This is a genomic window from Nocardioides sp. QY071, from assembly GCF_029961765.1.
Classification (GTDB): Bacteria; Actinomycetota; Actinomycetes; order Propionibacteriales; family Nocardioidaceae; genus Nocardioides.
Map to the genome: position 1 here is coordinate 3,676,650 of NZ_CP124681.1, position 114,725 is coordinate 3,791,374.

A 114,725-nucleotide genomic window follows, 5' to 3' on the forward strand; every position below is an offset into this window, starting at 1 on the left:
GTCGCCAACGATGCCTCGCTGACCGAGCTGCCCGGCGGGAAGGTGGCATCGATGATCCGGTCGCGGATCTGCGAGTAGACCATCGAGGTGAGGTTCTCGGGGCGCGCGGAGAGCGGGATCAGTGCGTTCGTCGCCGGGGGGGCTGCGTTCATCACGATCGACCTTTCCTGTTCGGGTGCGCCAGTTGGCGTACGGCACATCGTATGCCGCCTCGGCCGACCGGCCCGCGCCTGTCGGGGACCGTTGCGCAGCCTGCCATGAAAACTCCGTGGGATCAATATCCGAGATATCGTGTACCGTATGTCTGGTTCACCACGGCGACGAGAAGAGGCACCGGTGCAGCGCGACGAGAGCCACGACCAGACCCCTCCGCCCGGATTCCTGGACGGGGTACGCGTGCTCGAGATCGGCGGCGAGCTGGGCGAGTACTGCGGCAAGGTGCTCGCCGGGCTGGGCGCCGACGTGGTCCGCGTCGAGCAGCCCGGCGGCGACGCGACCCGGTCCTTCGGGCCCTTCCTCGACGACGAGCCCCACCCCGACCGCTCGCTCTACTTCTGGCACTACAACTTCGCCAAGCGCTCGATCACGGTCGACCTCGACGCGCCCTCGGGCCAGGACCGGCTGCGCCGCCTGGCCGCGGTCGCGGACGTCGTGCTCGACAGCCGGCCCCGCGGCCACCTCGCCGAGCGCGGCCTCGGGCACGACCGGCTGTCGGCACTGAACCCGGGCCTGATCACCTCGCGGATCAGCCCGTTCGGCGACACCGGACCATGGGCCGACCACCTCGGCAGCGACCTGGTCCACTTGGCCCTGGGCGGGGTGATGATGAACTGCGGCTACGACCCGGACCCGGCCGGTCGCTACGAGACACCACCGGTGGCGCCGCAGATGTGGCAGGCCTACCAGATCACCGGCGAGATGGCGGCGATGGCGGTGATCGCCGCCCTCGTGCACCGCCTCGGGACGGGCACGGGCCAGCAGCTGTCCACGAGCGTGCACCAGGCCGTCAGCCAGAACACCGAGACCGACGTGCCCGACTGGGTCTACCTGGCCCAGACCCACTACCGGCTGACCTGCCGGCACTCGACCACCACCAGCCGCAGCCCCGCCCTGTCGGCCACCAAGGACGGCCGGTACCTGCTGCCCTACCGGACCTACGTCCGCACCCAGAACGACGAGTGGGACAGCACGGTCACCCTGCTGCGGCGCTACGGGATGCACGAGGACCTCGACGACCCCCGCTACGCGACGCCCTACCGCGACACCGACGAGGCGCGCGGCCACCTGGCCACCCTGGTCGACCGGCTGGTCGGCCGGCTGATGTACGACCGCGATCTGTGGCGCGAGGCCCAGGAGCTCGACATGCCCTGGACGCCGATCCGCCGGCCCGAGGAGAACGCTACCGACGAGCACTGGCTCCAGCGCGGCGCGTTCTTCGACGTCCACCATCCCGAGCTCGACCGGACCTTCACCTACGTCGGTGGCAAGTGGGTCACCGAGGGACTGCCGTGGCGGCGCGGCCCCCGCCCTCCCCTGGTCGGCGAGCACGACGGCGTCGTCGACCAGGAATGGCTCGCCACGCCGCGTCCCGCGACCCGGACCTCGCCGCGCCGCCCCCGGGCCGCGGCGGCCCCCGACCGCACCAGCGCCCTCGGCACGCCGTTCGCGCTGGACGGCGTCCGGGTCGTCGACCTGAGCTGGATGCTCGCCAGCGCCGGCGCCGGTCGCTTCCTGAGCGCGCTGGGCGCCGACGTGATCAAGGTCGAGCACCTCAGCCGCCCGGACCGGATGAGGTTCAGCCCGCTCGGCGCCTGCCCTCCGGGAGGACGCGCCGAGCGCGATGCGGCGAGCGGCCCGCTGCCCACGCCCGACACCGGCGGGATCAGCGGCGACCCGAACCGCAGCGGCTCCTTCATGGAGATCAACGCCGGCAAGCGCGCGCTCTCCCTCAACCTCAAGCACCCCGAGTCACGCGAGATCCTCGAGCGGATGATCGCCGACGCCGACCTGGTCGTCGAGGGCTTCTCGCCGGGGACCATGAAGCGGATGGGCCTGGGCTACGACCGGCTGCGCGAGCTCAAGAGCGACATCATCTACGTCCAGCAGAGCGGTCTCGGCGAGCTCGGCACCTACGGCCGGGCCCGCACCTTCGGCCCGAGCGCCCAGGCGATCTCCGGGATCAGCGACATGTCCGGCCTGCCCGCGCCCTTCCCACCTGCGGGGATCGGCTACTCCTACCTGGACTGGTTCGGCGCCTACAACATGGCCACCGCGATGCTCGCCGCCCTCCACCGCCGCGAGGTCACCGGGCTCGGCTGCCACATCGACGCCTCGCAGGGCGAGACCGGTCTCTACCTCACCGGCACGTCGGTGCTCGACCACAGCGCCAACGGCCGGCACTGGGAGCGCTACGGCAACCGGTCGCCGTACCGGCCCGCGGCACCGAGCGGCGCCTATCCCGCCGAGGGCGAGGACCGCTGGATCGCGGTGTCGAGCTTCGACGAGGAACAGTGGCAGGCATTGGCCGAGGCGCTCGGCATCGAGCGCGCCGCCCAGGACCCCCGCTTCGCCACGCTCGCGGCCCGGCTCGAACACCAAGACGAGCTCGACGCGCTCATCGGCGAGGCCACCCGTTCGTGGGACCCGTTCGCGCTGATGGAGAAGCTGCAGGCGCGAGGCGTTCCGGCAGGCGTGTGCCAGAACGCCGAGGACCGCGTCGAGCACGACCCCCAGCTCGCCCACCTGGGCTGGATGGTCGAGCTGGAGCAGGCCGATCTCGGCCGCTGGCCGGTCAAGGAGCTGCCGACGACCTTCTCCGCGACCCCGCCCTACATCGGCGGGCCCTGGGACCGGTCGGGGCCGAGCTACGGCCAGGACACCGACCAGGTGCTGGCCGAGCTGCTGGGCCTCGATGACGCCACCGTCGCCCGGCTGCGCAGCGAGGGTGCGCTGTGACCCGCTGGGGGCGGGCCGCCCTGCCCGACGGGAGCATCGCCGCCGGCCTCGTCGAGGACGAGGCGTTCGTCTCGGTCCACGGCGACCCGTTCGCCGAGCACCGGCGCGCGAAGACCTACACCCTCGACGAGGTCACCCTGCTCAGCCCGAGCGAGCCGCGCACCATCCTGTTGATGTGGCGCGCCTTCGTGAAGCCCGGCGACCCGCCGGTCGACTATCCGCCGTACCTGGCCGCCAAGGCGTTCGGCGTCCCGCCCGGCGGCCCCGACAGCCCGATCGTGGTGCCCGAGCTCGTTGGCGGCCCGCTGGCTGCCGAGGCCGAGCTGGCCGTCGTCATCGGCCGTCGCGCCACCGGTCTTGCCCCGGAGCAGGCCTGGGACGCCATCGCCGGCTTCACGGTGATGAACGACGTCACCTCCCCCGCGCTGATCCACCCCGCGGGCACGTGGCCCGACGAGCTGCCCCGGCTGGTCAGCGGAGCCGTGCTCGCCAAGAGCTTCGACGGCTTCGCCCCCTTCGGCCCGTGGATCGAGACCGGCATCGACGACACCGCGATCCGCGACGGCCTGGCCATCACCACCCGCGTCAACGGGGTCGAGCAGATGCGCGGCACCACCCGTGACTTCAAGTTCCCCGTCGCCGAGGTGGTCAGCCACGCGTCCCGCGTGCTGACCCTGCACCCCGGCGACGTGATCACCCTCGGCACGCCCGGCATCGTCCTTGTCGACGACGGCGACGTGGTCGAGTGTGAGGTCGAGGGCGTCGGGACCCTTCGCAACGCCGTGACCACAGCAACCCACCAGACCAGCAGGAGCCACCGATGACCAACGACGCACCCTTCCTCGTGACCGGCGCGACCGGACGCCAGGGCGGCGGCACCGCCCGCGCCCTGCTCGCCGCCGGCGTCCCCGTGCGGGCCCTGGTCCGCGACCCCGCGGCGCCTCGGGCCGTCGCGCTGGAGCAGGCCGGCGCCGAGCTGTTCCGGGGCGACCTGCGCGACCGAGCCTCCCTCGAGGCCGCCAGCCGTGGCGTCCGCGGCGTCTTCTCGATCCAGACCCCGCTCGACCTGTCGATCGGGGCGATCGACTTCGCCTCCGAGCTGACCCAGGGCACCCAGCTGGTCGAGGCGGCCCGGAGCAACGACGTGACCCGGTTCGTGCACACCTCGGTCTCCGGGGCCGGCGCCTGGCACCGCAACGCGCCCGGCTGGGACGAGGGCCGCTGGTCGACCGGCGACTACTTCGAGACCAAGGCAGCGATCCAGGACCTGGTCGCCGGCGCCGGCTTCGAGGCATGGACCATCATCAAGCCGCCGACCTTCATGGATCACCCGCTGTTCGACCGCTCGTCGGTCGTCGACGGCCGGCTCGTCACCGTGATCGCCGCCGACACCGAGGTGCCGCTGATCGCGCCGGAGGACATCGGCGCCGCCGCCGCCGCGGCGCTGCTCGACCCCGCCACCTTCCACGGGATCGAGCTGGACCTGGCGGGCGACGTGCTGAGCGTCGGCGAGATCGCGGCGGTCCTCTCCACCGCCTGGCAGGAGCCGATCGTGCCGGACATCCTGACGCCCGAGCAGGCGGTCGCCGCCGGCATCCCCCAACCCGTCGTCGAGGCGCAGGAGTGGTTCAACGTCGTCGGCTCGCCGGCCCGCCCCGAGCAGGCCCGCTCCCTGGGCCTGCGGCCGATCACCTTCGAGGAGTGGGCCCTTGCGACCTACCGCGACTGAGCTCCCCGCCGTCGACGACCCGGTCTCCTCGGCGTACCTGACCGAGGTCCTCGACCTGGTCGCCGCCGGCCACGACCTCGACGTGATCGACGACCTGCTGACCGGATCGGCCGGCTTCACGCTCGGCCCGTCGGCGCTGCTGGCCCCCTCGGGCGCCGACGACGCGCCCCGCGCGGCACCGCGCCCGTGGCCCGCCTGTCGGCCGCCGCTGGAGGTCGTCGACCACGGCGCGGGCGCGCTGCGCGACCTGCTCGCCGCCGCAGATGTCCCCGTGCTCGCCTCCCACCGCCACCACGGGGTGGTCGAGCTGCCTCACCGCGGCACCCTCACCCGGACCTCCGGCGCCACCGCGCTCGAGCTCGGTACGACGTGGGGCCCCGACGTGGTGGTCCTCGACCTCCTCCCCGACCACCGGGCGGCGCGCTGCGTCGCGCTCGCGGCACATCCCGACTGCTCTCCCGCCGCGCTCGACAGTGCCGTGGGCCTGCTGCAGGCCGCCGGGCTGGAGGTGCACCTCGTTCCCGACACACCGGGCCTGGTCACCGGCCGGATCCTGGCCACCGTGCTCAACACCGCCGCAGAGCTGGTCGACGGAGCCGGACGGGACCCGGCCGAGGTCGACGCCCGGTTCCGGGACCGCGCACGCAGCACCGCAGCACCGTCCGTGTGGCTCGACCAGGTCGGCGCGGCCGCCGCCCTCGACCTGCTCGCGGGCCTGGAGCGGTGGTACGGCCCGCGCGCCACCCGACCGACCCCCGCCCTGCGCCGCAGCGCCCTGCGGGCGAGCACCGCCCGGCCGGTCCTGGTGCCCTGATGCCACTGGACGGCAAGGTGGCCATGGTCTCCGGCGCCGCGCGCGGGATCGGCGCCGCGATCGCGGAGCGCCTCGTGGCGGAGGGCGCGCACGTCGTCGTCCTCGACCGCGAGGTCGCAGCCGGCCGGGCGACCGCACGACGCCTCGGACGCGCCGACTTCCGCGAGGTCGACGTGTCCCGCGCGGACGAGGTCCGCGCCGCCGTCGAGGCGACCGTCGCCGAGCTCGGCGGGGTGCAGATCCTGGTCAACAACGCCGGCATCGCCAACAACACGACCTTCCTCGAGGTGAGCGAGGAGGAGTTCGAACGGGTCGTGGCGGTCAACCTCACCTCCCAGTTCCTGCTGGGCCAGGCCGTCGCGCGGCACATGGTCGAGCGCGGCGAGGGCGGGGCGATCGTCAACATCAGCTCGGTGACCGCCCACGGCGGCGTCGCGACCCAGGCCGCCTACGCCTCCGCGAAGGGCGGCGTCGAGTCGCTGACCCGGGTGATGGCCGTCGCGCTCGCCCACGAGGGGATCCGGGTCAACGCCGTGGCCCCGGGCAGCACCGCGACCCCGATGGTCGCCGACTTCTTCGCCCAGAAGCCCGAGCTGCGCACCATGATGCTCTCGCGGATCCCGCTGCGCCGACTGGCCGAGCCCGACGAGCTGGCGTCCGTGGTGGCCTTCCTCGCCAGCGAGGACGCGTCGTACCTCACCGGACAGGTGCTGATCGTCGACGGAGGGCGCCGGGCCCTCAACTACACCGTGCCCGTCGACGACGAAGCGGGCGAGCGGTGACCTGCACCGCTCGCCCGCTCCGGGCTCGATCTCAGCCGTCGTGTTCGGGAGCCTGCCGCGCCAGGAACAGCTCGAGGTCGCGGATCGCCCGGCGCGCCTCGACCCGCACGTTCATCGAACGCTGCACCTCGGCGATCGGCGCCGACGCGCCGATCACGTAGCCGCCCGGCCCACAGCTCAGCCCACTCACCGCGATGTCGCGGAAGACGTTGTCGAGCCCGTTGCCGACGATCCTCTTGAAGGCCAGCCACGTCACACCGGTTCCCGTCCTCGTCGTCACAGCAGTCCACTCCCCTCGGCGGCCGCGATCGCGGCCTCGTCCCCGAGATAGCTCGCCTCGAGCAGCTCGGCGTCGCGGCGCAGCTCGATGGCAGTGCCCTGGGCCACGACCTCGCCGTGGGCCAGCACGATCCCGCGGTCCGCGATCTGCAGCGCGGCCCGGACGTGCTGCTCGACGAGGAGGACCCCCACACCGCGCTCGTCCGCAATGGTCCGCACGATCGGGAGCAGCTGCTCCACGATGATCGGCGCCAGACCGAGGCTCATCTCGTCGAGCATGATCAGCCGCGGGTCCGCGACGAGCGCTCCGGCGACGGCGAGCATCTGCTGCTCACCCCCGGACAGCAGGCCCGCCTTGCGCCGCAGCAGCCCGTTGAGGGCCGGGAAGTAGTCCAGCACGTCGCGGATCTCGACCGTGGAACGGCGATGACGCCGAAGGCGGAGGTTGTCGGCCACCGAGAGCCGGTAGAAGAGGCCGCGCCCCTCGGGCACGACACTCACCCCCCGGCGCGCGACCTGGTAAGGCCGCCGGCCGCGGACCGGCTCCCCCATCACGCTCAGCGTCCCGCCGAGCACCGCCTGGGCGCCGGCGAGCGTCTGCAGCAGTGTGCTCTTCCCGGCGCCGTTGGCGCCGAGCACACACACCACCTCCCCCGCTTCGAGGGTCAGGTCCACGTCGCGGACCACGGCCAGCCGGCCGTATCCGCAGCGCAGCTCGCGGGCGTCGATCAGCGCAGTCAAGAGGTCACTCCCTGGGTCGGAACGAGCGGGCGGTCACCGGGCGACACCGCGTCGGCAGGGGCGTCGTCGCCGGGGTCGCCGTCGGCCGCACCGAGATAGGACGCGATCACCCGCGGGTCGCGGCGCACCTCCTCCGGCGTGCCCTCGGCGATGAGCTGGCCGAACTCCACGACGTAGATGCGGTCGCACACACCCATCACCAGGTGCATGTCGTGGTCGATCAGCAGGCAGCCGACGCCGCTGGCCGCGATGTCGCGCACCTGCTCGCCGAACGCCAGGCTCTCGACGCTGTCGAGACCGGCCGCCGGCTCGTCGAGCAGCAGTGCGGCCGGCTGCAGGGCCAGCGCCCGGGCGACACCGAGCGCCTTCTGCCGGCCGAGCGGGAGCTCGGCCGGCGTCCGTGCGGCCACGTCCTGCAGGCCCATCAGCTCGATCGACGCGCGCACGCTGTCCGAGGTCGGCCCGTTGGGCCGGAAGAAGTCCCGGCCGAGCTTGAGCAGGTCGTTGCCGATGTCGTCGGCGACCCGCACGTTGCTCTCGACCGAGAGGTCGTTGAAGAGCTCGCCGGCCTGCCACGTGCGCACCAGCCCACGCCGCGCCCGCGCGTGCGGGCTCAGCCCGGCCACGTCGGCGTCGCGCAGCGTGACCGTGCCCTGCGCCGGCGTGAAGCCGGTGATCGCGTCCACGAAGCTGGTCTTGCCGGCGCCGTTGGGCCCGATCAGGCCCACGATCTCCCCGGCACGCACCGAGAGGTGGACGCCGTCGACGGCCACGAGGCCGCCGTAGACCACCTTGACGTCGCGGGCGTCGAGGACGACGTCACCGATCTCCCGCGGCGCGCGGTTCGCGGGCCGCGGCTCGGTGTCCTGAGCTCCGGCGGCGACCGGCGTACCGGTGGGGTCGGTGTCGCGACCACGGCGGCGCCGGATCATCGCGCCGAGCGCCCGGAGGTCGGACTGCATCTTGCCGACCAGTCCGACCGGGTTGAGCAGAACGGTCAGGATCAACGAGATGCCGGTCAGCAGCGTGTAGTAGGGGCCGACATGCAGGTGCTCGTCGAAGAACACGAAGGCGATGCCGAGGACCGCGCTGGCACCGGCGACCGCGGCGCCGCTGACGCTGGTGATGCCGCACAGGTAGGCGATCGCCAGCAGCGAGAGCCCGACGAACACGCCGAACGACGCGGGGCTGAGCTGTCCGCGGCTGTAGCCGATCAGCGTCCCGCCCAGTCCGGCCAGGAAGGAGGCCAGCGCGAACGCGGTCAGCTTGATGCCGGCGACGTTGATGCCGATAGCCGACGCGGCCCGCTCGTTAGAGCGGACGGCGAGCATCTTGCGGCCCGAGCCCGAGCGCATCAGGTTGCCGACCAGGACGAACGCGATCATCACGACGACCAGCACCATGATGCCGAACTCGATCCGCGCGATGTCGCGGCCGTCGCGGACGGCCAGGTCGATCCCCAGGAACGACGGCGACGGGATGATGTTGGCCGTCGAGTCTGCGATCGCCGGGTTGGACAGCACGAACTTCTCGATCGTCAGCCCGGCCGCGAGGGTCACCACGGCGAGCTGGGCGCCCCGGATCCTCAGCGCCGGCAGGCCGACCACGACACCGAGACACGCCGCCAGTGCCGCGGCGACCAACATCGAGATCGGGAACGGCAGGTCGGTCCCGATCTTGGAGAGGAACAGTCCCGCGGTCCCCGCGAAGGCCGCCTGGGCCAGCGAGATCTGCCCGACCATGCCGGTCAGCACCACGAGCGACAGCGCGATCAGCGACATCGCGAGGCTGGTGATCAGGCCGAACCGGTAGGAGCCGTTCAGCGCGAGCAGCAGGACCAGGCCGGCGAGGGCGAACGCCGTGACCACGATCGGACGGTTCTTGGGCACGATCACCGGCGGCAGCGAGCTGAGCACCTCGTCGCCGCGGCTCGGGATCGACCGGCCGAAGAGCGCCAGCACGATCACGATGACCACAAAGGGCACCACGTTGCCGATGTTCTGCCGGGCGGACTCGGGCCACCAGTCCTTGGTGCTCGAGAGGAACTGCAGCTCGGCCTGCGCCACACCCAGGCCGAACGCGCCGACCAGGCCCCACCACAGCGAGCGGAGCCGGGCGATCAGTGCCGCCGCCAGCGCCGGGACCACCAGCAGGGACAGGATGTCGGGGGTCAGCACGCCCGTGGCGGGCCCGGCCATGATCATCACCAGTGCGGTGACGACCGAGGCGAGGACCCAGGTGAGCATGCCGAGGTTGGCGGTCGAGAGCCGGGCGAACGCCGCGGCCCGCTCGTTCTCCGCGGCCGCCTGGATCGACAGCCCGGTCCGGGAGAAGCGCGACCAGGTCGCCAGCCCGATCCCCAGCACGGCCACGAGGGCGATCAGCCAGATCCGGTCGGTCGGGACGCTCGCGCCGCCGATGTCGACGACCCCGGTGGGGAGCAGCGGCGTCCGCACCCGGGCGTCGGTGCCGTAGGTCAGGCCTACCGCGGCCTGCAGGGTGAGCATCACGCCGATGGCGGCGACGACCTTGGCCAGGACCGGAGCGTGGCGGAGCGGGCGCGAGACGCACAGCTCCACCAGCGCCCCGATCACGGCCGCGACCATCAAGGCGACCACCACGCAGACCCAGGTCGCGGGTGGCTGGTCCAGCTCGAAGGACGGCATCCAGGGAATCGGGAGGGTGAGCTTCCCTCGGGTCAGGTCGTCGAAGACGTAGAGCGGCACGGTCGCCATCGCGGCGACCGCGAAGTTGATCACTCCGGCGCCCTGGTACGTCACCACGACCCCGAGGGTCAGCGCCGCATAGACGGCGCCGACACTCAGGCCGAGGACGAGGAAGAGTACGTACTCAGTCACAGTTGTTCCCTCTCGGTCCGGATGGTCCCCGGATGGTCGAGCTCAGGTCAGTCGAGGGCGCTCGCGACGTCGACGGGCTGGTCGGGCAGGACCTCGTTCTTGCCGGCGGCGTTGACCTCGGTGAACACGAACCCACCGCTGCAGGCGGTGGTGCCCGGCCAGGTCGGGGTCGCGCAGTCGTAGCCCACCTCGCGGAAGAACAGGTCGCCGGTGGCCGTCGCCGCGGTGGCCTTGACCGAGCTCGCCGTCACCTCGCCCTTGACCTGGGCGAGCAGGCTGTAGGCGAACATCGCCGTGTGGAAGCCCTGGATCGACTGGTTCTGGTTGGACACGTCGTCATCTGCGGAGTAGCGCTTGTAGACGTCCAGGTCGTCCTTCGAGGCGGCCGGGATCGGGTCCATCGTGGGGTTGTAGAGGGAGTTGGCCACGATGACGTCCTTGAGGCTCGACGGGTCGAGCTTGTCCGCGAGGACGGCGCACGAGCCGGCGTGGATCGTGCCGGTGAACCCGAGTGAGCGGAACGCCGGGACCGCCGCGAGACAGTCCGCGTCGACGCCCCAGAAGGTGATCGCGTCGGCCTTGGAGGCCAGCACGGTCGCGCCGAAGGACGTCCAGTCGGTCGGGCTGGGGTAGAAGAACGGCTCGATCTCGATGCCGAGCTCGGCGCCGGTCGGCTTGACGACCTCGTCCATCACGGTGTGGTTGGGCGGCACGTCGGCGAGCACGACGGCGATCGACTTCGCGCCCATGTTCTTCAGCTGTACGAGTCCGGCCGCGTAGCCCTCCTCGTTGGACGCCATCGAGATGAACGCGTCCCCGACGGCGACGTTCTCGGCCGGGCCGTAGGCGAAGGCGCTGACGTCGACGATCCCGGCCTGCTGCAGCACCGGGAGGGCGGCGTCGCCCGCGAAGTCGACGCCCTGGACGGCCATCACGACGTCGTCCGAGACGAACTTGTTGGCGCAGTTGACCGACGACTCCGGCGTGACGTCGGTCTTGCAGACGACCGCCTCCAGCGGGTGTCCGTTGACCCCGCCCAGCTCTCGGTTGACGTAGTCGACAGCGCTCTCGAAGCCCTTGCGCATGTCGGTGAGGGAGAACTGGCCGCCCTCGAGGTTGTGGAACCCGATCTTCACCGGGGCCAGGCTGGGGTCGGCGGACTTCGCGTCGGCCGGGACCGCGGTGCTGACGTCGGTGGCGTCCGAGTCCTTGTCGCTGCTGCCGCAGGCGCTGAGCAGCGCGGCGGTCAGCAGCGCGACGGCTGCGAACCCGTAGGTGGACTTGCGACGGTTCAAGAGAGCTCCTTGGAGGGGGGACCGGTGCCGAGCACGCGATCCGGTTCGGGCGACATTGAGGAGTCCGCGATCGGACGCGGACGGACGCGGGCAGTCACCGAGCAGACCGCTGGGTTCGGGGAGCCGTCGCGCCACTGCGACGGCCCCCGCTCGATCACGTGCCAGAAGTCCGGTTCCCGAACTTTTCGAACGTGATTTGACTCTTGATGTGAGCCACACCATAGGCGAAGTCCCCCCTCACCGAAAGGGCAAATTCAAAGATTGCTCGTATTTTTCCGAGCGCCGCTCAGCCACGGGAGAGCGGCGCCGCCTCGACGTCGACCAGGCCGCTTCCGGCCGCCTCGTAGTTCACGTACGGGTTGAGCACGCCGTGACGCGCCCCGGTGTTCGCGTCGCGCCAGATCCGGCCGAGCGCGCTGGAGTGGGCGAAGGCGCTCGCGCCGCCGAGATACATCAGGTCGTCCATCGCCGTGGTCACCATCCGCGCCGCGTGGGCGACATTGGCGGCCAGGCGGCTCAGGTCGGCCGGCGCAGGCAGCACAGCCGCCTCCGCCGCCTCGTCGACGGCCCGCGCGGTCTCCGCGACATGCAGCCGGGCGGTCTCGACCCGCAGCCGCGCCTCCCCCAGCGCGTGCCGGAAGGTCTCCGACTCGACCTGCGTCGGGCGCTTGCTCATCACGACGTACTTGGTCCGCGCCTGCGCCGCCACCGCCGCGCACGCCGCCTCTCCGAGGCCGACCAGCACGGAGCCGACCAGCACGGCCGACGCCGGCAGCGGCGCGTAGCGCGTGTGGACCGGCGCCGCGGCGTCCGTGCACTGCTCGTTGCCCATCACGCTCGCGAACGGCGCCGTCATCTCCTCCGGCACGAAGAGCCGGTCCGTCACGATGGTGTGGCTCCCCGAGCCACGCATCCCGATGGTGTCCCAGGTCCGCTCGATCTCGACGCTCGAAGTGGGCACGATGACCAGCCGCTCGGCGTTGCCGATCATCGCCCAGTGGTCGTGCAGCACCCCGGACGCGAAGCCCCAGCGCCCGGTGACCTCGTAGCCACCTGCCACCGGCTCGATGACCGCTCCCGGCGCGAGCACCTGCGCGAAACGCGCGCCCGCGTCGGAACCGAAGGTCGCCTGCTGCGCCGCCTCGCCGAACCTGCCGACGTAGGAGTTCGAGCCGTTGACGATCATCACCACCCAGGCCGCGGAGCCGCAATGCCGCGCGACGGCGGCGATCACCTGGCTGGCCGTGCTCACGTCGACACCGAGACCGCCGAAGCGCGCGGGCGTGAGCATCGAGAACAGCCCGGCGCCCGCCAGGGCGTCGACGACCTCGGGCGCGAGCTCGCTGTGCGCCGTGGCATGGGCCGTCCCGGCCGCGATCACGTCGGCGATCTCGTCGACTCGGGACAGCAGCAGGGCGGCATCGCCCTTGCGTCGGACGGGGGGGTGGGCAAGAGCGGTCATCGGAGTCTCCCTAGGACGTCGGCAGGTTCACGTATATGCAGTTCTTGTGACGAGCGTAATGATTTTGATAGGCCGACGGAAGGGATGCATCGCCATGAGAGGCCGCCCAGGATCGCCAGTCTCGCCAATATCGATCTTGTGACGGTCGCAATCGGTGCGCTACACATGGCTCACCACTCCGGCTCGAAAGGACCACCGATGACCCAGCAGCGCAGCGCGAACGAGATCGCCGAGCTCCTCCTCCATCTCGGCTCGGGCGCCGAGGAGGCCGACCCGGCGGCCTTCGACGCCGTCCTCGCCGACGACATCACCTGGGAGCTGATGGGCGGCGAAGGCCTCGACTACGCCCGGACCTACCGCGGCAAGGCCGAGGTCTACAAGGAGTACATGGGCAAGCTGCAGGCGAAGATCGACCACGCCCGCTCCACCACCTCGACGGTCGAGGTGATGGCCGACGACGCCCGCGGCATGGTCGCCGTGCGCAACCACGACGACCTGGCCCTGCACGACGGGGGCCGGCTCGAGGTCGACGTCCTGCTGCTCATGCGAGTCGCGGAGGGCAAGGTCGTCAGCATCCGGGAGTTCATGGACCTGCGCCCGGTCGAGGCGGCCTTCGGCACCAGCCTCGGCTGACCGGCGCGGGCTCGCACGTCGAGCCGGGGATCCCGGGCCCCGACTCGACGCGCGCGCCACTGCTACTTGCCCCAGTCCGCCGGAGCCGGGTTGGTGCCCACCAGCGGGATCAGCTCCTCCTCGAGCACCTCGCGCGGGATGCCCTCGAAGTCGGAGACCTGGAAGCGCTGGAGCAGCTCGTGGGCCTTGACGAACGCCTGCTCGGCGCCCGACGGCGACCACGCGCTCACGAAGATGGTCTCCGCGTCCGTGGGGTTCCAGAAGGTGTGCATCACCCCGCGCGGGATGAAGACGAAGTCCCGCGGCTGGTAGACCTTGCGGGTCCGGTCGCCCAGCATGCCCAGCTCCCCCTGCACGACGTAGAAGAGCTCGTCGTGCCCCGGGTGCCAGTGCGCCGGCGGACCCTCCCCGTTGGGCGCGACGCGGTACTCCATGAAGGAGACCAGCCCGCGCGTGTGGCTGCCGTCGACGAGCACGTTGATCATGTCGCCGTCGGGCGGGGTCGGGATCTCCCCCTCGCCCGGCCCGCGCACCACCACTCCGCCCGACACGTGGTCGTCGAGCCGGAGCCAGCCGTCCTGAAGATCTGTCATGACGCTCCTGTCGATCCGCGCGACACCCTCGGCGCCGCGGCATAGCATCTTGTTTTCGATGGTCGTCCAAACACGATACCTATCTCGCGTCCGATATAACAGTGTTCTTTCGACCGTCACCGATCAACTAGATTACTCGCCATGGTTTGCCCCGCACCCTCGTCGTCCCCCACCGCCGCCCTGCCTGTCACCCTCGCGACCGGCGCCGGCACCCTGCGCGGGCGCCGGGTCGACGGCGTCGACGCCTACCTCGGGGTGCCCTACGCCCGGCCGCCGGTCGGCGAGCTCCGCTTCGCCGCGCCCCGGGGCCGGACAGCGCCGTTCGTCGACCACGACGCGACCCGGCCCTCGCCCGCGGTCCCCCAGCCGCCCAGCCGGCTGGCCGCCCTGATGGGCGACCCCGGCGGCACCCAGGACGAGGCGGGCTCGCTGACCCTCAACGTCTGGGCACCGGTCGGCGCCCGCGACCTGCCCGTGCTCCTGTGGCTGCACGGCGGGGCGCTGCTCAGCGGCTCCGCTTCCTGGCCCTGGTACGACGGCGCCCGGCTCGCCGCCAGCCAGGACGTCGTGGTCGTGACCGCGAGCTACCGCCTCGGCGCGCTCGGTTACCTCGACCTGCGCGGCACCGCCGCGGCCGACGACTCCATCAGTCCCAACAACGGGCTCCTCGACCAGATGACCGCCCTGGAGTGGGTCGTCGACCACATCGCCGACTTCGGCGGCGACCCGGCCCGCATCACCCTGGGCGGCCAATCCTCCGGCGCCGAGTCGGCCGCCCTGCTCGCCGGCTCACCCCGCACCGGCCCCCACGTCCGGCGCCTGCTCCTGCAGAGCGGCGGCGCCCACGGCTGGGTGCAGTCCGAGGAGGCGGCCTCGGCCGTCGCCGAGGAGTACCTGGCCGTGCTGGCCGAACGACACGGAGCCGAGGCCCGCACCGCGGCCGGGCTGCGCTCGCTGCCCACCCGGGCCCTCCTCGACGCTCAGGTGGACCTGCTCGGCCGTCGCGCCGCCCGCCGGCTCACCGACCCGCCGTTCGGGGTGGCCACCGCGAGCGACGTACCGCTGGGCGGGACCCGCTCCTTCCTCGCCGCGCGGCCCGACCTGCCGATCCTGGCGGGCTGGACCCGCGACGAGCTGCTCGGCTTTGTCTCCCTCGACCCGTCGGCGGGAGCGATGACCGAGGAGGTCGCCCTCGGCGCGCTCACCGCCCGCTTCGGCGACCGGGCGGGCGACCTCCTGCGTCACTACCGCGCGGCGCGGCCGGACGCCGGCCCTGCCGCGCTCGTGGCCGCGATCTCGGGCGACGCCGTGATGATGGCGCCCGCGCTCGATCTCGCCCGGAGCCGGGTCGAGGCCGGCGCGCCTGTCTTCCTCTACCGGTTCGACTGGTCGCGCTCCCCTGCCGGCGCCTGCCACTGCGTCGACCTGCCGTTCACCTTCGGCTCGCTCGACGCGTGGCCGGACGCCGCGATGCTCGGACCGGGCGACAGGACGGCGCTCGAGCCCCTCGCCGGCCGCCTGATGGGCGCGGTCGGGTCGTTCGTGCGGTCCGGGCGACCGGCGGCGACCGACGTCGAGCCCGCGTGGCCGGACTGGTCGCGCGACGAGACGGTCGCGCTCCTCGACACCGATGGACCGGCCGTGGCCGCGGGACTGGGACGGGTCGAGCGCGACCTGCTCGCGTCCGCGATGCCGGCATCGTGACCAACGGCTAACCTGCGGGAGCGCCCGTCACCGCGCACCAGCAGCACGAAGAGGGAGTACCCACGACATGAGTCGATCGTCGACACCCGACGACGAGAGCACGATCGGCGCGGCGGTCGCCGAGGCGTCGGCGACCAGCGGCACCGCGGCGGACATCGGCGCCGAGGTCCCGCCGCAGCAGCTCATCTTCTCGGTCTTCGGCCTGTTCTCGGCCCGCCATCGCGACACCTGGCTGTCGTCGGCGGCGATCGTGCGGCTGGCCACGGCCCTCGGGATCCAGGAGCCCCTGACCCGCTCGGCGATCTCGCGGATGAAGAGACGCGGCTACCTGACCAGCCGCAAGGTGGAGGGCCAGGCCGGCTACGAGCTGTCAGCCAGCAGCGTCCGGATCCTCGCCGATGGCGACAACCATGTCTACGGCAGGCCGCGCGCCCGCGCCGAGGACAGCTGGATCGTGGTCGGGTTCTCGGTGCCCGAGAGCCGGCGCGAGCGACGTCACCAGATCCGCACCGCACTGATCCGGCTGGGCTTCGGCACCGTGAGTCCGGGCATGTGGATCGCCCCCGGGCACGTCGACGCGGAGGTCCGGGGCACCCTGCGCCGGCTGGGCGTGACCGAGTTCGTCGACGTCTTCCGCGCCGACTATCTCGCGTTCGGCGACCCGCGGGACAAGGTCGCCTCGTGGTGGGACCTCGACGCCCTGACCGGGATGTACGACGTCTTCGTCGAGCGCTTCGGCACCCTCGCCGAGCACCTCGGCGACCTCACCGCGGAGCAGGCCTTCGCGGCCTACGTCCCGATGCTCACCACGTGGCGGCGGCTGCCCTACCTCGACCCGGGCCTGCCCCTCGCCCTGCTGCCCGACCCGTGGGCAGGCTCGGTCGCCGAGGAGCTGTTCCGACGCCTGGACCGGCACCTGCGCGCCGACGCCGAGGAGTTCGCCTTCGGGCACCTCTGACCATTATTTGAATCACATTCGATTTTGCCTCCGGACGCACTAGGTTCGGACCATGAAGCTGGGACTGGGACTGAACTACTGGGTCGCACGGCAACCCGAGGGACAGCAGGAGCTGATCGAGGAGGCCGAGGCTCTGGGCTTCGACTCGGTGTGGACCGGCGAGGCCTGGGGGTCCGACGCGCTGACCCCCCTCGCCTGGATGGGCAGCCGCACCAGCCGCCTGAGGCTCGGCACCGCGATCCTCCAGATGGCGGCCCGCACGCCCACCGCGACCGCGATGGCCGCGATGACGATGGACCACCTCACCGGCGGCCGGTTCGTCCTCGGCCTGGGCGCCTCCGGACCCCAGGTCGTCGAGGGCTGGTACGGCGCGCCGTTCCCCCGTCCGCTCGAGCGGACCCGCGAGTACGTCGAGATCGTGCGCCAGGCGACCCGCCGCGAGGTCGTCTCCCACCAGGGCCGCCACTACCAACTGCCGCACCCCGGCGGGACCGGGCTCGGCAAGGCGCTGCGCACCAACATCGAGCCGGTGCGTGCGGACATCCCGATCCTGCTGGCGGCCGAAGGGCCCAAGAACGTCGCCCTGGCCGCCGAGGTCGCCGACGGCTGGCTGCCGCTGTTCTACTCCCCCTATGCCGACACGGCGTACCGCGAGAGCCTCGAGGCCGGCTTCGCGCTCTCCGGCGAGGAGGACAAGGCGAGCCGCTTCGAGGTGGTCGGTCCGGTCAGCGTGATCGTCGACGACGACGTCGAGGCGGCCGCCGACCGGCTGCGCCCTCGGCTGGCGCTCTACATCGGGGGGATGGGCGCCCGGGGAGCGAACTTCCACGCCGCGGTCTTCGAGCGGATGGGCTACGGCGAGGTCTGCGCCCGGGTCCAGGACCTTTTCCTGGCCGGCGAGAAGGATGCCGCGTCGGCCGCGATCCCGCTGGAGCTGGTCGAGAAGGTCGCCCTGGTCGGCCCGAAGGCGAAGATCGCCGAGGAGCTGCCCGCCTGGACCGGGTCCCTGCTGACCACCATGGTGGTCGCCGCCGCGGGGGACCGCTCCGCACTGCGGACCATGGCGGAGCTGCTGGCCTGAGGCCGTCAGCGAGCCGACGAGGGGGGTGCGGCGCGCTGCGCCGCACCCCCCTCGTCGCTCAGGTCGCCTCGACGTCGCGGCGCAGGTCGCGCTTGAGCACCTTGCCGACCGCGGACACCGGAAGCTCGGCGAGCACCGACATCGACCGCGGCGCCTTGTAGCGGGCGATCCGACCGGCGACGTACTCGCGCAGCTCGGCCGGCTCCAGCATCGCGCCGTCGGCCAGGACGACGACCGCATGCACGCGCTCGCCCCAGGTGGCGTCGGCGACCCCGATCACCGCGCACGCCCGCACCGACGGGTGGCCGGCCACCACCTTCTCGACCTCGGTGCTGTAGACGTTCTCGCCGCCGCTCACGATCATGTCCTTGAGCCGGTCGACGACGAACAGGTAGCCGTCGGCGTCGAGGTAGCCGACGTCGCCGGTGTGCATCCAGCCGCCGCGCAGCGCGTGCTCCGTCTCCTCGGGCATCCCCCAGTAGCCCGCCATCACGTTGCCGCCCCGGACCAGCACCTCGCCGACCTCCCCGGGCGCGAGCGTCGCGTCGTCGGGACCCGCGATCCGGATCTCGACATGCAGGGCTGCCCGGCCTGCGGAGCGCAGGAGGTCGGCGCGACTCTCCTCTGCGTGGTCCTCGGGCGTCAGGATCGCCGCGATCGGGCCCAGCTCGGTCATGCCATAGCGCTGGCTCAGGGCGGCCTCCGGCAGCAGCCGCCGGGCAGCGCGGAGCGTGCTCTCGCCGATCGAGGAGCCGCCGTAGCCCAGCATCCGCAGGCTCGGGAGCCGCAGTCCGGTCTCGTCGAGATGCTCCATCAGCCGCTGGACGACGGTCGGCACCAGGGTCGTCGCCGTCACCTCGTCGGTCCGGATCCGCTCCGCGATCTCCTCGACCGTGGCCCGCCCGATCACCGAATGGGTGGACCCGAGGGCGACCTGCGTGTAGAGCGCGCCCAGGGCGGCGAGGTGGTAGAGCGGGCCGGCATGCAGGAAGCGGTGGGGGCGCGGGTCGCCCAGGGTGGCGATGACGCCGAGCGAGGACGTCGCGATCTGCGCGTGGGTGAGCATCACGCCCTTGGGCCGCCCGGTGGTGCCGCCGGTGTAGACCAGCGCCGCGAGCTCCTCGGCTCCGCGGGTGTCCGCCATCGGCGCGGCCGCGGCCACGAGGTCCTCGTAGCGCAGCGCACCGACCGGGACCTCGGCCGCGGTCGCGCCCGGCTCGTCGATCACGACCAGCCGCAGACCGGGGTGATCCGCGTCGCGGAGGCCCTCGACCAGGTCGCGGGCGACCAGGAGGACCCTCATCCCCGCGTCGCGGATCTGGTGGTCGATCTCACGCGCGCTCCAGCGCGTGTTGACCGGGCTGAGGACCAGTCCGGCCCACGGGACGGCGAGCACGGTCTCGACCGAGGCCGGGCAGTTCTCGGCGAGGATGCCGACCCGCTCGCCCTGGGCGAGACCGAGGCCCCGCAGGGCGGCCGCCAGCCGCGCCACCCGGTCGACGAGCTCGCCGAAGGTGCGGGGGCCGTCCGGGGTGACCAGTGCGACGTCGTCGGGACTCTGCTGCACCGAGCGGTGCAGTCCCTGGGTCAGGTACACGACGAGTCCTCGGTGTCCACCTGCGCCGTCGCCGAGATCGTCACGGTGCCGTCGGCGAGCCGGACGCTCAGCTCGACGGTCGCCACCCCGTCGACCAGCGCCGTCACCTCGCCCACGACCTCCACCTGCGCGTGGACCGGCGTGATGGCCAGGAAGCGCGCGCCGAGACTGCGGATCCGGTGCTGCGGCACCCACGCGGTGAGACTGCGCGCGACGAACGCCATCGAGAGCATCCCCTGCGCGAACACGTCGGGCCGGCCGGCGTCCCGCGCGGCGTCGAGGTCGATGTGGATCGGGTTGTGGTCGTTGGAGGCACCCGCGAAGAGCGCGAGCATCGCGCGGCTGATCTCCGGAGGCCGCACGACGGGCAGCCGGTCCCCCACCCGGATCGCGGGCAGCTCCCGGGTCGCTGTCATGCCGCCCTCCCGGCGCGCAGGATCAGGATGTTCTCCAGCTCGGCCACCAGGTCGCCGTCCCGGCGCACCTCGGTGCGCCGCACCACGAACCTCATGGCGCCGTCCTTCTTCTCGTAGTAGTCGACGATGCGGGGCGCGAGCTCGAGCTCCTCCCCGGCATGGACCGGCCGGTGGTAGGTGAAGCGCTGCTCACCGTGCAGAGCCTGCGAAAGCTCCGCACCGACGGCCTCGAGGACACGGTAGGGCTCCGGGCGCTTGAGCTCGAGGCTGAACAAGAAGGTCGGCGGCACCAGCAGGTCCGGCAGCCCGGCTGCCCGCGCTGCCTGCAGGTCGACATGGAGCGGGTCGCGATCGCCGGTGACCTCGGCGAAGAACACCAGCTGACCTCGTTCGGGCGTGATGGTGAAGGAGGGCAGGACGGTGGCGAGCACCGCTTCCCGACGAGTCACGAGGTCGCGCCGGTACGGGCCCGCTGCGCCTGGATCGACGACACGAACGGCGGCGGGCCGGCCGGCACGTGCGCCAGCGCCGTCGCCAGCTCCTCGGCCGTCCACGCCCGGTCGAGGTCGAAGGGCTCCGCCTCGACCCAGCTCTGCTGGAGGCCCACGTGCCCCCCCACGACCGAGAACACCTGACCGGAGAGGTGGCACGCCGGCGAGGCGAGGTAGGCGACGAGGGGCGAGATGTTCTCGGGCGCCCACTGGTCGAAGCCGCCGGCCTCCTCGCTCACGACGTCAGAGAAGCCGGGCGCGGCCATGGTCAGCCGCGTGCGCGCCACCGGGGCGATCGCGTTGACCCGCACGCCGTACCGCTCGAGCTCGCGGGCAGCGACCAGCGTCATGATCGCGATGCCGCCCTTGGCCGTCGCGTAGTTCACCTGCCCGGGATTGCCGCGCAGGCCCGAGGGCGACGAGGTGTTGATGACCGAGGCACGCACCTCGTGGCCGGCCTTGGACCGCTCGCGCCAGTACGCCGCCGCGTGGCGCAGCGGGCAGAAGTGGCCCTTGAGGTGCACGTCCATGACCGAGTCCCACTCAGCCTCGGACATGTTCACGATGGTGCGGTCGCGCAGGATGCCGGCGTTGTTGACCAGGATGTCCAGACCGCCGAAGGTCCCGACCGCGAGGTCGATCATCCGCTTCGCCGCGTCCCAGTCCGAGACGCTGCCGACGTGCGCCACGGCCGAGCCGCCCGCCGCGCGGATCTCCGCGACGACCTCGTCCGCGGGCGTCGCGGCGTCCGTGCTGCCGTCCGGTCCGGCGCCGTTGTCGTTGACGACGACCTGGGCCCCCCGGGCGGCGAGGAGCAGGGCGTGCTCCCGGCCGAGGCCGCGCCCGCCTCCCGTCACGATGGCGGTCTGTCCGGCGAGATCGGTCATGTGCTGACTCCTGGAGGTCGAGGTCGGGCGGGCCGTACGGGCCACAGTTCCGGTCCCGCGGACGCTAACGAGACTGAAACTTGGATGTCAATACCCGTTAACACAACGAGTTGCCGACCGGGTCCACCCGGCCCAGCCCGCAGCCCGTACCCTGAGGCCTGCAGAGACCCACGAGGAGTGCGATGACCCGCGAGACCACGACCCCGCCCCCGCGCCGCACCGGGCGGCGCACGGACCGGCGCGCCGAGGTGGTCGCGGCCGCCGCAGCGCTGTTCCGCCAGCACGGCTACCCCCAGGTCGGCATCGACGAGATCGGCGACGCCGTCGGCTTCAGCGGCCCCGCCGTCTACCGCTACTTCGCGAGCAAGGCCGACCTGCTCGAGGCCGTGGTCGCCGGGCACCTCGACCGCCTGGAGGCGACGTCCGCGCCGGTCGCCGACCGCGCGACCGCGGTCGCCGGGTTGATCGAGGTCGCCCTGCGCAGCCCCGACGGGCTGGTGACCGCGAGCCGCCAGGCCGAGCACCTGTCCCCCGCAGCCGCGCTCGCCCTCGACGCACGGCGTCGCGACCTCGGCCCGGCCTGGGCAGCACTGGTCCCGAGCGTCGCGGCCGCGAGCGAGCGCGACAGCGCCGACGAGCTGCGCGCGCGGTGCGCGGCCGGCATCGTCACCCATGTCGCCCTCGCCCGCCCGGGAACCCTCCCCGTGAAGCGCCGCCTGCTGACCGGCGCGCTGCACGGCGTCCTGGACAGCGCCGTGTCCCTGTCCGCCACGTCCCGCCCCCCCCTCGAGCGACCACTGGCCCACGCGACCCGGCGCGAGGCCGTCCTGGCCGCGGCCACCGAGCTGATGGCGGCGCGCGGCTTCGCGGCCGTCTCGCTCAACGACATCGGCGCGGCGACGGGCATCACCGCCTCGGCGGTGATGCGCCACTTCGCCAGCAAGGAGGAGCTCCTCGGCGCCGCCGTGAACCGGGTCGGCGAGCAGGTCGCCGGTGGCCTGTCGATAGCGATCCGCGGCGCCTGCGACGCCGAGGACGCGCTGCGGCGCATCGTCCGCACCTATGTCGCGCTGGCCACCGACCACCGCGACGTGCTGGTGATCCAGACCCTCGACGCCGCCGCCCTGCCGCCCCGCCACGAGGAGGAGCGTCGCCGCCGGCACCGGATGTACGTCGACGAGCTGGCCCACGTGATCGCCAGGGCCCGGCCCTCCCTCTCCGAGGCCGAGGCGCGGCTGCGGGCCGGTATGACCTACGCGATGGTCAACGAGGTCGTGCTCAGCCCGACGATGCTGGCGCACGAGGGCCTCGTCGACGACCTGGTGGTCCTGGCCACCCTCGTCGCGAGCGGAGACTCCGCGGTGAGTTGACGTCCGTTAACAAACCAGTACCCTGAAAGAAATTCAGACCTGGTTTGATTTCTGGAGGACTCGTGCAGCAACGTTGCGGCATCTCCGCCTACGGCACCTATCTGCCGTACTGGCGACTGGACCACTCGACCATCGCGGAGGCGCTCGGCGGCACCGCCCGCGGCCCGGGCGCCCGCACGGTCGCCGGCTACGACGAGGACACCACGACGATGGCCGTCGAGGCCGCCCGGCGGGCGCTCGGCACCGACACCGCCGCCGCGGCGTGCACCGGCGTGGTCCTCGCGACCACGGCGCCGGTCTATGCCGAGAAGACCAACGCGACCGCCCTGCATGCCGCGCTCGGCCTGAGCGAGGAGGCCTCGGCCGCCGATGCCAACGGGTCGGTCAGGTCCGGCGTGAGCGCTCTGCTCGGCGCCATCCGCCAGCCCGGCGCGACCCTGGTCGCCGCCTCCGACCTGCGGATCGGGCCCGGCGGAAGCCCCGAGGAGAGGTCGAGCGGCGACGCCGCGACCGCCTTCCTGGTCGGCGACGGTCTCGACGCAGGCCTGGTCGCCGAGCTGGTCGGCAGCGCCTCGCTGACCCGCGAGTTCCTCGACCGGTGGCGGCGCCCGGAGGACCCGTGGGCGGCGACCTGGGAGGAGAGGTTCGGCGAGGAGGTCTACTCCGACCTCGGCGCGCGCAGCCTGGCCGCGGCCCTGGCCTCAGCCGGCCTCACCCCCGGCGACGTCGACAGGATCGCCGTGGTCGGGCTCTCGCCCCGCGCCGCGGCCGCCGTCCAGCGCTCCTCCGGGATCGCGAAGGAGGCGGCCCAGCCCGACCTCACCGGCACCATCGGCAACTGCGGTGCCGCGCACCCAGGCCTTGCTCTCGCGGCGATGCTCGACGACGTCGGACCCGACGCCGTGGTGGTGCTGACCGTGCTCGCCGACGGCGCCGACACCCTGGTGCTGCGCACGACCGCCGCCCACCACCCTCAGGGCCCGACGGTCGCCGCCCAGGTCGGCGGGCCGACCGGCCGGGTCGGCTATGCCGACTACCTGTCCTGGCGCGGCCTGCTGCGTCGGCAGCAGCCACGCCGACCGGACCCCGACCGGGCCGTGGCACCCGCGACCAACCGACAGGTCGAGTGGAAGTTCAGCTTCTCGGCCAGCACGTGCGAGGTCTGCGGAGTGCGCCACATGCCGCCCCAGCAGGTCTGCATGGGCTGCGGCACCGTCGACCGGATGCGCCTGACCCGGCTGTCCGAGACGAAGGCGGCGATCGCGACCTACACGGTCGACCACCTGGCCTACTCCCCCGCCCCGCCGGTCATCGGCGCGGTGCTCGACTTCGACGGCGGTGGCCGCTTCCAGTGCGAACTCACCGACATCGACCTCGACTCGCTCGCCGTCGGCCGCCGCGTCGAGATGACCTTCCGGCACATCTCCGACGCCGAGGGGATCCGCAACTACTTCTGGAAAGCACGTCCGCTTCACGAGGAGGACCAGGCATGACGTCACATGGGATCAAGGACCGCGTCGCGATCGTGGGGATGGGGTGCACCCGGTTCGCCGAGCACTGGGACCGCTCCACCTCCGACCTCGTGGTCGAGGCCGCCCACCAGGCCTTCACGTCCTCGGGCATCCCCCAGGCCGACGTGGACGCCTTCTGGCTGGGGACCATGAACAGCGGCTTCTCGGGGATGACCCTGTCGTCCGCGCTGAAGACCGACTACAAGCCCGTCACCCGGGTGGAGAACTTCTGCGCGAGCGGCTCGGAGGCGTTCCGCAACGCCTGCTACGCCGTCGCCTCGGGCGCCTACGACGTGGTCATGGCGCTGGGCGTGGAGAAGCTGAAGGACTCGGGCTACTCAGGCCTGACCCGGGCCAACCCGCCGTCCGACGGCACCTCGACCACGCTCTCGGCGCCCGCCCGGTTCTCCCTGCTGGCACCCGCCTATACCTCGAAGTACGGCGTGGGCCGCGACGAGTTCAAGGGCGCGATGACCCGGGTGGCGTGGAAGAACCACGCCAACGGCGCCCTCAACGAGCGCGCCCAGTTCCGTGCCGAGGTGCCGGAGGACAAGATCGCCAACGCGACCCGGGTCGCCGGCGACCTGGGGGTCTTCGACTGCTCGGGCGTCAGCGACGGCGCGGCGGCGGCGCTCATCGTGCGGGCCGAGGACGCCTACAAGTACACCGACCGACCGCTGTTCGTGAAGGCCCTGGCCTTCGCCGCGGGTCCGGGCACCGGGCCGATCGACCCGGCCTACGACTACACCAGCTTCGAGGAGGTGGTCCGCTCGGCGCAGGACGCCTACCAGCAGGCGGGCATCACCGACCCGTTGGCCGAGCTCACCATGGCCGAGGTGCACGACTGCTTCACCCCAACCGAGCTGGTGCTGATGGAGGACCTCGGCTTCTCCGAGCGTGGCCGGGTCTGCGCCGACACGATGGCGGGCAAGTACCTCCGCGACGGCGAGCTGCCGGTCAACCCCGACGGTGGGCTCAAGAGCTTCGGCCACCCGATCGGCGCCTCCGGCCTGCGCATGCTCTTCGAGTGCTGGCTCCAGCTGCGCGAGAAGGCCCCGCCGGAGCGCCAGATCCGGCTCAAGGACAAGCGCTACGGCCTGACCCAGAACCTCGGCGGCTCGCCCGGTGACTGCGTGTCCTTCGTCGCGATCGTGGGTGCCGACCGTGGCTGAGGCCCTCCGGCTGGCCGAGCGCCCGGGCTTCACCGACGCCCACCACGACTTCCGCGCGATGATCCGCCGGCTGGTCGAGGAGGAGGTCGCGCCGCACTACGCCACGTGGGAGGAGGCCGGCGCGCCGCCGCGCTCCTTCTACCGCCGCCTCGGCGAGCTGGGCGTGCTCGGCATCGAGGTGCCCGAGCGGTGGGGCGGCTCGGGGGTCGAAGGGATGAGGTTCAGCGCGGTGCTCTCGGAGGAGGCCTCGCGGCGGGGCGTGGTCTTCGGGGCGCTGCGCGTGCACACCGACATCGTGCTGCCCTACCTGCTCCGTTACGCCGACGACGAGCAGCTCGCCCGGATCATGCCCGGCTTCGTGAGCGGCGAGACCATGACGGCCATCGCGATGACCGAGCCCGACACCGGCTCGGACGTGGCGGGCATCCGGACGACGGCCCGCCGCGACGGCGACAGCTACGTGCTGAACGGGGCGAAGACCTTCATCACGGGCGGCGCGCATGCCGACCTGGTCCTCGTCGTGTGCCGGACCTCGCCGCCGGACCCGGCCGACAAGCGGCACGGCCTGAGCATCCTGCTGGTCGACACGACCAGCCCGGGCTTCAGCGTCGGGCGCCGGCTCAAGAAGATCGGCCTGCAGGCCCAGGACACGGCCGAGCTGCACTTCGAGGACGTCCGGGTTCCGGTCGAGAACGTGCTCGGGGCGCCCGACGTGGGGTTCGGCTACCTGACCCACAACCTCCCGAAGGAGCGGCTCTCGATCGCGCTCGGCTCCTATGCCGCGGCAGCCGGCGCGATCGAGCTCGCACGCGACTACACCGCGGCCCGGCGCGTGTTCGGCACTGCGCTGAGCGACTTCCAGAACACCAAGTTCGTGCTCGCCGAGTGCCGGACCGAGACCCTGGCGGCCCAGACCCTGGTCGACCGCTGCCTCGAGCTCGACGAGCAGGGTCGCCTGACCGCGGCCGACGCGGCGGTCGCCAAGCTGTTCTGCACCGAGGTGCAGGGCCGGGTCGTCGACCGCTGCCTCCAGCTGCACGGCGGCTACGGCTATGTGACCGAGTACCCGATCGCCCGCCTGTACGCCGACGCCCGGGTGACCCGGATCTACGGCGGCACCAGCGAGGTCCTCAAGACCATCATCAGCAAGGCGCCCTGAGCGGGGCCCGCTGCCGGCTCGAGCCCGTGGCGGCCCTGGCCGCTCAGGTCTCGAGCACGATCCGGCCGCGGACCCCGCCCTCGGCGAGGCGGTCCAGCGCGTCGGAGACTCCCGCGGCGTCCAGGGTTCCCGGGAGCACCGGGACCGTCGGCAGCCCACCGTCGCGCGCGAGCCCGACCAGCGTGTGCAGGTCGGCCAGCGTGCCGACGTAGCTCCCCGTGATGCGCACCGCCTTCAACGGCAGCATCACCGCGGGGAGCCGGAGCTCGCCGCCGAACAGACCGACGGCGACCAGCAGCCCGCCCTTGGCGAGCAGGTCGAACCCGAGCCGGGTGGTCGTCCCGTCGTTGACCAGGTCGACGAAGGCCTCGACCGGCTCGCCGACGGCCTCGCGCACCCGGTCCGCGAGGTCGTCGCCCGCCAGGACCGTCGAGGTTGCACCCATGCCCTCGGCGAGACGGAGGCTGTGGACCGAGTGGTCGATCGCGCAGATGTTGCGGTGCCCGAACGCACGCAGGATCGCGACCAGGGCAAGGCCGACCCCGCCCGCGCCGCTGACGACCACCGGTGCCTCGGGCGCGGCGTCCACCTTGCTCGCCGCGCCGAACGCGGTCAGCCCGGAGCAGGCGAGGGTCGCCGCGACCGCCGGGTCGATGCCGTCGACGGCGAGCAGGTAGCGCGCCTCCGGCACGACCACGGTCTCGGCGTACCCACCGGGCAGGACCGCCCCCAGCGCCCGGTGCGCGGCGCAGAGGTCGTCGCGCCCGGCCGTGCAGCGGCGACAGGTCCCGCAGCCGATCCACGGATAGACCAGTCGGACGTCGCCGGGCGTCACCTCGGCGACCTCGGCGCCGACCTCCTCGACGACGCCGACCACCTCGTGCCCGAGGACCAGCGGATAGGTGAACCCGCGCTCGACGAGCGGGACCCGGGTGCCGCCGCCGAGGTCGTGGAAGCCGGTCCGCAGGTGCACGTCGCTGTGGCAGACCCCCGACCGGATGACGCGGAGCCGGACCTCCCGCGGCCCGAGCGCGGTCCGCTCGACAGGCACCTCCTCGATGGTCGGCTCACCTGGTCGCATCACTGCAAAAGCCCGCATCTACGGGTCTCCTGTCTGCTCATTCGCCGCACAGCCACCGGTCGCGGCCGTCGCCGGTCGCATTTTCAAACAAAACTAGAATTTTGGCAATGCTCCGTCTAGGGTCAGCCGCGAACAACCCCACCGACGAGATCGGGAGCAGCGGATGACGCCCGGCGGACAGACATACAGCAGCAGCACAGGCCATCTCGCCGTCGCCGGGGAGCAGGTCGGCTTCACGGTGCTCGAGCCGACCCGACCCTCCGCCGAGGTCCCGATCGTGCTCCTCCCGGGCACCGGCGGACCGGCCGCGACCCACTACGCCTTCCTCGCTCCGATGCTCGCCGCCCGGCGCCGCGTCATCACCGTCGACTACGCCCCACGCCACGGCGACACGCCCCTCACCGTCGAGGACCTCGCCGGGCAGGTGGAGGCGGTGACCCACCACCTGGACCTGCGCTTCCCCGTGCTGCTGTGCGGCTACTCCCTCGGCGCCGTGGTCGCCGCGGCCGTGGCCGCCCGGCGTCCCGCGTTGGTGCGTCAGCTGGTGCTCGTGTGCGGGTGGGCGAAGACCGACGGCCACCAGCTGCTGCGCAACCGCCTGTGGCACACCGTGCGCAAGGAGGGCTCCGCGGCGGGCAGCGAGCTGAGCGTGTACGCCGCCTACAGCCCGTCGTACATCGCCGGCCGGCTCCCGGCCGAGGTCGACGCGCTCGTCGCCGCGGCGTCCTACCCCGACGGGATCGACGCCCAGATGGACCTCAACCGGCGCGTCGACATCGAGCACCTCCTGCCGGCGATCACCGCGCCCACGCTGGTGATCGGGGCGACCCACGACCAGATGACCCCCGTGCGCCAGGTGAAGTTCCTCTGGGGCGCGATCGCGGACGCCCGCTATGCCGAGCTGCCGACCGGCCACGCGGTCATGGTCGAGCGGCCCGCCCAGGTCCTCCAGCTCGTCCACGACTTCATCGCCCGCCCCACCGCCGTCCCCGCGGGCGGCGTCGTCACGCTCGACCAGCCGTGACCGACGGCCACCGCCACCCATCCCCACCAGGAGCACGTATGAGCACCGACGCCCCCACCCTTCCGATCGAGGTCGACGTCGCGATCGTCGGCGCCGGGTTCGCCGGCATCGGCATGGCGATCCAGCTCCAGCGCCAGGGGGAGCACACCTACGTCGTACTCGAGCGCGGCGACGGCGTGGGCGGCGCCTGGCGCGCCAACACCTATCCGGGCGTGGCCTGCGACGTGCCGTCCCACCTGTACTCGTACTCTTTCCGCCCCAACCCGGACTGGTCGCGGGTCTACTCCCCCGGCCAGGAGATCCGGGAGTACCTGGAGGCCGCGGTCGCCGACGAGGGGATCACGCCTCACCTGCACCTCGACACCGAGATGGGTGCGGCCCGCTGGGACGCGGCGCGGCACCGCTGGCAGGTGGAGACGGCGCGCGGGGCGGTCCTCGCGTCGTACCTCGTCGTCGCGACCGGGCACCTCGCCGACGAGCGAATGCCCGATGTCGCGGGACTCGAGGACTTCGGCGGCCCGGTCTTCCACTCGGCGCGCTGGGACCACGCCACCTCGCTGGCCGGCAAGCGCGTCGGCGTGGTCGGCACCGGCGCCTCGGCGATCCAGATCGTCCCGAGTATCGTCGACGAGGTCGCCGAGCTGGTCCTCTTCCAGCGCAGCGCGCCGTACGTGCAGCCGAGGCGTGACCGCGCCTACAGCGCCGGCGAGCGCGCAGCCTTCGCGCGCGACGACGCGTTGCGCGCCTCCGTGCGCGCCGACCTCTTCTGGACCTTCGAGTCGACCTATGCAGCGCGCCGCCTGGAGGAGCCCTACCTCGGCACCACCAAGCGGGCCGCGCTCGAGCACCTGCAGCACCAGGTCGCCGACCCCGACCTGCGGCGCCGGCTCACGCCCGACTACGAGCTCGGCTGCAAGCGGGTCCTGGTGTCCAACGTCTACTACCCGGCGCTGACCCGGGAGCACGTCACCGTCGAGGACGCCGCCCTCGAGCGCCTCGAGCCCGGCCGGGCGATCAGCGCGGCCGGACGCGCCTTCGACCTGGACTGCATCGTCCTCGCGACCGGGTTCGAGGCCACCGAGCCGCACATCGCGCCCGCCATCCAGGGCGCCGACGGGCGCAGCCTGGCCGACCACTGGTCCAACGGCATGCACGCCCTCGACTCGATCACCGTGCCGAGCTTCCCCAACATGTTCCTGCTCGACGGCCCCAACACCGGCCTGGGCCACAACTCGGTCATCTTCATCATCGAGTCCCAGCTGCAGTACGTGCTCAGCGCCCTCGCGCACGCGGCTGCCGCCGGCATCGGGGTGATCGACGCGAAGGCCGCCGCCGAGGCCGACTACCTGGACCAGGTCGCCGAGCGCAGCAACGGCACGGTGTGGCTCGACGGCGGCTGCCGCAACTGGTACGTCGACCCGCGCAGCGACCGGATCACGGTGCTGTGGCCGGACTTCGCGCACGTCTTCCGCGAGCGCAACTCGACCTTCGAACCGAGCCGCTACGAGGTGACCGCGTGAGCACCGCGCGCGCTGAGGGCCGGATGGCCGGCAAGGTCGTGCTCGTCACGGGCGGCGCCAACGGGGTCGGGGCGGCGTTCGCCCGCCTCGCCGCGGCCGAGGGCGCGACCGAGGTGGTGATCGCCGACGTGCTCACCGACGACGCGACCGCCCTGGCCGAGGAGCTCGGCCGCACCGGCGCGCGGGGCGTGGCCGCGCACCTCGACGTGACCGACGACGCGGCCTGGGCGCGCGTGGTCGCACAGGTCCTCGGGCGCCACGGGCGCATCGACGTGATCGTCAACAACGCGGGGATCAGCGGAGCGATCCCGGGCGACCTCTACGACCAGGATCGGTGGGACCAGCTGATCGCGGTCAACTGCACCGGCGTCTTCCTCGGCATCAAGCACGGGGTACGGGCGATGGGGCGCGGCTCGTCCATCGTCAACATCTCCTCGATCGCGGGTCTGGTCGGGCACGCCGGACTGCACCTGGGCTACAACGCCTCGAAGGGCGCGGTCCGGCTGATGACCAAGGGCGCCGCCGCCCGCCACGGGGTCGACGGGATCCGCATCAACTCGGTCCACCCCGGCCTGCTGCCGCCCATGGTCTCCTCGGAGACCACCCAGGAGCCGGGCAAGCGCAGCGGCATCCTGGAGCAGGTTCCCCTGCGCCGCCAGGGCGAGCTGCTCGAGGTCGCCCGGGCGATCCTGTTCCTCGCCTCCGACGAGTCGTCGTACGTCACCGGGGCCGAGCTGGTCGTCGACGGCGGCTACACCTGCGTCTGAAGCCGGGCCGCCAGCCACGCGTGACGGCTGGCGGTCATCGCGCGCGCCAGATCGGTGTGGGGCGCCATGACGTCGCAACCGTGGAAGCCGCCCGGCCACACGTGCAGCTCGGCCTGGACGCCCGCGGCCCACAACGCGCTGGCGTAGGCGACGTCCTCGTCGCGGAAGACCTCCGCGCTGCCGCAGTCGACGTAGGCCGGCGGCAGCCCGGACAGGTCGGTGGCCCGGGCCGGGGCGGCATAGATCGAGACGTCGTCGGTGCCTCTCCGCTCCCCCAGCAGCGCGGTCCAGCCGGTCTCGTTGCTGGCGCGGTCCCAGATCCCCACCCCGTCGTACTGGTGGGCGGACGCGGTGGAGCCACGGTCGTCGAGCATCGGGTAGATCAGCAGCTGCGCCGCCAGCTCCGGGCCGCCGCGGTCGCGGGCCAGGAGCGCCACCCCCGCCGCCAGCCCGCCGCCCGCGCTGCCGCCGGCGACGACGACCCGCGCCGGGTCGATTCCCAGCTGCGCGGCGTGCTCGACGGTCCACAGCAGGCCGGCATAGCAGTCCTCGACGGGCACCGGGTCGGGGTGCTCGGGCGCCAGCCGGTACTCGACCGTCACGACGGTCGCGCCGAGCTCGACGACCCAGGGCAGGAACTGCTGGAGGCCGACGAAGCGGTCGCCGAACACCATCCCGCCTCCGTGCACGTGGTAGACGCAGGGTGCGTGCTGCGCCGGATCGGCGTCGTCACGGCGCAGCACGCTCACCTCGATCTCGCCGCCCCCACAGCCGGCGAGCGCGTGGTCGGTCCGGGTCACCCCGGCCCGGACCAGCACGTCCTCGACCGGCTCGGGGAGCGGTGCCTGGCGAGCCGCCGGGATCCGGTCGAGCGTCAGGCTCGGCGGCATCATCGGCGCGAGCGCGTCGAGGACCTCCGCCAGCGCGGGGTCGTACGGGGGGCGGGGACGCGACGCGGGCACGGCGGCTCCTCGGTTGGTCGACAGGAGGTCAGGAATATTCAAACATAACTTGAATCTGCGTCCAACCGGGTGCCCTCGCTCCCCTCAGGCCCGCAGGCCGTCCAGCGAGAGGTCGAGGAGACGCTCGGCCAGCGCCTGCGGCGAGCCGGTCGTGTCGCGCCGCCGGTCGGCCACCAGCGCGACGCCGTAGAGAATGTCGACAACGTCTTGGCTGGTCACCTCGGGCCGGAGTCGCCCGGCTCGACGAGCCTCGTCGACCAGCTCGTCCGTGGCCTCCCGCAGCATCGTCAGACCCCACATCAGATTCGCGTCGGGGTCGGTCTGCCGCAGCCCCTTGAGCACGAGGGCCGAGAGCATCCCCTGCGCCGAGATCAGGTGCTCAGCCGCGGCACCCAACCAGACCCGCAGCGGGTCGTCCTGTGGGGCGCGCTCCTCGACCAGCACATGGGCCCGCCCGCAGAGAGCTTCCATCCGGCTCCGGAAGACCGCCTCCATCAACGCCATTCGGGTCGGGAAGTGCCGGTAGAGGGTTGCCGAGCCCACGCCGGCCGTGCGGACGATCTCGTCGATCGCCGCGTCCGCGCCGTCGCGTTCCACCACCGCGTCGGCGGCGGCCAGGATCCGCTCGATACTGCGCTGCGCGTCGGCACGAAGACGCCGCGGCGCCGCTTGCTCCTGGTCCGAGGGTGCTGCAAACACGAAATCTTCTCCTTGCTCCTTGCCAACCACGAAGGACGAGCCTATGGTCTCCCCGTAAGTGATAAGTAGTCCCCATTTAGTACGCTAGCAACCCAGGAGGGTGAACATGACCGGCAGCCTGGTGAGCGCACTGGCCTATATCGGCATCGGCGCCACGGACCTCGACGCGTGGGAGTCGTTCGCGACCGACGTCCTCGGCATGCAGGTCACTCGCGCCGAGGACCCCGCCGGCGTCGAGACGCTCTTCTTGCGGATGGACGACCGGACCCACCGGATCGCCGTGCGCGCCGGCGACGACACGCTGAGCTACATCGGCTGGGAGGTCGCCCGCCCCGAAGACCTCGACACGGTCGTCATCGCACTGACCGCGGCCGGCGTCGCCGTCAAGGAGGACAGCGCGCTCGCCGAGCTGCGCGGCGTCGAGCGCCTGGTCCGGTTCCAGGACCCGGCCGGCTTCGAGCTCGAGCTCTGCGCCGGCGTGCGCACCACCGCCGCGCGCTTCGTCTCCCCCACCGACGCCCGCTTCGTCACCGTCGACCCGCAGGGCCGCGACCTCGGCCTCGGCCACATCGTCCTGGTCGCCCCCGGCGACGCGGGCATGGTCGAGTTCTACACCGACGTGCTCGGCTTCGCGATCAGCGACTACATCAGGTTCCCCGGGATCCTGCTGACCTTCACGCACGTCAACCCGCGCCACCACTCCCTGGCCTTCGGCCCCGGGCCTGATGGCGTGAAGCCCTACCTCGACCACGTCATGGTCGAGGTCGACGACGTCGACACCGTCGGGCGTGCGCTCGACGTCGTCCGCGACCGCGGCATGTCCCTGACCGCCACGCTCGGGCGCCACACCAACGACCGGATGCTCTCGTTCTACGTCACCTCGCCGTCCGGCATCGGCGTGGAGTACGGCACCTCCGGGGCATTGATCGACGACGAGACCTGGACCGTCACCACCTGGGACGCCGCCCAGACCTGGGGCCACGACCGCAACCACGCCCACTGAGCACCGCCCGACCGACCACCGAATCCGCATCTCACGGGAGCACACATGACCAGCACCTCACCGGACGCCCCCGACGTCCTCGACGGGCTCATCGACCTCGAGCGCGGCGAGATCGACCGCCGTATCTTCAGTGACGAGCAGATCTTCGAGCTCGAGATGAAGCACATCTTCGGACGCGCCTGGCTGTTCTTGTGCCACGAGTCACAGATCCCGAAGAAGGGCGACTTCTTCGAAGCCCCCATGGGACGCGACAACGTCCTCGTCGTCCGCCAGCGCGACGGGGGCATCAAGGCGCTGCTCAACACCTGCACCCACCGCGGCAACGCGGTCTGCCGGGCCGAGGAGGGCAATGTCAAGAACTTCATGTGCACCTACCACGGGTGGACCTTCGGTCTCGACGGCGAGCTGGTCGGCGTGCCCGGCATGTCGAGCTTCTACAGGGACGAGCTCGACAAGGCGCAGCACCCGCTGCGCCAGCCGGCCCAGCTCGCGTCGTACCGCGGGTTCGTGTTCGCCACCTTCGACCCCGACGCACCCCCGCTGGAGGACTTTCTCGGCCGCACCGGACGGCTCAGCCTCGACCTGATCGCCGAGCGCGGTGACATGGAGGTCGTGCCCGGGATCCAGAAGTTCGTGCTGAACTGCAACTGGAAGTTCACCGTCGACAACGTCTTCGACTTCTACCACCCGCAGATCACCCACATGTCGGCGATCGCCGTCGGCGCCATCCCGGTGTCGACCGACGCCATCGACGACGGCGGCGCGAAGAACGAAGAGGGCGCGGACCTCTCGGTGCCGCAGCTGCCGACCGACGCCGAGAACGTCGTGATGATCGCGCAGTACGGCCACGCCATCTCCGGACCGAGCCAGCACGCGGTCGAGAAGACCGCGGGCGAGGCCTACCGCGACGTCTTCGCCTGGCGCCACACCCCCGAGGCCGAGGTGGCGTTCGGCCCCGAGGGCAACGCCGTCGGCGGCCACCCCCACATCTTCCCGACCAGCTGGATCACCGTGGACTGCCAACTCAGCCTGCGCATCCCGCGCAGCCCGGGGGTCACCGAGGTGTGGTGGTTCAGCTTCCGCGACAAGAAGGCCGGACCCGCGGAGAGGGCCGCCCAGTTGGCCCGGCAGATCCACTCCTTCGGCCCCGCCGGCCTGCTCGAGCAGGAGGACGGCGAGAACTGGTCCCAGAGCACGCTGCAGACCCGCGGCGGCCAGGCGCGCCGGGTGCCCCAGGCGCTCAAGATGGGCCTGGGCCACGGCAAAGTCCGCGCCTGCGACGGACTCCACATCATCGAGTCGCCGGTCAACGAATACGCCCAGTTGTGGACCTACCACGCCTGGCGCGAGTGGCTGACCGGCTCGAGCTGGGACGAGTTGCGCGAGCGCACCACTCCTGGCGACCTCCTCTGACCAACCCGGCCGCGAAGGACACACCATGACCATCGAGCTCGAACGGGGCGCCGACCAGACGCTCCTCACCCAGATGCTGCTCCAGCACCAGGTCGAGCGGTTCTACTACGACGAGGCTGCGCTGCTGGACGCGCACCGCTACGACGAGTGGATCACGCTCTTCACCGAGGACACCCACTACTTCATGCCGTTGCGCAGGACCATGCCGCGCCGTCAGCTCCACAAGGAGTTCACCCAGCCCGGCGAGATGGCGTTCTTCGACGACGACCACCTGATGCTGAGCCTGCGCGTCCAGAAGCTCTCCACCGGCACGGCCTGGGCCGAGGACCCGCCGTCACGCACCCGGCACCTGGTCACCAACGTGCGGATCCTCTCCGACGACGGCGCGGAGCTGGTGAGCGAGAGCCACTTCCTGCTGCACCGCACCCGGCTGCGCGACGACCTCGACCAGTGGGTCGGGCGGCGCGAGGACACCCTGCGCCGCGACGCCGACGGGTTCAAGATCGCGCGCCGGCACGTCTTCCTCGACCAGACCGTGCTGCATTCCCAGAACCTCAGCAACTTCTTCTGAGCACACCCGAGAGAGACGAGAACTTGTCCTGGATACGAGCCTGCTCCGTCGACGACATCGAGGACGACGAGGGCTTCAGGATCGACGTCGTGCCGCCGATCGCGGTCTTCCGCGTCGACGACGACTACGTCGCCGTCGCGGACACCTGCACGCACGACGACTCCTCCCTGGCCGACGGCTACGTCGACGGGGGCCAGGTGGAGTGCGCCTGGCACTTCGCCCGGTTCTGCCTGCGCACCGGCGCCGTCCTCAGCCCGCCCGCGACCACACCGCTGGCCAGCTACGAGGTCCGCCTCGACGGGGACGACGTGATGGTTCATGTCCCCCGGTGAGCTCGCGGAGCCCGCCGGCCCGGTCACGAGCGTCGCCGTGGTCGGGGCGAGCGCGGCGGGGGTCGCCGTGGCCCAGGCCCTGCGGGCGCACGGCTTCGAAGGGACCGTCGCCCTGATCGACGCCGACCACCGGCTCCCCTACCAGCGACCGCCGCTCTCCAAGGCGGTCCTTGGGACCGACCCGGTCGAGCCGCCGCCGATCGCCCCGGCGCAGTCCTACGCGCAGCACCGCATCGACCTCCTCCTCGGCCAGGACGTCACGGCGGTCCTGCCCGGGGTCGGGGTCCGGCTCGCCGACGACAGGCACCTCGCCGGCGACCGCATCGTCCTGGCGACCGGCGTCCGCGCGCGCACCCTGGACCTTCCGGGGGCCGCGCTGCCCGGCGTGCAGACCCTGCGCGACGCTGAGGACGCCGTCCGCCTGCGCGAGCGGCTCGCCCCCGGCCGGCCGCTGGTGGTCGTCGGCGCTAGCTTCATCGGACTCGAGATCGCGGCGATGGCCCGCCGGCACGGGATCGAGGTGACCGTGGTCGAACTCGCCGAGCATCCCCTCCAGCACGCCTTCGGGGCCGAGGTCGGCCGGCTGGTCGAGGGTCTGCACCTGCGGCGCGGGGTGCGCTTCCGCTTCGGCGTGTCGGTGCGCGAGCTGGGCGGCGACACCGCCGTTCGCGAGGTCGTGCTCACCGACGGCACGGTGCTTGCGGCCTCCACGGTCGTGCTCGGCGTGGGCGTCGTGCCGCGCACCGAGCTGGCCCTCGGCGCCGGTCTCGAGGTCGACGGCCAGGGCATCGTCGTCGACGCGTTCGGCCGCACCAGCGACCCGCGCGTCTGGGCCTGCGGCGACGTGGCCAGCCAGCCCCATCCCGCCCTCGCCGGCCGCGGTCGCATCGAGCACTGGGAGGTTGCCGTCCAGCACGGTGCCGCCGTGGGCGCAAGCCTCGCGGGTCACCCCACGGCCTTCACCGGCACCCCATTCGCCTGGTCCGACCAGTACGAGCATACCTTCCAGTACTTCGGCCGTCAGCTGCCCGGCGACGACCTCGTCGTCCGCCCCGGACCGGGTCCCGACACCTTCACCGCGTTGTGGCTGCGCGGGGGCACCCTGCGTGCCGTCCTCGGCTACGGCACCCCCCGGGAGGTGGGCGCGGCCCGCCGGCTCCTCGATGCCGGTCATCCGGTCCAGGCCCGCGACCTGGCCGGCGACAGCGACCTGCGGGCCCTGGCCCGCGACCTCGACCGGCGCCGAACCGGCCAGGTCGCGTGAGCGCCCTCCCCTTCCCCACCCCGAACGAGAGTGAGCACGCAGTGCCCCAGCAACTGACCTTCGAGGCCACCGATCGCCTGATCCGCACCCCGGACTACCGGATCCAGATCAACGAGGCCGGCACCGGCCATCCGATCATCATGATCCACGGCACCGGCCCCGGCGCCACGGGCTGGTCGAACTTCGCGCCGACGATGACCGGACTCTCCGACCGCTACCGCTGCATCGCGGTCACCATGCCCGGCTGGGGCGCCTCGTCGCCCCAGGACCTCGCGACGGGACGGGATCAGGGCGCGGCGATCGTGCAGCTCATGGACGCCCTTGGCATCGAGCGCGCCGCCTTCGTCGGCAACTCCATGGGCGGCGGCGTCGGCATGATCATGGCGACGAAGCACCCCGACCGGGTCTCGCACCTGATCACCATGGGCTCCGGTGTCTGGGGACCGGCGGTCGTCGGCCCGACCGGGATGTCGGAGGGCATGCAGGCACTGTTCGACGCCTACGAGGACCCGACCCCCGCCCGCTTCAAGCGGCTGGTGAGCGTGATGTGCTTCGACCCGTCGTTCGCGACTGACGAGCTGGCCGCCGAGCGCGCGGCCGCCGCGGCCGCGAACCCGGCGCACCTGCGCAACTGGCTGGACCTGATGCGCGCGGGTCGCGGAGCGGACGGCTTCGCCGAGGCCGGCCGGCTGCTGCCCGCGACCCGCGTCCCGACACTGCTGGTCCACGGGCGCGACGACCGCACCGTCCACTTCGAGCTGAGCCTGCGCACCCTCGCCCTGGTGCCGCGGGCCCGGCTGGTGCTGCTCAACCAGTGCGGCCACTGGGCACAGCTCGAGCACGCCGAGACGTTCAACCACCTGGTCCACGACTTCGTCTCCCAGAACTGACGACGAGACGCACCCGATGCAGACCTCCGCAGCCAGTCTCACTCCCGCTCCCGCGATCGCCGGCTCCTCGGTGCTCGTCACCGGCGGCGCCTCCGGCCTCGGACGCGCCCTGGTCGACAGGTTCGTCGAGGAGGGCGCCGGCGTCACCGTGCTGGACCGCTCGGAGGAGGGCCTGGCCGAGCTCACCCGACGCCACGGTGAACGCGTCGCCGTGGTCACCGGTGACGTCACCAGCGCCGCCGCGAACGAACAGGCCGTCAGCACCGCGGTCGAACGCTTCGGCCGGCTCGACACCTTCGTCGCCAACGCCGGCCTCTGGGACTTCGGCCGCCCCTTGGCCGACCTCACCCTGGACCAGGTCGACGCGGGCTTCGACGAACTCTTCGCCGTCAACGTGAAGGCGTCCCTGCTCGGCGTCCGCGCAGGCCTCGACGAGCTGCGTCGTACCCAGGGCTCAGTCTTGCTGACCCTCTCCAACGCCGCCTTCTACCCGATGGGCGGCGGCCCTCTCTACACGGCGTCGAAGCACGCCGGCGTCGGCCTGGTCCGACAGCTCGCCTTCGAGCTCGCGCCGCAGGTGCGCGTCAACGGCATCGCTCCCGGTGGCATGGCCACCAGCCTGAGCGGTCCCCATGCGCTCGGACTGGCCAACCAGACCATCGGCGCCATGCCCATTGCCGAATACCTCGCCGAACACTCCGCTCTCCAGATCTCACCCGAACCCACGGACTACACGGCGGGCTACCTCATGCTCGCATCGCGCCGGCATGCGCGAATCACGACCGGGACCGTGCTCGACATCAGTTCTGTCGGAACTCCCCAACGGCCCGGAGGATGACCAGAGCGCCTTCGCGGTATCGGTTCAGACGTTCGACGACAAGTGACTGGCGATCTACGACCAGCCGCTGCTGGAGGAGGACCTCTAGGAGCTTCCCGAAGACGTGATCCGGTCTACCGCGACTCTACGCATCACTCATGTTCCGTGCTCCGTCGACAATCCGGACGAAGATCGTGGAGGCCTGCGAGGCCGCGCGGTGGGCGCAAGAGCGACCGAGCGTCGAACGCGGCAAGCGCGGCCGATCGGCTCTTCGCCCTCGGCGGCCATCCGGCTGATTGATACGCGGCCGTCGGCCGCGTGCTCGAACCCGTCGCGCCGTCCATCCTCGACACAGTGTTGACTATAACCGACGTTGCGGGCATTCTCGGTCTTGCGGCGACCTCGACACCTGTCGCCGCCTGACTGCAGCGAAGGGCTGCGTCGAGCTCGTATCGAAGGAGACGAAATGAGCACAAGAGCGGAGAACCGCAAAGTTGTAGACGGGTTCTGGGGCGATCTCGACGCCGGACCGCCGACGGGAGCGAAGCTCGAGGACTGGAAGGACTGGTTCGCGGTGGATGCGGTGTGGGAGATGCCGTTCGCGCCCGAGCCGCTCGCGAAGTCGGTGCCCGGCCGCGCGCTGATCGGCCACTTCGTCGACTGGTTCTTCGAGTCGGTGCCCGACCTGGTCATCGACTCGCTGGTGGTCCACGACACGACCGATCCCGAGCTCTTCGTCCTCGAGCTCCAGGGCCGGGCGACCGTGAAGCAGAACGGCAACATCTACGCGAACACCTACTGCACCCACATGCGGGTCCGCGACGGCAAGGTCGTCTTGATGCGCGAGTACTTCGACCCGAGCGTCGTCGAACAGGCCTTCGGAGGAGACCTCATCGCCGAGGGCATGTCGAAGGTCATGGCCGCTGCTGGCCTGGCGGTGGCCTGATGGACCTCGTCCCGGAGTTCTCCTACACGGCTGAGCTGGCTGCGCCGCAGATCGTCGGGCCGGGTCCCTACGGCCTACGGCAGGTTCTCCCGGTGACGGGTGGGGCGGTGACCGGCGACCGGCTCAGTGGTCACGCCGCGATCGGCGGCGGTGACTGGCTCCTGGCCGGCGACGACGGGTTCGGCCGATTGGACGTGCGCGCCCAGTTCGTCACCGATGACGACGCCGTCATCTACATGAGCTACCAGGGCCTGGTCGAGGCCACCGAGGCGGCCCAGGCCGCACTCGCCGGGGGCGAGTCGGGCACTGACTTCGGCGACCACTACTTCGTCACGACCCCACGGCTCGAGTCCGGCGACCCCAGGTACGCCTGGGTCAACCAGACCATCTTCGTGGGGCAGGGCCGCATCACTCCGGGTCCCGTGGTCGAGTTCCAGGTCTTCCGGGTCGCCGCGTAGCGCGCGTCGACGGCTGTGGACGGGTCGCACAGGGCACGCAACGTCGTGCCTGTGCGACCCGCGGATCCAGCGGCGCCTGACGATGTGCAGCTGTTCAGAACAAGAGAGGGAAACGCTGTGTCCTCCAACCTCGCCGACAACCTGGTGGCAACTGCTCGCTCGTTGGGCGATCGACCGGCCATCAGGCTCGATGCCAGCACGATCGACTACTCGGAGTTCCACCGCGCCGCGGCTGCGGTGGCGGGAGACCTGCAGGCACGGGGAATCCGGGCTGGTGACCGGGTCGGCATCGTCGTACCGAATGTCCCCGCCTTCCCGATCCTCTTCTACGGCGTGCTGATGGCGGGCGCCATCGCCGTCCCGATGAACCCCCTGCTGAAGGCGCGGGAGGTCAGGTACTACCTGGAGGACTCGGCCATGTCCATCGTCTACGGGACGAAGCCCGTGGCAGAGGTGGTGTCCGAGGCGGCGCGCGATGCAGGGATTCCGGCGCTCCTGCTGGACGATCTGGGCCCGAGCATGGCGGACCTGCTCGGCCACCCCGTCGAGGAGCCCGTCGTGCGGGAGCCCGATGACACCGCAGTGCTGCTCTACACCTCCGGCACGACCGGTCATCCCAAGGGCGCGGAGCTGACGCATGCGAACATGTCGAGCAATGCGTCCACCACGGTCGACACGCTCATCGAGACCTCGCCCGACGACGTCATCCTGGGCTGCCTGCCGCTCTTCCACGTCTTCGGACTGACCTGCGGACTGAACGCGGCGGTGAGGTCGGGGGCCTTGCTCACGCTGATCCCGAGGTTCGACGCGGTACAGGCGTTGCATGTCCTCGAGCGGGACGCGGTCACCGTCCTGGAGGGCGTCCCCACGATGTATTCGGCGATCCTCGACGCGCCGCAGGCAGCCGACGCCGACCTGTCGAGGCTGCGTCGCTGCATCGTCGGAGGCGCACCGATGCCGGTCGAGGTGCTGCGGTCCTTCGAGGAGAGGTTCGGGTGTGAGGTGTTCGAAGGATATGGGTTGTCGGAGACCGCTCCCATCGCGTGCTTCAACCAGCCGACCAGGCCGAGGAGGGCCGGAACGATCGGCGTCCCCGTGCGTGGTTGCGAGCTTCGCCTTGTCGACGACGACGGCAACGAGGTGCACGACCTCGACGTACCCGGCGAGATCGAAATCAAGGGCGAGAACGTCATGAAGGGCTACTGGGGCCGGCCGACGGCGACCGCGGAAGCGGTGGTGGACGGGTGGTTCCGCACGGGCGACATCGCGACACGCGACCGCGACGGCTACTACAGCATCGTCGACCGCAAGAAGGACGTCATCATCCGAGGCGGATACAACGTCTATCCGCGTGAGGTGGAAGAGGTGCTCTACGAGCACCCGGCGGTCGCCGAGGCGGCCGTCGTCGGGATCAGCGACGACTATCTCGGCGAACAGGTCGGCGCGGCGGTGGCGCTCAAGCGCGGAGCACGAGCCGAGCCTGCCGAGCTTATCGAGTTCGTGCAGCAGCGCCTTGCGGACTACAAGTACCCCCGCCGGATCTGGCTCGTCCCGAGCCTTCCCAAGGGGCCGACCGGCAAGATCCTGCGCAGGAGCGTCGAGCCTCCTGTGCAGCGGACCTGATCGGACCACGGCAGCGACGACGCGGCCGCGCAGCACTCGAAGGAGCTCATCGATGAGCGCTCACAGCCTGGGCATGTTCCTGCTCATGGAGGGAGCCATGGTCACCGGCCTACTCCTCGCCCGGGCAGGCTGCCTTCGCATCCTCCCACTCGACGCGATGCCCGGCGTTCTCAGGCGCCGCATCGAGCGCGGCAAACGAGTGACGCCGGTCGTGCTGGCGCTCGCCCTGCTGGCCCTCGCGATAGGCACCGTGCTGCTCGCCGGCGCCTGATCCGTCCTGCCCATGCTGAGACGAGCGCTGAGGTTCGACCGCACTCGTCGCTGGACCGGGTCAGTCGGCGGGAAGGATCTGCTGGCGCAGTAGTCGCAGCTGCAACATCAGCGCGAACCGCGTCTCCGGATCGTCGAGGTCCACCTGACCGACCTCGGCGACCTTGCGGAGCCGATATCGGAAGGTGTTGGCGTGGGTGAACGTCGCTGCCGAGGCCGCGGTGACGTCACCGAAGGAGTCGAGCCAGGTGTCGAGCGTCTCCACGAGGTTCGCCCCCTTGCGCGCGTCGTGGTCCAGGAGCCGTGCCAGCGGCCCCGCGGGCTCGTCGCGATCCGCGCTCAGGTCCGCCAACTCGAGCATGAGCGCCTCGACATGCACCTGGTCGATGGCCGCGAACCGACGATCCGTGCGCCCTGAGCGCAACACCCGCAGCGCGCGGTCCGCAGCAGCGCGGGAGCGGGTCAGGTCCGACCGGGTCAGGGCAAGGGTGCCGATGCCGACCAGCAGCGGCGTGTCGTGGCCGATGCGGTCGAGGAACTCGCCCACGACCTGCGCGGCGCGGTGCTCCGCGCTCCCCCGATCCCCGCGGACGTTGACGATGGCGTACGCGACGTCGTTGAGCTGCGCCGCGGCTGATCTCGGATAGACGGCGCTGAGGTGCATGGCGAAGGCGTCGGTGATCCGCTGGTGCTCGGCGGCACGTTGTGCGCGACCACCGGCCGCTGCGGCCGAGGAGCCACCTGCGTCAGTCCCCTCCTGCGGACGATCTGCCGCAAGAGCCAGCACCAGGTAGTCGCGGTGGAGCAACCCGAGCCGGTCGACGGCCTCCAGCCCACCGGGCCCGCCCTCGAGAGCCGTCGCCACCAGGTCGGCCTGGAGGCGGCGCTCCACGTCGGCCCCGGCCCGCAGCCGCAACAGGTGGAGGGCGACCAGCTTGGCCGCCTCCTGCAGCTCCTGGGTGCTCTTGGCGGACAGCGGCTTCGTGACCGTCGCCCAGATCGAACCGAGGACCTCGTCCCCCGCCCGGACGGCCAGGGCCAGCTGCGGGGCGGTCTCCTGCCCGTCGTCGTACGGCATCGGGTCGATGGGCACAGGCGTGCGACTGCGCTGGATCTCGCGGAACACGCCCCGCTCCTCCAGGAGACGGGCGAAGCGGTCCGGCACCTGACGCCCCAGGATCGTCTCGACGCGCACCGGGTCGGACTCGTCCTGGCCCTCGGAGAATGCCAGCACCCGCGAGCTGCGATCCTCGATCGTGATCGGTGCGTCGAGCAGCGTGGAGATCGCATTGGCCAGCGCGAAGAGGTCACCCGACGGCATCCCGCCGAGGGTCTCTGCGTGGGAGACGCCGACATCGCCCTCGGCGATCTGCGCGCGCAGCAGGGCTGTCAGCTGCGACCACGAGGCTCGGCTGGTGAGGCCGAGCACGGGTACGCCGGTCGCCGCGACCGCCGCGCGGACGGTGTCCTCGACCACGACGGGTGAGCGCACCACCAGGCCCGCGGCGCCCTGGTCGCCGAGCTCCGTGACGAGCGCGGCGATCTCGGCCGGGCGCTGCAGCCCGACGCCGAGGACCAGCGCCTGGCGCGGCAGTGGCGAGTCGTCGAGCGGGTCATGGATCACCACGTTGCGGATCTGCTCCACCACGTCGGCGTCGCCGCAGGCCACCTCGAGCAGCGTGGACCCGAGGTTGTCGAGAACGCGGCCGAGACTCGCACGACCCTGGTGAACCACGACAGAACCGTACCCACGGCTCGTCAGGGCGGACAACGAGTCACCCCCTCTTCCCTCACAGGTTGCCGCCGAGTGCGGGCACGGAGTCCAGCAGCTCGCGGGTGTAGGGGTGGTCGGGCTTCGAGAGCACCTCGTCCGCGGCGCCGAACTCCAGCAGCTCGCCGTGGTTCATGACGGCGACGTGGTCGCTGATATAGCGGACCACGGCCAGGTTGTGCGAGATGAAGAGCATGGTCAGCCCCATCCGCTGCTGCAACTCCCGGATCAGGTTGACGACGGCGCCCTGGACCGAGACGTCGAGCGCCGAGGTGATCTCGTCGGCGACGAGTACGTCGGGCCGCGCCGCCAAGGCCCGGGCCAGCGCCACCCGCTGGCGCTGGCCACCGGACAGCATCCCCGGCAGTGCTGCCGCGCGATCACCGTCGAGGTTGACCAGCTCGAGCAGCCGCACCACCTCGGCCCTGCGCGCGGCCCGGTCGCGCCGTTCGGGTCGTGGGAGTGCCTCGGCGATCGACTCCCCGATCGTCATCCGCGGGTCCAGTGAGGAGTATGGATTCTGGAACACCATCTGGACCGGCCGGCCGCCACCGCGTGAGCGCAGCAGGTCGCGCCCGTCGAGGGTGATCGAGCCGGCCGTGATCGGCGTCAGGCCGACGGCTGCTCGGGCCAGGGTGGACTTCCCGGACCCGGACTCACCGACCAGGCCGACCACGGCTCCGGACGGCACCACCAGGTCGACGTCCTTGACCGCCGTGTGCCCGGTACGACGTCCGCCGTACCGCACGCTGACGTGGTCGAACCGCAGCTCACCCACCGATCTCACCTGCCCTCACTGCCTCGATAGGGACGAACGCCTGCTGCGCGACGGGATTCTCGCCCTCGACCGGATGCCAGCACGCCACCCCGTGGCCGCCCGCGACCTGGCGCAGCTGCGGGTCCTCCTCGCGACAGGCTGCGGTGGCGAGGCCGCACCGGTCTGCGAAGGCGCACCCCGTCGGGAACTGGCTGGGCTCGGGCGGACGTCCCGCGATCACTTTGAGCGGACGCGTCCGGTCGGCGTCGAGGTCGGGGACGACGTCGAGCAGGGCGCGGGTGTAGGGGTGGCGTGCGGTCTGAAGCGCGGTGACCGGGAGGTCCTCGACGATCCTGCCGGCGTACATCACCAGCACTCGGTCACACATCTGGGAGATGACCGCGATGTCGTGGCTGATCAGCAGGATCGCCGCGTGGGTCTCGGCACGGACCTCGGCGAGCAGGCGGAGCACCTGGCGCTGCACCGTCACGTCGAGCGCGGTGGTGGGCTCGTCGGCCACCACCAGTCGCGGCGTGTTCATCAGTCCCATCCCGATCATCGCGCGCTGCAGCATGCCGCCGGAGAACTCGTGAGGATGCTGTCGCGCCCGTCGTGCCGGGTCGGGCACCCGCACCGCATCGAGGCGATCGACCGCCCTGGCGAGGGCGCTGCGGCGATCGAGGTCCTGGTGCTCCACGGCCGTCTCGGCGAGCTGGCGCCCGACGCGCATCGTGGGGTTGAAGGACTTCATCGGATCCTGGAAGACCATCGCCAGCGACCGGCCGAGCAGGCGACGCGTCTCTCGCTCCGGCGTCGTCGACAACGCGATGCCGCAGAAGTCGAGGCGGGCAGCCTCGACCACGCCCGGCTCCTCGATCAGCCGGGAGGCCGCGAGCGCCGTCAGGCTCTTGCCCGAGCCGGACTCCCCGACGATCCCGACCGCCTCTCCGGCGCGCAACGTCAGGCTCACGCCGCGCACCGGCGTCACCCAGTCCTTGCCGGCAGGGAAGGAGACCTGTAGGTCGTCGACACGCAGGACGATCTCGTCATCGGGTGCCTCGAGGCTGCCGGCCACCTCGTTGTGCGCCACCTCGTTGTCCGCCGCCCGGTCGACCGCAGCCGGTGAGAGCGTGGGCGCGCGCCCCGGACGCGTGCGGGCTCGCCCACCGACGACGGCGGCCGCGGTCTCGCCGAGCAGGTTGAAGGCCAGGCCGGCGAGCATCACCGCGAGCGCGGGACCGAGCGCGCCAGCGGGATTGGCGTAGATCCGGTTGACGCCGTCACCGAGCAGCCGTCCCCAGTCGTACGACGGCGCCTGGACACCGATGCCGAGGAAGGAGAGTCCGGCGAAGGCGAGCAGTGCGGCACCGGCACCCACGGTCGCGTTCACCACCAACGGCTCGGCGATGTTGGGAAGGAGATGGCGACGCAGGATGCGGAGCCGACCGACGCCCGCCACCCGCGCGGCCGCGACGAAGTCCAGGCCGTCGATGGAGGCCGAGAGCGTCTGGGTGAGGCGGGCGAAGGACGGGGCACCCGCCAGGCCGATGCCGAACACCGCGCCCTGGGTCCCGACCCCGAAGACCACGGCGAAGAAGAGCGCGAGGAGCAGCGCGGGAAAGGCCACCGCGATGTTGACCGCGCCGGTGATGAGACGACCGAGCCGGCGCGGCAGCACCGAGGGCGCCGTACCGATGAGAATCCCCAGACCGACCGCGATCGCGACGGCGAGGGCGGCCAGTCCCAGTGACATCCGGGTCGCCACCAGGACCCGGGCGAGAATGTCCCTGCCGAGCCCGTCGGTGCCGAGCAGGTGCGCGGCCGAGGGCCCTTGGTGGATCGCGTCGGTGTCGACCTGCGCCGCCCGGTCGCCCCAGATCATGGGTCCGAGCACAGCGAGGGCCACCATCGCCACCACGAGGATCAGCGCGGCGACGCCGAGCGGAGTGCGGACAACGGCCAGCCATCGGGTGCGGGCGTGCATCAGGCCTCCCGGATCGTGGAGCGGGGATCGGACAGGGCGAGGGCGATGTCGACCAGCAGGTTGACGAGCAGGACGAGGCCGCCGTAGACGAGGATGATCGCCTGCACCACCGGGTAGTCCTTGGCGGTGATCGACTGCACGATGCGCGAGCCCAGCCCGGGCCAGGCGAAGACGTTCTCCACCAGCACGGTCCCGGCCACCATGGTGGTCAGCATCAGGCCGCCGAGGGTGAGGGAAGCGGTGAGCGCGTTGGGCAGCGCGTGGCGCAGATAGATACGACGGGCCGGCAGCCGCTTGGCGCGCGCGGTGCGGATGAAGTCCTCCTGGAGGACCGCCAGCATCTCGACCCGGACGATCCGGGCCAGGATCGCTGCGGGAGCGACCGCCAACGCCACGACCGGCAACACGAAGGAGGACAGGGTGCCCGCGCCGGCGACGGGGAACCAGGCGAGGTTGACGGCGAAGACGTAGACCAGCCCGACGGCGAGCAGGAACTCCGGGACGGCCGCCGCCAGCATCGAGCCCGCCGCGAAGACCAGCTCTACACCGCGTCGTCGGCCGGCCCGCGTGGCCACGGCCGCCGTCACCCCGAGCGGTACGGCGATCGCTGCCGCGACCACGAAGGCGAGCAGCGCGAGCTGGACCGTGGCGCCCAGCCGCTCGATGACCATGGTCGACACCGGCTCTCCCGATCCCATCGAGATCCCGAGGTCGCCGGAGAGCAGGTTGCGTAGGTAGGCCCCGTACTGCGTCAGGAGCGGGTCGTTCAGACCGAGCGCCTCGCGCCGCGACTCGACGAGCTCGGCGGGGGCATCGATGCCCAGCGCCGCGCGCACCGGGTCCCCGGGCACCAGGTGCATCATCAAGAACGCCGCTGTGACGAGCACCCACATCGAGGCGAGGAAGCGGGCGCCTCGCCGGAGGGCGAACGACAGCCACGGACTGTCGAGCACCCTCCCAGCCATGGACGGCGTTCCAGGGTCGATTGCCAGGCTGGCCATGGCTGTCCCGGCCTACTCGTACATCCGGATGGACATCGGATTCACCCCGACGTCGCTGGGCTCGAAGCGAGCACCCTTGCCGTACGTCGGGAAGCCCGAGTCTGCGTAGGTGACCACGTCCACCGCCTTGAACAGCGCGACCTCCGCAGCCGCCCAGTCCTCACAGCCTGCGGCACCGACCTTCGTGGCCGCCTTGGTCGCGAGAGCCTTGTACTCGGGATTGTCGACGTGAGAGAAGTTGGTGCCGGCCGGCGGAACCGGTCCAGCGAAGAAGGGGACCAGCTTGCTGGGTATCCCCGCTCCGACCTGGCCAGCGGAGATGTCCCAATCCCCGGTGCCGAAGAGGGTCTCGCCCAGCTGGGTCAGGTCGACGCCTCGGAGCTCGACCTCGACACCGACCTTCTTCCACTCCTGCTGCGCCAGCTCGGCGGTGGCCGCCATCGTCTCGCCGACGGTGTTGAGGTAGATCATGGTCAGCTTGAGCTTCTTGCCGTCCTTGGCCCGGATGCCGTCGGAGCCCTTCGTCCAGCCGGCCGCGTCGAGCGCCGCGTTCGCCGCGGCGACGTCGTACGCAGGGATGTTGCCCTTCACGGTGTCGATGTCACAGGGATCCGGCGACATCGTGACCATGCTGGTCGGCACGGCTCCCCTGCTACCGGTGAGGACCTTGCGGAGCTTGCCGAGGTCCTGAGCCTGCACCAGCGCGCGCCGAACCGTCTCGTCCGCGGTCGGCCGACCGGCCGACTGGTTGAAGTGGAACTGGCCGAAGGGAGTCAAGGGTGCGGCGCTGAAAAGGTCCTGCTGGTCGAGACGGTCGCGCTCGGCGCCGGCGATGGTGGCGGCGTTGACGTCACCGGAGATCAGTAGGTTCGCTGCCGTGGTCTCGTTGGGGATGATCCGGATCACCACCTCGTCAGGCAGGCCCTTCTGGTCCGGGTCCCAGTCCCCCGGACCCCACGTGTAGTCCTCGCGACGCTCGAGTGTGTAGTGGTCGTTGGTGACCGCCTCGACCAGCTTGAACATCCCGGTGCCGGCCTTCCCCTCGGCCAACAGGTCACGGTCCTCAAGTCCGCTGGCGCAGGCGATCGGAACGCTGCCAACGTTGAGGAGCAGGAAGGCATCGGGCGCGCCGCTCGTCACGGTGACAGTGCGGGTCGTGTCATCCGCCTTGGCGACCGTCCCGGGCTGGACGTTGAGGCCGAGGAGCGGAGACTGGTGCGCGGGGTCAGCGATGAAGTTGATGTTGTCCGCCACCGCGGTCGCGGACAGGGCGCTGCCGTCCTCACAGGTGATTCCCTCGCGCAGCGTGAAGACCGCCGTCGTGGCATCGATGTCCCACTTCTCGGCCAGGGCGGGGATCGCCCCGCCATCGTCGTCCGGCTCGATCAGCCGGGCGTAGATGAACTGGCCCAGGAACCGCGCGGACGACAGCACGGTCATGGCCGGATCGATAGCGCCCGGATCGAGGCCGAGGGCCATGGTGAATGTCTTGCCGTCCACCAGGTCGCCCTCGTCGCCGTCCCCGGAGACGCCTCCGCTGGTACACGATGCCAGCGCCAGTGCGGGGACGGCGATCAGCGACACAACGAACTTCTTGGATCTCATCGGGTGCCTCCAGGGCGGTCTGGTTCCCCTTGGACGACGAGCGGCCGGTCGCGCTCCCGATGATCCGGGGCGCCGGCGATCAGCTCGCGGGAACGGGGCCGACAGTAATCCCGCTCACACTGACCTGTGTCAGTTCATCACGACGATTTCTCACCTGTCTTTTGTTGATTCCGACATCTCAACTCGCTTGCTCTCCGCGTCGGCAACGCTTAACTTCGCTACGTCACGTAGCGCTACGTTGCGTAGCGTATAGAGGAGTGTGGTGAAGAGATGTCGGGACGACCTCGCGATCCTGAACTGGAGCAACGGCTGCTCGCAGCGGCGTGGAGCATCCTCACGGAGGAGAGCTATGCCGCCTTGACACTGGCCCAGGTCGCCGTCCGCGCCGGGGCGCACCGCAGCGACGTCTACCGGCGCTGGCCGAACAAGATCCGCCTGGTCGCAGACGCCCTCAGCGCGCATGTGCCTCCCGTCTCCGAGGCCGACACCGGCTCGTTGCTCGCCGACTTCCGGGTCTACGTCGACGACCTTGCGCGCTCGTGGTCGGCACCCTGGATGGACAGCCTGGTGGGCTGGTTGGCCGATCTCGCCGATGATGCCGAGGCCGAGGCCGCGTTCCTCGCGATGGGCCTGCGCCGAGGTGACTCGCTGAGGGCGTCCTTGGATCGGGCGGTCGAGCGCGGCGAGATCCCGCCTGCGCCGGACGGCGATCTGATCAGCGCTCTGCTCGAAGGACCGCTGATGCACACACGGATGGTCAGGCGTCATCCCCCGACAGCCGACTTCCTGGACGCCGTGGCGAGCACGGCCTATCGGATCGCCACGGCCCCGGCGGCGGTCCGATGAACCACCTGCACGACCTCTCCGTCGCCGAGCAGCTGGGGGCCCTCCGTAGCGGCGAGTTCACCTCACGCGAGCTGACCGAGCACTACCTGGACCGCATCACCAAGCTCGACGCCGAGCTCGGCGCGTTCGTCACCGTCGACCCCGAGCTCGCCCTCCGCGAAGCCGAGCGCGCCGACGGGCAGCTGGCGCGCACCGAGCACGCACCGCTGGGCGGCATCCCCATCGGCATCAAGGACCTCCATGCGACAGCAGGCCTCGCCACATCCTTCGGCTCCGCCGCACTGGACGGGCACGTGCCCACCGACGACGACTGGACTGTCGGGCTGATTCGACGTGCAGGAGCTGTCGTGGTCGGCAAGACGAATGCGCCCGAGTTCGGGGTGGCCTGCTACGTCGACCCCGTCGTGACTCCGGTGCCCGCGGTCACGCCGTACGACACCGGTCGCTACTCCAGCGGCTCCAGCGGTGGTGCGGCGACCGCGGTCGCCGCCGGTCTCCTTCCGATCGCACACGCGAGCGACGGCGCCGGCTCCACCCGCACACCCGCCGCCGCCTGCCACCTGGTCGGCATCAAGCCCAGCCGGGGTCTGGTCAGCCTGGCGCCGGGCAGCTCGTTCTTCGCAACCGGCATCGAGGGTCCGCTCGCACGGACGGTCGAGGACGCTGCCCTGCTCCTGGAGGTCATGGCCCGTCCGCCGGCCCAGGACCTCTACGGGTGGACACCCGACATCAGCTTGGCCGAGGCTGGTCGCTCGCGCCCCGGCCGACCGCTGAAGGTCGCGTGGTGGACTGACACCGGTCTCGCCGACGTCGATCCCCATCCGGAGTCCGTCCGTGCGGTGCACCGCACGGTCGACCTGCTGCGCGACCTCGGCCACGACGTGCGCGAGATCGCCCCTCCGTCCCAACAGGACGCGGCGGCCGGTGCGATCGGCGACATGCTTGCCGCCTCGGTCACCATGCGGACCAAGATGCAGGTGCCAGCCGACAAACGGAACCTGCTCACCGCCCACACCCGGAATCTCACCGCCGTCGGGGAGAAGATGACCGGCGCCGATGTGCTGCTCATGCAGGCCACGCTCGCCCGGTTCGCGAGTGATTTCTTGACCGGGCTCGACGATTTCGACGTCACGCTCACACCGACGACCAGTGGTCCCCCGGTCCCGCTCGGCCACTTCGAGGCCGAGGGGATCGAGCGGGTCAACGAGCGGATGCTCGCCTGGTCCTGCTACACCCCCTGGGCCAACCTCACCGGCCAGCCGGCCATCTCGCTTCCCTCCCATCTCGATGACGACGGGCTGCCCTACTCCGTGCAGCTGGTCGGACGCATCCGGCAGGACGCCACCCTCCTCTCGCTGGCCGCAGAGCTGGAGCACGAAGGTCTCTGGGATGTCGTCCACCCACCCCATTGGTTCCGATGAAAGCGGGCACGCGCATGTCAGGAAGAAGCACCCGAACGTCGCCGCTCCCGAGCCTCGATCCGGGCGCCGGCCTCGTTGAGAGAGCCGTCGTACTGCCGGACGGACGGCGGATCCGCACGGTCGTGGCCGGCGACGCGGACGGGCCGCTGGTCGTGTTCGAGGCCGGCATGAGCGCCCCCGCCGCGTGCTGGCCGCACACCCAACGGGAGCTGAGTACCCGTGCCCGGACCCTCTCCTATGACCGCGCCGGCTACGGCGGCAGCGACGTCGACGACGCCGAGCGCACCCTGGAGCGCCTGACCGAGGACCTCGCCGGTGTCCTGGATGCCATCGGCGAGACCGGTCCTGTGGTCCTCATCGGCCACAGCTGGGGCGGACCGATCCTCCGCTGCTTCGCCGATCGGCACCCCGACCGCGTCGCCGGGATGGTGTTCGTCGACGCCACGGTCGCCGAGACGATGACGCCGGGCATGGTCCGGATGGTCATGGCTTCCTTCCGCATCATCACGCTGCTCGCCCGGCTCGGCCGCACGGGGCTGATCATCCGCATGGCACTGCCACACGGCTTCTCGAGCGCGATCAGTGCCGAGGACCAGGCTCTTCTCGCGCGCGACTACGCCTGCGTGCAGGCGATGAAGGCGGGCAGGCGTGAGGCCAAGCAGATCGGTGCAGCGCGACCGCTGCTCCAGCGACTCCAAGCCGACGGGACCCCCGACGTTCCGACGGTGTGTCTGCAGGCCGGCCGCGTCGATCGCGCCACGGCAAAGGCGCGCCCGCTGTGGAACGGTGTCGCCGAGAAGCTGATGGCCGCGGTCCCCCGGGGGCGGGTCGTCGTGGTCGAGGGCGCTGGTCACCTGATCCCCCAGGAGCAGCCCGATGCTGTCCACACCGCCATCCTCGAGGTGCTCGCCGAAGCGAAGGGCGCCTGACGTGGAAGGCATGACCCCCATCGGCAGCGCTCTCGCCGAGCTGGCCGCCGATGATCCGGACCGCCCCGCGGTGACGACGAGCACCGGCACCCTGACCCGCCAGGAGCTCGAGCACCGCACCAACCGCCTCGCCCGCGCCTACCTCGAGCGGGGCGTCACTCCCGACTCCTTCGTCACCATCCTCCTTCCCACAGGGTCGGCCTACCTGGAGGCGGTCGTCGCCACGTGGAAGGCGGGGGCCACCCCGCAGCCGGTCTCGCACCGGCTCCCCGAACGGGAGCTGCGCGAGATCATCGAGCTCGCCGATCCCTCGCTGGTCGTCGGCGCGGACGTCCCGGGCCGCAACGCGCTGCCCACGGACTGGTCCCCGCCCGAGGACACCTCGGCCGAGCCGCTGCCGCCGATGATCGCTCGCTCGCTCAAGGCTCCGACCTCGGGAGGCAGCACCGGGCGCCCGAAGCTGATCGTCTCCACCGAGCCCGCCACGGCCGAGTCGCTGCGGTCCTTCGCGGCCCTGGTCCGCCTCCGGCAGGACGGGACCGTGCTCTCGACCGGCCCGCTGTCGCACAACGGCCCGCTCTTCACGAACGTCGCGGCCCTGCTCCTCGGCTGCCACGTCGTGGTGATGGAGCGCTTCGACGCCGCGCAGACGCTGGCGTTGGTCGAGCGCCACGGCGTGGACTGGATGTACTCCGTGCCGACGATGCTCCGACGCATCCAGGACCTTCCTGAGGACGTCCTCGCCGCGGCTGACGTCTCGAGCCTGCGCACGGTCATCACGATGGCCGCCGCGTGCTCGCCGTCGCTGCGCACGTTCTGCCTCGACTACTTCGGCCCCGACGTCATGGTCGAGCTCTACGCCGCCACCGAGGCGCACGCCGTCACGATCACCGACGGGCACGGCTGGCTGAGCCATCCGGGCTCGGTGGGGCGGCCCGTCGTGGGCGAGATCGAGGCTCGTGGCCCTGACGGCTCCACGCTCCCGGCCGGTGAGGTCGGCGAGCTCTGGATGCGCCGCAGCCCGCAGGAGGCCGGCCCCTACCGCTACGTCGGAGCCGAGCCGCAACGCTCGAAGGACGGGTGGGAGACGGTCGGCGACCTCGGTCACCTCGACGCCGACGGCTTCCTCCACCTGGCCGACCGCAAGACGGACATGATCGTGGTGGGTGGGTCCAACGTGTATCCAGCAGAGGTCGAGGCCGCACTCGAGGAGCACCCCGACGTCCAAGCAGCCAGTGTCGTCGGCCTGCCCGATGACGAGTACGGGAACCGGATCCATGCAGTGCTCAACGTGAGGGGCCCGGTGAGTGACGAAGAGTTGCTCACTCACCTGCGCGCAGCCGTCGCGCCGTACAAGCTGCCGCGCACCTTCGAGCGCACCAGTGAGCCCCTGCGGGACGAGGCCGGGAAGACGCGTCGGAGCCGTGTCCGTGAACACGCCCTTGCCCGCTCGACCACCGATACGAGGAACATCCATGACTGACCCAGCCCCGCCCGCGATCGCCGGAGTCGAGACGTTCGTCATCCATCCCGGCGGCCTGGGTACGGGCCTGCGCATCTCGATAGCGCGGCCCGCCGCCCGCTGGGGTCGAGGCGAGCCCGTCGGACCTGTGTCGGTCGTGTTCTTGACCGACGCCGACTACGCCTTCGGCACGGTCGTCGAGGCGTCGCGGCTCGGGCAGTTCGGCGCGGAGGTCGGACCGATGGTCGTCGTCGGGATCGGCTACGCCGACGAGCGCGGCGACTACGCCTTCGTCGAGCAGCGGCGCGGCATCGACTTCTACCGCGGCCCGCGGCGCTCGCTGGAGGTCCCCGGCCTCGGGTCGCTGGAGATCGGCGGAGCCGACGCCTTCCTCGCGGCCCTGCTGGACACGGTCGCTCCGGAGGTCGAACGGCGGGCACCCGAGACGGCGGGAGCGCGTCGCATCCTTATCGGCATGTCAGCCGGTGGCCACTTCGCTGCGCACGTGTTGACCCAGCGCCCGGATGCCTTCCAGGGCTACGCGCTGCTGAGCCCCGCACTGTTCGACCCGTGGCCCGCAGCGGGCGACGAGCAGCTGGTGGAGGCGGTGCGTGCGTTGCCGTCCGGCGCGATCCCCTCGGACACGACGGTGTTCCTCTCCGCCGGTGGCTGCGAGGAGGAGCCCGGCAATCCACTGGCCGTCGGCGCGATCATCAGCAACGTCTACCGCATGCGCGCCGCGCTCGCCGCACAAGGCGTGACGACCGAGCTGGCGGTGTTCGCCGGCGAGACGCACAACTCCTCGCTCGGCGTGGGAGCCACCCGCGCCCTGCGCGTGCTGGTCCCACCGGGCAGGTAGCCTTCTCGCGCCTCAGCCGGAGACTCCGAGCACCGCATGAGCAAGTGCCACGACCGCCTCCTCACCGCGGCCCAGCCGCCGCAGGTGGGCGGTCCGGGCGGCGTCGTTGATCACCGTGAGGGCGGCGTGGACCTCGATCCTGGCCTTGGTGGGATCCAAGCCAGGGTCCACCTGCAGGAGCAGGTGCACCCATTCGTCGATGTATTCACGTTGGGCGTCCACTGCTTCCTTGCGAGGATCCTCCGGCAGGTTGCGCACCTCGGTGATCAGCAGGTCCAGGACCTGGTGATGGTTGAAGGCGAAGTGGGCGTAGCCGCTGCTCATGCGAGCCAGCCCGTCGGCCGGGTCGCGCGCTGAGGCCAAGGCTTCCGACGTCTGGAGGGAGAGGTACGCCGTGCCACGGGCCAGTGGGGTCAATAGCAGGTCGATCTTGTTGGGCACGTGGTTGTAGATGCTAGGCCCGGCCATTCCCAACGAATCGGCGATGTCGTCGACACCAACGCTGGTGTAGGTGCGCTCAGCGAAAAGACGTACTGCTTCCGCGAGCACTTCCTCACGCCGCGACCGATGACTCAATCCGGCGGCGGAAGCCGGCACGGCGTTGACCAAAGACGGGGGGTGGGCGTCGAGGACCCGACGAGCAAGCCGCACCAACAGCTCCTCGAAGTCTTGCCGGGGGGCTTCGAGCTGGTGGAACGACGTGCTCACGTACACCGAGAGGATCGACCACGCGAGCAGGTCGTGTGACGACGCGTCGAGTTCCGGCCGCGCGACCCCCACCTGCTCCCCGAGCTTTCGCCCGATCCGACCTACTGCGTCACTCAGTTCGCGACGGGCAGCCGGGGTGAGGTGTCGCGCCTCGCGCTGCCAGAGCACGCCGACGTCCCGGTCGCGCAGAGCCTGCTTCGCGAGCGCGGCCAACGCGGGCTCAGGTTGGGACAAGTCCACCGTGGACACGAGGTGCTCCAACGGTTCCAGAGCGGATCCGATCACCTCGAGGAGCAACTGCTCCTTGCTGGAGAAGTGCCGATACAGCGCGGCGGGCGTCACCTCAGTCGCTGCCGCGATGTCGCGGAGCCTGACGTGCTCGTAGCCCTGGCTTCGGAACAGTTCCCTCGCAGCCTTCAGGATGAGCGCCTTCCGGTTCGCGGGGCGGGTGCCGCGGCGCGGAACGGAGACGTCCGTCACCGGGCGCCTCCTTCGATGGGCAGCAGGTCGAGGCCGTCGATCCTACGCCGCACCCTCATGGTCAGATCATGAGCCCGCCACCGCAGATCACCGTCTGGGCGCTGACATAGTCGGATTCGGGGATGCAGAACAGGTACACCGAACCGGCTGCATCCACGGGGGTGCCGGACCGCCCCAATGGAATCATCTTCTCCATGGCGTCCAGCAGGGCAGGATTGACGCCGACCTTGATCTCGCGGCCATCGACGTCGATGGTCGAGTCACCGTCCGCCGCGGTCTCGGTGAGGCGGGTCCTGATCAGCCCGAACGCCACCGTGTTGACGGTGACGTTGTAGGGCCCCCACTCCTTGGCCATCGCCTTGGTGAGTCCGGTGATGCCGGCCTTCGCAGCCGCGTAGTTGACCTGGCCGGCGTTGCCGCCGACTCCTGCGATCGACGAGATGTTGACGACCTTGCGGCAGGGAACCGGCTGACCGTCGGCCTTGGCCTGCTTCACTGCTGCCGCGATGACCGGCTGGGCGGCCCGCAGGATGCGGAACGGCGCCTTGAGGTGCACGTCGAGGATCGCGTCCCACTGCTCGTCGGTCATCTTCTGGATCACTGAGTCCCAGGTGTAGCCGGCATTGTTGACGATGATGTCCAAGCCGCCGAACGCGTCAACCGCGGTCTGCACGAATCGCTCCGCGAAGCCGTCCTCGGTCACGCTGCCGACGCACACACTGGCCCTGCCACCCGCCGCTTCGATCGCCTTAACGGTCTCCTCAGCCGGAGCCTCGTCGAGGTCGTTGACGACCACGGCTGCACCGTCAGCGGCGAGCTTGAGCGCGATCTCGCGCCCGATGCCCCGGCCCGAGCCGGTCACGATCGCCGTTCTGTCGTGGAGCCTTCCCATCAGTCCACCTTCTCGTAGAGGGTCACGACAGCAGCGCCGCCGAGGCCGATGTTGTGCTGAAGGGCGAGATTGACGCCCTCCACCTGTCGCGACGCCGCCTCGCCGCGCAGCTGCCAGGTCAGCTCGGCACACTGCGCCAGACCTGTCGCCCCCAGAGGATGCCCCTTGGACAGGAGTCCGCCCGATGGGTTGGTGACGACCTGTCCGCCATAGGTGTTCTGACCGTCGGCAATGAACCTCTCGGCCGTGCCCTCAGGAGTCAGCCGCAACGCCTCGTAGGAAAGCAGCTCGTTGGTCGTGAAGCAGTCGTGCAGCTCGACGACCTTGACGTCCTCCGGCGAGACCCCGGCTCGCTCGTAGACCTGGTCGGCGGCACTCTGCGCCATGTCGTAGCCGACCAGGCGCATCATGTCGCCGCTGAACGCGCTCTCGGTGTCGGTGGTCATGGCCTGGGCTGCGATCGCGACGTCGGTGCGTAGACCATGCTTGCGCGCGAACTCCTCGCTGGTGATCACGGCCGCAGCGGCTCCGCACGTGGGCGGGCAGCACTGCAGTCGGGTCAGCGGACCGTAGATGTGCGGGGCCGTCATCACCTGTTCCAGGCTCACCGGGTCGCGGAACACGGCGTGGGGATTGTTCGCGGCGTGCTTTCGCGCCTTGACGGCGATTGCGGCGAACGTCTCGGCGGGCGTTCCGTACTTCTCGGCGTACGCGGCGCCGGCCCCACCGAACCACTGCGCGGCCATCGGCGCATCGCTCGAACCCTGAGCGTCCAGCGCAACGTCGGCAAAGCAACTGAACGGGCTCGGTCGATCGACCCATTTCGCCTCGAGGGCACCGCGCTGCATCTGCTCGAATCCGACGGCGAGGACGCAGTCGGCGGCACCCGTTTCGACGGCCTGCCTGGCAAGCCACAACGCTGACGACCCGGTCGAGCAGTTGTTGTTGACGTTCACGACAGGGATCCCGGACAGCCCCACTTGGTAGAGCGCGAGCTGACCACTGGTGGAGTCACCGTAGACATACCCCGCATAGGCCTGTTCGATCAGCGAGTAGTCGGCCCCGGCGTCAGCTAGCGCTGCCCGGATGGCTCTACCCGCGAGCACGTCATACGTATCGCTCTTTCTGGGTGTGACGAAGGGCACCATGCCCACACCAACTACTTGAACTCTTCTCGCCATGTTCATCTTCCTGACTAACGTTGGATCACTTAGTTTCGCACATCAGCTTTCTGGAGCGCGACCCTTGCGTGCAGCGTGACGCATGGCATACTTGCGATAAGTTACAACCAGTGCCCGTCTGTCGGTCGCCCTCGCGACACGCACATCACTGCTCGTCGCCGAACCGTTCCGTTCGTTGCACGCTGAAGTCGACGACGAAGCTCCACCGCTCTACGTCGCACGATCTCGGGTCGAGGAGCGTCATCCGGATTCGCAGAGCACGCCTGGTGAAGCCCGATTGCCCGCACGGGAGCCCCGGGGGGCGTTCGCCTCGGGGCTCCTTGTGTCGGGGGAAGAACTACTGGGTGATTCCCCAAGCCTGCTTGTAGGCGCTCTCGAAGTCGACCTTGGCCTGGTAGGCCTCGTCGGCAGGGTTCTCACCCTTCTCCACGACGCGCGTCCCGAAGCCCTCGGCCACCTGCGGCGAGTCGTTGAGGAGGCGGTTGATCGAGTCGGCCAGGGCCCAGCCGATCCACTCGTTGCTGTACCCGATGATCGCGGTGGGGACCGGGCCCTGGTCGAGAGCCTCGATGCCGCTGGGACCTCCCTCGCCCCCGGTGACGATGAGCTTCTTGCCCTGGGGGCTGTTCCTCAGGGCCTGGAGCAGTCCGGTCGCCATGAGCTGCGTGTCGGCCGGCACCAGAAGAGCATTGGCGTCGGGGTGCTTGAGCAGCGCGGCCTTCACACCGGCCACGATGGGCCCCTGCGGATTGGCTGCGTCGGCGGTTCCCACCGCCACGTCCGCGACGATCTCGCAGTCGCCGCAGTCGGCGATGGCGCTCTCCACACCGTCGTTGAGGCTCGGCAAGGCGTCGTTGAAGCGGACATTGATCAGCCGCACCTTCCCACCCAGCTTGGCCTCGAGATACTGCACCTTCTGGACTCCCCAGGCGGCGTACCACTCGGCGGTCGTCGGCGCGTCCTGGTGGTAGACGATGTCGGCGGCCCACAGCTTCTCGCCGCCGTCCGCGTCGCAGTCGGCACCCAGCCAGCTCAGGACCGGGATCCCTGCAGCCTTGGCGTCGGCGACCGGCTGCTTCACCTGGGAGCAGTCGATGCCCGCGGTGGCGATCGCATCGGGCTTGAGCGCGATTCGATCATCGATGAAGCCAGGGCCGGTCCGGGCACGTGTCTGAGTCCTGATCCGAGACCTGCACCCGCTCGGCACCTGTTGCTCGGGACAGGAAGTCGGTTGCCAGTGCTGGCCTACTGCATGTCAGACGCCGGCTTCGGAACTACGTCGCGGGCATCGGTCAGCGTGTGCCCGTCTGCGCAGGAGAGGGTGAGATAAACCGCGGCGCCACAGTCGCGGTGAGTCAAAATGACCGCGCCGCGGCGCTCGGCAGCACCGTGTTCGTCGCCCCAGGTCTTTAAGGCAACGAGAACCGGGTAGAGGTCCAAACCCCTCGCGGTGAGGCGGTATTCGTGGCGCTCCCGTTGCCCGGAGGCGCGGTAAGGCTCGCGTTGCAGGACGCCACGCTCGACAAGCAAGGCGAGCCGGTTGGTGAGTACCGACCGCGGCACCTGCAGGTATCGCCGGAACTCTTCGAATCGACGGACGCCGAGGAAGGCTTCTCGCAAAACCAGCAAGCTCCATCTGTCCCCGACTACCGTCAACGCTGCTCCGATGGAGCAACGCTCTCGGTCCACCGCGTCGGCGACGGCTCGCGCATCAGCGTCAGCACGCTCGCAACTGCTCATGTACTCAGGCTAAGCAAATCTGAGCTCCCCGGGTGAACCCACATTCAGAAGAGAGAGTTGGAACCGTGACTGCGTTGAGACGCACGTCCGGTCCGCCCCGAATGGTCGCATCGCCTTCGGCGAAGGGGCAGGCAGATGACTCACGCGAGACCTGCGACCCGCGCGCGGGGGTCAGACGTACCGCCAGAGGGCAGCGGTGGCAGCAGTCGTTACACAAGCCAGCGACAGCGGCAGGAATGTGGCGATCAGTGTCCACTTCAGTGAACCAGTCTCGCGCCAGATGGTCAGCATGGTCGTGCTGCAGGGGTTGTGCAGCAGACAGAACAGCATCAGGTTCACCGCAGTCAACAGTGTCCAGCCGCCGACGCCGACCAGCACCGTGCCGGCTTCGGCATCTCCCATGTCGAGCATCACCCCGGCGGCCGCGTCCGACGCCGGGTGGTTGAGTGTCAGCGTGAGCATGAGGACGGTCGGAATCACGATCTCGTTGGCGGGGATGGCCACCAGATAGGCCAAGAGGATGATCCCGTTGATCCCGAGGACCCAGCCGACCGGATCCAGACCCGTCACCAGATGACCGGCCAGTTGCTCCCCACCGACCTCCACGTTGCCCAGCAGCCAGACCACGGCTCCGGCGGGCGCCGCCATCACCAGAGCCCGGCGCAACACCTTCAGGGTGCGGTCGACCAGGCTGGTGTGGATGGTGCGCCAGACCTGCGGCGGCCGGTAGGGAGGCAGCTCGAGGGAGTAGAGCGATGTCTCGCCGCGCAGCAGCGTGTGCGAGAGCAGCCAGGAGACGGCGAGCGTCGTCACGATACCCAGCACCGCCACCAAGACGACGCTTCCGGCTGCGAGCACGCCGGCGAGGGCGGGCGGCGCGAGCGAGCCGATGAAGACGGTCCCCATCAGGATGAGGGTCGGCCAACGACCGTTGCACACGCTGAAGTTGTTGGTGATCACCGCGATCAGGCGCTCACGGGGACTGTCGATGATCCGAGTGGCGGTGACACCGGCCGCGTTGCAGCCGTAGCCCATCATCATCGTCAGCGACTGCTTGCCGTGGGCGCCCGCACCGGCGAAGAGCCGGTCCAGGTTGAAGGCCACGCGAGGCAGATAACCGAAGTCCTCGAGCAAGGTGAAGATCGGGAAGAAGATGGCCATCGGCGGCAGCATCACGGCCACGACCCAGGCCGTGCTCAGGTAGACACCGTCGATGAGCAGCCCGGTGATCCACCACGGAGCGCCCAGCACCTCGAAACCGTCACGAAGCACGGTGTGTCCACCATCGACGAGCACGACGTAGAGCAGGCCCGACGGGAGTGCCGCGCCCGCGATGGTGAACCAGAAGACCGCGAAGAAGAGCGCCCCCATCACCAAGAACCCCCACACCCGGTGGGTCAACGCGCGGTCCAGGACCTGATCGAGGGAGGGACGCCGGGAGGCGGCGAGGTCCGTCGGAGACGAGACGCTGCCTCGGGCGATTCGCGCGGCATCATCGAAGATCGACGTCAGCACCCCGTCGCCGAAGTCCTCCGGCATGGTCTGCCGCAGGCGATCCGCCGTGTCGAGGATCGGGACCCTGCTCATGGGAACAGCCGTCCCGTCTCCTTGTGCGCCAACTCGCCGAGGCTCCCGTCCCTCACGGCTCGCTGGACGCCGGCGTCACCCTCGAGCAGCCGGAGAGCGATCCAGCGGGCGTTGGCGATGCCCGGGAACTCGCATTCCAGCTGCTCGACCAACTCGTCGATGGCTCGCGTCACGACCGGCTCGAACCGCTGTTTGCGCAACCTCGGCGGAGCGGAGCGTCGTGCGCGCTCCGAGATGGCTTGGAGCAGGTGCGCCATCCCTTCGCCTCGACGCGCCGCCATCGGGACGACCGCCACTCCCAGCGCGCGGGAGAGATGACGGACGTCGATGTCGATCCGGTGCCGCCTGGCCTCGTCGATGAGGTTGAGCGCCACGACCACCCTGTCGGTGATCTGCAGTATCTGGAGGACGAGGTTCAGGTTCCGCTCCAGCCGGGTGGCATCGACCACGACGACCGTCACGTCCGGATCCCCGAAGAGCAGGAAGTCGCGCGCCACGTCCTCGTCACTGCTGGTCGAGAGCAAGGAGTAGGCGCCAGGCAGGTCCACGACCTTGAAGACGCGGTCGCCGAAGCCGAACCTTCCCTCCGCGCGTGAGACCGTCGTACCTGGCCAGTTCCCGACGTGTTGCCGCATCCCGGTCAGGGCGTTGAAGACGGTGCTCTTGCCCGTGTTGGGGTTGCCGGCCAGAGCGACGACGGCGTCGGGGTCGCCGGGGGGCAGCCCGGCTCTACGGAGACTCTCGACGCCGGCCAGAGCACAGGAGGCACAGCCCGGAGCGGCTGGTTCCGGAGCACTGCCGGGCACCGGCAGGTCGACGGTCATGGCGCTGGTTGCGAGACGACGCGGATGAGACGTGCCTGAGCCCGACGAAGTGCGATCACCGCGCCCCGGATCCGGTAGGCCGTCGGATCGCCCAGCGGGCTGGTGGCCTCGGCCGTCACGGTGACACCGGGCAGCACCCCCAGGTCCATCAGTCGCCTCCGCTCGGCTCCCGTGGCGTCGAGCCGGGTGACGACCGCCCGGCCCGAGTGCGGCAGCTCGTCGAGCGTCATCGCCGCCAGTCCCGCACTGCCAGTCATCTCAACCTCCATCAGCGTCCACGACGCGTGTGTTATTGCCAACACAATGTCGACCCCGCAGTGGGAGAAGCCTCCCCTATCCTGTTCCCATGGCGACCCCCTCTTCGCTCAACCTGAACGCCGCCGAGCCACGAGTCGGTCGGCGCAACATCAAGGGCGACAGGCGCGAGCAGGCCATCCTCGAAGGCGCCTACGACATGCTGCGCACCGTCCCCCTGCGCAACATGTCGATCGACGACCTCGCCAAGCGTGCGGGCCTGTCGCGCTCCTCGTTCTACTTCTACTTCGAGTCGAAATGGCAGGTGCTGTCCGCACTCCTCGCCAAGGTCACCGCCGACGTCTTCCAAGCCTCGCAGCTGATCTTCGACCGCCCCGCGGGAATGCCACCCGACGCCGCCATCGAGCACGCGGTCAGCGAGGTCATCCAGGTCTGGGAGCGTCACGGACACGTCCTGCGCGAGGTGGCCGACGCCGCAGCCGCCGAACCGGACCTGCAGGCCCAGTGGGACTCCATCCTCGGCCGGTTCATCGACGCCTCCGCCGCCAGCATCGAGCGGGACAGGAAGGCCGGCGTGGCCATCCCCGGCCCGCCCGCCAGGTCCCTGGCCGCCGCACTCATGTGGATGGGCGAGCGCAACCTCTCCCTGATGAGCCAGCGCAGCGACAACGCCATCCCCTCCGACGACATGGTCGAGACCGTGACCACCATCTGGCTGCGAACGGTCTACGGCCTCGAGTGGAAGCCTCGTCGCAAGCCCCGTAGGCCGAGGCGATAGACGCAAGCCCTCTCCTGACACATGGGTTGACGCATGTCGGAGAGGGCTGTCGCCTGACGCCGGACCCTCTGGCCGCTACTGGTTGTCCAGCGCCATCTTCGTCATGTTCAGCCCCGGCATGATCATGTGCCCACCATCGACCAACATCTCGAGGCCCGTCGTCCATCGCGACTCGTCCGAGGCCAGCCACAGCACCGCTTCGCTCATGGCTCGCGGCGGCAGGAGGCCGACGTCCCGCAGGACCGCCCAGTACCTCGCACCCTGCAGGTCCTCCTTGACGCCCGCGCCGGGCCCCTTCCCAGCGCAGAGGTCGTAGCCTCCCTGCCAGTCCAGGGCGGGAGTGTCGGTCGGTCCGGGCAGGAGCGAGTTGACCCGGATGCCGAACTGGCCGAACTCGAGTGCTGCGCTCTTGGCCAGCCCGAGCACTCCATGCTTCGATGCCACGTAGTGGACGTAGTGAGGAGATCCCTCGACGCCGTTGCCGGACGAGGTGATGATCACCGAGCCGCCTCCACGCTCCTTCATGGCCGGAGTGACGGCCTTCAGCGTGCGCCACGGCCCCATGATGTTCACGTTGAGCACGTCCAGGAACTCGTCCTCGGGGATGTCCGCGAACGGGTGCACGGTCCAGATCCCGGCGTTGGCCACCGCCACGTCGAGTCCCCCGAAGGCTCGAACGCCCTCGGCGACCAGCTTGTCCAGCGGGGCCTGCTCGCGAACGTCGCCCTCGTGCGCGATGATTCGCCGGCCCAGCGCCTCGACCTCTTTGACCGTGATCTCGAGGTCATCCGGCGTGCCGACGGGGTAGGGAACCCTGCCGTCCGCCGGGCAGTCGAAGGCGAGGATGTCCGCGCCTTCCTGGGCAAGGCGGATCGCATGTGCTCGCCCCTGCCCTCGCGCCGCGCCGGTGACCAGCGCGACCTTTCCGTCCATTCGTCCCATCTCTGCTCCTCTTTCTGGTGTGGTGACGGTGCATCTCGTTCGGTCGGCCGGTCATCGCGACCGGCCGCGGCGCAGGGTGGATCGAGGCCTCACCCACTCGGCCTGATCAGTTGAAGAAGGACATCGATCCCAGGCGGTTCGGTCCAGACATGGGTGGCGTCGCCCAAGCGGATCGGCGCGGCGATCGGCTCCGGTCTCCCCGGGCCCCTGATGACACAGTCCGCGAGCTCCGGGCCGTCGGCGCCGGGCAGCCGCAGGGCGATGTGGTCGATCCGTGCCGGTGCTCCGCCCAACGCAGCCGCAAGCACCTCCTGGTCCCGGATCGCGTAGAGCTCGACCTCCGCGCCGGAGATGTCGAGAAAAGCCGCACTGAGGTCCATGGACGCGACCTCCACCCTGCGAGCGACGTCGACGCCGAACCGACTGCACCAGCTTGCGAGGGTCGATTCAAGGTCACGGACGAGTATTCCGACGTGATCGAGTCGAGGGAGCTCGGGAGGGGTCGACACGGTGGGCCTGCACTCCTGCATGAGATCTCCTTCCCGGTCGCGCTACTGGCTGCCGGCCGCGACGAAGTGGGGAGCGAGGCCGGGCCGGGACTCGGTCCAGCGCTGGGTGACGACCTTCGACCTCGTGTAGAAGCGGTAGGCATCGTGGTTGAGGCCGTCGTCCCCGAAGCGCGAGTCGCCCCATCCGCCGAAGCCGAACCAGGAGATCGGCACCGGGATGGGCACATTGATCCCGACGCTGCCGGCCAGCACGCCCCGACTGAACCGGCGCGCAGCCGTGCCGCTGCGGGTGAAGATGACCGCACCATTGCCGTAGGGGTTCTCGTTGACGATCTGCAGGGCCTGCTCGAGGTCGTCGGCGCGCAGCACGCTCAGGACCGGTCCGAAGACCTCGTCGCGGTAGAGATCGCTCTCGACACTGACGTGGTCGACGAGGCTGGGGCCGATGAAGTAGCCGTCGCCGGGCGCGATCCGTTCACGCCCGTCGACGACCAGTCGGCCGCCCTGCTGGACCGAGCGTTCCAGGGCGCCACGGACTCGATCGAGAGCGGTCTTTGAGATCAGCGGCCCCATGTCCGTACCGGGCGCCGCGCCCGGCCCCACCCTGAACGCAGCCGCGCGCTCGGCGACCTTGGCCACCAGCACGTCTGCCGCAGTGCCGACGGCGATCGCGACCGGCACGGCCATGCATCGCTGGCCTGCGGCCCCGTAGGACGCCGAGACCAGTGCATCGGCGGCGGCGTCGAGGTCTGCGTCGGGCATCACCACCAGGTGGTTCTTGGCACCGCCCAGGGCCTGCACCTTCTTGCCCGCCTCGGCAGAGCGACGGTAGATCCTTCGCGCCACGGGCGTGGACCCGACGAACGACACGGCCGCGACATCGGGATGGTCGATCAGCGCCTCGGCTGCATCCACTCCCCCGTGCACGACGTTGAGCACACCGTCGGGCAGTCCCGCATCACTCGCGATCTGCGCCAGCCGGACCGCCGCGGACGGCACCTGTTCACTGGGCTTGAGCACGAATGCGTTGCCGCAAGCAATGGCGGCCGCGAACATCGACACCGGAACCATGACCGGGAAGTTGAACGGCGTGATGCCGGCGCAGACACCGAGGGGCTGCCGGAAGGAGTAGGTGTCGACCTCGTTGGCGACCTGCTCGGCGTACTCCCCCTTCAGCTGCTGCACCACCGAGAGCGACACGTCGAGAGCTTCGATCGACCGCGCCAACTCTCCCCGGGCGTCAGCAAGCGTCTTGCCTTGCTCGGCCGTGATGATCGCAGCCAGATCGTCCGCCTGCTCGTGCAGCAGCACCCGGAACCGGTGGAGGACGGACGCGCGGACAGGACCGGGGGTCTCCGCCCAAGCCACCGCCGCGGTTCGCGCGCTGGCCACAGCCCTGTCGACGGCGTCGGCACCGGCCAACATGACAGTGCCGATCACGTGCCCCGTGGCGGGATCGCGGATCTCAGCCCGAGACCCCTCCGCCGAGAAGTCGGCCGCGCCGGCGATCCAGTGCGGCACGGTGTCGAGCGTTACGTCGATGGTCACAGCAACTCCAGTTGTCAACGGTTGACGAGGGGATCCGGGACGACGATCAGTCGCGAGCCTCGTCGCGGGGGTGAGGAATCTCGGGGAACATCTCGAGGCCGTAGTTGACCTTCAGGTTCTCGACCTCCGCCTGCAGCTGCTCGGGCGTGCGAAGCTCACGAGCGCGCGCCTCGTAGAAGTACTTGTCGATACCGCCGTTGGGCTCGAAGCCCGGGCTGTCAGGGCCGGGCACGAAGACGACCAGGATCCGAGCCTCGTCGCCGATCACCTCGTAGGTGTGCCGCTGGTCCTTTCGCCCCCAGACGAACTGGCCCTTCTTCGCGCTGTAGGAACCTGCCTCGGTGTGGATCTTGATCTCGCCGTCCATCACGAAGAAGCCCTCCTCCTCGCGGTGGTGGATGTGCCAGACGGGCTCGGTGCCGCGCACCCAGTTCGTCTCGATGACGATCAGCTGACCGCCGGTGCTTTCACCGGTCGCGTGGATCCAGAAGTCCACGCCCGTCATGAAGTCACCTGTCATGTTGAAGTGGATGTCCTCGCGATGGGAGACGTAGCTCTCGCCACCACGAGAGGTGGTCGGCTGAATCTGGTCGACGTCGGAGGTAGCGGTCATGTCGTGTCTCTTCTCTCTTCGCCTGGTGGCACCGGGCGCGAATTCCGGGCGCTCGGCTTCGGTGATCCGAGAGTAGACTCACCGTCGATTTTCGTCAACAGGGTGTCAATTTTGGCTGAATCAAGGGTCCACATATGGTCGATACTCGACACACCGTTGACTATCAACGACGCATAGTGCACGCTCGGGCCACCACGGCCTCAACACGCGAGGCCACTCACAGATGGAGGTCAAGCAGTGAAGCTGGAGCTGGAGTTCACTTACACCGCGGAGCTCGCCGAGCCCCAGATCGTCGGGCCCGGCCCCTACGGACTTCGCCAGGTCCTCGCCGTCACCGGAGGCAAGGTCACCGGGAAGCGATTCAGCGGCACCGCCGCCCCCGGAGGCGGGGACTGGCTACTGGCCGGCGACGACGGCTACGGCCGACTCGACGTGCGAGCTCAGTTCTTCACCGACGACGACGCGGTCATCTACATGAGCTATCAGGGCCTGGTCGAAGTCACCGAGGCAGCCGCTGGGGCGCTCGGCGGCGCCGACGCCGGGACCGACTTCGGGGACCACTACTTCGTCACCACCCCACGGCTGGAGTCCGGAGACCCTCGCTACTCCTGGGTCAACCAGACCATCTTCGTGGGACAGGGCCGAATCCAGCCCGGGCCGGTCGTCGAGTTCCAGGTCTTCCGAGTCATCGCATGACCCCGACCCACGGACTCGGCGCCCCCCGCTCCCCGGGGCGACGGGGACGCTCATGAACGCGCTGCATACGCAGGTTCAGCAGCTGCTGGACTCGCTGTCCGCGCGTCCCGCCGTCCCACCGTGGGAGATGTCGATCGCCGACTACCGGGAGGCCGGCGAGCGGCTGGTCGCATTGGCGGGTGAGCTCGAGACGGGTTGCAGCGTCAGCGAGCTGACGATCCCCGTCCGTCATGGTGCGCTTGCGGCGCGGTGCTATCGGCCACGCCGCTCCGAGCCGGCCCTGCCGGGCGTCGTCTATCTGCACGGGGGGGCCTTCGTACGCGGAAGCCTGGACAGCCACGACCCGCTCTGTCGCAAGCTCTGCGCGCGAGCCGACGTCATCGTGATCTCGGTCGGCTACAGCCTCGCACCCGAAGATCGCTTCCCCCGCGCTCACCACGACTCGGCGGACGCCTTCTCGTGGGTGAGCGAGCACGCCGCTCAGTTGGGCATCGATGGCAATGCGCTCGCGATTGCCGGTGACTCCTCCGGCGGCTCACTGGCAGCAAGCGTCGCCCTTACCTCTCGCGGGCAGGGCCCTCCGGTCAGAGCCCAGGGCATGCTGTGCCCCGCACTCGACGCCACGATGAGCGGTGACTCGGCAGAAAGGTACGGGGGCGGGCCCTTCCTCACTCGGGCCGCGCTCGAGTGGGCCTACGACATGTACGTTCCCGAGCTCGACGACCGTCGGACGCCTCTGGCATCACCGTTGCTGACTCGGGATCTCGTGGGCGCCCCTCCTGCCGTGATCATCAGCGCTCAGGTGGACCCCGTGGCCGATGACGCCCGCCGATACGCGCGAGGCCTCGCCGCTGCAGGCGTTGAAGTGCACTTCCGTGAGTACGAAGGCATGCCGCACAGCTTCTCGTTGCTGGCTGGCGTGCTCGACGATGGCGATCACGCCATCGCAATGTTTGCGAAGGAGCTCGCGGCACTGCTCGCTTGACTTCGATCGCCGCGCGCCATGTCCCACCACACCAACATCCGTAACCAGCGAGGTTGTTTCACCATGACGACACCCACCAACCGGCTCTTCCGACTGCAGAGCCGTCCGCAAGGCCAGGTCACCGAACAAGAGCTCGAGTGGCTCGAGGAGCCGGTTGCCGAGATCATCGATGGACAAGCCCTTGTCCGCACCCTGTATCTCTCACTCGACCCCACGAACCGGGTCTGGATGAGCCAGCTGCGGTCCTACATCCCGCCGGTCGAGCTGGGCTCGGTGATGCGAGGCCTCGGCGTCGGACAGGTCGTCGAGAGTCGTCGAGACGATCTGCCTGTCGGGGCATATGTGCTCGGTTTCACCGGGTGGCAGGACTACTGCGTCGCTGACGATTCCGCCCTCGAGTTCCCTTTCACCGTTCTGCCCGACCCACTGCCGGCCCCCCTTCCCGCCTTTCTCGGAGTCCTGGGCCACACCGGCATCTCAGCCTTCATCGGCGTTGAGCTGGGCGATCCTCAGCCGGGCGAAACCGTTGTCGTCTCCGCCGCGGGAGGCGCCGTTGGTTCAATCGCCGGACAGCTGGCAAAGCAACGTGGCGCTCGGGTCGTGGGTATCGCCGGCGGCGCCGAGAAATGTCGTTACCTGGTGGAGGAGCTGGGCTTCGACGCGTGCGTGGACCGGCACGCGGACGACTGGCGCGCACTCCTCGACCAGGCGACCCCTGACGGGATCGACGTCGACTTCGAGAACGTGGGCGGACCGATCATGGACCACGTCCTCGGCCGACTGAACGTCGGCGCACGAGTCACGCTCTGCGGCCTCATCTCGGAGTACGACAACTACAACGAGATGAGCGACCAGGTGGGACTGCGAAACGCCAATCAGTTGCTGATGCAGCGAGCAACCCTCAGGGGCTTCATCGTGACCGACCACGTCGAGCGCTATGCGGAGATCATCGGCAAGCTCGCTGCCGCTCTGGGCGAGGGCTCGCTGACGTACGACGAGACCGTCGTCGAAGGCCTGGAGAACGCTCGCGAGACGCTCAACCGAGCCCTGTCCGGGGGCACCCGCGGAAAAGCGGTCATCGAGGTCGCTCCCCTGCCCGCACCCGTCGGCTGACGCAGTCGAAGGATCATCGAACAGGCCCGGTGAACTCGTCGACCACGAGCTCACCGGGCCTCGACGTGTCGTAGGTCGCAGATGCAGAAGGCCCAAACGGAGCAAGACAGCCGCACGCTGCACTTCGCGTGCACTATTATCAACAGTATGTTGATTGACTCCCTCGCAGACTCACGTATGACCCACGGCTCATGACCTCCGCGCCATCGCCCGACCTGAACGCCGCCGAGCCACGCGTGGGTCGGCGCAACATCAAAGGGGACCGGCGCGAGCAGGCCATCCTCGAAGGCGCCTACGACATGCTGCGCACCGTCCCCCTGCGCAACATGTCGATCGACGACCTCGCCAAGCGTGCGGGCCTGTCGCGCTCGTCCTTCTACTTCTACTTCGAGTCGAAATGGCAGGTGTTGTCCGCGCTGCTCTCGAAGGTCACCGCCGATGTCTTCCAGGCCTCACAGCTGATCTTCGACCGCCCCGCGGGAATGCCACCCGACGCCGCCATCGAGCACGCGGTCGTGGAGATCATCCAGGTGTGGGAGCGGCACGGACACGTCCTGCGCGAGGTGGCCGACGCCGCAGCAGCCGAACCGGACCTGCAGGCCCAGTGGGACTCCATCCTCGGCCGGTTCATCGACGCCTCCGCCGCCAGCATCGAGCGGGACCAGAAGGCCGGCGTGGCCATCCCCGGCCCGCCGGCCAGGTCGCTGGCCGCCGCGCTCATGTGGATGGGCGAGCGCAACCTCTCCCTGATGAGCCTGCGCAGCGACAACGCCATCCCCTCCACGGAAATGTTCGAGACCATGACCACCATCTGGCTGCGAACCGTCTACGGCTTGGAATGGCGCCGCAGCAGCTGACGTGCTCCTAGCTCCTGCCCATCCGATCGAGCACGGCGGCGTCGACGACTACCCTGCCCGTCATAGTGACGATGTCAGTTCCGTCGATCGACACGGAGTAGTCGATCGACAGGGCGCCCTGGTGCACGGAGCCCAGCCGTCCCTCGCAGCTCACGAGTGATCCCAGCGGAGTGGCGGCGGTGAACCGGGAGCTGACAGAACGAAGCTCGTGAAGGTCGCACCACGACGTGACCCAGCGGCCGACGAAGGCCATCGACAACATCCCCTGCGCGATGACCTCGCGATGCCCAGCGCGCTGGGCTGCGGCGTCGTTCAGGTGGAGTGGATTGTTGTCGCCGGAGGCAGCGGCGTACTCCCGCAACATGGATCGAGTGATCGGCCCGAAGGACGCAACGGGCAGGGACGTTCTAGCTTCCACTGGATCCCCCAGGGCTCGTGACGAGCCAGGTGCATTGCGACTGAGCCACCAACTCGTCACCGCGATAGAAGTTGTTGGACGTCAGGAGGTAGGTCATGTTGTTCCCCTTGATGCCTGCGTCTGTGATGGTGCGCTCGACCCGGATCGCGTCGCCGACGTGGACGAGAGCATGAAAGTCGTAGGACTGCTCCCCGTGGAGGACTCTCGCGGCGTCGAGGCCAAGCTCCTTGATGAACAGGAGGCTGTCCCGATGGTCAAGTTCGAGCGTGATCAAGAACGTCGGCGGCACCGGGATGTTCTTCAAGCCGCGTCGGCGTGCAACCTCGGCATCGAAGTACACCGGGTCAGACTCCCCGACTGCGTGGGCGAAGTTGCCGACGGCCTCACGGGTCACCTCCCAGTCGAATCCCTCGAGTCGTCGGCCGATCCAAGACGTGGGTTCGGTTGACATCTCAGTGCGTCCTGCCGAGGTAGGCCGCGCGAACGTCTGGTGATGTCCGCAGCTCGTCCGCCGAGCCGCTGATGGTGATGCGGCCCCGCTCGAGCACATGACCATCTTGCGCGAGGCGCAACGCGTCCTCTGCCATCTGCTCGATCAACAGAATTCCAGCGTTGGTCTCCTGCGCAATGAGCTGGATCAACCGGAAGACCTCCTGCGTCAGCCTGGGGCTCAAACCGAGCGACGGCTCGTCCAGCAGGAGGAACTTCGGTGCCGAAGCGACTGCGCGGGTAAGGGCCACCATCTGCTGTTCGCCTCCGGACAGCTGGCCCGCGCGCTGGGACCAGCGTTCGCGGAGGATGGGAAAAGCGTCGAGGAGGGTGTCGACGTGTTGCACCGAGGCCTTGCCTCTCCCCGAGGCCGCGCAGGCACCCAACCGAATGTTGTCTCCCACCGTGAGCTTGCCGAACAACCGCCGGCCCTCAGGCACCATGACGATCCCCGCACGTGCCCGCTGAGCGGCGGACAGCTTGTGCACGGAGGTGCCTTCGACGGCGATGGATCCAGACCGGCATGGAATCAATCCGCACACAGTCCGCGCGAGCGTGGACTTGCCGGCACCATTGGACCCGACTACGGCGGAGATCCGACCGGGAGTCAGCTCCACGTTGATCGCGCTGATCACCGTGGCTCTGCCGTAGCCCGAACTGACATCGACGACGTTCAGACTCATACCGGCCGTCCTTCATAGGTTGTCTCAGGCTGGGACGAAACCCCGGACGTGCCGAGGTAGACGGCCCGTACCGTCTCGTCCGTGAGGACCTCTGACGCACTTCCATGGGCGATGACGGCCCCTTGCGCCATGCAGGTGACTTCGTCCGCGACGGTCGAGATCAGGTCCATGTGGTGCTCGACGAGAATCAGGCCCAGCCCGTCCGCCCGCAACTCCGACAGTAGGCGGCCGAGCTCGGTCACCTCAGTCGCGTTGAGCCCGGCTGCCGGCTCGTCGAGGATCAATACCTTGGGCTGGCTGGCGAGCGCTCGGGCGATTTCCAGTGCTCGCGCCTTGCCGTAGGCCAGGCCCTCCGCCAGTACGTGTGCCTCCTCGCTGAGGCCGACGCGCCGCAGGAGCGCAGCCGACAGCTCCTCGAGTTCGGCCTCGCGTCGATATTGGGAGCGCGGCTTCAACGCAGCCTTCCACCACGAGAGCCGTCCCGTGTCTGCAAAGCCCGCCTTCACGTTCTCCAGGACGGTGGCCGATCCGAAGAGCTGCGGCGTCTGGAAAGTTCGAGCCAGTCCTCTATGCGTGATCTGGTCGGGTCGGAGACCCGAGATGTCCTCACCGGCTAGGAGAATGGCACCACCGTCAGGTCGGTAGGCCCCGCTGACCACGTTCGCCAACGAAGACTTGCCAGCACCGTTGGGGCCGATCACGCCGTGGATGCTGCCTCGCCGTACCCGTAGGTCGACGTTGTCGACTGCCCTAAGCCCACCGAACTGCTTGGCTGCTCCGGTGATCGCCAAGATCGCCTCCGCGTCGGCAGAGTCGTCGGTTTCTACGGTCAGGAACTCCGTCATTGAAGGCGAAGCGGACGGCTTTCCGGTCGCGGCTGCTTGCCCGCGCTCGCGGCGTGTCCGCTTGGCAACCTGGTCCGAGAGCGTCCCTACGACGCCACGCGGAAGGACGAAAAGTGACACGATGAGGATGAGCCCGATGATGCCTGGCGTCGACAGGTACCACTGTTCGCTGAAGGTCCGCCGCTGAAATTCTGTGACGCCCTCCAACGCGTCCGAGCGTTCCAACCACACAACGATCACGGCGCCCACAGCGGGCCCGAGGACGGTCCCACTGCCGCCGAGAATGACTGCCAGGAGGATCGTGATGGAAAAGAAGACGTCGAAGGACTCCGGCTGGAGATGGGCGAAGAGCAGGGCATAGAAGATGCCCCCGAGGCCGCCAAGGGCACTTGCAATCCCGAGTGCTGCGACCTTCCGCCTGAATACGAACACGCCGAGGTGGGAGGCGAGCAGCTCGCTCTCGCCGACCGCCCTCAGCGACCGTCCCCAGGACGACAGACTGAGGTTCCTGTAGAGCACGAGTGCGATCAGAGTCAGTCCGAGCACCAGCAGCAGGACTGATGCGAACTCGCCGCCGAACAGCGGCGGCACGAACGTGAATCCGAAGATGCTGACGTCCGGCAGGAGCCCGGTCTCGTGCTGGAGGACGTTGGGGTATCCCGATGCCGCGCCTAGGACCGGCCACTCTACGAGGACTTTGTGCACCAGGACTGCGAGGACCAGCGTGATCATCGTGAACTGAGGCCCCCGGAGGCGTGCCGTTCCGAGGGCGACGAAGACCCCCAGAACTGCACACGCCACGAGAGTCACCGGAACTGCTAGGAGGAACGGAAGATCCCCCTTGAGGGAGAGATAGCCAAAAACGTAGGCTCCGATGGCATACATCGCCCCCTGGCCGAGTGAGATGAGGCCAGCGAATCCGGAGACGAGGTTGAGACCCACCGCTGCGACCATCGTTCCCGCGATCAGCCCCACCAGTTGCATATGAGGGATCGAAGTACCCTCGCCGCCGAGCCCCGGCGCGACGGCGAGGAACGAGAGGAGGGCGAGGAGGACCACGAAAAGCGCGTCTCGACGTTGCGGCGATACTGAGGTCGAGCGTCCCATCAGGCCCGTTGCTCTCATGAGGTACTCCTGCGTCGTGGTTGGGCGTGGTCGTGGTCGCGGTCGGTGGACCAGGTTCGGTCTTGTGGTTCGACGCCGCATCAGAGCTTGACGTCCACTCGTCGCCCGAGAAGGCCCTCTGGCCGGAACATGAGAACTACGAGGACGACGAGGAGTCCCGAGACCTCGCCCCACATGAGTCCGGCCGACTCGCCGACGGCCGCTGTCACCGTTCCGTAGATCGCCCCGCCAAGTAGCGGTCCCCAGAGCGAGGTGAGGCCGCCGATGATGCCGGCAGCAAAGGCACCTACGAGCAACGGTTCGCCCAGTTGCGGCGAAGCGCCCACCTCCGCCGCCCACAGCACCCCTGCCAGTGCAACAACTGACATGGCCAGGCCATAGGCGATCATGCCGATGCCTTTGGGCGAGATGCCCATCAGGGACGCTGCCTCAGCATCTTCTGACACCGCGCGCATACGGCCACCCAACCCAGTGAGGCGGGTCAACATCACCAACGCGATCGACACTGCGACAGCAGCCACGGCGATCAGGCCCTGCTGTGCCTGCAGTCGGACCCCGAGCACCTCGACGACTCCGTCACGTCCGCCGTAGGCGAGCGGCTGGCGAAGAACACCCTCGCCGTTGGTGGTCAGGTTGATGACGACGAACGAGAGGCCGACCGTGGACAGGAGCCAGCGCGAGTCGTTGTGGCCACCGGTGGTGAACGGCAGGACGATCAATCGGTAGGTCAATGCTCCGAGCAGGCCGACGACGGAGACGACAAGCACGATCTTCGCTGCGGCGGGCAGCCAGTCCCACGAACCCACTCCCAGGGCAAGGAAGGCGGCGATGACCATGAACTCGCCGAGCGCGAAATTCAGTGTGTTGGTCGTCAGGAAGGTGAGTACGAATCCATGGGCGACCAGGGCGAACAGCCCGCCTGCGGCCAGCCCGGCAACGACAGTCTCCACGGCCTGTCGAACCTCTCAACATCCGAGCTTGATGCACTCGGCGACCGTGCCTTCAGTGACGATGTTGCCCTCAGGGGTGTCGTCGAACCCCATGACGTGCCAGTTGTCGATGTCGTCGTCGTAGAACTCACCGTCTCCGGGCCCGAAGGGCTTGTCGTAGATGCTCCCTTCGACATTCACGCTGGCGACGGACTCGATCGCGTCCCGAACGGCCTCGTGGTCCGAGCCGCCGGCCTTGAGCCCCTGTCCGTAGGCGTCCAACGCTGCGTACACGTTGTAGACGACCGTCGGCAGCTGCGGCTCCTCGCCATAGGCAGCCCTGTACTCCGCCAGGATCTTCTTGAAGGTCGGGCTGTTCAGGTCTTCGCGCTCGACGAACTTCAGGCCCTCCCACTCGGCCGGGTTCGACAGCTCGCGGTAGTTGGCGAGAACGTTGCTGGTCGTGGTCTTTCGCGCCGGATCGAATCCCACGACCTTCATGTCGCGCGTCACTGTGGCGATATCAGATCCCGAGGTGAAGTTGAAGAACATCGAGTTGACGCCAGCGTCGCGCAGGCGCTTCGCGCCTGCCGTGAAGTCGGTGGCGCCAGATTGCATGGACTCGCCAACCACCTTCACGCCGAGCTGCTCCCCGAGCTCCCGGTACTGAGCGATCGTCGCCTGCCCGAACGCATCTGCCGAATACGCGACCCCGACGACAGCCTTCTCGCCGTCGACGTCAGCGAAGACGACCTGGCTGTTGACGTCGTTGAGGACCGCCCCCGACCACTGCGTCCTGAACGCGTAGTTCGTGTCGCCGCCTGTCGGGACGAGAGCCGGATTCCCCGCCGAGACCAGGAAGTAGGGACGCCGAGAGCGAGCGATGACATCGGCGATCTGCAGAGCCGGAGCGGACTGCGGAGGACCGAAGATCGCGTCGACATCGTCCTCGTTCAGGAGCTTCTGGACCGAGCGCGATGCACCCTCGGGAGAACCCGCGTCATCCGCGTAGACGAAGTCGAGGTCGAGGTCGTAGCGGTCCTCGATGATCGGGGCGGCCAGCTCGATACCGCGTTTCGTGTCTTCGTAGAACTGCGGCGCCGGCCCCGTCTTCGGGCCGATGACCCCGATGACAGCATCGCTGTCGTCCGATGACGATTCCGCGTTCGAACCGCACCCGGCTGCGAGGAAGGTCGTGACCAGGGCGAGAGCTGTCCATCGGGTGTGCATCCAGATTCTCCTTCATGCCTCGGTGACGTGTGCCACCGTCATGTGATGCCGCTCACTCCGCGACATCGAAAACCTATAATCCTGATTCACCGTTGTCAAGATCCCAGTCAGCACCTCCTGCGAAGTGACGGGGCCGAAAAATGCAACGAGGCCCGGTCGGCCCCGCTTAGGGGCCGGCCGGGCCTCGAGATCTGCGTTATCGGCAGGGTGGCATGAAGAGAGCCCGCTCCACGAAGGCTCGATAGCCCTTCAGTACCGCATCGCGCGACTTGCCGACGTGACCCATGCTGGACAGGTACACCTTCGCGTAGTAGCTGCGTGCAGCGAGCAGAGCTAGCGCGATCCCCTCGAGGTCCTCTGGGTCGTAACCGACGATCTCGCCTCGGTCGACGGCACGCTGGAGCGTGCGCACGTACCCGTTGACGACCCGGTCGAAGTAGGCGTCATTGCCTGCTGGCGCCTGCACGTTGGCCTCATCCACGATCCGAGCGAACCACGGGTGATCGGCGACGAAGTCGAGGAACGCCTTCATCCTCTGCATCTCGCGCTCAATGCCGGTCGACTCGGCGTCAACATGCTCCTGGATGAAGGTCAGCATCCGCTCCGCGTAGGTCGGGAGGACGATGTCGAACAGGTCCTGACGGGTCTCGAAGTAGCGGTAGAAGGTGCCCTGCGAGATGCCGACGTCGTCGACGATCCGCGCCACCGATGCCTCGGCGTAACCGCGCTCACCGATGATGCGCGCAGTACTTTCGACGATGCGCTGGCGCATCGCAGAGATGCGCTCGGCATTTCGCTTGTAGGGTCCTCGTGCCACAGTTGGGTCCTCTCATCCGCCGTACCCGCAACGACTACCGATCGCCTGCTTGCTCGCCGATCTGCACGACCACCTTTCCAGTGATCGCGTGACGGTCGAGAAGTTCAAGCCCGGCAGCGGCCTCGTCCAGTGGTATCACGGAGGTGATGGTCGGTCTTAGCGTGCCGATCGCACACCAGTCGAGGAGCTGTCCCATCAGAGTCTCGATGTGCTGTGGCCGATCCTTGAGGTGTTCGCCGAGCGCCGAACCGATCACCTCCCCGCGCTTGACGAGGATCACGTTGTTCGGCATTGGGCCGACGCCCGCCGCGAAGCCAACCAGGATGTACCGGCCGCCAATGCTCATGGAACGAGCCGCTGGCTCGGCATAGGGGCCGCTCACCGGGTCGACGACGACGTCGGCTCCGCCCTCCCCCACTGCCTCGGCAAACACCCGACGCAACTCTCGTCGGCCGGAAGCATCTGATCCCGGTGGGGAATACACGAACCCACTGGCAGCTCCACCCGCCAGTGCCGCCTCGACCTTCTCACTTGTCGAGCACGCGGCAACGACCTCAGCGCCGAGGTGCGCCGCGATCTGCACCGCCGCGAGACCGATTCCCGCTCCCGCGCCCAGGACCAGCACCCGCTCGCCCGAGACCAGCCGGGCCCGATCCTGCAGAGCGTGGAGCGCGCTGGCATAGGCGATCGGCAGCACAGCGGCTTCCTCGAAGCTCACCTGCTCCGGGATCCTGGTCCAGCTCGCGGCCGGCAAGACGACCTTCTCTCGCAAGCCGCCGGAGCCGGTGATCGCCACGACCCGATCCCCGACGACGAGATCAGTCACGCCGTCGCCCACGGATTCCACGAAGCCGGCGACCTCACCGCCGGGCGAGAACGGACGAGTGACCTTGTCCTGGTAGAGGTCGCGCATCATCAATAGATCGGTCGCGTTCAGCCCGACTGCTCGTACGGCGATACACGCCTCTCCGGGGCCGGGGACTGGCTCGGAGAGGTCGAACCACTCGAGCGCCTCCGGCCCTCCGGGCGCGACTGTCATCAGGGCGCGCATCTTCAGGCTCCCCCTTCACTGGATACCGAAGATGCGGAGCCCCGGGGCCATTCAGCCGGACGAGGCCACACACCGCCCTCGGCCATCACGAGTACCTCGTCACGACACAGGACCTGAGCCGAGGCCTCCTCGTTCGATCTGGTGCGCTGACGCTGAAGCTCGATGCGTCCAATCTGGTTGCGGTGGACTTCGTCAGGCCCGTCGAGCAGTCGCATCGAGCGCGCGTTGGCGTACATGGTGCTGAGGAGGAAGTCATTCGTCAGGCCGGCTCCTCCAAACGCCTGGATGGCCCAGTCCACGACTTGCTGCGCGATGGCCGGCGCTGCCACCTTGATCATCGCGATCTCCTGGCGCGCCGCCGAGTTGCCGACCGTGTCCATCATCCACGCCGCCTTCACGGTGAGAAGTCGAGCCTGCTCGATCCGCAGTCGTGCCTCCGCAATCCTCTCGAGCGTCACCGTCTGCTCAGCAATGGGGCGACCGAACGTGGACCGGCTCTCAACGCGCCGGCACATTCGCTCCAAGACTCGTTCACTCAACCCGATCAGTCGCATGCAGTGGTGCATGCGACCTGGCCCCAGCCGTCCCTGGGCGATCTCGAATCCGCGGCCTTCTCCGAGCAGGACGTTCTCGACCGGCACCCGAACATCGTCGAACCAGACCTCGCACGCACGGTCCAGGTACGACCCGAGCACGGGCAGAGCTCGAACGACGCGTACTCCCTCGGCGTTCCTCGGAACGAGCACCATGCTCTGCTGTCGGTGTCGCTCTGCAGCGGGGTCCGTGCGGCCCATGAAGATCATGATTTCGCAGTCCGGATGGGTCGCGCCGCTCGTGTACCACTTGCGCCCGTTGATCACGTACTCGTCTCCATCGCGGACGATGGAGCTTGAGATAGCGGTGGCATCCGAGGATGCCGCATCCGGCTCAGTCATCGCGAATGCCGATCGAGACGTTCCCTCGAGCAGTGGCGAGAGCCAGCGCGCCTGATGCTGGGGAGTTCCGTACTTGTGGAGGGTCTCCATGTTTCCCGAATCGGGTGCAGAACAGTTGAACACCTCGGCGCCGAACAGGACACGCCCCATGATCTCGGCGAGCGGCGCGTACTCCAGGTTGGTCAATCCATCCCCATCCCGGCCTGCTGGCATGAAGAGGTTCCACAAGCCGGCACTCTTCGCTTTGGCCCGCAACTCAAGGAGCGTCGGGTACCTCGCCCAAGGCCCGAGCCGCTCGATCTCGTGGTGCACCGCCCGCTCGGCCGGATAGACGTACTCGTCCATGAAGGCACCCAGTTGCTGCTGGAGGTCGCGACTGCGGTCGGAGTGGCGCAGATCCACATCGGACTGCGCTGACAGGTTTGCGGTCATTTTCGGGGGATTCATCTGTCTCCTCGGGGACGGGTGTGATACACAGTAGACCAAAACGTATACTCATGACTCACCATTTCTGTTTTGGACTTCCCGAAAGGTCTCCTATGCCTTCACCGCTCCCCCTGTCGGGCATCCGGGTGCTCGACTTCTCGACCCTGGTGCCGGGCCCCCTCGCCAGCCTGCTCCTGTCGGACGCCGGAGCAGACGTCCTCAAGGTGGAACGGCCTGGCGTCGGCGACGAGATGCGAGTGCTCGATCCGCTCGACTTCGTGAATCTCAATCGAGGCAAGCGCAGCGTCGCTCTCGACCTCAAGGATCCTTCAGCGATTACCGCACTCGAGGGACTCATCGAGCGTGCAGACGTCCTGATCGAGCAGTTCCGCCCTGGCGTGATGGATCGACTCGGCCTCGGCTACGAGCACGCCCGAGCCCTCAACCCACGGATCCTCTACTGCTCCATCACCGGCTACGGACAGGACGGACCTCTGGCGGCAAAGGCCGGCCACGACCTGAACTATCTCGTCGACGCCGGGCTGCTCGCGTCGGCACGCCGTTCGACCACGGATGGAGTTCCCCACCTTCCGCCGACGTTCGTCGCCGACATCGGCGGGGGTAGCTATCCGGCCGTGGTGAACATCCTCCTCGGCCTGCGTTCCGTCGAGCAGACCGGAGTCGGAGCGCACCTCGACATCGCGATGACCGAGAACCTGTTCCTGTGGCACTGGTGGGTGCGGACCCAGGTAGACACCGCCGGAAGTGCTAGTGCGCCCGGCACGTCCCACCCCGCTGGCGGGTCGCCCCGGTACTCGCTCTACCCGGCAGCCGACGGCGCGGTGGTCGCTGTCGCCGCCCTCGAGGAGCGCTTCTGGCAGCAGTTCTGCGAGCTGCTCGACCTTCCGGCAGAACTGAGGCGGAACGACGCCGAAGTCGCGACGGTCGAGGCGCACCTCGCGCGGCTGTTCGCCCAGCACGATGGCGAGCATTGGCACTCGCTCTTCGACGGCCGCGACGTCTGCGTTTCGGTGATGACCACACCCGAGAACGCCTTCGCGCACCCGCACTGGCTCGCACGCGGCACGTTCAACGAAACCTCGACCGCATCCGGTCGGAGCTTCGCTGCGATTCCCAGCCCACTCCACCGGCAGTTCCGGCGTGGTGGCGAGCAGTTTTCCCCCCAGCTCGGCAGCTCTCAGGCGCTGTTCGAACAGACCCAAGCCTTCTTCAACCCGGCGAGCGAGGGAGATCAGCCATGAGCACCGAACGCCCCGGAGGCCAGGTCCAGCTCTCGGTCGATGGCCGCACGGCGACCCTGACGATTGACCGACCTGATGCGCGGAATGCCCTCAACCTGAGTATGTGGCGGGCGATTCCCCCGTTGGTCGCCGAAGTCGAGGCGGCCAGTGACGTCGTGGCACTGGTGATCCGCGGCGCCGGGGATGAGGCTTTCGCCGCCGGTGCCGACATCGCCGACCTGCACGCGGCTCTAGACGATCCCACCGCGGCGCGAGAGTACATCGACGCGATCAGCTCGGCGGAGTCGAGCATCGCCCGCTGTCGACGAGTGACCGTGGCGCGCATCAGCGGGTACTGCATCGGCGGTGGACTCGAGATCGCGATGGCCTGCGATCTCCGCTTCGCATCGGAAACGTCCGTCTTCGCGACCCCGCCAACCAGCCTGGGTGTGGCCTACAGCGTGAACTCGACCCGCCGGTTGATCGAACTCGTCGGGATCGGCGCGGCGCGTGATCTTCTCTTCACTGCTCGCAGGATCGATGCCACCACGGCGCACAGCTACGGCTTGGTCAATCGAGTGATGCCCGAAGCCGAGTTGGACGAGGCGGTCGCGGAGTATTCTCGCCAGTTGACGCATCAGTCGCAGTACGCGATCCGACTGACAAAGCTCATCATCGACCAGTCTCTAGATCGGCCCGACGAGACCGCTGCGCTCGAGCAGCTTCGGGTCGACTCGTTCTCCGGGGCCGATCTTCGAGAAGGGATCGCGGCCTTCGGTGAACGCCGACGCCCCAGTTTTCACAGCTCTTGGCTGAGCTGAGCCACGACGCGGTCGCTGGTCAGTCCCGGGCGCGCTCGGCCAGCCGTCGACCGATCTTGGCCAGCTGATCCATAGCCGAGATGGTCTCTCGTGCATGTGCCGATGCAGCCGTTCCCAGCTCGATCCGGGCGCGGATGCCGTGCATGATCGCGTAGAGGCGGAAGGCGTTGAACGCCAAGTAGAAGTCAAGGTCGGCGATCTGCGCACGGCCCGTCCGCTCGCAGTACCTCGCGACGTACTCGGGCTCCGAGGGAATGCCTCGGTCTCGCAGCTGTGCCTCGCCCAGGGCGCCCAGCCCACCCGCGATGGCATTGGGCAAGTGGAACATCAACACGTTGTAGGCGAAGTCCGCGAGCGGATCGCCGAGCGTAGCCAGCTCCCAGTCGAGGATCGCGACGACCCGAGGCTCTGTCGGATGAAAGATGAGGTTGTCGCACTTCAGGTCGCCGTGGGCGATGGAGACGCTCTCCTCCGCGGGCACCCTCTCGCGAAGCCACGCCTGCAACCAGTCGATGTCGGCGTCGCGATCGCCAGGCACTGCCTCGTACTGTCGCGACCACCGCTCCAGCTGCCGACGCACATAGCCACCTGGGCGGCCGAAGTCGCTCAGTCCGACCGCGTCGGGACTCACCGCGTGCAGGGCCGCGACAACCTGGTTCATGTCGTCGAACATCACGGCTCGTTCGTCGGGCGCGACCCCAGGAAGGGAGCTGTCCCAGAAGATCCGGCCCTCCACCAGCTCCATGACATAGAACGGCGTCCCGATGATCGCCGGGTCTTCGGACTGTGCCAAGACCCGAGGGACCGGGATCCCGACGGCGTGCAGCGCCGACATCACCCGTGCTTCTCGATCGACAGCGTGCGCCCCCGGCACCAGCTCGCCCGGGGGCTTGCGCCGCAGCACGAAGTCACCACTGGGGGTGTGCAACCTGTAGGTGGGGTTCGACTGGCCGCCACGGAATTGCGCCACCTCGAGCGGGCCACCGATCGAGGGCACGGCCGAGTGCAACCAGTTCGCCAGCCGCTCGGAATCGAAGCGATATTCCTGCCGCACGGCGGTGACGCCGGAGTTGAGTTGCTGCCGGTCGGCGCCGCGGCCTTCCGTCGCTCTAGTCGTTGGCGAGTTCAACGGACTCTCCCCGAGGTGAGCTCGGGATGCGCGCCGATCACAGCGCGACCCGGCAGACCGCCGCCGGCAGGCCGGGGGTTTCGACGCGCGTCTTGAAGATCCCCGCTCCGCGTTCGGTGTCGAGGCCCTCGGACCCTGAAACGATGTAGAGATCACGCAGATCGTCGCCACCGAACGCCAGGCTCGTCACCATCGGGACGCCGATCTCGATGGATGCGACATGCTCACCTGCGGCGGAGAAGCAGCCCACCTGACCGCTGTGGGGAAGAGCCACCCAGACATTCCCGGCGGCATCGACGGCAAGTCCGTCAGGATGCTGTCCGGCGCCGGTTGTGACGAACGTGCGCTTGGCGCCGAGGTCGCCACTGCCATCCACGTCGTAGACGTTGACGGAGGAGCGGAGGGTGTCGGCGTGATACAGCAGTGATCCGTCCGGCGAGAAGCCCAGGCCATTGGTGAGAAGAATGTCGTCCGCTACCACCCGAGCCCGACCGTCGAGCTCGATGCAGAACAGCTGCCCGGGCTTGTCAGCGTCGCGTGACTCGGAGGCCACGAAGGCGAGCGAGCCGACGTACAGGCGTCCGTGAGCGTCCACCGTCAGGTCGTTGTAGCCGACGATGCCATGGTCCGGGTCGTTCTCCTTGAGCACGTGGGTGCTCGTGTCTTCAGTGCCGACAAGGCCCTTGACGGCCACGTTGCGACCGCTGATGACGAGTCCGCCGGCGGCGTGGACCGCCATACCGCCGATCCCGCGCCGGTGCTCGATCACCGTCTCGACCAACCCCGAGTCGCTTACGCGTAGCACGCCTCCGGCCGTTGCATCGGCCACGACCAGTCCCTCTGGCGTCCAGACGGGGCCTTCGAGAAGTCCGTGGCCTGTCGAGACAAGATCTACTTCGTAAGTGCGCATGTGAGTCCGTTCAGGTTGTGGGAGTGGCACTCTGGGCCGCTTCGGTCTGGTGGCGCAGTACTCGCTTCAGCGTCTTGCCGGTGGGCCCGCGTGGCAGGTCGTCGACGACCGCGATCCATGCGGGGACCTTGTAGGAGGCCAGGCGGGTTGCGCAGAAGTCCCTCAGCACATCGTTGTCCGGCTCTTCGCCACCCCGAGCGACGACGTAGGCCACGGGGATCTCGCCGAAGCGTTCGTCGGGGATTCCGATGACAGCCGCTTCCGCCACCGTGTCGTGCTCGGCAAGTACGGATTCGATCTCGGCCGGGTAGATGTTCGCGCCGCCGCGGATGATCATGTCCTTGATCCGACCGGAGATGTAGATGTTCCCCGCTGCATCGCGATGACCGAGGTCTCCCGAATGCACCCATCCGTCGATGATGGTGTCCTTCGTTGCCTCGGGGCGGTTGTAGTACTCGGTCATGTTGCTCGGGCTGCGGAAGACGATCTCGCCTACATCGCCCACCTCGACATCGGATCCGCTGGCGTCGAGGATACGGATCTCGCTGTCGCCGATCGGTGGGCCGACGGAGTCGGGGACAGGGGTGGAACCCGGCGGAAAGCCGGTGAGTGGAGTGCCCTCGGTCATGCCCCAAGCGTTGTGCAGCGTCTTGCCCGTCGCAGCCCGCATCCGCTCCACCAGACTCCACGGCAGGCTTGCCGCTGACGAGACGCAAACCCGGAGGCTGTCCAGCGAACCGACCTCTTCCTGCGGGTGCGACTCGATGAACTCACAGAGCATGACGTACATAGTCGGCACCCACATGATGACGGTGGCCCCGTAGCGATCGATGGCGCGCGCGGCCTCCGCTGGATGGAATCGCTCTTGGAGGACCACTGTCGCGCCGATGGCGATGTGCCCCATCGCAGCAATGGTGGAGTGCATGATGAATGCGAGCGACCCGTTGATGAGGATCGAGTCGTCAGATGTCGAGCCGACCCAGGTCGTCGTCCGGCTGAGTGTCGCCGCGACGCCGCGGTGCGGCAGCACAGCACCTTTCGGATGGCCGGTCGTGCCGGACGTGTAGTGGATCAGTGCCGGGTGCGTCGGGTCGAGGTCGACCACAGTCGGCCACTGGCTCGTGTCCACCCCGTGCCACGACTGGTTCCCGGGGTCGTCGAGAACCTCGATCGGACAGGTCATCTCTTGCGGAACCCGCGACTGATTCCTGTCGTCGACGACCACCAACGCCGGTGTGCAGTCTTCCAGGATGAAGGCGACCTCGGACGCCGACAGTGCGGGGTTCAGCGGTACCAGGGTGGCGCCGCGCGCCAAGCAGGCGCAGTAGATCGCCAGCCACTCCGGTCGGTTGTACGACAGCAGTGCAACGCGATCCCTCATGCCGACCCCGGCCGCGTCCAACTGTGCGGCCGCCTCGGCGACAAGCGTTCGGAAAGCTCCTACGGTCACCTCGCGATCACGAAAGTGGATGATCGGGCGCGTCCCGGCTCGCGACTCGAGATCCGTCATGAAGTCAACGACGTTCATTGCTCAGTCCTTCCTAACCATGCATCGTGAGGCCACCGGACACACTGATGACCTGACCAGTGATGAAAGCGGCCTCGTCCGTTGCAAGGAACACGGCAATCCCTGCCACGTCCTCTGGCTCTCCCATCCGTCGCATCGGCACCGCCTTGGTCATCCGCTCGAGGATGTGCTTGGCGTTCACATCGTCACCGTCCAGTGCGTCCTCCATCATCTTGGTCCGGGTGGGGCCAGGAGCGACCACGTTGAGGGTGATCCCGTGTCTCGCGACCTCACGGGCGATGGACTTCGACAACGCGATGGTGCCGGCCTTGCAGGCCGAATAGACCGCTTGGCCGGTGGAACCGATGCGTCCCGCATCAGAAGAGATGGTGACGATCCGTCCGCCTCCACGGCCGACCATACGAGTGAGCACCGCGTGCGTGACGTTGATCGGACCCTTGAGGTTGATGGCGATGATCAGGTCGCGGTGCGCCTCGTCGTTGTCGAGGAACGGCATGAGCGAATCCCAGCCAGCGTTGTTGATGAGGATGTCAATAGGACCCAGGGCGGCCTCGATCGACTCCACTCCACTGACGACGGCAGCATTGTCACTGATGTCCGCCACCGCGACCGCCGCCGCAACACCAGCCGACCGTACCTCTTCCGCTATCGCGCGTGCGGGCCGTTCATCGCGATCGATGATGCCGATCGACGCACCCGAAGCCGCGAGCCGCCTGACGATGGCCGCGCCGATCCCGTTCCCGCCGCCGGTCACCAACGCGACCTTGCCGTCGAGTTGGCTGTTCACACGAGCTCCCGCTGGATGAGCATCTTCAGCACTTCGCTGGTGCCCTCATAGATTTGCAGGATCCGCTGATCTCGGTAGAGCTTCTCGACCATCCCTCCGCCAGCAAAGCCGGCACCGCCGAAGATCTGCACGGCATCGCTGCACACTCTCTCTGCCATCTCCGAGGCAAACAGCTTCGCCATTGCCGACTCCCGCATGGAGCGCTCACCCGTCTCCTTCAGGAACGCCGCACGCAGGTACATCTGACGGGCAACCTCGATGCTCGTCGCCATCTCGGCGAGCTTGAACCCGATCGCCTGGTGTTGCACGATCGGTCGGCCGAACGTGGTCCGCTCCTTTGCATACTCGAGCGCGAGGTCGAACGCTCGCTGGGCGACTCCGACGCTCTGCGCTGCGACTCCGATCCGACTGGTGTCGAGTCCGTCCAGGATGTTCTTGTAGCCGGTCCCCACCTCCCCCAGCACGTGGTCATCGGTCAACTCGAGGTCGTCCAGTGAGATCTGGCAGATGTCGACCACGCGATGGCCCATCTTCGGCTCGCGTCGAATCACGTTGTACCCCGGCATGTCGGGTCGCACGAGGAACAGCGTCAGACCACCGACACCCGCGCCCGGATCGGTCGTCGCGAGCAGGATTCCTGCGCCGGAAGTCGCTCCGCCGGTGATCCACACCTTCTCGCCGTTGATCACCCAACCGCCCTCGCGCCGCGTCGCCCTGGTGCGGACCTGGGACAGATCGGAGCCAGCGTGCGCTTCGCTGAGGAGTAGGGAGATGTAGTACTCCCCCGCCACAGCGGGCTTGAGGAACTCGTCTTGCTGCCACGGAGTGCCCAACTCGGCGAGCTTCGAACCGAAAGGAAAATTGGTGCCACCGACCTGGTTGGCGATCGCGCAGTCACCCTTGGCGAGCTCCTCGATCATGAGCGCCCAAGCAGTGACCCCTGCCCCCGCACCGCCGTACTGCTGGTCGACGGCCAAACCGAAGAAGCCCTGCTCTCCGAGGCTGCGCCACACCTTCTCAGGCACGGCTCCTTCGCTCTCCCATTGCTGGATGTTCGGCGAGATCTCGCGGTCGACATAGGCCCGCGTCGCATCGCGAATCGAGAGCTGGAGTTCTGTCAGCATGTGCACCTGCCCGTTGGGTCTGCCGCACCCGTCGGCGGCCCTCCAATTTCTATACTTGCGAATCACTATTGTCAAGATTCGCTTCTTCTCGGTACCTTGCCTCTCACCCGTGGAGCACGCCGCGGGGCTTAGGTCCACCGGCTCCATCGGCGGGCCGGCCACTGACGATGCGAAGGACCTCGATGCACCCCACTCCCTGGACCGCCTTCCGAGTCGACGTGGCCGACCTGATCGCCACGGTCACTCTGCTGAAGAGAGGCCCCACCCCCTCGATGGGCGCAGCGCACTTCGAGGAGTTGCCGCTCGTCTTCTCCGGTCTGGAGGCGCGAGACGACGTCCGCGTCATCGTCATCAGAGGAGCCGGAGACCACTTCTCGTTCGGCCTCGACCTCGTCGACATGCGTCCCTTGCTCGATCTGGCAAGGCCGGGAGCGAACGCGGCCGACCGACAGGCCCTTCTGCGACGCATTGCGGACCTGCAAGCCGCCTTCACGCGGGTCGCCGCAACGACCAAGCCAGTTGTCGCAGCCGTTGACGGCTGGTGCATTGGCGCTGGCCTGGACCTCATCTCGGCGGCTGATCTGAGGATCGCCACTCAGGGTGCGAGGTTCAGCATTCGCGAGACGAGGATGGCCATGGTCGCCGACCTCGGCAGTCTGCAGCGCCTGGTCGGGATCATTGGGGATGGGCACCTGCGAGAACTGGCGCTCACCGGACGAGACTTCACCGCCGCCGACGGTCTACAGATCGGCTTGCTCAATCGTGTTGTGACCGATGTCGGCGCGCTCCACGCCACCACTATGGAGCTCGCAAAGGAGCTGGCTCACAACTCGCCGCTGGTACTTTCAGGCGTCAAGAGAGTGCTGAGCGAGCAACGTGAAAGCCGTGTGCGAGCGGGACTGGAGCTCGTTGCCGCCTGGAACGCGGCGTTCATGCCGAGCGACGATCTGCTTGAGGCGCTCAACGCCTTCGCGGAACGACGGCGGGCCGAGTTCAGCGGTCGCTGACCTGATCGCTGGAGTCGAGCGTGGCCAAGACGTCGATGGCCTCCGAGAGCCACGTCATCCAGTGATTCTCGAGGCCGATGCCGGCCTCGAGGATCAGCATCCGTAGCCGGGCACCCGGGTCCTCGCCGACATCGGCGAAATCGCGCTCGGCAATCTCGAGATACTCGGCGTGCTGCCGCGCATGAGCGTCGCGATGGGCTCTCATCTGTTGCAGGAGCGGTCCCGGCCCCACCACCGAGGCCGCACGCAATCGCACCAGGAGCGCGTCACGGTTGCGCTCGGGCTCCTCGTCCTGCGCAAGCCAAGCGATCAGGGCGGAGCGGCCTGCCGGTAGTACCCGATAGAGCTTTCGCCGACCTCGCGACCGCGGTTGCGGAACCGATTCGACCCATTGCTCTGTCTCCAAGCGGGCGAGTTCTCGATAGATGCTCTGATGCGTGGCGGGCCAGAAGTACCCGATTGATCTGTCGAAGCGCCGCGCCAGGTCGAGCCCGGACGACGGCCGCTCAAGGAGCGCGGTGAGGATGGCGTGGCGCAGCGACATGGCACCTCTCGGCTCGGACCTACCCTGCTGGGCGACGATACCGTCACTCTGGCCGTCAGATCATCGCGGCGAGCGTGACCCCCTGGTGGATGGCGCGCTTAGCGTCCAGCTCGGCCGCCACGTCGGCACCACCGATGAGGCGTACCGCGACGCCCGCGGCCTCCAGCTCGGGCAGGAGCTCCCGCTGGGGCTCCTGACCAGCACAGACGATGACGTTGTCCACCTCGAGCGTCAGTGCCTCCCCGTCCACGAGGACATGGAGCCCGTCGTCATCGACGCGGACGTAAGTGACCCCCGCCATCACCTGCACTCCACGCCCGGCCAACTCCGCACGATGGATCCACCCGGTGGTGACACCTAGGCCAGCCCCTACCTTCGTAGCCTTCCGTTGCAACAGGTAGACCTGCCGATGTGAACGGCGGGAATGGGCGGGGGCGAGACCTCCGGGAGACTCGAAGGTCGGATCGACACCCCAGTGCTCATAGAACTTCGCGATGTCGAGGCTGGCCGGCGGGCCGTCCTGCGTGACGAATTCCGCAACATCGAAGCCGATTCCTCCAGCTCCGACGATGGCGACCCGAGCACCGAGTTCCACCTCCTCGCGCAACACCTGGAGGTAGGTCACTACCTTGGCATGATCGGCTCCATCGAGTTCCAGGGCCCGGGGAACGATTCCCGTCGCCAGGACCACCTCGTCGACTCCTGCCTCGATCAGGTCCTGCGCACCGACTCGTGAGCCGAGCATGAGGTCTACCCCTACCCGCGGCAGCTCGGTTCGGAAGTAGCGGAGAGTTTCGCTGAACTCCTCCTTGCCCGGAATGCGACGAGCGATGTCAAACTGACCACCGATGGTGGATGCGGCGTCATGAAGGACCACGCGATGGCCCTTGCGCGCCGCAGCCAGCGAGAACGCCATGCCAGCCGGTCCGGCGCCGACGACGGCGATGCGCTTGCTCCTTCGCGTCGGTGCGAGGTCGATGATCGTCTCGTTGCACGCGCGGGGATTGACGAGACACGACGTGATTTTCCCGCTCAGGGTGTGGTCGATGCACGCCTGGTTGCATCCGATGCACGTATTGATCCGGTCGGCGTGGCCGTCGCGAGCCTTCGCCACGAACTGAGGATCGGCCAGGAGCGGGCGGGCAAGTGAGACCAGGTCGGCCACCCCTCGCTCCAGCAGATCTTCGGCCACATCAGGCGTGTTGATCCGGTTGCTGGCCACCACGGGGATGCCGACAGCTGCCCGGATGGTTCCTGTGGCGGCCGCAAATGCAGCCCGCGGGACGGAGGTGGCGATGGTGGGAACTCGAGCCTCGTGCCAACCGAATCCGGTGTTGAGAAGGTCGACGCCCGCCACCTCCAGCTCCTTGGCCAGACTCGTCGTCTCAGCCATCGTGGAGCCGCCTGGCACCAGGTCCAGGGCGGAGAGCCGGAACGAGATGAGAAAGTCGCTGCCGAGTCGCGCCCTGGTGCGACGCACGATGTCGAGCGCGAACCGCGTACGACGATCGAAGTCGCCTCCCCACTCGTCGTCGCGCGTGTTGGTGCACGAGGCCAGGAAGGTATTGATCAGGTAGCCCTCGGAGCCCATGATCTCGACCCCGTCATACCCGGCCTCTCGCGCGAGGAGAGCAGCGTTCACGAAGTCCTCGATGGTCGCTTCGACCTCGGCCGACTCCAGCGCCCGCGGCTCGAAGGCACTGATCGGCGCGCGCAGTGTGCTCGGCCCGACCAGGTCTGCATGCTTCGCATACCGTCCGTAGTGGAGAATCTGCATCGCGATCCGTCCGCCGGCTGCGTGAACAGCGTCGGTGATGATCCGATGGGACTCGACGTCCTCGGCGGTCGTCATCGCGGCGCCGTCCTCCCAAGGCCTTCCCGCCTCGTTCGGAGCGATTCCCCCCGTAACCATCAGCCCGACGCCGCCTCGCGCACGCTCTGCGTAGAACGCGGCCATCCGCTCGAATCCGCCGCTCACCTCTTCCAAACCCAGGTGCATCGAGCCCATGACCACCCGGTTCGGCAGATCGAGGGAGCCGACGCTCAGGCGTTCCATCAGTCGGGGATAGCGGGACATTGAAGGTCCTTCCAATGACGCGAAACAGACTTGCCAGGCGATTATGCACCTAAGTGCACAATCACGCGTATCGCCACCTCCTCTGGTGAGATCGCCGTCCGGCGAACACGGTTCGCCGGACGGCTGCGGCAACCGGCACCCCGCGGGGGTCAACCCCGCCACGAGAGACCGGAGCAGCTTCCCGACTCGGACGGGGGAGGCAGAGCGGCCGATGGCGAGTCTCTGTCGTCAGAGACGCCCAGCGCGACCTGTTGGTCGTACTACGCCTGCCCAGCGACGCGCGTGATGGCGACGAGAGTCCGGCTGATGGAGGACCGCAAGTCGATGTCGTCGGACTCTTCGATCCAACGGGTCGCCCCCACGCGAAAGGCGGTCACTGCGAGTTCGGCTGCGAGCTGCGCGGTCAGGGGGTCGTTGCCGCGGCCACGGAAGCCTCGTTCGAGAGCCTTGGACATCTCAGAGAACTTGCGGAGCTCGCGCTCCTGCAGAGCGGGTTCGGCGTCGATGACACTGCGCCGACGACGCAGGTAGTCGCGGCTACGCCCCTGGAACACGTCTTCGGCCGCCGCGCCCAGATGTTCGGCGATGAGCTCCATCGGAGCGAGCGTCGGCGCAGCCTGGGCCATGAGCCGCTGCACCTGCTCGGGCATGAGCTCGTCGCCCGCGAAGAACACCTCCCGCTTGTCGTCGAAGTGGCGGAAGAACGTTCGTGTCGTCAGGCCGGCACGCGCAGCGATCTGGGCGACGGTGGTCTGAGCGAAGCCCTGCTCGAGGAAGAGGTCGAGCGCAGCCTGCTCGAGCCGTTCTCGCGCCCCCGGTCGCCATCGCGCCATGCATCCACCCTATCCAATGACACGACGTGTCGTCACGGGTAGAGTGATGACACTAAATGTCATCGATAGCGGAGGTAGTCATGAGCAGGGAGATCTGGGTGCTCGGTGCGACCGGGCGAATCGGACGGGAGATCGTCGAGCTCCTTCACGAGTCAGGCGGCGATGTCGTCGCCGTCGGACGCGACCGGGCGCGTCTGCGACGCGTCCACCCGCGGACCCGGGTGTTGGCGGGAACGCTCGATGAGATCTCCGAGCGCCTGGGAGGCGACTCGCCCGCGGTCGTGGTCAACACCGTTGGTCCCTTCAAGGTGACCGCGCCGCGGGTCGCGGCAGCATGTTCCCCCGCCACGCACTATGTCGACATCTCCAACGATCTCGACGTCTTCGAGCGGCTCGATGGCATGCACCAGGATGCGGCGTCCACCGGCCGCACCCTGGTCTACGGCGCCGGCTTCGGCGTTCTCGGAACAGAGGCGGCCCTGCTTCCTCTTCTGGCGGACCAGGAGCGGCCGTCGTCCGTCCGAGTCGACGCTATCGCCTCGATCGCATCCGAGCCCGGACGACTCGGGGAGTCCCTTGCGGCCACAGTCGTGGACCAGTTGCGCCACGGCGGTCGCGAGGTACGCGCCGACAAGATCGTCAGGACGTGGACCGGTGGATCAGCCGCGCCCCTGACGACTCCCGACGGCGATGTGGTCACCACCGCGTCCCAAGGAGGCGGCGACCTCTTCGCGGCCTGGCGGGCCAGTGGAGCGAGTGAGGTCATCGCGGCAACACCCTTGGCTCCGGGCAACCCGCTCGCTCGGACAACGGTGGCGGCGATCGGCGGATTGCTGCAGGTCCCCGGCATGGCGAGCCTCACGACCAGGGGCATGGCGCGCATCAACCTGAAGACCGCCCGAGAACGTCCCCGCGAGTCGAGCTGGGCACGGGCCCGAGTGGAGTGGCCCGACGGTCGCGTACGCGAGGGCTGGCTGCGCGCCGGCGAGGGCATGGCATTCACCGCGCGCGTTGCCGCAGAGGTGGCAACCCGCCTGACCGACGGCAGAGGTCGTCCCGGCGCGTTCAGCCCCGGAAGGATCTTCGGCCCAGAGCTCGCTCTCGCCGCCGGCGCAGAGCTCTTGAACCCGGGAGCCTCTTGACTCTGCCTGTTGCGAGCCCCGCGACAACCGGCGCGATCGCCGCCGGGTCCGAGCATGTCACTTCTCGTGCACCATGCGCAGGTGCGACACTCAGCCAGCGGCTCTACGCTTGCCGGCAACAGTCGCAATGACCACCGCGACGAGCAGGCTCAAGCCATTGACGGCTGGCTGCAGCCAGCTCGGGGCGCCCAGCAGCGTCAGACCGTTGACCACCACAGCAACGAACAGGACCGCGACGAGGGTGCCGGGGACGTTGAACGTCCCCGGCCTGATGACCGTCGCTCCCAAGAAGGCCGCAGCCAGGGCGGGCAAGGTGAAGTTCGGACCTACTTGCGGACTGGCGCTGCCGGCCAGCGCAAGCTGAAGGATCCCCGCCATGCTCGCGATCACCGCTGATGCGACAAAGCTGGCCAACGTGAGCGCCTCCACTCGAAGCCCCACCAGCCGCGACGCCCGCGCGTTCGCTCCGACGAAATACAGATGACGGCCAGGCGGAGTCTGGCTGAGAAAGTAGTGCGCAACCAGACTCACGACGATGACGTAGAAGACCGCGGTCGGTACCCCAAGGAACGATCCGCTGCCGAGTGCGACAAGACGATCTGGAATCCCCGAGACGATCGTCCGGTCCTCGCTGAACCACGACACGCCAGCCTGTATCAGGGTCGCGCTGCCAAGGGTGACGATGATGGCGCCCACTCCCACGTACGACACCAGATAGCCGTTGACCAGACCGATGACTGCTCCGACAAGCAGTGTGACGAGGACAGCTGGGACCAATGGGAAGTCGTAGAAGGAGCAGAGGCCGGCTGTCACCACGCCGGACAGCCCGGCCACTGGCCCGGCGGACAGGTCGATCTGACCTGTCACGAGCGGGATGATCGACGCGATCGCGATCAGGGCGACCACGGATTGATTGCCGAGCAGCGTCCGGATGTTGGCCGTCGAGACGAAGGCGTCGCGGGAACCCTCCAACGAGGCGAAGAGAACGACGAGGCTCACCCCCAGCAGGACCAGGGCGTACCGTTCGAGAGCAATGACGGCAACGCGCCAGACACGCGCCTTGGACGACCTGTCAGCCGTCCCGCCGGCCGCGCCTGTGGTCGTCTCTCGTTCATCTGTGATGGTCATGCGCTGATTCCTCCTTCGACGTGGACTGATAAGTGAGGGCGGTGATGGTCGGCCGGTCGAGACGGCTGCGTTCCACCACGTCGACGACGCGCCCCGAACTGATCACGACGACCCTGTCCGCAACCTCCACGAGCTCCTCGTAGTCCGTGCTGTGCACCACCACGCACGAGCCTTGGTCGGCGAGACGGCGAATGAGAGTCCAGAGCTCCCGCTTCGCATTGACGTCCACTCCCTGCGTCGGATCCTCGAGGAGGAGCACCGATGGAGCACGGCGCAGCCACCGCGCAGCAACGACCTTCTGTTGATTTCCGCCCGAGAGAGCCGTGATCGCTGTGTTGCCGTTCGGCCGTCGAACCCCGTGCTCGTCCAAGATGCGCTCGGCGTCTCGGCGATACCGCCGCGCTGCGAAGCGACCCGCACGCCAGAACTGGCCGAGTGAGCCGATGCTGACGTTCTCGTGGGTCCCCAGACCTGTCAGCACCCCCTCGCGGAGCCGATCAGCCGGGACGAATCCGAACCCAGCGGCGACGGCCGAGGCAGGGCTCCCCAGCTTCAGCGACCGACCGTCGAGGGTCACCGTCCCTCTGTGCGGCGTCAACCCGTACAGCGCACGAAGGACATCGGAAGCCCCGGACCCTTCGAGGCCCACGAGACCGACGATCTCGCCACCCGCGACGCCGAGATCGATGCCGTCGACGCGCTCGCACTGGAGTCCCGCCACGGCCAGACGCACATTGGTGAGTGCTCCGGAGCGAGCAGCCGTCCCGTCTCCGGTGCCGGCCCGTTCGCTCGCGCCAAAGTGCCCTGACTCGGAGCCCGCGATCAGTTGCAGCAGATCCTCAGCACTCGCCGTCCCGCTGCGTCTGCCGACCACCTCGCCATCGCGCAGTACCGTGACGTCGTCCGCAACAGATCTGATCTCCTCGAGCCGGTGGCTGACGTAGACGACAGCGTGGCCCTGGGAGGCGATTCGTCGGACCCGCTCGACGAGTGTGCGCATCTCGTGATCTGGCAGCGTCGCCGACGGCTCGTCGAGCACCAGCACTCCCGCTTGATCCTGTCCTTCGATCTCGGCGAAGGCCCGGGCGATAGCCACCAACGCTCGTTCGGCCGGACTCAGCGAGCCGACCAGCGCGGTCGTCGCGACATCCACCTCCAACGCGTCGAGGGCGCGGCGCGCACGCCGATGCAGCAGCCGCCAGCGAATCTGGGGGCCCTTGACCGGCCAAGACGACCCGGCGAAATTCTCCGCGACGGTGTGGGCATCGAACAGACCCAAGTCTTGGTGCACGAAGCGGACACCCAGGCCAGCAGCGTCGTCCGCTGTCCAGTGCGACAGATCCTTACGGCTTCCGTGCCTCTCGACGCTACCGGCGTCAGCACGGACCACGCCCGCAAGCACCTTGATCAGCGTGGATTTTCCACTGCCGTTCCCCCCGAGCAGCGCGTGGACCCTCCCCGGCATCAAGGTCACATCGACCCCCGCGAGTGCCGTGGTGGATCCAAACGTCACCCGCGCGTCCGCGACCTGGAGGAGCACGCTAGCGTCCCCAGCTCGCACGATAGATCGCCTCGTAGTCCTGAGCAGGCTTGCCGTCGGGATCCAGGTTGCCGTCGTAGGCCTCACCCTTCCCCGGCAGGTTGTGATCCCTGTCGATGATCTGGAGCCCGATCCCGGAGTCCACCTGGGGCTCACCCGCGAACACTCGGTTCAACCCGTCGATGGCGGCCCAGCCGATCCATCCGCTCGGGGTGCCCACATCCATCGTCTGACCACCGTCGCGGATCAGGTCGATGTTGCTGCCGAGGCCGCCGAGGCTCACCAGGGTGATCGGGCGGCCGGCCTTCAAGATCGACTGTCCGGCTCCCAGGTTGATCATCGCGTCGTAGGGTGCCGCCACAGCATTCGCATCAGGATGCTGAACGAGCGCGGCGGACACCTTGTTGGCGAACGAGCCGTCGCTGAAGTCTCCGAGACTGATGTCGAGCGGGTAGGTCTCACAGCCCGCACAGTCCGCGAGCGCCTCCTCAAGCCCGTCGGCCAAGTGCCGCGACGCCAGCGCGTCATCTTGGCGAAGGACGATCGTCTTGGCCGCGCCCTTGTTAGTGGCGACGAGATAGGCCGCCATCGCGTCCGCGATGTCCTGCTCGTAGCGGTCCTCGATGGAAGCGTTCTCGTGGTAGACGATCTCGCCGTCGAACAAGGTGTCGCCACCATTCGAGTCGCAGTCGAAGGCGTCAACGGCATAGATCTTGATGCCGGCACCCTTCGCTGCGGAGAGCGGCTCCTGGACCGCTTCGCAGCTGACGGAGATGAGGACGATCGCGTCCGGGGATGCGGCAGTCGCATTGCGAACGCATTCACCGTACGTCGCCGGGTTCAACTTGCCGTCGCAGCTCGTCGTCTCCCACCCCATTGCCTCGGCAGCCTCAGCTGCCGCGGCGCGCGGCGCCGCACAGCCCTCGGCTGCCTCGCCGCAGCTGATGAGCCAGACTTCCTTGTCCTCTGCGGACTGGGGACCGCTGCGCGGGACCGGGCCATCGGTGCCGGCGTAGGCGGCCTCGAGCGCTGCTTGCGCCTTCGTGATGTCAGCCTGGTTCGCCACGGAGCTACCGCCGGAACCGGACCCGGAACCGCACGCGCTTGCGAGCGCGCTCGCCAGAACCGTCACGGCGACGAGGCGCGAATTCAACTTTCCAGCCTTGAGATTCATATGAGCTCCAATTCAGCATTGGTGGACCCCGAGTATGCGAGGCGCACAGTTCACCACCGCGTCCCATTCGGGAACAATGGATTCGCCATCGATTCATGACATGGAGCCCATGACCGTTTCGGATCGAAGGCCATAGGCGCCACGACACCCGGCGACTCTCGAATAGAAAGGGGGTCGAAAGCCGCCGATCGTCATACCGATCCGCGTCAATTGGCGGTTAGCGCCGATTTCTTCACAACATGCGCACCGGTCCTAATTGACGAGGCGGTCCTTACCGGCCCAGTACGGCTCGCGCAACTTGAACTTCTGCAATTTCCCAGTGGCCGTCCGCTCGAGACCGTCTCTCAGCTCGACGCGTTTTGGGCACTTGTACCCGGCGAGCCGTGTGCGGCAATGAGCGATGAGCTCAGCCGGTGTCACCGACGGATCCGACAACACCACGAGCGCGGTGACAGCCTCGCCCCACTTATCGTCCGGAACTCCGATCACTGCCACTTCGCGCACGGCCCGGTGAGACATCAACGCGTCCTCGACCTCGATCGATGAGACGTTCTCGCCACCCGACACGATGACGTCCTTCTTGCGGTCGAGCACAGTCAGGGTTCCGTCTTCCCAGGTCCCACCATCGCCAGTGCGGAACCAACCATCGACATGCGCTCGCGCAGTCTCCTCCGGATCCTGCCAGTAGCGCGCCAAGGCATGATTCGTGCGCGCTTGCACTTCGCCCTCATCGTCAACGCGGACCGTGACCCCAAGAGCGGGCGATCCGGCGCGGCTCAGTCGCGAGGCCTGTTCCTGCGCCGGCGCGTCCGACCACTCACGACGCATGCGAGACATCGTCAGCAGTGGCGAGGTCTCGGTCATTCCGTAGATCTGAATGAACTCCCAGCCGAGCTCATCGCGGATGCGCTCGACCGTGCGACTCGGCGGAGGAGCACCTGCCACGACGACACGCACGGCGTCGCGCCCTGGTACCGGACCTTCCCATGACGAAAGTGCGTCCAACACCAAGTGCATCACGGCCGGCGCAGCGCACAACAATGTCACCCCGTGGTCACGCACTCGGCGGAGGATCTCGTGCCCGTCGATGTCTCGCAGCACGATGTGTCTGCCGCCCATGCCGGTGACCGAGTAGGGCATCCCCCAGCCGTTGCAGTGGAAGGTCGCGAGTGTGTGTAGGTAGACGTCGTCATCGTTGACGCCGAGCTGCCACCCGAAGATCGACGCGTTCAACCACAGGCTCCGGTGAGTGAGCTCGACCCCCTTGGGCCGGGCCGTGGTACCCGAGGTGTAGTTGATGGTCGCGGTGGCTGTCTCGTCGCCCTCCCACAGCGCCGGCTGGCCCGCTTCTCCCCACAACTCGTCGTCATCGCCACCCAGAATGAAGACGCGGCACCCCTGGAGGCGATCAGCGAGGTGCGCGAACGGCTCGTCCAGCATCACGACGTCAGCACCACTGTGCTCCACGATGTACTGAACCTCGGCGGGGCTGAGCCTGAAGTTGATGGGAACCAGGATGCGGCCGGACCCGGAGACTCCGAACAGCGACACCAGCAGGCGAGCACTGTTCTGCGACATGATGGCAACTCGGCCTCCCACAGGAACTCCGAGCCGATCCAGGTTCGCGGCTTGGGCGCGAGCCAGTTGATGAGCCTCGTACCACGTGACCGTTCCCCAGGACGGGGTGGGCTGCTGCGGTTCATCGACAATGGCGATGCGTTCGGGGTACACCGTCGCGGCGCGGTCCAGAAAGTCCCGTACGTTGAGGGGAACGTGCATCAGGATTGCCTCCTCTGGCAAGTAGATGTGGCGCCGGGCCAAGGCACGGCGGGTGAACGAGGGGTGGTCACCCGTGCTGGCCCGCGGTCGGCATCGGAGAGACCGCGCCGCCGAACACCGAGATGTCCTCACGCAGCTCGATGTCGCCTACACGGGCGGGCGGCGCGTCCATCAGGACGAACAGGACTCGTACCGGCTCGTCTCCGCGTACGACCCACGAGTGCATCGTTCCGCGCTGCACCACGAAGTCACCGGCTGTGAGCCTTTCGACGACCTCGCCACTGTCCAGCACGAGATCGAGCTCGCCGGAGAGAATCAGGGCAACGTCCTGCGTCTCGGTCCTGTGCATGTTGGGGATATCGGACTCCCCCGGCACGAGTTCACCGACCCGAAAGAGCACGCGCGCCCCAGGCGGCCCGGGCATCCCGTCATCGAATCCGGCCTCATCGTTGCTCGGCGGGAAGGAACTGGTGGCCCACACCACCTTCGCGTGATAGCCGGGCAACCGCGGTTCGGCACTGACTCGATGATCACGCCTCACCACGGCCCGGCCTCGCTCGTCGTGGCCGGTCACGACGCGTCGGAAACTGAACGTCATCTGATCTGACTCTCCTCGAAGATTCTCTTTGCCGGCCCATTCGAAATGACCGCATTCCTGCGCACTCAATGATCAATTGGCGACTGATTGAAAGATAACCAGTCAGCAGCCCGGCCTTCCAATGCCGTTCATTCATGCGCGCTATTCCACGTCTTAGAACGTGCATTTCGGCACGACGAATCGACCGTGACAGCTCAACGAGATACGCCGATCACGACCCTGAACCGCACGATGCCTAGAGGACCACGGGCGAGATTCGGCTCTGCGTCAGCCGCACGACCTGACTTGCACCAGCACCCGGCCGATCGCGCCGCGCGAGTCCAGTAGTTCGAGCGCCGCCGGGGCCTGCTCGAGCGCGAGGACCTGGCCGATGAGAGGCCGGATGTCACCGGATGCAAGGAGCGGGAGGAGTTCGGCCCACTGGCGTCCCACCCAGCTCGGATCTGCGACGGCGAACTCTTCCCATCCCACACCGACGACAGCCGTGTTGGTCAACAAGAGCCGGTTCACCTTGACCTCCGGGATGGAGCGCCCGGTGAAGCCCAACACCAAGATCCGGCCCTCGGGGCCAAGACTTCGTAGTGAATCCGCGAAGCGGTCGCCTCCGACGGGATCGACGACCATGTCGACGCCTGCACCTCCCGTGGCAAGGCGCGCCTGCGCCAAGAAGTCCCGAGCCTCAAGGACCTCATCGGCTCCCGCCTTGAGCGCGATCGCCGCCTTCTCAGGACTCGACACCACCGCGAGGACCCGTGCGCCGTGCGCTTTGGCCAGCTGACAACACGCGGAGCCGAGGCCCCCGCCGGCACCCTGGACCAGGACGGACTCACCGTGCGCGAGACGGCCCCGGCGCCGGAGCGCGAAGAGCGCGGTGAGGTAGTTGAGAGGCACCGCCGCTGCGTCACGCAAGCTGAAGTCCCGCGGCAGTAGGAAGACCCGGTGCTCGCTGACCGCCACCGACTCGGCGAACCCGCCTACGAGCGGCATGGCAGCGACTCGGTCGCCGGCACGAAACCTGCCGGAGTCGTGTCGTACGACGCCGGCAACCTCCCAACCCGGGATGAAGGGCAAGGGCGGCTTCAGCTGATAGGCCCCCTTCGTCATGAGGAGATCGGGAAAGACGACGCCAGCGAAGTAGACATCGATCAGTACCTCGCCCGGTCCCACGTCAGGCTCGGCCACGTCCTGGACGGCTACCGCCTCCGGGCCGCCGTAGGAACGCAACACCGCGGCACGCATCGTGCTCTTCTCAGCCTCGAACAGCGGCAGCTCGGCTCATGGCCTCGCCGCCCTCACCCACCGGCCGGGGGATGCGCCAGGGGCACGTCGACCCGGGTGGCGAGCAGGACGGAGTCCCTGTGATCTCGCCGTTCAGCCTCCGCGTATCCCGGTGATACCGCAAGGAAGAGGGTGTGGCCGTCGGCACCGCCAAGAGACACGTCGAAGACGAGCCCGTCCGACATGCGAATCTCCTCCAGAACCTGTCCCCCGGGGGCAATTCGAAGGGCTCGCGCGTGGAACGCGTCAGCAATCCAAACGGCGCCTTCGGCGTCTGGTTCGGCGATGCCGTCGGGTGTGATCTCGAGCTGCGAGATGATCTCGGCGACCTCGCGCGACTCGGGCATCGGACCGAACTCCGCCCACGCGCGCCGGTTCGTCAGCTCACCGGCCGCGTCGACATCGAATGCTGTCATGCGATTCGCGAAGGTCTCGGCCAGAACGATCGTGTTGTCATGGAAGACAGTCCCGTTGGGGACCCAGACGTCGTCTGCCACGACACAGGTGGTGCCGTCGGGATCAACCCGGACCAGGACAGCAGCGTCGACCGGCGCGCCCAGGGCGATGTCGAACCCCATGCACCCGACCCAACAGCGGCCAAGAGGGTCGACGACCATATCGTTGATCATGAACTTCGCGGTACCACTGAGATCAGCATGCAGCACCATGGTCCCGTCGCTCTCACGGCGGAGGATCAGCTGGTCCTTCATCGAGACCGCCAGAAGGCGCTTGTCCGGGAGGAAGCCCAAACCGGACGGATTGCCCGGGACGATGGCTTCCACCCGCTGGTCCCGACCGTCCTCGGTCACGCTGAGAACCCGCTGCGTGTAGCAGTCACTGACCCACAGGCGGCCATCGTGCCACCGAGAGCCCTCCAAGAAGCTAGCGCCGCCCAATACCTTGGTGAAGCTGCGATTCACGATGTTCAGTCCTCGAAGTCGATGTCGTCATGGGGCCAACCAACCTTCGCGAGCAGATACTCGCGCGATGCGGCTACGGTCTGCCGGACCTGGTTGACGTCCACCCCGTGGAGCTGGCCGTTCCATTTCCGGACGCGGCCATTGACCAGGACGGTGTCGACCGAGCCGATCCCCGCGCCCTGCACGACCGAGGAGATGATGTTGCTCGGCGGATAGAGCTGGAGCCCTCCCGTGTCGAGCAAGATGATGTCTGCCCTTTTTCCAGGGGTGAGCGATCCAACGACCGATCCGAGCCCACAGTTGTCCGCCCCTTGCTGCGTAGCGGAGTACAAGATGTCGCGCAACGGTGCGCTCCTCGGACCGCCGCGATGCTCATCGATGCGCTGTGCCAGGTACAGGGCCCGCATCTCGCTGAACATGTCGATGTTGAACGTCATCGGGTTGTCGTTGCTGATGCCCGGCCTCAGGCCCTGTTGCACCCATTCGGTGTAGGGGACCTCTCCGAAGCGGAATTGCGTTTCGATACGAGGACAGACATCGACCTGGGCGCCGGAGTCGATGATGACCTGGCGCTGCTCCGGGGAGAAGAAGTTGGCGTGGTTGATGGTCTCCCGACCGTCCAGCCATCCCTTCTCGTAGTAGATGTCGACCGGATGCTTCTCCAGACCGCTGTCGAAGGTCACCCAGAGGTCGAGTTCCTTCCTGACCGCGGCCAGGTCGGCATCGAAGCCGTCGAACCCGACCGCGAAGAGTCGAAGTCCGTACATCGGGTCATCGCTGGCGAAGTACTGCTCCCGCAGCCGCGCCGCGTCGCTCGGATGCTGCTCGGACCAGGCACCCGAGCGGGGAGCACCGACGGCGTGGATTCCACGCCCACCAGCCGCGAAGAGCGCCTCGACGGCCGCGTCCGAGTGCTCCGGCGATCGTGCGTTGTGCATGTTGTCGATGACCGTGGTGATGCCGCCCTCGAGCGCGTTCAGGAGCGACAGGAGTGTCCCAGCGTAGATGTCCTCGGGGCGGCATGCGGGTGCAAAGAGCCGGTGGGCCGCATACATATAGCTGCGACTGGTGGAGGGGGCGTCCCCGATGGGGTCGTCTGTCGTCTGGGGCACATTCTCAGGGATGATCCGGCCCAAGGCGCCCTCCCAACAATGGATATGCGGGTCACAGAAGCCGGGCATGACGATTCGTTGTGACGCGTCGATCACTACGGCGTCTGAGATATCCAGGTCGACCCCCACCTCGGCGATCCGATCGCCGACGATGAGCACGTCGCCGACCGCGAAGTCGCCGACCGCGTCGTCCATCGACAAGACGGCCCCGCCCCGGATGACCAGCCGCTGCGCGGGATCGACCACAGTTGATGCCGCATGACTCGCAAGCAGCAGATCCAGTCCGCGCTGCTCGTCCGCGTGGTCGTTATGAAGACTCATCTCACCTCAATTTCGTCGGATCCGCGACGCTGGAAGTCCCGGAAGTGCGGACCTTTGAAACCTAGGTGCGTGTCGTTCGTCACGCCAATGTCGAATCGTGATGCCGGTCAGTCCCGGGTGGCATACCACGACCGCGTGTGCGCGCCGGAGGAGTGTGCTTTCGTAGACCGACACCTGACCCGGAGGCACTGTTGGAGCTCAGACAGTTCGAATACTTCTCGGCCATCGTTCGCGACGGCAGCTTCAGTCGCGCGGCCCGAACGCTGCACGTCAGCCAGCCCGCCTTGAGCAAACAGATCCAGTCACTCGAGCACGAACTGGGCGTCGTCCTGCTCGACCGGATCCCGAACGGCGTTCGGCCTACCGAGGCCGGCCGACGACTCGCGGAGATGTGCGATGTGATCGTCGGCTACATCGACCAGATCAAGCCCGCCGTCCGCGCTGCTTCCCATCAGCTGGGTGGCAACGTCACGCTCGGGCTGTCTCCTTCGCTGGTGCCCGCTCTGGCGGAGCACGTCCATACCACGCTCGCCGCGCTGCACCCCGGGCTGCACATACAGATCGTCGAATCACTTCCCATGTTCGTGACCGACTGGATAGACGCGGGGCGGATCGACATCGGGGTGTTCCGGCGCTGGCCAGCCCTCAGCGGAATGACGCGCCTGGACTTCACCGACATCGGATCCGATGAGGTGATGCTGGTCGGTACGTCGAGCATGTTGCGCGGGCATCCCAGCCCGACCGCCTCGGCCGAGGACGTCGGCTCCTTGCCGATCGTCATGACGCCCGCGTTCAAGCAACTCGTGTGGACGCGCCTGGGGCTGACCGAGAGCTCGCCGACGAACACCTCGGAGATCGACTCGATCAATCTGCTCAAGGCCTTGGTGGTGCGCGGCGACTACTGCTCAGCGATGCCCTGGAACTTCGTGCGACATGAGATCTCGACGGGCTTGCTCGAAGCGCGTCCCTTTGATCCGTCGGTTCGAAGCCATGTCGTGTCGGCCACCCGGGCAGGGCGACGTGCTTCGTCCCCGGCGATCGCAGCCGTGATCGAGGTGTGTCGCGACCGCCTCGATGAGCTCACGAGGAGCCGGCTCAGTCCCCCGAGTCCCTCCTCAGATCCCGAGCCAGCCGAGCGCGTTGTCGGTCAGTAGGGCGGCGGTGTCCTCACTGCCGCGCACGATCGCTCCGACCATCTCGGTAGGGAGGAACGGGCAATCACTGCCGAGCACTATCCGGTCGTCGCCGAACCGGTGACGCAGCAACGTCAGGTGTTCGACGTCAAGGACGAGCGTGTCCACGTAGAGGCGACGAGCGAGCATGTCCCAGCGGGTCCCCTCCGCCGGGTCACTGACCGTGCCGCCGAGGTCGCGCAATCGCGGGTAGACCCACGGAAAGGTTCCGCCACCGTGTGCCAGCGCCACCCGAAGGAGTGGATACCGCTCGAGCACGCCCCCGAACACGAGGGCCGTCGCGGCGAGCGATGTGTCCGTGAGCATGCCGAGGCCCATGTCGAGCCGGAGACCTGAGCGGCGGATGACACCCCGCCCTCCCGCGACAGGGTGCACGAAGATGCACAGGCCCGCCTGCTCGCATTCTCTCCACAAGCCATCCAGATCGGGGTCATCCAGATCCAGATCGCCCTGGCGGCTGCCGACCTCGATGCCACGCAGCTCGAGCCGCACGCACTGTTCGAGGTCTCTGCGCCACCCTTGTCGCGAGACGCAGCCCAAGCCGATGAGGCGACCGCCAGCGGCGGCGCACGAGCTCGCAATCGAGTCGTTGACCAGCTGCGCGTACGGAGGATCAGCCGTCCAGGCATGCTCCATGACCGCCGGCACCGGCGAGATCACCTGGCGGGAGATCGAAGCACGGTCAAGTTCTCTGAGCCGATCCTCGACGGACCACATCACCGAGGACACCCGCCGCGGGACACCTTGACCTCCAGCCGGGTGAAGGAGGCCTTCCGTGGCGTTCACGGTCTGCAGTCGAGGACTCCCGCCGTGGAAGACCTCCGGGTCCATCTGGTGCGCGTGGACATCGACGACTCCGGGAGCACGCTGCGCTCGCGGAACTGGTCCAGAGCGCGTCACCGACGGCCTAGCTTCCGTAGGCGACGATCGTGGTCGTCATGTCGCCGAGCGCCTCGACCGACACGCTCACCACATCGCCGGGCTGCAACGACTCATGTGCGTCCGAGCCGTGGCGGCCCCACATCTCCGCGAGGCACCCTCCCCCGCACGTGCCCGAGCCCAGCACGTCCCCGGGCCTGACCTCAGTGCCTCGGCTTGCGTGCTCGATCATCTGGCCGAAGGAGAAATGCATCGAACTCAAACTGTCGCGGCCGATCGTCTCCCCGTTGATCCTCGCGACCATCTCCAAGTCGTAGGAGTTCCCCGATCGATACTGGTCGAGCTCGTCCGGGGTGACCAGCGTCGGACCGAGTGAGATCGAGGTGTCCTTCCCCTTGGCCGGTCCCAGGCCGACGGCCATCTCATGGAACTGCAGGTCTCGTGCCGACCAGTCGTTCAGGATGCAGAACCCGGCAATGTGCTCGTCAGCGGACGCGGCATCGATGTCGCGGCCTCCGCGACCGATGATCGCGGCCACCTCGAGCTCGAGATCCAACCGCTGGGAGCCCGGTGGAATGGGGATGTCGTCGAGCGGCCCACGGATCGCGTAGGGATTGGTGAAATAGAAGGTCGGAATCTCGTACCACGCAGCCGGGACCGTGGCGCCCGGGTCGACGGCCAACATCGACCCGGCGTAGTGCTGTTCGAATGTCACGAAGTCACGCACGGTGGGTGGATCGGGAATCGGAGCGATCAGACCTGCGTCGGCGATCGCGATGACCTGTCGTGGATCGTTGAGCGCTTCCTCTCCAGCGGCGCGCAGCTTCTCTCCGTCGTCGCCCAAGAGGCTGAGCAGACTCACCCCGGGCTCAAAGCCGTGGATCCGGTCCTGAACCACTACTCCGGCCCGTCGTTCGCCGTCGAGGAGGTAGCTGACGAAGCGCATGTCAAATCCCCGGAGCCGGCGTGTAGACGCCGTCATCGATGTCTTGCAGTAGCGAGGGACCAACCGGCTTCCAGCCGTACCGCGCCTGCGTCGCGTCGCTGGACACGACCGCGCCGAGGGTGAAGAACGGACCTGCCGGCCCGAAGTGTTCCGTTGCCTCTTCGGGCTCGATCCGCTTCAGCGGCACATCGAGCTGACGAGCCACCGCCTCGGAGATCTGCTTGAAAGGCACGTTCTCTGCGCAGGCGTGAAGCACCGACCCACCGGGCCCCGGGTTCTCGATCGCTGTCCGGAACAGCGACGCGGCATCACTTCGATGCACCGCCGGCCAGTGATGGCTGCCGTCCTCGACGAACGCGGCAACACCGCGCTCGATGGCAGATTCGACGTAGCTGGTGATGAATCCCCAATCACCACCGGCACCATGGACGGTGGGGGCCATCCGAATCACGGACGTTCGCACACCTGTCTGTTCGGCAAGCTGCTTGGAGAGCAGCTCGGCCTTGTGGCGGGGCGGCAACCACGAATCGGCGTCCAGCAGGTCATCCTCGGTCGCCACCCGGTGCGTCGGCAGACCGAGCAGCCCGGACGCGAAGATGACAGGAACCTCAGTCCCGCCGAACTCCTCGGCGAACGCGCGCAATGCCGCTCGATCCACCTCGCCCGCTGCACCCATACGCGAGAAGTCGTGGTCATAGGCCAGATGAATGACCGCGTCGGCTCCACGAGCACCTGCGCGCAGGCTCTCGAGATCGGTCAGGTCCCCCGCGACGGGCGCGACCCCAGCCGCCACGAGCCTCTCCGCGGTAGCCGTCGTTCTTGCCAGACCCACCACGTCGTGTCCGGCATTCAGCAACTCGGGGACCACCGCGGATCCCACCCACCCCGACGCCCCTGTGAGAAACACCCGCATGTCTCGTCCTAACTTCGATTGATCGACCTGTGATTTCGGCGGGTGCGCCCCGCGTCCAACGAGTGATGCCTCACGTGTAGTTCGCTGCGTACCCTGCGCCGACCTCGAGAGTTCCCCCCGAGATGTAACGCGCGTCGTCCGAGGCCAAGAACACCGCCGCCGCCGCGACGTCCTCCGGCGGGAGTACCGAGATCGGCATGTGGTGCAACCCCAGCTCCAGCACCTTGCGATCGACGTCGGCGTCAGTGGGATCCTCGAGCTCCGGGTTCCACAGCCTGCGAAGGTGGTCGTTGCGAATGATCGGCGTGTCGACCATGCCCGGGTTGAGAACGTTCACCGTGATCCCGTAAGGACCCAGTTCCTTGGCAGCCGACTTGGCCAACCCGATGACGCCCCACTTGGCGGCTGTGTAGGCGGACATCTGAGCCGTACCGTGCCTACCCATTCCCGAAGCGGTCGCGATGATGCGTCCTGACCTCTGAGCCATGAGGTGCGGGGCGACAGCCTTGACCGCGTTGAAGACACCCGTCAGGACCGTGTCGACCACGGTCGCCCATTGGCGGACCTCCAGGTCCACGATCGACCCGGCCGCGAACGTTCCTGCGTTGGCCACCAAGATGTCGAGCCGACCCAGCTCCGCCACAGCGGCGTTCGCAACATCCTCGAGCTCGTCGAACTCTCGCACGTCGGCCACGCGGGCCACGCACTGCTGGCCGGTTGCCCGCACGAGCGCCGCCGTCTCGGCGAGGTCGTCAGGCGAGTTCATCGGATACGGAATACCGTCGACTTGGAAGTCGATGTCGCAGATCACGACGTCGGCGCCTTCGCGTGCCATGGCAACCGCGTGCGCTCGCCCCATGCCGCGGCCGCCGCCGGTGATGAGAGCAACCCGACCGTCTAGCTTTCCCATGCAGCTGTCTCCTTTCCGGAATCGTGCCTCAGCGAGCTGACATGCCACTGTCGGCGGCGAGAACCTGACCGGTGATCTGGTCCGCGTTGTCCGAGGCAAGGAAGACGACCGCGTCAGAGATGTGGCGCGACTCGCCGCGCCACTTCGGACCGGGCATGTTCTGCTGTGAGGACAGCTCTTCGTATGCCTCCTGCGGTGTCATGCCGAACTGGCCGGCAAGAGCGGTGAGCATCCCCGAGCCCTGTCCGTCGCCGGGGCGGATCGTGGGCGGCGAAACCGCATTGACATTGATGCCGAACTCAGCCAGCTCCATTGCCCATGCGCTGGTCAGTCCGTTCACCGCATATTTGGATGCCACATAAGGCGAAAGGTTGGCAACGCCGGCGGCGGTGACCCCCGAGGAGATGTTGATGATCTTTCCGAATCGAGCGGCGATCATCGCTGGAGCGACATATTTGGTGACGAGGATGGGCCCGCGAACGTTGGTGTCGAGAACGAGATCGATATCCTCTACTCGGATCTCCTGAATAGACCCGGCAAGGCCCACAGCCGCGTTGTTGACCAAAATATCGATACGGCCGTCGAAGAATGCCAACGCCTTGGAGACGGCGGCCTCGACTTGAGCTTCGTCTCGGACGTCACACGGAAGTCCCAGACAACGGACTCCACGCTCCTCCACTGCCGTGATCGTCGCCTCCATCATCTCGGCGGTCGCCAGCGGATAAGCCCCCTCGACCGGAGCGACGACGTCGAGGACCGCAATGTCGCACCCGGCATCTGCCAGGGCAAGCACGTGGCTGAATCCCTGGCCTTTGGCTCCACCGGTGACGATAGCGTTTCTTCCCTTGAGACCACGAAGCGTGGACACGGTTGCCTCCTGTGCAGAATGGGTGATCCATGACGCCGCGTTGCCCCGGCGAAGGCGGATGCGCCTCGAGATCGGAATCGGCGTCCATAGCGTGCAGTGCGCCGCCCTGGGTTGTATTTCCAATCCTCGGCCGGACAACTGCGAGGTGACGAAGATAACCACTCGAACTCGTCGGCTGCCAATGCCGAGTGCCGATAGATGCTATGGCTGAGTGGAATGGCAGGAATCTCCCACGAACCACGCGAATTCAGTAAGGTGCGCCGGGTGTTCGCCGTTTACGCTGAATCATTTGATGAGAACGATCCGCTGACTGGCCTCGTTGTCGGGGAACGCCCGGATCCTGAGGTCCCTGAGGGATGGACCGTCGTCACCGTGAGAGCGGCATCTCTCAACCACCACGATCTCTTCTCGCTGCGTGGCGTAGGACTCGGCGAGGACGCCCTGCCCATGATTCTGGGTTGCGACGCGGCTGGCATTGACGAAGACGGCCGAGAGGTGGTCGTGCACGCAATCATCGGCAACCCCTCCTGGGTCGGCGACGAGACGCTGGATCCCCACCGGTCCCTCCTGTCCGAGCGCCACCCGGGCACCTTCGCCGAGAGGGTCGCCGTGCCCCGTCGAAACGTTGTCGTCAAGCCAGCGTCCCTGTCGTTCGAGGAGGCGGCGTGCCTCCCGACGGCATGGCTCACGGCCTACCGCATGCTGTTCACCCGCGGCGGGGTGGTTCCGGGCGAGACGGTGCTGGTCCAGGGCGCGGGCGGCGGCGTCTCCACAGCTGCGATCACGCTCGGCCGCGCTGCCGGCGTTCGTGTTCTGGTGACCAGCCGGGACGCGGCCAAGGCGCAGCGCGCGGTCGAGCTCGGCGCACATGAGGCCTTCGAACACGGTGCGCGTCTGCCGGTGAAGGTCGATGCGGTGCTCGACACCGTGGGAAGGGCGACGTGGTCACACTCGATTCGCGCCTTGAAGCCCGGTGGGCGCCTCATCACGTCGGGGACGACGTCCGGCCCCGACCTGGAGAGCGCCGAGCTGACGCGGATCTTCTTCCTGCAGCTGAGCGTCGTCGGGTCGACCATGGGCACTCGAGGAGAGCTCGTTCGAATGTTGTCTCTGCTCGACGCCTCCGGAGCCCGTCCGCTGATCCATCAGGCGATGCCGTTCGAGCGGGCCCGAGAGGGATTCGCTGCGATGGCACACGGCGATCTCTTCGGCAAGATCGTCTTCACGACTGCCCCCAGCCAGTGGTGAGGTCCGTGCAAGTAGGTCGGCGGCGCAGCACGAGTGGCGCAGCCTGTGCTGACGATGCGGTCGCGGTGGTGCCGTCATGAGCGTGCTCGACGTGCGTCGCCGCGGCGCGGTGTTGCAGCTGACGATGAACCGGCCGGCACACCGCAACGCGTTGGACCGCAGTTTGACCGACGCGCTCTCAGCGGCGTTCGACCAACTGGATGACGACCCCACGCTCCGGGTGGGTGTGCTGGTTGGAAACGGCCCCGCGTTCTGCGCGGGTACCGACCTCCACGATCCGGTGAGCCCGGCTACCGACCGCGGGGGCGAGTACGGCCTCATCCGGCGTAGCCGAAGGACCCCGCTCATCGCTGCTGTCGAAGGCGCGGCACTTGGCGGAGGCTTCGAGCTGGTGCTGGCCTGCGACCTCGTCGTAGCAGGTTCCGACGCCAGGTTCGGTCTGCCCGAGGTGGCGCTGGGCCTGGTCCCGACCTGCGGCGGTCTGTTCCGCACCCAAGACCGGCTACCGCCGGCCATAGCTGCCGAGCTGATCTTGACCGCAGACCCGCTCTACGCCGAGCGCGCTCATCAGGTCGGCCTGGTCAACGTGCTCGCCGAGCCGGGCCATGCGCTCAGCCGGGCCCATGAACTGGCTGCCCGCATCATCCGCAACTCCCCCGACGCCGTCTCCGCAGCGCTTCGGGCATGGCACGCCGCACGCGGCCCGGCCGAAGCCACGGGTTGGACCGCGACCGACCACGCCATCGCCACCGTGGACCTCTCGCCCGACTCGGCCGAGGGCGTGCGGGCGTTCTTCGAGAAGCGTGCACCCCGCTGGCGCCGCTGAGCGGCGAGGCGCAAAGGTCCAGCTCCACTATCGGCAACCCCGAACGCGGTGCAGGTCCACGTTCCGCGCCCGGCCATCCACGGCGGACGGTGGCGGACCAGCGGCTCGAGGGCGTCTGCTCCCGACTCCCAGGGCAACAGCCCCCACGCCAGCAGGCAGCAGGAGGAAGGGGCCGGAGGCAAGCAGGAGGATCCCGAGCAGGACCGAGGCGACACCCGCGACGCGGCGCGGGCCATCGCGCAGGAGCCACACGGCAGCCGCGGTGCCTGCGAGTGACACCGAGATGAGCAACGCAGAGGTGCCCCGGACGAGCCAGTCGACAGTGACGGCATCCGCGGCGACCGGTATCGCCACGATCGTGCAACAGCCGGCGAGGAAGGCGAGGCTTCGACGAGGTTCGCGGCCCGGAGTCGTCCGCCCCACCAAGACCCTGGGGAGCATGCCACTCGTGCCCAGGGCAGCGCCCAACCGCGCGCCGCTGGCGAGGTAGACGTTGATCGCCCCTGACGTCAGCAGCAGTGCGGCCACCGCGGTGAACGCCGTGCCGACCGGCCCGAAGGCGCCGCGCATGAGCACGAGCAGCGGCACCGGCGTGTCGCCGGCGGCGTCACCGAGGACCCCGACGGCGACGAGGGCGAGTCCCGAGTAGAGCAGGATGATGACGCCGAGGGCGAGCAGAGTGGAACGACGCAGAGTTCGTCGTGGATCTCGCAGATCCGCGGAGAGGTGGGTCGCCGCCTCCCATCCGGCGAAGGCGAAGAACAGGAGGCTGGCCGCCGTACCGACCCCGGTCCAGCCCCCCGGGGCGAAGGGCGAGAATGCCTCCGGCCGCATCCGCCCCAAGGAAACGGCGATCATCGGCACGAGCAGCGCCACCAGCACACCAGCGGTGATGACCTGGGTCCGCCCGGTGGCTCGCAGGCCGAGCGCGTTCACCGAGAACGACGCACCCAGGATCGCGGTACCGATCCAGAACGCGCGCTCGGGGGCCAGACCCAAGGCGGCCGCGACGTAGTGGCCACCCATCAGCGAGGCCGCCACCACACCGGTCGGTACGGCGGCGAGGAACCACCAGCCCACGGGCGCAGCACGGCGCGGACCGAAGGCGAGCGTCGCGAAATGCGCCACCCCTCCCCTGTCAGGCAGGGCGCCACCCAGCGCGGCGAAGGTTGTCGCAACGGGCACGCTGGCGCACAGGAGAAGCACCCAGGCCAACAGCGAGGAGGCTCCGGCCGCGTCAGCGGCCAGCGCCGGCAACGTCAGCACTCCGGGCCCCAGGACGGCACCGACGAGCATCACCGTGCCCGCGAGGACGCCGAGGCTGCCCGGCCGCGGCTCCGGCGCGCTCACGACAGGTCCTGACGTGGAACCACGGCGATCTTCTCCATACGCACCATCTCCTCGGGGCGAACATCTGTGCGGTCAGCAGCCCAAAAGGTAGGCAGCTGCACACTTCGATCGGCGCGGCTCCGAACAAGATTCCGAAAGGAGATAGTCTTGAGGACGTGGACGAACTTGATTCGGCGATCGTGGCCGAACTGCAGCGCGATGCGCGGCAGACCAATCGGGAGCTGGCTCGGCGGGTGGGCATCGCCCCTTCGACCTGTCTCGAGCGCGTGCGCCTGCTCCGCGCTCGCCAGGTCATCCGCGGCTACCACGCCCAGATCAGCTCCACGGCTCTCAATCGTGAGATCGAGGCATTCGTGTCAGCGCGCATCCGGCCGCTGAAGCGAGAGGTCATCGATGCGTTCAAGGCCGCCCTCATCGAGCTGCCCGAGGTCGTCGCCGTCTTCGTCATCGCCGGTGACGAGGACTTTCTCGTCCACGTCGCCGTGCAGGACATCGACCATCTTCATGCATTCCTCATCGACCGCCTCAGCCAACGTCGTGAGGTGGTGAGCTTCCGAAGCCAGATCGTCTATCAGAGCGTCGAGAAGCAGGTCCGGGAGCGCCTCCCGCCGTTGACACGCTGACGTCGCGCGCAGCTCGTGGAGCCGCCCGAGGGCGGCTCCACGAGCTGCGATCCGGCCAGTGGCTACTCGACCGCGAGCGCCGCTTCCGCAGGACGCCCACGTGTCACACGCCACGCGGGCAGCAACATCGCGCCGAGTGTGAGCAACACGGTGAAGGTGACGGTCGACGCATAGATCCACGGCGACCCGGCCGGCAGGATCGAGTCAAGGCGCTTGAGGCTGACCGGAGCCAGGATCGCCGTCGCCGCGGCCGTACCCAACGCCATCCCGCTCACAGCCACGATCGCGCCCTCGAGACCGACCATCGTCATCACCTGTCCGCGGGTCGAACCGGCCAACCGCTGCAGCCCGAGCTCACGTCGCCGTGCCATCATGCTCGATGCCAGGGTGTTGACCACCGTGATCGCGACGTACCCGGCGATCATGACCACCATGATGTAGATCGCGAAGTTCGCGGTCGACTTCTGGTCGTCGTACTCCTCGAGCAGGACCTCCCGGCCGGACACACTGACCCCGTCGCGTCCGGACGCCCAGGCGTCGAGCGTTGCTTCGAGCTGCGCGGGTCCGATGTTGTCGGCCGCCGTGACGAGAACCCGGTCCGCGACTCCCTGAGTGGTGTGGGCGGCCAGGGTGTCGGCGGGCAGCAGCAAGGTGTCGTAGTCCTCCGGCGCGGAGAACAGTGCCGCGACCTCCAGGTCCAGCGCCGTGTTGTCCCCCATCCGCAGGGTGATCGTGTCGCCGAGGCCGACCCCCAGCCGGTCGGCATGAGAGTCGTCGAGCGCGATCGTGTCGCCGCGCAGGTCGGTGAGCGCTCCGGCGGTGGTCTCGACGGGCGTCGTTGCGTCGGCGCCCTCGGCGGTGACGCCCTGAAGGGTCCAGCCCTCGTGCATCGGCGAGCTGTCCTTCGGCTTCTCGATGAACCCCACACTGTCGACGTACGCCGAGGCACCGGAGACGCCGGGGAGGTCGTTGATCTCGACCAGGACCTCTGGATCGAAGCCACCATCGGCCATCACGACGGCGTCCGCGACGAGGTTGTCGGCGAAACCACGGCGATCGGCCTCATCGTTCGTCGTCTGGAGGTACAACAGGCCCGTCGACACAGCGGTCAGCAAGATCACCGGCCCCATGACCGCAGCCAGCCGACCGCTGCGCCCCCGGGCGTTGAGGACGGCAAGCTGGCCGGTCACACCGCCCAGGGCACGCACGGGCCACTGGACCGCGAAGGTCGTGAGCCTCGTCAGTACGGGCGCCAACAGGGCCAGTCCGATGGCGAGGAGCAGCACAGCAGGTGCGCCCGTCGCAGGGGTGAGGGGGCCGCTCATGACCGTGATGGTCACCATGGTGAGAGCAATCCCGCCGGCGAGGACGACGAACGCCAGGAGGAGACGTGCACTGCCGATGAGCCTGCCCTCGACCTGGGCTTCCGCCAGTGCCTGCGTCGGCCGGACGCGCGAGGCCCTCCTTCCTGCGCCCAAGGCACCGACCAGTGCAGCGAGAATCGCCACGGCCATCGCAGCCACGGTCGGGACCCAGCCCTGGTGGAAGGTGACGCCCTCAGCGGCGATCCCGCGATCGGTGAGCTGGTCGAACACGAACTCACCCACGAACTGGCCGGGGAAGTAGGCCAGCGCAGTAGCTGTCACGGAGAGCATGAGCGTCTCACGGAAGATCAGCCGGCGCAGCTGACGCGGAGTCGCTCCCACGGCCCGCAACAGCGCCAGGTCCCGCTGGCGCTGGGCGATAGAGAGGGCGAGCATGGAGGCCACGCCGAAGACCGCTACCAGAAGCGCGAATGCGGTGAGGACCCCCGCGAGTGCCATCACCGTCACTCCGCTGGCCTTCGCCTCGCGCAGCTCCGCCTGTCCGCGCTCGTCACCGACGAGAGTGGTGGTCTGGTCGTCCAGCTCGGCGTCGATCCTCTCCCGCAGCTCGTCGATGTCGGTCCCGTCCTCGGCCACCACGCCGATCGCGTCGACAGTCCCGGGGGGCGCCTCACCCTCGAAGAAGAAGCTCTCTGTCTCGCGGACGCCGGGCATGGCCGCGACGGCGTCCGCGAGCCCGGCGTCGATGCGTACCCGCTCGGGCAGGATCGGCGGCTCGTCGGGGTCACCGCCTGCGTGGTGATACTCCTGGTCGCCGACCACGACGACGTCGGCGCCCGCCAGTTGATGAGCGGGCACGGCCGTGCGGATCCCCGTCTCGATCAGTCCACCGCACGCCATCACGATGACCGCGGCGGAGAACATCGCCAAGAAGGCAGCGGTGAACATGCCCGCCCGGAACCGCAGAGTGCGGAGTGCCAGTTGCAGCATCAGCGCTGCCCTCCACCGATCGTCGTGGACCGGGACCGCGACTGCTCGTCGGCGTACGCGCCCAGATGGGTCATGCGTTCGGCAACAGACTCCGCGGTCGGTGCGTGGAGCTCGCCGGCCAGCTGTCCGTCGGCAAGGAAGAGGACACGGTCCGCGTACGACGCCGCAACCGGGTCGTGGGTGACCATCACGATCGTCTGGCCGGCTGTCCGTGCCGCGTGCTGGAGGAGAACCAGGATGTCT

At 68.7% G+C, this 114,725-nt stretch carries 109 protein-coding genes (2 of these 109 cut by a window edge); 45 read left to right on the forward strand and 64 right to left on the reverse strand.

What is annotated here, in order from left to right:
• On the reverse strand, window positions 1-152 hold the beginning of the coding sequence (locus tag QI633_RS17740; protein ID WP_282426541.1) for a GntR family transcriptional regulator. The gene continues 562 nt to the left of window position 1, outside the view; 152 of the gene's 714 nt are visible here — the first part of the coding sequence; its start codon is at window positions 150-152; the stop codon falls past the left edge of the window.
• Window positions 153-336: 184 nt separating this feature from the next.
• On the opposite strand from QI633_RS17740, the gene QI633_RS17745 reads away from it, so the two are divergent.
• The 5 genes from QI633_RS17745 to QI633_RS17765 are packed head-to-tail and all read left to right on the forward strand — an operon-like array spanning window position 337 to window position 6,280.
• The gene (locus tag QI633_RS17745; protein ID WP_282426542.1) at window positions 337-2,955 is read left to right on the forward strand and encodes a CoA transferase; all 2,619 of its coding nucleotides are present in this window, start codon (window positions 337-339) and stop codon (window positions 2,953-2,955) included.
• Window positions 2,952-3,779, forward strand: a complete 828-nt coding sequence (locus QI633_RS17750; protein WP_282426543.1) for a fumarylacetoacetate hydrolase family protein — start codon at window positions 2,952-2,954, stop codon at window positions 3,777-3,779. Before QI633_RS17745 ends, QI633_RS17750 begins: the two co-directional genes overlap by 4 nt.
• A complete protein-coding gene (locus tag QI633_RS17755; protein ID WP_282426544.1) occupies window positions 3,776-4,684 on the forward strand; it encodes an NmrA family NAD(P)-binding protein in 909 nt (302 codons plus the stop codon). Before QI633_RS17750 ends, QI633_RS17755 begins: the two co-directional genes overlap by 4 nt.
• Window positions 4,665-5,498, forward strand: coding sequence for a 3-hydroxyacyl-CoA dehydrogenase family protein (locus QI633_RS17760; RefSeq protein WP_282426545.1), 834 nt, complete (start codon window positions 4,665-4,667; stop codon window positions 5,496-5,498). The genes QI633_RS17755 and QI633_RS17760 overlap by 20 nt, the downstream gene beginning before the upstream one ends.
• Window positions 5,498-6,280, forward strand: a complete 783-nt coding sequence (locus tag QI633_RS17765; protein ID WP_282426546.1) for an SDR family NAD(P)-dependent oxidoreductase — start codon at window positions 5,498-5,500, stop codon at window positions 6,278-6,280. Before QI633_RS17760 ends, QI633_RS17765 begins: the two co-directional genes overlap by 1 nt.
• A gap of 31 nt (window positions 6,281-6,311) precedes the next feature.
• On the opposite strand, the gene QI633_RS17770 is transcribed toward QI633_RS17765, so the two are convergent.
• The 5 genes from QI633_RS17770 to QI633_RS17790 form a co-directional block, all read right to left on the reverse strand.
• On the reverse strand, window positions 6,312-6,536 hold the full coding sequence (locus QI633_RS17770) for a hypothetical protein (RefSeq protein WP_282426547.1): 225 nt from the start codon (window positions 6,534-6,536) through the stop codon (window positions 6,312-6,314).
• A gap of 20 nt (window positions 6,537-6,556) precedes the next feature.
• On the reverse strand, window positions 6,557-7,300 hold the full coding sequence (locus QI633_RS17775; RefSeq protein WP_282426548.1) for an ABC transporter ATP-binding protein: 744 nt from the start codon (window positions 7,298-7,300) through the stop codon (window positions 6,557-6,559).
• On the reverse strand, window positions 7,297-10,158 hold the full coding sequence (locus QI633_RS17780; protein WP_282426549.1) for an ATP-binding cassette domain-containing protein: 2,862 nt from the start codon (window positions 10,156-10,158) through the stop codon (window positions 7,297-7,299). Before QI633_RS17780 ends, QI633_RS17775 begins: the two co-directional genes overlap by 4 nt.
• 47 nt (window positions 10,159-10,205) lie before the next feature.
• Window positions 10,206-11,453 carry an ABC transporter substrate-binding protein gene (locus QI633_RS17785; RefSeq protein ID WP_282426550.1) on the reverse strand — a complete coding sequence of 416 codons (1,248 nt, stop codon included), beginning with the start codon at window positions 11,451-11,453 and terminating at the stop codon, window positions 10,206-10,208.
• Between the two features lie 286 nt (window positions 11,454-11,739).
• Window positions 11,740-12,915 carry an acyl-CoA dehydrogenase family protein gene (locus tag QI633_RS17790; RefSeq protein ID WP_282426551.1) on the reverse strand — a complete coding sequence of 392 codons (1,176 nt, stop codon included), beginning with the start codon at window positions 12,913-12,915 and terminating at the stop codon, window positions 11,740-11,742.
• Window positions 12,916-13,113: 198 nt separating this feature from the next.
• Here QI633_RS17790 and QI633_RS17795 point away from each other — a divergent pair, with 198 nt between their 5' ends.
• On the forward strand, window positions 13,114-13,548 hold the full coding sequence (locus tag QI633_RS17795) for a nuclear transport factor 2 family protein (protein ID WP_282426552.1): 435 nt from the start codon (window positions 13,114-13,116) through the stop codon (window positions 13,546-13,548).
• A 62-nt stretch (window positions 13,549-13,610) separates the two neighbouring features.
• Here QI633_RS17795 and QI633_RS17800 read toward each other — a convergent pair whose 3' ends face one another.
• Window positions 13,611-14,141, reverse strand: coding sequence for a cupin domain-containing protein (locus QI633_RS17800; RefSeq protein ID WP_282426553.1), 531 nt, complete (start codon window positions 14,139-14,141; stop codon window positions 13,611-13,613).
• Between the two features lie 141 nt (window positions 14,142-14,282).
• On the opposite strand from QI633_RS17800, the gene QI633_RS17805 reads away from it, so the two are divergent.
• The 3 genes from QI633_RS17805 to QI633_RS17815 all read left to right on the forward strand — a co-directional run bounded on the left by QI633_RS17805 (window position 14,283) and on the right by QI633_RS17815 (window position 17,884).
• The gene (locus QI633_RS17805; RefSeq protein WP_282426554.1) at window positions 14,283-15,845 is read left to right on the forward strand and encodes a carboxylesterase family protein; all 1,563 of its coding nucleotides are present in this window, start codon (window positions 14,283-14,285) and stop codon (window positions 15,843-15,845) included.
• 67 nt (window positions 15,846-15,912) lie between these two features.
• The gene (locus QI633_RS17810) at window positions 15,913-16,803 is read left to right on the forward strand and encodes a PaaX family transcriptional regulator C-terminal domain-containing protein (protein WP_282426555.1); all 891 of its coding nucleotides are present in this window, start codon (window positions 15,913-15,915) and stop codon (window positions 16,801-16,803) included.
• A gap of 52 nt (window positions 16,804-16,855) precedes the next feature.
• Window positions 16,856-17,884, forward strand: coding sequence for an LLM class F420-dependent oxidoreductase (locus tag QI633_RS17815; protein WP_282426556.1), 1,029 nt, complete (start codon window positions 16,856-16,858; stop codon window positions 17,882-17,884).
• A 58-nt stretch (window positions 17,885-17,942) separates the two neighbouring features.
• On the opposite strand, the gene QI633_RS17820 is transcribed toward QI633_RS17815, so the two are convergent.
• The 4 genes from QI633_RS17820 to QI633_RS17835 are packed head-to-tail and all read right to left on the reverse strand — an operon-like array spanning window position 17,943 to window position 21,275.
• Window positions 17,943-19,481 carry a long-chain-fatty-acid--CoA ligase gene (locus QI633_RS17820; protein WP_282426557.1) on the reverse strand — a complete coding sequence of 513 codons (1,539 nt, stop codon included), beginning with the start codon at window positions 19,479-19,481 and terminating at the stop codon, window positions 17,943-17,945.
• Window positions 19,472-19,897 (reverse strand): MaoC/PaaZ C-terminal domain-containing protein, encoded by a 426-nt coding sequence (locus tag QI633_RS17825; RefSeq protein ID WP_282426558.1) that lies wholly within the window; start codon window positions 19,895-19,897, stop codon window positions 19,472-19,474. The genes QI633_RS17820 and QI633_RS17825 overlap by 10 nt, the downstream gene beginning before the upstream one ends.
• The gene (locus QI633_RS17830; protein WP_282426559.1) at window positions 19,894-20,346 is read right to left on the reverse strand and encodes a MaoC family dehydratase N-terminal domain-containing protein; all 453 of its coding nucleotides are present in this window, start codon (window positions 20,344-20,346) and stop codon (window positions 19,894-19,896) included. The genes QI633_RS17825 and QI633_RS17830 overlap by 4 nt, the downstream gene beginning before the upstream one ends.
• Complete coding sequence (locus tag QI633_RS17835; RefSeq protein WP_282426560.1) at window positions 20,343-21,275, reverse strand: SDR family oxidoreductase; 933 nt, start codon at window positions 21,273-21,275, stop codon at window positions 20,343-20,345. The genes QI633_RS17830 and QI633_RS17835 overlap by 4 nt, the downstream gene beginning before the upstream one ends.
• 182 nt (window positions 21,276-21,457) lie before the next feature.
• On the opposite strand from QI633_RS17835, the gene QI633_RS17840 reads away from it, so the two are divergent.
• From QI633_RS17840 to QI633_RS17855, 4 genes are all read left to right on the forward strand, one after another.
• On the forward strand, window positions 21,458-22,645 hold the full coding sequence (locus QI633_RS17840) for a helix-turn-helix domain-containing protein (RefSeq protein WP_282426561.1): 1,188 nt from the start codon (window positions 21,458-21,460) through the stop codon (window positions 22,643-22,645).
• A 62-nt stretch (window positions 22,646-22,707) separates the two neighbouring features.
• Window positions 22,708-24,138, forward strand: a complete 1,431-nt coding sequence (locus tag QI633_RS17845; protein ID WP_282426562.1) for an OB-fold domain-containing protein — start codon at window positions 22,708-22,710, stop codon at window positions 24,136-24,138.
• The gene (locus QI633_RS17850; RefSeq protein WP_282426563.1) at window positions 24,135-25,328 is read left to right on the forward strand and encodes an acetyl-CoA acetyltransferase; all 1,194 of its coding nucleotides are present in this window, start codon (window positions 24,135-24,137) and stop codon (window positions 25,326-25,328) included. The genes QI633_RS17845 and QI633_RS17850 overlap by 4 nt, the downstream gene beginning before the upstream one ends.
• Entirely contained in the window at window positions 25,321-26,487 is a 1,167-nt protein-coding gene (locus tag QI633_RS17855; RefSeq protein WP_282426564.1) for an acyl-CoA dehydrogenase family protein, read from the forward strand. The genes QI633_RS17850 and QI633_RS17855 overlap by 8 nt, the downstream gene beginning before the upstream one ends.
• A 43-nt stretch (window positions 26,488-26,530) precedes the next feature.
• Here the strand turns inward: QI633_RS17855 and QI633_RS17860 are convergent, their stop codons facing one another.
• Window positions 26,531-27,538 (reverse strand): alcohol dehydrogenase catalytic domain-containing protein, encoded by a 1,008-nt coding sequence (locus tag QI633_RS17860; RefSeq protein ID WP_282426565.1) that lies wholly within the window; start codon window positions 27,536-27,538, stop codon window positions 26,531-26,533.
• A gap of 193 nt (window positions 27,539-27,731) precedes the next feature.
• Here QI633_RS17860 and QI633_RS17865 point away from each other — a divergent pair, with 193 nt between their 5' ends.
• From QI633_RS17865 to QI633_RS17875, 3 genes are read left to right on the forward strand one after another with little or no spacing between them, the layout of a single operon-like run.
• Entirely contained in the window at window positions 27,732-28,592 is an 861-nt protein-coding gene (locus QI633_RS17865) for an alpha/beta hydrolase (RefSeq protein ID WP_282426566.1), read from the forward strand.
• Between the two features lie 38 nt (window positions 28,593-28,630).
• Window positions 28,631-30,112: an NAD(P)/FAD-dependent oxidoreductase gene (locus QI633_RS17870; RefSeq protein WP_282426567.1), complete on the forward strand. Its 1,482-nt coding sequence runs from the start codon at window positions 28,631-28,633 to the stop codon at window positions 30,110-30,112.
• Window positions 30,109-30,879, forward strand: coding sequence for an SDR family oxidoreductase (locus QI633_RS17875; protein WP_282426568.1), 771 nt, complete (start codon window positions 30,109-30,111; stop codon window positions 30,877-30,879). Before QI633_RS17870 ends, QI633_RS17875 begins: the two co-directional genes overlap by 4 nt.
• Here QI633_RS17875 and QI633_RS17880 read toward each other — a convergent pair.
• Together QI633_RS17880 and QI633_RS17885 are read right to left on the reverse strand one after the other, a co-directional pair.
• Entirely contained in the window at window positions 30,864-31,841 is a 978-nt protein-coding gene (locus QI633_RS17880) for an alpha/beta hydrolase (RefSeq protein ID WP_282426569.1), read from the reverse strand. The genes QI633_RS17875 and QI633_RS17880 overlap by 16 nt on opposite strands.
• An 84-nt stretch (window positions 31,842-31,925) precedes the next feature.
• Window positions 31,926-32,570: a TetR/AcrR family transcriptional regulator gene (locus QI633_RS17885; RefSeq protein WP_282426570.1), complete on the reverse strand. Its 645-nt coding sequence runs from the start codon at window positions 32,568-32,570 to the stop codon at window positions 31,926-31,928.
• 76 nt (window positions 32,571-32,646) lie between these two features.
• On the opposite strand from QI633_RS17885, the gene QI633_RS17890 reads away from it, so the two are divergent.
• From QI633_RS17890 to QI633_RS17940, 11 genes are all read left to right on the forward strand, one after another.
• Complete coding sequence (locus QI633_RS17890; RefSeq protein ID WP_282426571.1) at window positions 32,647-33,543, forward strand: VOC family protein; 897 nt, start codon at window positions 32,647-32,649, stop codon at window positions 33,541-33,543.
• A gap of 45 nt (window positions 33,544-33,588) precedes the next feature.
• Window positions 33,589-34,956, forward strand: a complete 1,368-nt coding sequence (locus QI633_RS17895; protein WP_282426572.1) for a Rieske 2Fe-2S domain-containing protein — start codon at window positions 33,589-33,591, stop codon at window positions 34,954-34,956.
• A gap of 25 nt (window positions 34,957-34,981) precedes the next feature.
• Window positions 34,982-35,527 carry a 3-phenylpropionate/cinnamic acid dioxygenase subunit beta gene (locus QI633_RS17900; protein WP_282426573.1) on the forward strand — a complete coding sequence of 182 codons (546 nt, stop codon included), beginning with the start codon at window positions 34,982-34,984 and terminating at the stop codon, window positions 35,525-35,527.
• Window positions 35,528-35,550: 23 nt separating this feature from the next.
• Window positions 35,551-35,859, forward strand: a complete 309-nt coding sequence (locus tag QI633_RS17905) for a bifunctional 3-phenylpropionate/cinnamic acid dioxygenase ferredoxin subunit (RefSeq protein WP_282426574.1) — start codon at window positions 35,551-35,553, stop codon at window positions 35,857-35,859.
• Window positions 35,846-37,123 (forward strand): FAD-dependent oxidoreductase, encoded by a 1,278-nt coding sequence (locus QI633_RS17910; RefSeq protein ID WP_282426575.1) that lies wholly within the window; start codon window positions 35,846-35,848, stop codon window positions 37,121-37,123. The genes QI633_RS17905 and QI633_RS17910 overlap by 14 nt, the downstream gene beginning before the upstream one ends.
• Window positions 37,124-37,164: 41 nt before the next feature.
• A complete protein-coding gene (locus QI633_RS17915) occupies window positions 37,165-38,013 on the forward strand; it encodes an alpha/beta hydrolase (RefSeq protein WP_282426576.1) in 849 nt (282 codons plus the stop codon).
• A 16-nt stretch (window positions 38,014-38,029) separates the two neighbouring features.
• Window positions 38,030-38,851 (forward strand): 3-(cis-5,6-dihydroxycyclohexa-1,3-dien-1-yl)propanoate dehydrogenase, encoded by an 822-nt coding sequence (gene hcaB / locus QI633_RS17920; protein ID WP_282426577.1) that lies wholly within the window; start codon window positions 38,030-38,032, stop codon window positions 38,849-38,851.
• Window positions 38,852-39,296: 445 nt separating this feature from the next.
• A complete protein-coding gene (locus QI633_RS17925) occupies window positions 39,297-39,776 on the forward strand; it encodes a nuclear transport factor 2 family protein (protein ID WP_282426578.1) in 480 nt (159 codons plus the stop codon).
• Entirely contained in the window at window positions 39,776-40,234 is a 459-nt protein-coding gene (locus QI633_RS17930; protein ID WP_282426579.1) for a DUF3237 domain-containing protein, read from the forward strand. Before QI633_RS17925 ends, QI633_RS17930 begins: the two co-directional genes overlap by 1 nt.
• Window positions 40,235-40,351: 117 nt before the next feature.
• Window positions 40,352-41,857 carry a long-chain fatty acid--CoA ligase gene (locus QI633_RS17935; RefSeq protein ID WP_282426580.1) on the forward strand — a complete coding sequence of 502 codons (1,506 nt, stop codon included), beginning with the start codon at window positions 40,352-40,354 and terminating at the stop codon, window positions 41,855-41,857.
• A 52-nt stretch (window positions 41,858-41,909) separates the two neighbouring features.
• On the forward strand, window positions 41,910-42,128 hold the full coding sequence (locus QI633_RS17940; RefSeq protein WP_282426581.1) for a hypothetical protein: 219 nt from the start codon (window positions 41,910-41,912) through the stop codon (window positions 42,126-42,128).
• Window positions 42,129-42,188: 60 nt separating this feature from the next.
• Here the strand turns inward: QI633_RS17940 and QI633_RS17945 are convergent, their stop codons facing one another.
• The 5 genes from QI633_RS17945 to QI633_RS17965 are packed head-to-tail and all read right to left on the reverse strand — an operon-like array spanning window position 42,189 to window position 49,245.
• Entirely contained in the window at window positions 42,189-43,862 is a 1,674-nt protein-coding gene (locus tag QI633_RS17945) for a helix-turn-helix domain-containing protein (protein ID WP_282426582.1), read from the reverse strand.
• Window positions 43,863-43,917: 55 nt separating this feature from the next.
• Complete coding sequence (locus QI633_RS17950) at window positions 43,918-44,676, reverse strand: ATP-binding cassette domain-containing protein (protein WP_282426583.1); 759 nt, start codon at window positions 44,674-44,676, stop codon at window positions 43,918-43,920.
• Complete coding sequence (locus tag QI633_RS17955; protein ID WP_282426584.1) at window positions 44,669-46,639, reverse strand: dipeptide/oligopeptide/nickel ABC transporter permease/ATP-binding protein; 1,971 nt, start codon at window positions 46,637-46,639, stop codon at window positions 44,669-44,671. The genes QI633_RS17950 and QI633_RS17955 overlap by 8 nt, the downstream gene beginning before the upstream one ends.
• The gene (locus QI633_RS17960) at window positions 46,639-47,592 is read right to left on the reverse strand and encodes an ABC transporter permease (protein WP_282426585.1); all 954 of its coding nucleotides are present in this window, start codon (window positions 47,590-47,592) and stop codon (window positions 46,639-46,641) included. The genes QI633_RS17955 and QI633_RS17960 overlap by 1 nt, the downstream gene beginning before the upstream one ends.
• A 60-nt stretch (window positions 47,593-47,652) precedes the next feature.
• Window positions 47,653-49,245, reverse strand: a complete 1,593-nt coding sequence (locus QI633_RS17965; protein ID WP_282426586.1) for an ABC transporter substrate-binding protein — start codon at window positions 49,243-49,245, stop codon at window positions 47,653-47,655.
• Window positions 49,246-49,515: 270 nt separating this feature from the next.
• Between QI633_RS17965 and QI633_RS17970 the strand changes: the two genes are divergently transcribed.
• From QI633_RS17970 to QI633_RS17990, 5 genes are read left to right on the forward strand one after another with little or no spacing between them, the layout of a single operon-like run.
• Window positions 49,516-50,091: a TetR/AcrR family transcriptional regulator gene (locus tag QI633_RS17970; protein ID WP_282426587.1), complete on the forward strand. Its 576-nt coding sequence runs from the start codon at window positions 49,516-49,518 to the stop codon at window positions 50,089-50,091.
• Window positions 50,088-51,512, forward strand: a complete 1,425-nt coding sequence (locus tag QI633_RS17975; RefSeq protein ID WP_282426588.1) for an amidase — start codon at window positions 50,088-50,090, stop codon at window positions 51,510-51,512. The genes QI633_RS17970 and QI633_RS17975 overlap by 4 nt, the downstream gene beginning before the upstream one ends.
• Complete coding sequence (locus QI633_RS17980) at window positions 51,509-52,441, forward strand: alpha/beta hydrolase (RefSeq protein ID WP_282426589.1); 933 nt, start codon at window positions 51,509-51,511, stop codon at window positions 52,439-52,441. The genes QI633_RS17975 and QI633_RS17980 overlap by 4 nt, the downstream gene beginning before the upstream one ends.
• A 10-nt stretch (window positions 52,442-52,451) precedes the next feature.
• A complete protein-coding gene (locus tag QI633_RS17985; RefSeq protein ID WP_282426590.1) occupies window positions 52,452-53,924 on the forward strand; it encodes an AMP-binding protein in 1,473 nt (490 codons plus the stop codon).
• Window positions 53,917-54,762 carry an alpha/beta hydrolase-fold protein gene (locus QI633_RS17990; RefSeq protein WP_282426591.1) on the forward strand — a complete coding sequence of 282 codons (846 nt, stop codon included), beginning with the start codon at window positions 53,917-53,919 and terminating at the stop codon, window positions 54,760-54,762. Before QI633_RS17985 ends, QI633_RS17990 begins: the two co-directional genes overlap by 8 nt.
• A gap of 12 nt (window positions 54,763-54,774) precedes the next feature.
• On the opposite strand, the gene QI633_RS17995 is transcribed toward QI633_RS17990, so the two are convergent.
• From QI633_RS17995 to QI633_RS18030, 8 genes are all read right to left on the reverse strand, one after another.
• Window positions 54,775-55,950: a TetR/AcrR family transcriptional regulator gene (locus QI633_RS17995; protein WP_282426592.1), complete on the reverse strand. Its 1,176-nt coding sequence runs from the start codon at window positions 55,948-55,950 to the stop codon at window positions 54,775-54,777.
• 61 nt (window positions 55,951-56,011) lie between these two features.
• Window positions 56,012-56,812, reverse strand: coding sequence for an SDR family oxidoreductase (locus QI633_RS18000; protein WP_282426593.1), 801 nt, complete (start codon window positions 56,810-56,812; stop codon window positions 56,012-56,014).
• A gap of 29 nt (window positions 56,813-56,841) precedes the next feature.
• Entirely contained in the window at window positions 56,842-58,029 is a 1,188-nt protein-coding gene (locus QI633_RS18005; protein ID WP_349016696.1) for a lipid-transfer protein, read from the reverse strand.
• A gap of 331 nt (window positions 58,030-58,360) precedes the next feature.
• A complete protein-coding gene (locus QI633_RS18010; protein WP_282426595.1) occupies window positions 58,361-59,230 on the reverse strand; it encodes a substrate-binding domain-containing protein in 870 nt (289 codons plus the stop codon).
• A gap of 38 nt (window positions 59,231-59,268) precedes the next feature.
• Window positions 59,269-59,763, reverse strand: coding sequence for a helix-turn-helix domain-containing protein (locus QI633_RS18015; protein WP_282426596.1), 495 nt, complete (start codon window positions 59,761-59,763; stop codon window positions 59,269-59,271).
• Between the two features lie 171 nt (window positions 59,764-59,934).
• Entirely contained in the window at window positions 59,935-61,350 is a 1,416-nt protein-coding gene (locus QI633_RS18020; RefSeq protein ID WP_282426597.1) for a nucleoside recognition domain-containing protein, read from the reverse strand.
• On the reverse strand, window positions 61,347-62,174 hold the full coding sequence (locus QI633_RS18025; RefSeq protein ID WP_282426598.1) for a FeoB small GTPase domain-containing protein: 828 nt from the start codon (window positions 62,172-62,174) through the stop codon (window positions 61,347-61,349). Before QI633_RS18025 ends, QI633_RS18020 begins: the two co-directional genes overlap by 4 nt.
• A complete protein-coding gene (locus QI633_RS18030) occupies window positions 62,171-62,431 on the reverse strand; it encodes a FeoA family protein (RefSeq protein ID WP_282426599.1) in 261 nt (86 codons plus the stop codon). Before QI633_RS18030 ends, QI633_RS18025 begins: the two co-directional genes overlap by 4 nt.
• Window positions 62,432-62,520: 89 nt before the next feature.
• On the opposite strand from QI633_RS18030, the gene QI633_RS18035 reads away from it, so the two are divergent.
• Entirely contained in the window at window positions 62,521-63,207 is a 687-nt protein-coding gene (locus tag QI633_RS18035; RefSeq protein WP_282426600.1) for a TetR/AcrR family transcriptional regulator, read from the forward strand.
• Window positions 63,208-63,282: 75 nt separating this feature from the next.
• On the opposite strand, the gene QI633_RS18040 is transcribed toward QI633_RS18035, so the two are convergent.
• The 4 genes from QI633_RS18040 to QI633_RS18055 form a co-directional block, all read right to left on the reverse strand.
• The gene (locus tag QI633_RS18040; RefSeq protein ID WP_282426601.1) at window positions 63,283-64,140 is read right to left on the reverse strand and encodes a mycofactocin-coupled SDR family oxidoreductase; all 858 of its coding nucleotides are present in this window, start codon (window positions 64,138-64,140) and stop codon (window positions 63,283-63,285) included.
• Between the two features lie 98 nt (window positions 64,141-64,238).
• Window positions 64,239-64,679, reverse strand: a complete 441-nt coding sequence (locus QI633_RS18045; protein ID WP_282426602.1) for a VOC family protein — start codon at window positions 64,677-64,679, stop codon at window positions 64,239-64,241.
• 21 nt (window positions 64,680-64,700) lie between these two features.
• Window positions 64,701-66,206, reverse strand: a complete 1,506-nt coding sequence (locus tag QI633_RS18050) for a CoA-acylating methylmalonate-semialdehyde dehydrogenase (RefSeq protein ID WP_282426603.1) — start codon at window positions 66,204-66,206, stop codon at window positions 64,701-64,703.
• Window positions 66,207-66,252: 46 nt separating this feature from the next.
• The gene (locus tag QI633_RS18055; protein ID WP_282426604.1) at window positions 66,253-66,819 is read right to left on the reverse strand and encodes a cupin domain-containing protein; all 567 of its coding nucleotides are present in this window, start codon (window positions 66,817-66,819) and stop codon (window positions 66,253-66,255) included.
• 237 nt (window positions 66,820-67,056) lie between these two features.
• On the opposite strand from QI633_RS18055, the gene QI633_RS18060 reads away from it, so the two are divergent.
• From QI633_RS18060 to QI633_RS18075, 4 genes are all read left to right on the forward strand, one after another.
• Window positions 67,057-67,515 carry a DUF3237 domain-containing protein gene (locus QI633_RS18060; protein WP_282426605.1) on the forward strand — a complete coding sequence of 153 codons (459 nt, stop codon included), beginning with the start codon at window positions 67,057-67,059 and terminating at the stop codon, window positions 67,513-67,515.
• A 52-nt stretch (window positions 67,516-67,567) separates the two neighbouring features.
• Window positions 67,568-68,500 carry an alpha/beta hydrolase gene (locus QI633_RS18065; RefSeq protein ID WP_282426606.1) on the forward strand — a complete coding sequence of 311 codons (933 nt, stop codon included), beginning with the start codon at window positions 67,568-67,570 and terminating at the stop codon, window positions 68,498-68,500.
• Window positions 68,501-68,563: 63 nt separating this feature from the next.
• On the forward strand, window positions 68,564-69,613 hold the full coding sequence (locus QI633_RS18070) for an NADP-dependent oxidoreductase (protein ID WP_282426607.1): 1,050 nt from the start codon (window positions 68,564-68,566) through the stop codon (window positions 69,611-69,613).
• Window positions 69,614-69,804: 191 nt separating this feature from the next.
• Entirely contained in the window at window positions 69,805-70,470 is a 666-nt protein-coding gene (locus QI633_RS18075; protein WP_282426608.1) for a TetR/AcrR family transcriptional regulator, read from the forward strand.
• Window positions 70,471-70,477: 7 nt separating this feature from the next.
• Here QI633_RS18075 and QI633_RS18080 read toward each other — a convergent pair whose 3' ends face one another.
• The 9 genes from QI633_RS18080 to QI633_RS18120 form a co-directional block, all read right to left on the reverse strand.
• Entirely contained in the window at window positions 70,478-70,948 is a 471-nt protein-coding gene (locus QI633_RS18080; RefSeq protein ID WP_349016697.1) for a MaoC/PaaZ C-terminal domain-containing protein, read from the reverse strand.
• The gene (locus QI633_RS18085; protein ID WP_282426610.1) at window positions 70,878-71,339 is read right to left on the reverse strand and encodes a MaoC family dehydratase N-terminal domain-containing protein; all 462 of its coding nucleotides are present in this window, start codon (window positions 71,337-71,339) and stop codon (window positions 70,878-70,880) included. The genes QI633_RS18080 and QI633_RS18085 overlap by 71 nt, the downstream gene beginning before the upstream one ends.
• Window position 71,340: 1 nt before the next feature.
• Window positions 71,341-72,060, reverse strand: coding sequence for an ABC transporter ATP-binding protein (locus tag QI633_RS18090; RefSeq protein ID WP_282426611.1), 720 nt, complete (start codon window positions 72,058-72,060; stop codon window positions 71,341-71,343).
• Window positions 72,057-73,964 carry a branched-chain amino acid ABC transporter ATP-binding protein/permease gene (locus QI633_RS18095; protein WP_282426612.1) on the reverse strand — a complete coding sequence of 636 codons (1,908 nt, stop codon included), beginning with the start codon at window positions 73,962-73,964 and terminating at the stop codon, window positions 72,057-72,059. The genes QI633_RS18090 and QI633_RS18095 overlap by 4 nt, the downstream gene beginning before the upstream one ends.
• A 146-nt stretch (window positions 73,965-74,110) precedes the next feature.
• Window positions 74,111-74,980, reverse strand: coding sequence for a branched-chain amino acid ABC transporter permease (locus tag QI633_RS18100; RefSeq protein WP_282426613.1), 870 nt, complete (start codon window positions 74,978-74,980; stop codon window positions 74,111-74,113).
• Window positions 74,981-74,995: 15 nt separating this feature from the next.
• Window positions 74,996-76,189, reverse strand: coding sequence for an ABC transporter substrate-binding protein (locus QI633_RS18105; RefSeq protein WP_282426614.1), 1,194 nt, complete (start codon window positions 76,187-76,189; stop codon window positions 74,996-74,998).
• Window positions 76,190-76,385: 196 nt separating this feature from the next.
• Complete coding sequence (locus QI633_RS18110) at window positions 76,386-76,961, reverse strand: TetR/AcrR family transcriptional regulator (protein ID WP_282426615.1); 576 nt, start codon at window positions 76,959-76,961, stop codon at window positions 76,386-76,388.
• A gap of 79 nt (window positions 76,962-77,040) precedes the next feature.
• Entirely contained in the window at window positions 77,041-78,057 is a 1,017-nt protein-coding gene (locus tag QI633_RS18115) for an NADPH:quinone oxidoreductase family protein (RefSeq protein WP_282426616.1), read from the reverse strand.
• Window positions 78,058-78,059: 2 nt separating this feature from the next.
• Window positions 78,060-79,424, reverse strand: a complete 1,365-nt coding sequence (locus QI633_RS18120; RefSeq protein WP_282426617.1) for an acyl-CoA dehydrogenase family protein — start codon at window positions 79,422-79,424, stop codon at window positions 78,060-78,062.
• 107 nt (window positions 79,425-79,531) lie between these two features.
• On the opposite strand from QI633_RS18120, the gene QI633_RS18125 reads away from it, so the two are divergent.
• Entirely contained in the window at window positions 79,532-80,680 is a 1,149-nt protein-coding gene (locus QI633_RS18125; RefSeq protein WP_282426618.1) for a CaiB/BaiF CoA-transferase family protein, read from the forward strand.
• Complete coding sequence (locus tag QI633_RS18130) at window positions 80,677-81,480, forward strand: enoyl-CoA hydratase-related protein (protein WP_282426619.1); 804 nt, start codon at window positions 80,677-80,679, stop codon at window positions 81,478-81,480. Before QI633_RS18125 ends, QI633_RS18130 begins: the two co-directional genes overlap by 4 nt.
• 19 nt (window positions 81,481-81,499) lie before the next feature.
• Here the strand turns inward: QI633_RS18130 and QI633_RS18135 are convergent, their stop codons facing one another.
• The 5 genes from QI633_RS18135 to QI633_RS18155 are packed head-to-tail and all read right to left on the reverse strand — an operon-like array spanning window position 81,500 to window position 86,958.
• Window positions 81,500-82,609, reverse strand: coding sequence for a phosphotransferase family protein (locus tag QI633_RS18135; protein WP_282426620.1), 1,110 nt, complete (start codon window positions 82,607-82,609; stop codon window positions 81,500-81,502).
• Between the two features lie 37 nt (window positions 82,610-82,646).
• Window positions 82,647-83,519 carry an SMP-30/gluconolactonase/LRE family protein gene (locus QI633_RS18140; protein ID WP_282426621.1) on the reverse strand — a complete coding sequence of 291 codons (873 nt, stop codon included), beginning with the start codon at window positions 83,517-83,519 and terminating at the stop codon, window positions 82,647-82,649.
• 10 nt (window positions 83,520-83,529) lie between these two features.
• Window positions 83,530-85,047 (reverse strand): AMP-binding protein, encoded by a 1,518-nt coding sequence (locus QI633_RS18145; protein WP_282426622.1) that lies wholly within the window; start codon window positions 85,045-85,047, stop codon window positions 83,530-83,532.
• A 13-nt stretch (window positions 85,048-85,060) separates the two neighbouring features.
• Window positions 85,061-85,834, reverse strand: coding sequence for an SDR family oxidoreductase (locus QI633_RS18150; protein WP_282426623.1), 774 nt, complete (start codon window positions 85,832-85,834; stop codon window positions 85,061-85,063).
• Complete coding sequence (locus tag QI633_RS18155) at window positions 85,831-86,958, reverse strand: acyl-CoA dehydrogenase family protein (protein ID WP_282426624.1); 1,128 nt, start codon at window positions 86,956-86,958, stop codon at window positions 85,831-85,833. Before QI633_RS18155 ends, QI633_RS18150 begins: the two co-directional genes overlap by 4 nt.
• A 218-nt stretch (window positions 86,959-87,176) precedes the next feature.
• Here QI633_RS18155 and QI633_RS18160 point away from each other — a divergent pair, with 218 nt between their 5' ends.
• Window positions 87,177-87,965, forward strand: a complete 789-nt coding sequence (locus QI633_RS18160; protein ID WP_282426625.1) for a crotonase/enoyl-CoA hydratase family protein — start codon at window positions 87,177-87,179, stop codon at window positions 87,963-87,965.
• On the opposite strand, the gene QI633_RS18165 is transcribed toward QI633_RS18160, so the two are convergent.
• The 3 genes from QI633_RS18165 to QI633_RS18175 form a co-directional block, all read right to left on the reverse strand.
• Window positions 87,952-88,509, reverse strand: a complete 558-nt coding sequence (locus QI633_RS18165; RefSeq protein ID WP_282426626.1) for a PadR family transcriptional regulator — start codon at window positions 88,507-88,509, stop codon at window positions 87,952-87,954. The genes QI633_RS18160 and QI633_RS18165 overlap by 14 nt on opposite strands.
• Window positions 88,510-88,564: 55 nt before the next feature.
• Window positions 88,565-90,586 (reverse strand): NADPH-dependent 2,4-dienoyl-CoA reductase, encoded by a 2,022-nt coding sequence (locus QI633_RS18170; protein WP_282426627.1) that lies wholly within the window; start codon window positions 90,584-90,586, stop codon window positions 88,565-88,567.
• A 260-nt stretch (window positions 90,587-90,846) separates the two neighbouring features.
• On the reverse strand, window positions 90,847-91,419 hold the full coding sequence (locus QI633_RS18175) for a TetR/AcrR family transcriptional regulator (RefSeq protein WP_282426628.1): 573 nt from the start codon (window positions 91,417-91,419) through the stop codon (window positions 90,847-90,849).
• An 80-nt stretch (window positions 91,420-91,499) separates the two neighbouring features.
• Between QI633_RS18175 and QI633_RS18180 the strand changes: the two genes are divergently transcribed.
• Entirely contained in the window at window positions 91,500-92,561 is a 1,062-nt protein-coding gene (locus QI633_RS18180; RefSeq protein ID WP_282426629.1) for an NAD(P)H-binding protein, read from the forward strand.
• A gap of 90 nt (window positions 92,562-92,651) precedes the next feature.
• On the opposite strand, the gene QI633_RS18185 is transcribed toward QI633_RS18180, so the two are convergent.
• The 8 genes from QI633_RS18185 to QI633_RS18220 all read right to left on the reverse strand — a co-directional run bounded on the left by QI633_RS18185 (window position 92,652) and on the right by QI633_RS18220 (window position 102,411).
• Window positions 92,652-93,689, reverse strand: coding sequence for an ABC transporter permease (locus tag QI633_RS18185; RefSeq protein ID WP_282426630.1), 1,038 nt, complete (start codon window positions 93,687-93,689; stop codon window positions 92,652-92,654).
• Complete coding sequence (locus tag QI633_RS18190; RefSeq protein ID WP_282426631.1) at window positions 93,673-95,229, reverse strand: sugar ABC transporter ATP-binding protein; 1,557 nt, start codon at window positions 95,227-95,229, stop codon at window positions 93,673-93,675. The genes QI633_RS18185 and QI633_RS18190 overlap by 17 nt, the downstream gene beginning before the upstream one ends.
• Before the next feature lies 1 nt (window position 95,230).
• Entirely contained in the window at window positions 95,231-96,403 is a 1,173-nt protein-coding gene (locus QI633_RS18195) for a substrate-binding domain-containing protein (protein WP_282426632.1), read from the reverse strand.
• Window positions 96,404-96,655: 252 nt separating this feature from the next.
• Entirely contained in the window at window positions 96,656-98,182 is a 1,527-nt protein-coding gene (locus tag QI633_RS18200) for an AMP-binding protein (RefSeq protein ID WP_282426633.1), read from the reverse strand.
• Window positions 98,183-98,249: 67 nt separating this feature from the next.
• On the reverse strand, window positions 98,250-98,780 hold the full coding sequence (locus QI633_RS18205; RefSeq protein WP_282426634.1) for a cupin domain-containing protein: 531 nt from the start codon (window positions 98,778-98,780) through the stop codon (window positions 98,250-98,252).
• A 267-nt stretch (window positions 98,781-99,047) separates the two neighbouring features.
• Complete coding sequence (locus tag QI633_RS18210) at window positions 99,048-100,019, reverse strand: NADPH:quinone oxidoreductase family protein (RefSeq protein WP_282426635.1); 972 nt, start codon at window positions 100,017-100,019, stop codon at window positions 99,048-99,050.
• Window positions 100,020-100,072: 53 nt separating this feature from the next.
• Window positions 100,073-100,978, reverse strand: coding sequence for an SMP-30/gluconolactonase/LRE family protein (locus QI633_RS18215; protein WP_282426636.1), 906 nt, complete (start codon window positions 100,976-100,978; stop codon window positions 100,073-100,075).
• Between the two features lie 5 nt (window positions 100,979-100,983).
• Window positions 100,984-102,411 (reverse strand): amidohydrolase family protein, encoded by a 1,428-nt coding sequence (locus QI633_RS18220; RefSeq protein WP_282426637.1) that lies wholly within the window; start codon window positions 102,409-102,411, stop codon window positions 100,984-100,986.
• 191 nt (window positions 102,412-102,602) lie between these two features.
• On the opposite strand from QI633_RS18220, the gene QI633_RS18225 reads away from it, so the two are divergent.
• The gene (locus QI633_RS18225; RefSeq protein WP_282426638.1) at window positions 102,603-103,565 is read left to right on the forward strand and encodes a LysR family transcriptional regulator; all 963 of its coding nucleotides are present in this window, start codon (window positions 102,603-102,605) and stop codon (window positions 103,563-103,565) included.
• On the opposite strand, the gene QI633_RS18230 is transcribed toward QI633_RS18225, so the two are convergent.
• The 5 genes from QI633_RS18230 to QI633_RS18250 all read right to left on the reverse strand — a co-directional run bounded on the left by QI633_RS18230 (window position 103,527) and on the right by QI633_RS18250 (window position 108,120).
• Window positions 103,527-104,504 carry an amidohydrolase family protein gene (locus QI633_RS18230; protein WP_349016698.1) on the reverse strand — a complete coding sequence of 326 codons (978 nt, stop codon included), beginning with the start codon at window positions 104,502-104,504 and terminating at the stop codon, window positions 103,527-103,529. The two genes, QI633_RS18225 and QI633_RS18230, sit on opposite strands and share 39 nt — an antisense overlap.
• 7 nt (window positions 104,505-104,511) lie before the next feature.
• Window positions 104,512-105,429 carry a fumarylacetoacetate hydrolase family protein gene (locus tag QI633_RS18235; RefSeq protein WP_282426640.1) on the reverse strand — a complete coding sequence of 306 codons (918 nt, stop codon included), beginning with the start codon at window positions 105,427-105,429 and terminating at the stop codon, window positions 104,512-104,514.
• A gap of 1 nt (window position 105,430) precedes the next feature.
• The gene (locus QI633_RS18240) at window positions 105,431-106,342 is read right to left on the reverse strand and encodes an SDR family oxidoreductase (protein ID WP_282426641.1); all 912 of its coding nucleotides are present in this window, start codon (window positions 106,340-106,342) and stop codon (window positions 105,431-105,433) included.
• Window positions 106,343-106,412: 70 nt separating this feature from the next.
• The gene (locus QI633_RS18245) at window positions 106,413-107,252 is read right to left on the reverse strand and encodes a mycofactocin-coupled SDR family oxidoreductase (RefSeq protein ID WP_282426642.1); all 840 of its coding nucleotides are present in this window, start codon (window positions 107,250-107,252) and stop codon (window positions 106,413-106,415) included.
• Between the two features lie 28 nt (window positions 107,253-107,280).
• The gene (locus QI633_RS18250) at window positions 107,281-108,120 is read right to left on the reverse strand and encodes an SDR family NAD(P)-dependent oxidoreductase (RefSeq protein WP_282426643.1); all 840 of its coding nucleotides are present in this window, start codon (window positions 108,118-108,120) and stop codon (window positions 107,281-107,283) included.
• Window positions 108,121-108,384: 264 nt separating this feature from the next.
• On the opposite strand from QI633_RS18250, the gene QI633_RS18255 reads away from it, so the two are divergent.
• Entirely contained in the window at window positions 108,385-109,368 is a 984-nt protein-coding gene (locus tag QI633_RS18255) for a zinc-binding dehydrogenase (protein ID WP_282426644.1), read from the forward strand.
• Window positions 109,369-109,444: 76 nt separating this feature from the next.
• Window positions 109,445-110,194, forward strand: coding sequence for an enoyl-CoA hydratase-related protein (locus QI633_RS18260; protein ID WP_282426645.1), 750 nt, complete (start codon window positions 109,445-109,447; stop codon window positions 110,192-110,194).
• A 27-nt stretch (window positions 110,195-110,221) separates the two neighbouring features.
• Here the strand turns inward: QI633_RS18260 and QI633_RS18265 are convergent, their stop codons facing one another.
• A complete protein-coding gene (locus tag QI633_RS18265) occupies window positions 110,222-111,544 on the reverse strand; it encodes an amino acid permease (RefSeq protein ID WP_282426646.1) in 1,323 nt (440 codons plus the stop codon).
• A 155-nt stretch (window positions 111,545-111,699) separates the two neighbouring features.
• On the opposite strand from QI633_RS18265, the gene QI633_RS18270 reads away from it, so the two are divergent.
• Entirely contained in the window at window positions 111,700-112,167 is a 468-nt protein-coding gene (locus tag QI633_RS18270; protein ID WP_282426647.1) for an Lrp/AsnC family transcriptional regulator, read from the forward strand.
• A 62-nt stretch (window positions 112,168-112,229) separates the two neighbouring features.
• On the opposite strand, the gene QI633_RS18275 is transcribed toward QI633_RS18270, so the two are convergent.
• Window positions 112,230-114,482, reverse strand: a complete 2,253-nt coding sequence (locus QI633_RS18275; RefSeq protein ID WP_282426648.1) for an ABC transporter permease — start codon at window positions 114,480-114,482, stop codon at window positions 112,230-112,232.
• Window positions 114,482-114,725: the end of an ABC transporter ATP-binding protein gene (locus tag QI633_RS18280; protein WP_349016734.1), read on the reverse strand. The gene runs 542 nt beyond the window's last position; only the last 244 of its 786 coding nucleotides appear in the window; the start codon falls outside the window, past its right edge; the stop codon is at window positions 114,482-114,484. Before QI633_RS18280 ends, QI633_RS18275 begins: the two co-directional genes overlap by 1 nt.

Coding starts and splice junctions, on each gene's coding strand:
- QI633_RS17955 (WP_282426584.1), bottom strand. CDS start 46,639: ATGCACGCCCGCACCCGATGGCTGGCCGTTGTCCGCACTCCGCTCGGC.
- QI633_RS18045 (WP_282426602.1), bottom strand. CDS start 64,679: ATGCAGGAGTGCAGGCCCACCGTGTCGACCCCTCCCGAGCTCCCTCGA.
- QI633_RS17850 (WP_282426563.1), top strand. CDS start 24,135: ATGACGTCACATGGGATCAAGGACCGCGTCGCGATCGTGGGGATGGGG.
- QI633_RS18120 (WP_282426617.1), bottom strand. CDS start 79,424: ATGACCGCAAACCTGTCAGCGCAGTCCGATGTGGATCTGCGCCACTCC.
- QI633_RS18125 (WP_282426618.1), top strand. CDS start 79,532: ATGCCTTCACCGCTCCCCCTGTCGGGCATCCGGGTGCTCGACTTCTCG.
- QI633_RS17895 (WP_282426572.1), top strand. CDS start 33,589: ATGACCAGCACCTCACCGGACGCCCCCGACGTCCTCGACGGGCTCATC.
- QI633_RS17990 (WP_282426591.1), top strand. CDS start 53,917: ATGACTGACCCAGCCCCGCCCGCGATCGCCGGAGTCGAGACGTTCGTC.
- QI633_RS17865 (WP_282426566.1), top strand. CDS start 27,732: ATGACGCCCGGCGGACAGACATACAGCAGCAGCACAGGCCATCTCGCC.
- QI633_RS18130 (WP_282426619.1), top strand. CDS start 80,677: ATGAGCACCGAACGCCCCGGAGGCCAGGTCCAGCTCTCGGTCGATGGC.
- QI633_RS18055 (WP_282426604.1), bottom strand. CDS start 66,819: ATGACCGCTACCTCCGACGTCGACCAGATTCAGCCGACCACCTCTCGT.
- QI633_RS18115 (WP_282426616.1), bottom strand. CDS start 78,057: ATGCGCGCCCTGATGACAGTCGCGCCCGGAGGGCCGGAGGCGCTCGAG.
- QI633_RS17980 (WP_282426589.1), top strand. CDS start 51,509: ATGAAAGCGGGCACGCGCATGTCAGGAAGAAGCACCCGAACGTCGCCG.
- QI633_RS17925 (WP_282426578.1), top strand. CDS start 39,297: ATGAGCACAAGAGCGGAGAACCGCAAAGTTGTAGACGGGTTCTGGGGC.
- QI633_RS17840 (WP_282426561.1), top strand. CDS start 21,458: ATGACCCGCGAGACCACGACCCCGCCCCCGCGCCGCACCGGGCGGCGC.
- QI633_RS17825 (WP_282426558.1), bottom strand. CDS start 19,897: ATGACAGCGACCCGGGAGCTGCCCGCGATCCGGGTGGGGGACCGGCTG.
- QI633_RS18025 (WP_282426598.1), bottom strand. CDS start 62,174: ATGACCGTCGACCTGCCGGTGCCCGGCAGTGCTCCGGAACCAGCCGCT.
- QI633_RS17765 (WP_282426546.1), top strand. CDS start 5,498: ATGCCACTGGACGGCAAGGTGGCCATGGTCTCCGGCGCCGCGCGCGGG.
- QI633_RS17985 (WP_282426590.1), top strand. CDS start 52,452: ATGACCCCCATCGGCAGCGCTCTCGCCGAGCTGGCCGCCGATGATCCG.
- QI633_RS18070 (WP_282426607.1), top strand. CDS start 68,564: ATGACGACACCCACCAACCGGCTCTTCCGACTGCAGAGCCGTCCGCAA.
- QI633_RS18030 (WP_282426599.1), bottom strand. CDS start 62,431: ATGACTGGCAGTGCGGGACTGGCGGCGATGACGCTCGACGAGCTGCCG.
- QI633_RS18145 (WP_282426622.1), bottom strand. CDS start 85,047: ATGAACGTCGTTGACTTCATGACGGATCTCGAGTCGCGAGCCGGGACG.
- QI633_RS17965 (WP_282426586.1), bottom strand. CDS start 49,245: ATGAGATCCAAGAAGTTCGTTGTGTCGCTGATCGCCGTCCCCGCACTG.
- QI633_RS18180 (WP_282426629.1), top strand. CDS start 91,500: ATGAGCAGGGAGATCTGGGTGCTCGGTGCGACCGGGCGAATCGGACGG.
- QI633_RS18165 (WP_282426626.1), bottom strand. CDS start 88,509: ATGTCGCTGCGCCACGCCATCCTCACCGCGCTCCTTGAGCGGCCGTCG.
- QI633_RS18075 (WP_282426608.1), top strand. CDS start 69,805: ATGACCTCCGCGCCATCGCCCGACCTGAACGCCGCCGAGCCACGCGTG.
- QI633_RS18020 (WP_282426597.1), bottom strand. CDS start 61,350: ATGAGCAGGGTCCCGATCCTCGACACGGCGGATCGCCTGCGGCAGACC.
- QI633_RS18040 (WP_282426601.1), bottom strand. CDS start 64,140: ATGGACGGAAAGGTCGCGCTGGTCACCGGCGCGGCGCGAGGGCAGGGG.
- QI633_RS17755 (WP_282426544.1), top strand. CDS start 3,776: ATGACCAACGACGCACCCTTCCTCGTGACCGGCGCGACCGGACGCCAG.
- QI633_RS18235 (WP_282426640.1), bottom strand. CDS start 105,429: ATGCGCTTCGTCAGCTACCTCCTCGACGGCGAACGACGGGCCGGAGTA.
- QI633_RS17970 (WP_282426587.1), top strand. CDS start 49,516: ATGTCGGGACGACCTCGCGATCCTGAACTGGAGCAACGGCTGCTCGCA.
- QI633_RS17890 (WP_282426571.1), top strand. CDS start 32,647: ATGACCGGCAGCCTGGTGAGCGCACTGGCCTATATCGGCATCGGCGCC.
- QI633_RS18140 (WP_282426621.1), bottom strand. CDS start 83,519: ATGCGCACTTACGAAGTAGATCTTGTCTCGACAGGCCACGGACTTCTC.
- QI633_RS17800 (WP_282426553.1), bottom strand. CDS start 14,141: ATGACAGATCTTCAGGACGGCTGGCTCCGGCTCGACGACCACGTGTCG.
- QI633_RS18245 (WP_282426642.1), bottom strand. CDS start 107,252: ATGGGAAAGCTAGACGGTCGGGTTGCTCTCATCACCGGCGGCGGCCGC.
- QI633_RS18105 (WP_282426614.1), bottom strand. CDS start 76,189: ATGCACACCCGATGGACAGCTCTCGCCCTGGTCACGACCTTCCTCGCA.
- QI633_RS18090 (WP_282426611.1), bottom strand. CDS start 72,060: ATGAGTCTGAACGTCGTCGATGTCAGTTCGGGCTACGGCAGAGCCACG.
- QI633_RS18110 (WP_282426615.1), bottom strand. CDS start 76,961: ATGCGCCAGCGCATCGTCGAAAGTACTGCGCGCATCATCGGTGAGCGC.
- QI633_RS18200 (WP_282426633.1), bottom strand. CDS start 98,182: ATGCACGTTCCCCTCAACGTACGGGACTTTCTGGACCGCGCCGCGACG.
- QI633_RS17900 (WP_282426573.1), top strand. CDS start 34,982: ATGACCATCGAGCTCGAACGGGGCGCCGACCAGACGCTCCTCACCCAG.
- QI633_RS17795 (WP_282426552.1), top strand. CDS start 13,114: ATGACCCAGCAGCGCAGCGCGAACGAGATCGCCGAGCTCCTCCTCCAT.
- QI633_RS18170 (WP_282426627.1), bottom strand. CDS start 90,586: ATGTCCCGCTATCCCCGACTGATGGAACGCCTGAGCGTCGGCTCCCTC.
- hcaB (WP_282426577.1), top strand. CDS start 38,030: ATGCAGACCTCCGCAGCCAGTCTCACTCCCGCTCCCGCGATCGCCGGC.
- QI633_RS17805 (WP_282426554.1), top strand. CDS start 14,283: ATGGTTTGCCCCGCACCCTCGTCGTCCCCCACCGCCGCCCTGCCTGTC.
- QI633_RS17975 (WP_282426588.1), top strand. CDS start 50,088: ATGAACCACCTGCACGACCTCTCCGTCGCCGAGCAGCTGGGGGCCCTC.
- QI633_RS17910 (WP_282426575.1), top strand. CDS start 35,846: ATGTCCCCCGGTGAGCTCGCGGAGCCCGCCGGCCCGGTCACGAGCGTC.
- QI633_RS17930 (WP_282426579.1), top strand. CDS start 39,776: ATGGACCTCGTCCCGGAGTTCTCCTACACGGCTGAGCTGGCTGCGCCG.
- QI633_RS17835 (WP_282426560.1), bottom strand. CDS start 21,275: ATGACCGATCTCGCCGGACAGACCGCCATCGTGACGGGAGGCGGGCGC.
- QI633_RS18220 (WP_282426637.1), bottom strand. CDS start 102,411: ATGAGTCTTCATAACGACCACGCGGACGAGCAGCGCGGACTGGATCTG.
- QI633_RS18210 (WP_282426635.1), bottom strand. CDS start 100,019: ATGCGTGCCGCGGTGTTGCGTTCCTACGGCGGCCCGGAGGCGGTAGCC.
- QI633_RS18205 (WP_282426634.1), bottom strand. CDS start 98,780: ATGACGTTCAGTTTCCGACGCGTCGTGACCGGCCACGACGAGCGAGGC.
- QI633_RS17815 (WP_282426556.1), top strand. CDS start 16,856: ATGAAGCTGGGACTGGGACTGAACTACTGGGTCGCACGGCAACCCGAG.
- QI633_RS18175 (WP_282426628.1), bottom strand. CDS start 91,419: ATGGCGCGATGGCGACCGGGGGCGCGAGAACGGCTCGAGCAGGCTGCG.
- QI633_RS17870 (WP_282426567.1), top strand. CDS start 28,631: ATGAGCACCGACGCCCCCACCCTTCCGATCGAGGTCGACGTCGCGATC.
- QI633_RS18195 (WP_282426632.1), bottom strand. CDS start 96,403: ATGAATCTCAAGGCTGGAAAGTTGAATTCGCGCCTCGTCGCCGTGACG.
- QI633_RS18065 (WP_282426606.1), top strand. CDS start 67,568: ATGAACGCGCTGCATACGCAGGTTCAGCAGCTGCTGGACTCGCTGTCC.
- QI633_RS18155 (WP_282426624.1), bottom strand. CDS start 86,958: ATGCTGACAGAACTCCAGCTCTCGATTCGCGATGCGACGCGGGCCTAT.
- QI633_RS17790 (WP_282426551.1), bottom strand. CDS start 12,915: ATGACCGCTCTTGCCCACCCCCCCGTCCGACGCAAGGGCGATGCCGCC.
- QI633_RS18185 (WP_282426630.1), bottom strand. CDS start 93,689: ATGACCATCACAGATGAACGAGAGACGACCACAGGCGCGGCCGGCGGG.
- QI633_RS18005 (WP_349016696.1), bottom strand. CDS start 58,029: ATGAACATGGCGAGAAGAGTTCAAGTAGTTGGTGTGGGCATGGTGCCC.
- QI633_RS18085 (WP_282426610.1), bottom strand. CDS start 71,339: ATGTCAACCGAACCCACGTCTTGGATCGGCCGACGACTCGAGGGATTC.
- QI633_RS17810 (WP_282426555.1), top strand. CDS start 15,913: ATGAGTCGATCGTCGACACCCGACGACGAGAGCACGATCGGCGCGGCG.
- QI633_RS18260 (WP_282426645.1), top strand. CDS start 109,445: ATGAGCGTGCTCGACGTGCGTCGCCGCGGCGCGGTGTTGCAGCTGACG.
- QI633_RS18015 (WP_282426596.1), bottom strand. CDS start 59,763: ATGAGCAGTTGCGAGCGTGCTGACGCTGATGCGCGAGCCGTCGCCGAC.
- QI633_RS18275 (WP_282426648.1), bottom strand. CDS start 114,482: ATGCTGCAACTGGCACTCCGCACTCTGCGGTTCCGGGCGGGCATGTTC.
- QI633_RS18240 (WP_282426641.1), bottom strand. CDS start 106,342: ATGCGGGTGTTTCTCACAGGGGCGTCGGGGTGGGTGGGATCCGCGGTG.
- QI633_RS18035 (WP_282426600.1), top strand. CDS start 62,521: ATGGCGACCCCCTCTTCGCTCAACCTGAACGCCGCCGAGCCACGAGTC.
- QI633_RS17940 (WP_282426581.1), top strand. CDS start 41,910: ATGAGCGCTCACAGCCTGGGCATGTTCCTGCTCATGGAGGGAGCCATG.